Below are 113,823 nucleotides of genomic sequence, written 5' to 3'. Positions count from 1 at the left end.
CAGGGCTGGTCGCCGAAAATGCCGCCCTTGACGATGAAGCGCCAGACACGCGAATCCAATTCCCCCTCGTCTGGCCTCTCGCGCAGTTCCATCGACATCCACCGGTCCCAGCGGTCGATGAACGCTCGCGGCAAGTTCGCGGCGACAAAATCTCCGGTCGCCGGAATCTTGCCGAAGAAGCCGGTGCTCATATCTGCGGCGGACATGAGAATTTCTTGAACATTTGCAGGTTGTAAGGGTTTTCGACGCTGGCGGCCTTGAGCTCGAAATCGGCGTACATGCCTTTCGTGCCCAGCCGCAGGCTGTAGACATCGGACAGCGAGGTTCCAGTGAATCGGCCGCTGCGCAGCATCCTCAGCCACGCCCAGCTGCCGGTCTCGTTGAGCATGATTTCGGGCGAACCATCGATGGGCTGGAAGGCGAGCGAGATGACCCCGGTGCCGTCCTTGCCGGGCCAGGTCATCGGTTGCGGCCGCGTCGCGTTGTTGAAGTAGACGAGGGTCTGGCCATCGAGATTGAGCGTTACGCGCGTGACGTTCGGAGACAGGTCCTTGGGTTCCAGCGTGAAGCTCATCACCGGTCCTGTACCGCCGGGAAAGAGATCGTCGCGTATCCGCCTGGCCTGCTCGAAAGCCGCCAGCGCCGAAGGGTCGAGGCCGAAATCGGCACGCCATTTCCACGGCTGGCTGGCGGTGTCGACATAGCTGATCAAATGGTCGTTGGTGAACGCGTCGATCAGGCCCGCCGGTCCGAACAGGCGGGCGAAGTCGCGGACATTGACGTCCACCGCGCTTTCGGGACTGAACGGATAGCGGTCGTTGAGCGCCGCCTGGCAGAAGGGCAGGATGTCGGCGCGCCAGATGGCGTTGAGCTCCGAGGTGACCGCCTTTTGCGTCAACCCGCTGGTGTCGCCGGCGACACCGCCGAGCCAGTCGTCGACCGGGTCGGGCAGGATTTGCGCTTGCCTTGCGACCGCCCCCGTCAGTTCGGCGAGGCCGCCTTGCTTCTTGATGGCATCCTGGGGATCGGGATTGGCCGTGACCGTCTGCAAAACGTTGGACAGCGCCGTCAAAGCCACCACCGCGGCGTCGAGTGCTGGCGGCTGGCCGTCGACCTCGGCAATAGCACCTTTGAGCGGCTTGAAGTGTTCGGCCACCAGGTTGCCGGTAAGATCCACCTCGTCAGCTGAGCCCGCGCGTGGAAGCAGCTTTGCCCCCGTTTTGACGATCTTGCCGAGCTTGCCGAGTTTGCCGAGCAGTTTCGAGCCGCCCTTGGCCGCCGCCTTGTCGTCGGCCGGCGCTTCATCGGACCGGGTAAGCTCGGTCTCCTGAACGACCGCCGTGAGCAGGCGTTTCAGCGCTGAATCGGCGCTGGAAAGATCCTTCAGATTCTCACTGGCGACATTGAGGTCGCTCAACGGCGCCAGCCTCATATCGCGCAGGAAGCTGTCCCACTGTGCGATATAGTCGTCGTAGTAGAGCTTCAGGATGTCCTCGGACAGCGCCGACACGGACGTTTCGGAGTTCTCGGAGCAGCCCCCGGCGAAGACCGCCCGATCCAGCGCCGCTTGTGCTGCCACATCCTCGATCCGGTCGAGAACGGCGTCATGGAAGCCTGCATAGGTGAATGCTCCCGAAATGCCGACGCGAAGCGTCTTGCCGGAGCGACGCGCAAAAACCTTGGCGCCGTTGGGACCGGCGAAATTCGCCGGAATCCATTCTTTGAGCCCGGCCACTACCGGATCGGCCAGCAATTGCTTGTAGGCACGCGCCGGCAATGAAATCGTGCATACCGTTTTCAGCGCTTCGGCAACCAGCGCCTGGTCGGGCTCGATATAGCTTTCGTCGACCGTCATCCGGCGGATGGCCGCAAGCTGATGCTCTTCGGCATCGGCGGTTGGAAATGGTGCTGCGGCCGCGAATTCGGGAAGGCTGTTGACCCACCAGTTCTGGGTGTAGTCGGGATCCATCTGCGACAGACCCGTCATCATACGATAGGTCTTGAGAGCGCCGAGCATGAAATCCGGATCGCGGATCTGCCGCCACATGGTGGCCTCGAGAAGGGCCACCATGTGCGGCTCAAGCACGTTGCGCAAGGCGTGATCGTAGGTGTCGGTCTGAGCCCGCACCAGTTCCGCCGAGGCCGATGGCCCTAGCAGATCCTGGACAGCGGCCGGCGGTGCTGTCCGGGCATTTGAGACCGCGTCCATTGCCTCGAGCGCGCCGTCGATGGCAGGCTGCTGCACCGATGCCGGGTTTGCGGCAGCCGAGGTCAACGGCGTCTGCAGCGCTTCGAACTGGCTTGCCTGGGCCGAGATCGCATTGCGGTTGTCGTAGTAGGACCAGGCAAACACCGCACTGGCCAGCAAGCCCGCTGTGGCACAGGCAGCCGCCGCGCCCCGCCAGATCCAGGCGCGGCGGCGTTGCGCCAGCGGGTCGAACGTACCCAGGCCTGCTTCCTTGAAGATGACTTCGGTGAGCAGGTTCTTCAGGAAGAAGCTGCGTTTCTCGACCCTTGGTGCGGGCAGGACCCGCCGTGGCGGAAGACCGAAAGACGACGACAGCGCCGCGGTCAGTCGGTCGATAGGCGCCCCTTCCTGAGTCGCCGACGTCAGGTAGAGGCCGCGCAGCCATGCAGCCTCTTCATACCGGCTTTCGCCGAACATCGCCTCGACCAGCACCTGGATCGGTTCGGACAGGCTTGCGAGTTGGGCAGGAAACCGGAAGATCTCTGCACGGGCGGCGAGTTTTTCCTCATCCTCCAGGCGCGGCACCAGCCGCCGCTCCAGCTCCGTCGCCAGCGTCGAAATTTCGCGTTCGATGGTCTTGGCATCCACGCGCGCATCCAGCGCGAAGGTCGTTCCCCACACCTGCTCGCGCGAGGCGGTGGACAGACCGCCGAAGAAGGCTTCGAAACCCTTGATCAGATCGGCCTTGGTCAGCATCAGATAGACCGGAAGGCGGATTTCGAGCCGGTCGTTGAGCTCGGCCAACCGGCGGCGGATCTTGCGGCCGTGCGCCTTGATGGCTTCGTCGCCCTCCGAAAGCACGTCGATCGAAAGCGCCACGATGACGCCGTTGAGCGCGCGGCGGCCGCGATGCTTCTTCAAAAGGTCGAGGAAGCCCAGCCATTCCGCCGCGTCCACATCGGGCTGGCTCTCCTGCTGCACATAGCGGCCGGCGGTATCGATCAGAACCGCGTTTTCGGAAAAGAACCAGTCGCAGTTGCGGGTGCCGCCGACCCCTTGCAGGTCGTCGGTGAGGTCGATCGGAAAATTCAGTCCGGACTGCCGCAGAGCCGTGGTCTTGCCGGTGGCCGGCGGCCCGACGATCACATACCACGGCATGTCGCGCAGAAACTTGCGGCCGCCCAGCTTGCGGCGCTTCAGTTCGGCCATCACCTCGGCGAACTTGGCACCCACGGCAGCGACGTTCTCTTCGCCGGGGCTCAGCGGCTTTTCCACCGCGGGCGCGGCAATGTCGGCGACGAACAGGCGGTTGGCGCGGATCGCCCGGCGCTGGGCGACGATCAGCCAGATCAGCCAGAAGATGACCAGCAGCGCGATGATGACGATGCGCACATTTTCAGAGGCGAACGGTTCGTAGGCACCGACCCTGACGATCGGACCGAACACCCAGATGACCAGGGAAAGCAGCGTGATGCCGATCAGCGTCCACAGCCAGCGCGATGTCAGAACCGCCCAGAGGAAGCGCAGGATGAACATCTCACAGCCTCTTTTCGACAAGCACCTCGGCGCGGCGGTTCAAGGCTCGCCCCTGGCGCGTGCTGTCGCTGGCCACTGGATCGGTGGCCGCGCGGCCCTCGGAATGGACGCGGTCCCGTGGCACTCCGTTCTGGACCAGCATGTCGGCAATCGTCTGGGCGCGAGCCTCGGACAGCCGCTGGTTGGTCGACAGCGGATTGGTCTTTTGCAGAGGAACGCCGTCCGTATGACCGATCACCGTGATGTTTCCGATCAGCTCCTGATTGGCGAGGATCACCTTGGCGATCGAACCGATCAGAGGCTCGAAGCCTTCGGTCAGTTGTGGCCGCGACGACTGGAACAGTTCGGGGTTGGAGGCCTGGATGATCAGCTTGGCCAGCGAGACGCTCTCGGTGCCGCTGAGGGCGGATCTGAGGTCGGCCGGTGCACCGGCCTGAAATTCCGGCAACAGCGCAAAATCCACTTTCTCCGGCGGCGGGGCCTCGACCTTGGGCGACGTACGGCTGATGTCGCCGCGTGCAGGCGGCGGCAAGGTGCGCACAAGTGCGGAAAGCTCGACCGCCTGGCTGCTCAGTCCCATCGAGAGCCCGATATGGATCGCTGTGGAAACAACCGCCGCACCGAGCGCCATGACCCAGATCGGAACGATGAAGCGCTGCGGCTCGTCGGATGCGATCACGCCCTTCCAGTTTGGCGACAGTGGCGCGCCTTCAGCGTCGGCATCGCGCAGGAAGCGTGCCGCCGCCACGCGAACGGCATTGAGCGAACGGTCGCCTGATCGCCCAGGCACGCGATATTTGCCGCGGAAACCGAGCGCCATGCAATCATACTGCAGTTCCAGCAATTCGCGATCGCGGTTGGGATGGCGTTCCAGTTCGTCGAGACGCGTGAAGAACTGCGTGCCGGCATCGACATCGCCACGCAGCATGACCACAAGCGGCTGCCGAGGCCAGGCGCTGGCCCCACCCCAGGGCGTGTTCAGAGCCAGATCATCGAGCAACGCCGCCACGATCCAGGCTGCCTGGTCGGCCCTCTCCATCGAGGATCCCGTCGACATTGCCATGTCGCGTGCCCGAACCAGTTCTTCGAGCAATCGGGTGCGCAACGTTTCCGGATTCTCCGGCGGCAGCGCACTCTCGAGCTCGGGAGCGAACTCGAGCAAGGGTGCGAATGCGTTGACAAGCGCGTTCGGGTGGGTCCGAGACCGCTTTACCACCGCCCCCGGCAACAGCGGCGCCATCGGTCGCGGCATCGGCGCGCCGGTCAGTCGTATGCGGGTGCGTTCGCGATCATCCGACAGTCCGAACGGATCATCGCGGCTCATGATCTCACCTGTTCACCGAATAGCAGTCCACCTGCGGCTCGCTTGGCAACACGCCCGAAACGCCGATGACAAAGCCGGGAGCATCGAGCAGCGAGGCCCAATGCTCGCTTTTCTGGTCCAGCTCGAGGCACAGCCGATCGCCATCGTAGGGGATCTCGCGCGGCTGGGAATGAAGCGGTTTCAGCGGAATGCCGGGCAATCGCGATTTCCACAGGCCCTCGAACTGGTCGGCCGAGCCGACAGTCGCCTGATTGACGAATATCTTGCGCAGCGCGTCCTCCGACAGCTCCGAACCGACCCGGATGACGATCCGGCTGGCCACCAGCAGCTTCGGGTTGTCGATGCGGATTTTCCAGACATTGGTCGAATGCCGCATGACAGGCAGCGCACGCGATTTAGGCTCGATGTAACGCAGGCTGAGGATGAGCGAGCGCAGCGCATCCGCCAGCGCCGAATAGGCGGGGCCTGGCGCCATGTGATCGTAAGCGGGTAATTCGCCCAGGCGCCGCGCGCTCGATCCGTAGGTCGCCATCGAACCAGCGAGCCCGGCAAGTTCCAGGTAAAGCTCGGCCGGATGGAAGACATCCTGCGCCAGCATGTGGGCGAGCCGCGGACGCGCCGCATTGGCGAGATTGAGCATCAGCAGATCTTCGACGCTGCGCCCAGGCCCGCCCATGACCATCTTGCCATGCGCCTCGGCGATCTGCTCGAGGCCTGTGACAACTTCCAGAAGCAATTGCCGATACCAGGCCACCGCGCCGGTAATCAGTGTCGGCGGCAGGAAGGTCTCGTCCAGAGAGACGCCACCATCGGCTCGAACCCCCTTGAGGTCGGCTATCGGCAAGGCTGTGTAGCCACCGACCGACTTGCCGGGTGCAAGCAGCAGCGCCTGCGGACGGGCGATCTCGATTTCTTCAGGATCTGAACCGCCCTGGACGGCGTCACGCACCGAAACGACCCGCCCGTGATAGCGTGCTCCCGAGGCGGCTGCGTGTGCCGGATCGAAGCCGACACCTCCCGGAGGCTCCAGAGGCAAGGCCACCAGCACCGGCCCGGCGCTCGTGTCCGGGGTGACCGGCAATGGTCGCGGCGCGTCCATCATGTCTGGAATGGAGAAAGGTGTTCCGTCCGGAAAGATGCCCCGTGCGGACAGGATCGAGATCTGGCCGGCCTCCAGCAATGCCTGATCCAGCGTCAGCTGCTGGAAGCCGAACGTATGCAACTGCCCGGCCTGCAACGCGCCGCGCACCGTCGCCTCGAAAAAGCGATCCTGCTGCTGGAAATGCTGGGTCCGGAGAAACAGACCTTCGGACCACAGCACCCTGTTTGCATCGCTCATGCCGCTACTCTCTGCATCGAGCTCCCCTTGCCCTGGGCGTTAGGCGGAAATGCCGCCGCTGCCAAGCGAGACGTTGACCGTAAATTGTGATCCCGCCGACACTGACTTGGTCGTCCGCCAGTTCCGGCCGCCGGGCTCGCGGATCAGTGCAACGAAGCCCAGCGCCGTCGCGTCCGGCTCGACCGTGATGGTCTTGGACGCGGTCTTTCCCGGCCCGACGGCTATCTGGTCGGATCCGATGAGGTCGCCTGCGAGTGCCGAACCGGCATCCCCCTGCAAGGCAAAGTAGTCGGCGGAATTGAATTTGCCGGTGCTGCGCAGCCGCATGACGAGGACCGTCACCGGCCGGTCGCCGCCGCCCGGTCCCGGGTTCATACCGGCCCCGCCGGTCAGTTTGACGGTGATCACCGATGGTTTCGGCGGCCCGCTCTGGCAAGCCGTAAGCAGCCCGGTTGCGCCCAAGGCGACAATGAATTCGCGTCGATCGATCATGTCTCACTCCTCCTCATATGCATCCCGAAAATCAGCGCCGATTTCGCCCAGAAAGCTTTTTTCCGCGCTCTCGGCGATTTCACGGTGGCGTTTCTGGTAAAGCTCCCACAGCTTGGCGCTGCGTCCGCCCGAAAGCAGCGTGCCGATCGCGGAATTCGATTTCAGCTCTTCCTCGATCGCTGTCGGGTCAAAACGGTCAATCATCCGCCGCAAGGCGCCCTGTACGCCGCGCCAGGCGCGCACGTGATGTTGGGCGAGGTCGCGAACCGCGTCGGCGATTGCCGCTTCGCCGGCGAGAAATCCAGGGCTGCGCTCGGCGAGAAGCGTGACGATGGCGTCGTCGACCGTCGGCAGAAACTTGAGCGGATTGACTTCGGAAGCCCCAACCATGGTCTGGGCGACGCGAGCGTTTCCCTTTTCCTCGGCCCGTTTGCGCAGAAGCTGCATCAGGCCTTCCATCATCAACCGATATTCGCGGCCAAACTTCTCCATTTCCGCAATGCTGTCGCGCTCGGGGAAATCGGCTTCCTCGACACCCATGCCATGCAGGAATGCGGAGCGGAGCGCCATGTCCCCCAGTTGCGGCGCTGCCGGCAGGCGGGCGGGTTTGGCAGCAGCACCTGCCCGCGCCGGAGGCGGGACGTCAGCCGCTTGCGCGGGCAAATCCCAGGGATTGGCGGATTGTGGTCGTTGGGCGATGCGCTCGCGCTGCCCGGCCGAGCCGGTGCCGTTTGCCGAACCGGGCGCCGCGGCCGATCCGAAACCAAAATCATCCTTGAAATCGGACGGCTTTCCATGAGCGGGCTCGGCTCCCCGGCTGGGAGACGGCACGGGGTCGAGGCCGAAGGGGTCCGCCTGGTTCGCCGCGCCGCCCGGTTCGCGGTAAGAGGCGGCATTTTTCGACACAGGCGTTGAAACCGGATCGAGGCTGAACGGGTCATCGAAACCAGGCGAACTGCGCTGGCCGGAGGTGGCACGCTCGAACGCGCCTGGAACCGGCCGTTCGAACGGGTCCGGCAAATCCGCCGGACGTGGCCGTCGCGGCTCTTCTTCGACCGTGGCGGAAAAGAAGTCGTCGTGGCCGATGCTCACCGGCGCCCGGGATGCCGGCGGCAGGCGTTCCGGAGCCGGCTGGCCGGCTGTGGGTGCTTGGGCGGTTGGCGTCTGCAGATCGACATAGACGACGTAGTCGCCCAGTCTTAGCCGCATACCGCTTTGAAGACGCGTCGACTTGCCGGCGCCGAGCGGGCTGTCAGAATCGTTTATGAACAATCCGCTGCTTGACGTATCGGTGACGAAATATCCATCTCGCCCGCCCGAGATCCTGCAATGAGCTCGCGAAACGAACATGTCGGGATCGTCGATCTGCCAGCCTGCGTCCGCGCTGCGGCCGATCACCAGGTCGCCTTCGTCCAGCCGGGTGTGCCGTACGGCCTGGGTGCGTGGCCCTTGCTCCAGCGTCAGCAGCAGGCTCATGTCGCGACCCCCGCCATTTCCGGCTGCCATCCGACGATTGTGCGCAGCCGCAGATCGTCAGCATCGCCCCTTTCAACAGGCCGCGCAAGCCAGGCAGTTCGGCCGAGCTGTACCGCTCCGAGACGGGGCGGCGGCACGGCTTCCCGCGCAAGCACGATGCGCAGATCGACGTCGAGCGATTCCCCGACCATGTCGCGAACGGCTTGCTTGAACAGTTTGAACCGCTGGCCACCGGGCAGGAACGCCTTGAAGTCCTCGTACCCCAGCGGGCCGACACGGAGCTCGATTCGGCTTTGGCGGTTGAAAACGCGCGGGCCGATTGTCGCTCCTCGGCCAAGCCCTGCATAGGCTTTTGCAAGACGGGTCTGGAGCCCGGTTGGGATGATTATCCAGGCGGCGATGAACTCCTTAATCTGAACCGGCACCTTGAACGCTTCCGCCAGGAACAGCGTCAGCCGTTCCGGGCCGTCGACCTGGCTGGCGAGCGAAGCCGCCTGGCGAAGCTTCACCGTATCGAGATCGGTGTTCTGGGTGCCCGGAAGTCCTATTCCCGCCATGGCTTCGAGCATGGCGCGAACGCGCCCGCCGACCGCGCGTTCGACCTGTACGGCCGGATGCGCATCCGCCCATGCCCGATAATACAGGGCGATCATGCGGTGCTGAAGAATGTTGACGAAGTCCACGAATGTCGTGTCGCTGGTTTGCTGGGCATCGGCGCCGGTGAACCAGCGCTGCGACAGACGATCGAGCACCCAGCGTGTCAGATGCAGCGGCAGCGGACCTTCGGGTCCCATCAGGCCGAGATTTGCGACGGTGACCCTGGCCGGAGCCTTGTCCTTCGCGTCGTGGAATTCAACCACGTCCCTGGCCGAAAAGCTAAGACGCACATGCTGTCCGAGCCTTGCAGGCTCGCGCTCTGGCGAGCCGGAATAGCCGAACAGCCCGCCCCTCCGTTCGAGTCGGCGCAACAGTTCGAAGAAGTCGAACGTCCCGGACAGCGCCTCGGCATGGTTCGGGTCGACTGTGTCTAGATCAGGTAGCGATTGCCGGGCGTCATCGGCCATGGCACATCCTCCTGCTTCTGCAGCAGCCGCGTACGGGTTCGCACGAAGCCGTTTATCCCGGCATGCCGGGCAAACAGCCGTGCCAGCAGGGCCGAAAGCAGCAATGTGCTTTGCCCTGCCAGGACCAACTGGTCGACATGCAATGTTACTTCCGTGCCACGTCCAAAGCACATCGGGCCGTCGATCTGCAGCCGTTCGATGACCGACCGCGAGTCGATGCGAACGATCGAATGCACGTTGCGGGCAAGGCTCGGATCTCCCCGGTCGGCGTAAAGATCAAGCAGCGCATGCAGCGGATCGACGCCGCGGCCTTCCTTGGCAAGGCTGAGAAAATTGAGCGCCAGTTGCGCCACCAGCCGCCAGGCGAGATTGTCGGCGCGCGATTCGCCCGCCGCGCCCGAAGGCAGCGCCGCGGGGATGGCCGGGCGAGGCGGACGCAACGCGCCGAGAAGCCGCACCGTTTCGACCGGGTCGCCGGCCTCCAGCGTCAAAGTGGGATTGTCATCGAGGATCGGCAGATCGCGGTTGGTGCAAAGCGCCACGATGTCGACACGCTTCAGCGACCGGTTCGCCTGGCTTTCCACCGGGCGTGAAATTGCCAGGAAAACATCGTCCCCTGCGTAGGAGGTGCGGGTCAGCCCGTCGCGCCGCTCGTCTTCCGTCGCGCGACGAGGACGCCGCTCGGTCGAGTAGACCCAGCCACTGCCACGATTCTGACCCAGGCTGAAGAGCTCCGGAATTTCGGCATCGCTGGCCCCGGTGTCGGCGTCCTCCACGCGGATGACCCGATAGATTTCGAAGTCACGCGCCCGCGTTCGGTCGGCATGCAGCACCTGGCGCGTCCTGCGCGGATCAAGCTCGATGACGTTGCACTCACGCTCGAAGAGATTGATGATCGGCGTTGCGAAAAGTTCGAAATCGGCCGGGGTCAAGTCGGCAAGCTCGGGCACTGGACGCCTGAACATGAAGATGATCTCGAGCCCGGCGGCGCATCGGCGCACGACGGGCTGCAGTCCGGAAACCCGCGCATAGTGAAAGCGCTCGGGCATCATGAAATATTCGCGCAGCAGACGGTACCCCTCGAATGTCGGACGGGTCCGAGGCATCAGGGCTTCGTCGTCGCTGATGCCGATCATTTCGGGTTCCGGCAAGGGCGATACGGGGTTGGTCTTGCCTTCCGCGCGTGCGCCAACGGCCGAACAAGCGCCAAAAATCGCGTCGAGAATCAAGGGTGCCTTGGTGCGCCCGGAAAAATAGAGATCAAGCTTGTCGAGCGACAATTCGTCGAGCCTGCCTTTTCCGGTTCGGGCCAGCACGATGCGGAGCGCCGCCTCGCCGGCCACACCGCCGATCGGCCCTATGCCGGCCGCCGCCAGCGCGCTGCGATCTTGAAAATAGCTTACCGAAGTCACCGCTATCGGCCACAGCGTGACGTCCTGGGCGGTGGTGAAGGTGCAGCGCGTCGAAAGGCCGGGCTGCAGGCCGGAAACCAGCCGGGTGTTGCGCTTGACGACATGGCCGGCAACCATCGTCTGGACCTGCTGGCCGGGTTTCAGCACCACCATAGCCGTTGCCGGCGCCGGCGTGACCAGATCGGGATAGAGGACATCCAGCACGCTGCGTGAAAACCGCGAGCGCTCGGCATCGACTTTCAGCCGGGTGCGCGCCGCGAGAAAAGCGACGCCGTCAAGCAACCGCTCGACATACGGATCCGGACACGGCACCGTGTCGAGGGAGAGATTGCGCGCCACCGCCGGATGCAGGTCGGCAAATTCCGCCGCCAGCGCACGGATATGGGTCAGTTCCTCCTCGTAATATTCCACGAAGACCCGATCCATCTCAGGCCTCCCTAAATTCGGTCCGCGCCAAGCCGTTGTCGAGATTGATCGTGGTGCGCAGACGCATGCGTTCCGGCGTCGGCGTCATGATCAGCACCGCGTCAATCTCGATCTTCAAACCCACGCTCTTGTCGCCAAGCGTCACCGTGACCTTCGTCGTACTTTCCTTGAGGCGTGGCTCGAAGGTAGCAAGCACCGAGCGGATCTCGCGGGCGAGCGCCTCGCGATCAAAATCGCGGGAGGAACGGCCCGAAAAGGAGGGCACGCCGTAGTTGATCACGCTTCGGCGCACCTCCGGGAAATCGGCGAGCGACGGCGGGTTGTCCGCTGCCTGCTCGCTTTCGAGATCGGAAAGAAGCGGAACAGCCTCGAAACGCTCGGTGTTGAACAGGGCCTCGATATCGCGCCGCACGGCCTCCCGGAGCACGCGGGCCGACACGACCACGCCGCGGCTTTCCATCTCCACGCGATGCTGGATCTGAAAGGCCAGGCGGTGCAGGCGCCGCTTCTGATCGGCCGTCAGCTCCGCATCGGCATCGATGAGCCGCGCGCTGCCCGCAACCAGACCCTCCAGCCGGTCGGCGCCGAGTTCGTCCTGCAAGGCCTGGCGCAGCCCGTCTATCTCGGAGGTCATGCCCGGCAGGTCGTTTACGAGGCGGTCCCAGAGAGAGGGCTGGACCGCTTCGCGTTTTGCTCGCGAACCAGCGGTGACCTGCAGCTTGTCCGCGTCGGGCCGCCGGCCCTCACTTGCCGACATAGACATCCATTTCGATTTCGTCATTGCCGTCATAGACGAACTTGATCTTCTTGTAGGCGAAGCTGACCTCTTCCTCGATCAGGTCTTCCTCATCCTCCGCCTGCGACAGGTCGTATTCCATGATCGAGGCGTCGGTGAGGGTGACGACCAGGTAATCATTCGTCTCGCCATCGATGGTCCGGCGAGCCGAGAACACCACTTCGTCCAGCGCCTTGTTCTCGAACAGTGCTTTCTTCAGATAGGGCGAGGACTTGTCGTAGTGCTTGGTGAACTTGATCATTCCCAAGGAGACACGGCCGCGGCGCGAGAGCGAATTCGGATCGTATGGCGCGACTATCTTGTAATCGACCCCATGGATTTCGATTTCGTCCTCGTGGCCGTCACGAACGCTTGGGCCTTTGATATCCGGAACTTTTAGAAAGCCATCAATCTTCGTACCTGTGGGCATTGTCTTTCTCCACCGCTTTCAAAAAACCAAGATGGTGTTGCTGCAATTCAAGTCTTCACGGACGGTAGTTCCGAGACCAGTCGGAGCGAGGCATTGATGCCCTCGAGCTGGTAATGCGGACGCAAATAGAAGCGGGCGTTGTAATAGCCCGGCCGCCCCTCAACGCTGTCCACCTGAACCTCGGCCGCGGCAAGCGGGCGCTTGGCGCGCGCCTTGTCGTCGGCGAAGGCCGGGTTGGCCAGCACATATCGGTTGATCCATTCGGTCAGCCAGATCTGCATGTCGGAGCGCTCTTTGAACGAGCCGACCTTGTCGCGCGCAATGGCCTTGAGGTAATGCGCAAAGCGCGAGACCGGGAAGAGATAGGGCAGGTTGGCACTCAGCCGCTCATTGGACTGCGCGTCGGGGTCGACCAGCCGCCCCGCCCGCGTCTCGTCGTCCTGCAGTGAGTGTGCGCCGATGAAGGCCGCGAGATCGGTGTTCTTTCGATGCAGGATCGGCATCAGGCCTAGCTTGGCCAGTTCCGCTTCGCGCCGGTCGTCGATGGCGACTTCGGTCGGACATTTCATCGCGATCGATCCGTCATCGGTCGGGAAGCTGTGCACCGGCAGGTTAAGCACCGTGCCGCCATTCTCGACGCCGCGGATCTGCGTGCCCCAGCCATAGAGCTTGTGGCTGCGGTTTATGTTCACGCCCATAGGGAAGGCGGCGTTCATCCAGACATATTTGTTGTGATCGCCCTGCACCTCTTCCTCGAAGGTGAAGCCCTTCACCGGAACGGTATCCGTGCCGTATGGCAGCCGCGCCAGAACACGCGGCATGGTCAGGCCGATATAGCGAGCGTCCTCGCTCTCGCGCAACGACTGCCACGAGGCATAGGCCGGGTTGGAGACGATCTGCTGGAGATCTTGCGGGTTCGGCAATTCCTGCCAGCTGTCCATGCGGAACAGGCGCGGCGAGGCGGCTGCGATAAACGGCGTGTGTGCTGAAGCACAGATGCCGGAGATGTTACGCAACAAACCGACGTCGCGCGGGTGGTTCGAGAATTCGTAGGCGCCAATCACACAGCCGATCGGCTCGCCGCCAAGCATCGAATACTCGTCCGTATAGACTTTCTTGAAGATCGGGCTCTGATCCCACATCTGGCCTTCATAGTCTTCGAGCGTGTCGGCCAGTTGCTCCTTGGAGATGTTCATCACCCGGATCTTCAGCTTCTGATCCGTCTCGGTGTTGTTGATGAGATACCAGAGGCCGCGCCATGTGCCTTCCATCTCACGCACTTCGGGCGCGTGCAGGATCTCGTTGACCTGTGTCGTCAGCATCTTGTCGATGCCCGCGATCAGCGACTTGATCGACTTGATCGCATTGGAGGAGATGGTGGTGGTCTCGGAACGGGACTGCGCCGCGAGTGCGAGATTGCGCACGAGTTGCTGCAGTTTCTCGCTGTCGTCCTTCTTGACCTTGAAATCCTTCTCGAGAAGCCCGCTGAATTCTCCAAGATCTATGGCTTCCGCCTCGGCGGCGACGGCGGCGGTCTTTTGCTGTTCGGCCATGATTTACTCCCCAACCTTGTCGTCGTCGGCCAGCGCCTGGCTGGCGATCTTGCCAAGAAGTGGTTCGTTGTTCAGAAGTTGCGCGATGCGTTTTTCGGCGTCGACGCGGCCATCCATGAAGCCAAGCAGCTCCTCGAGCTGGCGCCGCATCTTGAGGATCTCGGCCAGTTGCGGAACTTGCTCGGCAATCTTGTCCGGGGCGAAATCGCCCATTCTGGAAAATGTAAGGTCGAGCGCCAGTTCCTCGTCCCGCTCGGCGCCCTCAACCTGAGGCAGCGTATTCTTCACGCGGGCTTTCACTCGTGGTCCGAGCGCCTCCATGAATTTGGGGAAGCGGTTTGCGTCGGTCTCGACAAAGGAACGGTCCAGCACCGACTTTGACGCTTCCTTGGTCTGCGAAGCACCGGAAAGGTCGGCCATCACGCCCATGACAAACGGCAATTCGATCGTCGTCGGGCTACCGTAGGTTTCCACGTCGTAGGCGATCTGCACCCGCGGTGCGCGATTTCGTTCGATAACCTTCGCTTTGCTTTCGGCTGGCATGTGCTGTTACCTTTCATCCTTCTGAGCCGTCTTCTTGACATCGGGAACGCCGGCAAGGAGCCGGAATTCCTTCAGCCCCGACGGCGCGAGATCTTCCATCAGTTCAACGAAATCCATATGCACCATCCGGCGCACGCGCCGCGCTAGGTGCGGAATCGGGCTCGACGGTTCAGTGTGGTCATAAAAGGCGACGACGAGGTCGAGGCATTTCACCACGTCGTCGCGCGAGGAAATCCGGTTGGGAAGCCCCGTGCTCGAGTCCGCGTAGCTTGCCGCACTTGCCATAGTATCGGCTCCATGACCGTTTCGAGCAGGCGTTGCCGGTTCTGCCGGCGTGGGCGGCTTGGCCGCGCCATTCGCCAAGGCGCCGGCTGCCGAATTCCGTTCGAGGGTCGTCAGCAGACGCTGCAGAAACCGCTTCAATTCCGGAACAGGAGCGCCGCCGCCCTCGAGACGGGCGTTGAGAGCGGTCTCGACCGCATCAAGGGCTGCGATCGCTGCCCGGGCGTCGGCGACGAGCAAGACCATTTCTGCGTTGGCTTGATCCATCTGTGCCGCACATCCAGCACGCACCCGGTTCAACAATTGTCCGTGCGCACTGACCAGTGCGGCCTTTTCTGCCGCGTTCAATCCCGAGGCGGCTTCCTGGAGCATGACACGGTCGTCGAGCGCACACCTTTCCAGATCCTTGCCCTGGATCGGGCCGATCGCACGTGGCGCAAAGAACGTCATTTGCCGCAGGTTCGCCAACAACCCCTCCTGACCATTCTGGAGGTCGAGCAGCGCGTTGATACGGCGCAAGGCGGCATCGCGTGGCAAAGCGTTGGGCCGCAGTGCCGGATGCATTGTTTCCCAATGCTGATCGAAGGTCTGCGCAATAAGGGCCAGCCCCTGCGCGAGCCCGGCCAGTCCTTCTTCATTGGCCAGCGCGCGCGTGACGACGACGAGCAGGCGCAGGTCCCGGCCATGCGCACGCAATTCCTCCGCCTTGGCGAGCACCGCGGGCCAGTCGACCGGAATGGTGCTTTGCGAGGCGGGTTTGTTCTGGCCGTCGTGGACGACCTTGATCTCGGGTTCCGTCAGGCGCTCCAGCTCATGAAAAGCCGGGTCGTTGCGCAAATCCTCCCCTGACGGATTTTCACCGTCGAGCGGAGCAAGCCAGAGTGCGACATCAATCACACCAACCCCCAGCGATCGGCCCTCAAACCGTACGTGACCCTACGGTATCACACGGTTGCACTTTACCACAATTCAAGCACTGCTCAAAAAATTAACGAAAGCTGACCAAGCCGCGTCTTGGGTGCTGGAACCCTTGACCAGATTGCTGACCCTGTATGTGAAATGCATTACACCGAGGCGGACAATTGCGTGGGTGTTTGCATCTGATGGCGCGGCACTCTCCACAAGTGGAAGGGGCGCTGTTCATCACGCTTTGTCAAGTGACGGCTTATGTGGCAGGTTATCGACTGGCAGATTGCAGGAGCACGTTCGATGGAACAGCGCCGGTCATCGCAGACCTTCAAACGCAAGGAACTGGTCGGCAAGCTCAATCCTGTCGGTGTGCGCGCCTTCAAGGCTGCGGCCGACACCGCCAAACTGCGCGGCAATCCTTACGTCGAGCTCGTCCACTTCATCGAGCAACTGGTACTTTCCGACCGTTCGGATATGCAAATGATAATCGCCGATGCGGGCCTTGATGCGAGCCGGCTCACGGCCGATATGACCCGCGCCGTCGACAAGCTGCCTTACGGCGCAACGTCGATCGAGGAATTTTCCGACCATATCTTCCATGCCATCCAGGAAGCCTGGAACCTAGCCACGCTGGAGTTCAGCGTCGAGGAAGTCCGCAGCGCCCACATTCTCCTTGCCTGCCTGAAGACGCCGGTCCTGGAAGGCCTGCTGTCGAAGATCAGCGGCGAGTTTGACAAGATCGACGCCGCCGCGGTCATCGCACGGTTCGCCGTTGTCATGGAGGGCTCGCTCGAAGCCGGCGCCTCGACCACGGTCTCCACCGCAGAGGCGCCGCGGCGGCCTCCGGGTGGGGATTCGGCGCTGGCGAAATACGCCACCGACCTGACCCAGCGCGCCCGCGACGGTAAGATAGATCCGGTTGTCGGCCGCGATCCAGAGATCAGGCAGATCGTCGATATCCTGATGCGACGCCGGCAAAACAACCCGATCTTGACCGGTGAGGCCGGGGTCGGCAAGACCGCGGTCGTCGAGGGCTTTGCCTTGCGTATCGCTGCGGACGACGTGCCGCCGACACTGCAAGGGGTCAGTGTGCGCATGCTCGATGTCGGATTGATGCAGGCGGGTGCAAGCGTAAAGGGGGAGTTCGAAAAGCGGCTGAAGGCAGTCATCGATGAGGTGCAGTCTTCCGAAACGCCGGTCATCCTGTTCATCGATGAGGCTCACACCTTGATTGGCGCTGGCGGCGCGGCTGGAACAGGCGACGCGGCCAATCTGCTGAAGCCGGCGCTGGCGCGCGGCGAACTGCGCACGATCGCGGCAACGACCTGGGCCGAGTACAAGCAGCATATCGAGAAGGATCCGGCGCTGACCCGCCGTTTCCAGGTAGTCAAGATCGACGAGCCGTCCGAGGCGGTGGCCGTTCTCATGTTGCGCGGTATCGCCGGCGTTCTTGAACAGCACCACAAGGTGCAGATATTGGATGAGGCGATCGAGGCGGCGGTTGGTCTCTCGCATCGCTATATCCCGGCGCGGCAACTGCCTGACAAGGCGGTGAGCCTTCTCGACACCGCTTGCGCCCGTGTCGCCATATCGCAGCACGCCACGCCGGCGGAGGTCGAGGACATCATGCGCCGACGCCAGGCGCTGGAGGTCGAGCGCGGCATCATCGGTCGCGAGGCCGCGATCGGCATCGAGGTGAGCGACCGGCAGGCACGGGTCGACACCGGGTTAGCCGAAACCGAAGTCATGCTCGCCGCCGCACAGGAGCGTTGGGACGGGGAAAAGGCACTCGTTGCCGAAATACTCGAACTGCGCGCCAGGCTGCGTGGCGAAGGTGTGCCGCTCGATGCGGTGGAGACGCCGGAGACCAATAGGGAAACAGCAGGCACGGACTCGGTTGAGACTCCGCTGCCCAAGGTCGAAACGCCCAAGACCAAAACGGCCAAAATCAATGTGGAGGCACCGGCGGCTGCCAATGCCCCTCCACCCGATCCGGCCGCCGATCTCACCCGGTTGCGCGAACTGATGGTCGAACTGGCCGAGGCGCAAGGCGAGACGCCGCTGATCCTGCCGTCGGTCGACCGCAACGCCGTGGCGGCGGTCGTTCAGGACTGGACCGGCATCCCGACGGGGCGGATGCTGTCGAGCCAGACCGAAAAAGCGCTGCGGCTGGCCAGCACTCTGTCCGAACGCGTGGTCGGCCAGGATCACGCCATGGAGATGATTGCCAAGCGTGTGCAGACCAGCCGCGCCGGGCTCGGCGCGCCGGAGAAGCCGGTGGGCGTGTTCCTGCTCTGCGGCCCCTCGGGCGTTGGCAAGACCGAAACCGCATTGGCCTTGGCCGAGACGCTCTACGGCGGCGAGCAGAACCTGATCTCGATCAACATGTCCGAGTTCCAGGAGGCGCACACGGTCTCTACCTTGAAGGGGGCGCCGCCCGGATATGTCGGCTACGGCAAGGGCGGCATCCTGACCGAGGCGGTCCGCCGCAAACCCTATTCGGTGATCCTGCTCGACGAGGTCGAGAAGGCGCATCCTGACGTGCACGAAATCTTCTTCCAGGTCTTCGACAAGGGGATGATGGACGACAGCGAGGGCCGGCGCATCGATTTCAAGAACACGCTGATCCTGCTCACCTCGAATGTCGGCTCCGAAGTCATCATGGATCGGACCAGGAATGGCACGCTGCGGGCAGGGCTCGACGATCTGGACACCGCGCTGCGCAGCCCGTTGCTGAAGGTCTTCCCTGCGGCCTTTCTTGGCCGGGTGGTGACCATTCCTTACTATCCGCTTTCGGGTTCGATGATCGAAGCGATCACCCGTCACCAGTTTGCCAAGATCGCTCGCCGGCTGCGTGCGACCAACGACGCAGAATTGGTGATCGGCGATGGCGTCATGGACCTAGTCAAGGCCCGCTGCACCGAGATCGAATCCGGCGGGCGGATGATCGATGCCATCCTGACAAACACGCTGCTGCCGGAATTGAGCCGCGGCGTGCTGAACCGCTCGCTCGAGGGCGAAAGGATGACAAGGGTAACCGTCGGCGCCTCCAAGGAGGGCTTCACCTATTCCTTCGAGTAAGGAAAGTTGATGACGGTTTGCTTCGGCTTCTTCGTGCATAGGCAAGCTGAGCCGACTAGCCTGGGAGCGGCCGGTGGCGGTGAATTCGTATGACGCAATCGGTTAGAAGAATGACGGTATTCTTTTACCTGCCACGACACCGGATCTGCGAGTGGCTTTAGTCAAACACGCTGCGGCCGCTGTGGGCGAAGGCATCCAAGGGTCGCGGAGAAGGTGCTACAGATTGTGATACCTATTGTGATACAAATCGGACGTTGGAGCAGAAAAAACATAATAAAAACAATAGCTTGATCCGGGGATAGGTCCCAGCCAAGGGTACCATAAATAGTCAGGTCATTTCAAAGACTTAAAGATTTCTGGCTTAGCCAAGCTGGCTTGAGTGTCAGTGCATTCTGTGAACGTGTACCATAGGGAGCTCGTCGAGCTATGCCTATGACGGTCGAACCTGCGACGTCGGCCGTCGTTTCGCTTGAGATCTTTGCGCAGCCAAAAATGCCGGCGTCCACAGGAGGCTAACGCTTGCGGAAACCGCAGGCCTGAGGCCGAGCGGCTATGGCCGGCAGGCCAAGTACCTTCTCGCCGGGAGCGGAATTGCTGGCCCGGTGGTGAGCGGATCTGGTTCTGACGCAAAAGCTGCGTTGCCCGCGGCCGGTGCCCCAATCCCTTTCTTGGCCAAGACGGATACTCCAGCGTTCAGCGGGCGTTGCGGCTCCATGCATACCGCCTCGTTTTCAGCAGCCCTGCATGAGGCGATCTCGAATCATCTCTGCAATCGGGATCGCCGAGGAGGCGGCGGGTGAAGGGGCGTTACAGACGTGCAGCATGCGGTCCGTTTGTGCGAACAGGAAATCATGGATGAGGGCACTGTCTTTGCGCACGGCTTGCGCGCGGATGCCTGCTTCGTGCGGGAGCAGGTCGGCGAGGCCGAGGCTCGGACAGTATTTCCGGCCAACAGCATCAGGCTGCAGCCGGGATATGTCTCAACCAGCCGCATGGCCGTCGCCAGGCCGACGATGCCGCCGCCGATAACGCAATAGTGGGGCACGCTTGCACAGTCGCCAGCCTTTGGCCGGCAGTTTCAAAACTCATTGTCCAGAGGGGCTTCCAGACCCGCGATCTGTCGCCGTCCTTGTCGGCAAGCAGTAGCTGACGATCAATCTCCTCGCGTGGTATCGACATTTCACGGCGGCCAGATATCGCTGCCCAGATCTCGCTGCCAGCGTGGACCGGATGTCGCCGCAGCATACCAAGAAGGACGGTGCTCTTTGACAATCTTCCCCTTCACCGAAGCCACCCCGATCCAGTTCCAGCAGCCCCTGCCGAAGACTTCGGACGTCGTGATCATCGGCGGCGGGGTCATTGGCGTGAGCACGGCACTGTTCCTGGCGCGACGGAACGTCTCGGTGACGCTGCTGGAAAAGGGCCGCATCGCCGCCGAGCAATCCTCGCGCAATTGGGGCTGGATCCGGCAGCAGGGCCGCGATGCCGACGAACTGCCGATCGTCATCGAAGCGCAGCGCCTCTGGCGGCAACTGGCGCAGGAATGTGGCGAGGACATAGGACTGAAGCAGACGGGCGTTACCTATCTTGCGCGGACAGACAAGGAGATGGCCGGTTTCGCGAAGTTTCTCGAGATTGCCCAGGCTCATGGCGTCGACACGCGTCTCCTCGACCAAGGTGAGTTGGCAAGCCTGATCCCGGCCATGTCGCGACCGTTCAAAGGCGCAATGATCACCCCATCGGACATGCGGGCGGAACCTTGGGTCGCGGTGCCCGCGCTTGCTCGCCTGGCGGCCCGCGAAGGTGTGACGATCATCGAGAATTGCGCGGCACGTATGCTCGACATCTCCGCGGGACGCATCAGTGGCGTCTGGACCGAGAAAGGGCGCATCGCGACCTCGAGCGTCGTCGTCGCCAGCGGCGCGTGGACGTCGCTCTTTCTGCGCGCCCACGGCATCTCGATTCCGCAGCTCAGCGTCAGGGCGACCGTCGCCGCGACAGCACCGATGCCGGAGATCCACGCCGGTGCCGCCGCGGATGAACGCATCGCTTTCCGGCGCAGGCAGGATGGCGGGTATACGCTCGCATCGGGAGGCAGCAGCCAACTCTACATAGGGCCGGACGCATTTCGCCATGCGGGCAAATATTTCAGCGCCCTGATGGCCAATCCCTTCGGCACGCGCTACCTGCCGGCCGCGCCGCGAGGATACCCGGATGGCTGGTCGACGCCGCGCAGATGGAACGCGGATGAAGAAAGCCCTTTCGAACGGATGCGGGTCCTCAATCCCGCTCCCGAGACGTCGGCGCTCCGCGCCATCGACCGCGGGTTCAGGGAGCTTTTCCCTCAGTTCACGACTGTACCGCTCAAGGCGAGCTGGGCGGGCATGATCGATGCGATGCCTGATGTCGTGCCCATCGTCGATCGCGCCGCTGCGATCCCGGGTCTCGTTATAGCGACCGGGATGAGCGGCCACGGCTTCGGCATCGGACCCGGCATCGGCCGTGTGTTGTCCGACCTCGTCCAAGGCAACGAGACTGGGCACAACCTCTATAGGTTCCGTCAATCCCGTTTCAGCGACGGCAGTCCGATCCGATTGGGGCCATCGCTGTAAGCGTTCCTGCCGCCCGCCAGCCCATCCGCTCTGGCCTTGAAGGACCGGACGAGGATCTCAGGTGCCGCATGCCCGGGCGTAGGCCTCGATGCTCCGCCGGACGTGACCGATCGCGATCTCCTCGACGTCGCAGGCGCGGTCAGCCCATGTGACTGCAGAAGGCAGGTGCTGGAGAAACAGCATCACCGGCACCTTGCGGCCGTTCAACGTATCGAAGAGACGGTTGCAGGCGGCACGGGCTTGCGGGATCGCCCAATAATATCGGATGCGATCGGAATAGGAGTAGTGGCGCAGCGTCCGCTTGTCGGCATCGCTTCCATGATAGTGGCTTGCCCAATTCTTGGGGGTGCCTTGCATCAGCTCTTCCATTGCGTGGTAAAGCGGCCGCTCGCCATAGTCAGGCACCAGGTCGGAAGCGATCAGGTCGAGCGAGTACAGCGCCTCGCGCAGCTTGAAGGTCAGCTCGGGTCCGACCTTGAGGACGGCGAAGCCGTCCTCGACGAGTTCACGCAACGGCCTCTCACCCTGATAGTCCGTCGAATGGGCTTCGAAAATGAGCGACGGCAATCTGTCGAGGGTTGCCGCCAGGTCGCGGGCCTTTGCCCGATCGTAGAAAATCACATTCTGGTTGCCGAACTCCACGCCCGGCTGCACCACAAGCCCGATGACGCGGGAAAATGCGCTTTCAAGCCCGGCGGTTTGGAATGCCTGGGCGTGAATGGCATGTGTCTGGCTAGCCGCCTCCGGACTGGTCGGGGTGATCGCATCCAAAGCGTGATCGGCGCCACCGGGCGGCGGCACCTCCGTCCCGATGATGTAGACCGGGCTTGCCCCGCCGCTCTGCGCTGCCGCCTGCTCCGCGACGCCCGCCAGCCTGGCCGCGCGCCCGGCCACCGTGTGGTCGTCTAGCGTCGCCGGTTCACCCGCGCAGCCCATCGAAGCATCGAGGTGGATCTTGCGGAAGCCGGCGCGGACATAGGCATCGACCATCGTCCCGGCCTGCGCCATCGCCTCCTCGGCGGGCCGGTCTTTCCAGGGATTAGGACCGAGATGATCCCCGCCAAGCACGATCAGCTCTTCCGGGCACCGCTCGGCTGCCGCGAGCGCTTCCACCATCGCCGCGAAATCGGCCGGCGTCATGCCCGTATAACCGCCCAGATGATTGACCTGATTGCACGTCGCCTCGATCAGCACGGTGGTGCCGGTTTCCCGGCCGTGGCGCAGTGCGGCTTTAAGCACCAGCGGGTGCGCCGAGCACACCGAGGTTACCCCGATTTTCTTCCCGTCTCTGTGCAGGGCCGGCAAATCTTCGATCGCCACACGCATCAATTTCTTCTCGCCGTTCTTGCCATGAAATCTTCCAGCTCGGCCGGCGTGCCGGCTCCCTCCATGGGACCGTGGCGTGTGACGTTGCGCGCCCCTGCCGCGTTGGCGAATTCGAGCGCCGTCTGCAGCGCCATGCCCAGCCGCCGGCATGCGACATAGGCTCCCCCGAAACAGTCGCCGGCGCCGGTGGGGTCCGTTTCCTCGACGATGAGGCCGGGGCAATCGGCGCGGGCTCCGGTGCTTTGACGGGCTGACGCGCCATGTTCGCCGCGCTTCACAGCGATCTCCTTGACCCCTCGTCTGAACAGCGCCTCGATCGCGCGTTCCTCCCCGTCCGTGCCGGCGGCCAGGAACAATTCATTGCCCGACGGCAGCAGCAGGTCCGCTTCGTCCACCAGACCGGCGAATTTCTCCTCGGTCTGGCCGTGCGCCAGCAATTCCTTGCGCAGGTTCGGATCGAGCGACATCGTGCCGCCGCGTGCCTTGATCAGCGGGATCGCGCGTTCGGTGATCGCCCAGGCTGCGGGACTTGCGAACACCGTTCCCATGACATGGATATGCCCGCAACGCGCGATCAGCGCCTCGACCTGCGGGGTCCATTCCAATCGAGCGGCGGCGGATTTGGCGATGTTGTAGACGAAATCGCGGCTTCCGTCCGTGCGGTAGCGAACAAAGGCGCTGCCCGTCGGATAATCCGGGGAAACAGCGATGGCAGAAGTGTCTACGCCGTCCCGCTTCAGGCGCTCCACGTTGACGACGCCGAAATCGTCGTCGCCGACCACGCCCACCATTGCGGCCGCTCCGCCCATACGTGCGCATTGATCGATGAAGATGGCGGGCGCGCCGCTCGGAAAGGGGCCAATGAGGTCGATAGGTTCCCGGAAGCCGGTGCCTGTCTGCCTCGCGACGATCTCTACCAGGATTTCTCCAATCGTCACGGTTGGCCCGAGCGAGTCCGCTGCAAGTGTTTGGGGGAGGTCGTTCATCAAGCGTCCATCCTGGTGTGGTGTCGTTTGCGGTTTCACGACGCCGAGGCGCAAGGGGGATTCCTACCGGTCGATGTGAATCGATCAGTTGCCATCACGCTACGATCCTGATGCATGGTCAAGCGCACACCTGGAAGGTAACGACGCGCAAACCCTCAGCCTGGAAACAGATCCAGGATCGACGACAGACGGTTGGTGCTGAGATCGACGTCGCCGAGCAGGCCGCCACTGGGGAGATAGCCAACCACGAACAGACCGGCGGCTCGTGCTGCCTTAGTGCCGGTGCGGCTGTCTTCCACGGCCACCACCGACCCTGGAGCTACGGCGAGCTGCCGGCAGGCCTCGCAATAGGGCGTGGGGTCGGGCTTGCCGGCCGACACGTCGTCGAGGCTGATTGTGAGACTCATATGATCGAGCACGCCGAGCGCATCGAGATTGGCATTGACGACTTGCCGGCCGGAATTCGAGACGCAGACCTGCGGGACGCCGCGGTCAGCCAGGGTCCGAATCGTCTCGACCGCCTCGGGGATTGGGACGGCGTTCGCCCGGTTCGCGACGTAGTGGGCATTGATAGCGGCGAGCCACTCCGCCTGGTCGAGCCCGACTGGGAGACGCGGACGCAGCATTGTCCAGACGTCGCCCATATGGATGCCGCGAAAGGCTTGGTCGGGCAGGTCGTCAAGATCGACGTTCCAGTTGCGGCAGCCGGCGAGGAGGGATTGATGATGCAACGGCTCGCTGTCGATCAGCGTTCCGTCGATGTCCCAGGCGACGGCGCGATACATCACGATGACGATCCCGCTCTGGTCGCGCCAGGAGCCGACAGGCGCGCATAAAGATCGCGATAGCGGCGATAGCCGTCGCGGTAGATGTCAGCCTTGCGCGGGTCGGGATCGAGCCGGTCGGCGAAGCTGACGAAACCGGAAACGCCCGACCAGTCGTCGGTTAGGCCGACGCCGATCGCCGCCGTCCAGGCAGCGCCGATGCAAGAGCCGGGGTGCCCGGTCAGGCGTTGGACCGGCTTTTGCAGGACATCCGCGACAATCTGCATCCAGACCTTGCTGCTTGAGCCGCCGTCGGAGGCGAGATAGCGCTCGGTCCGGTGGCCCATGTCGTTGAGCACCTCGACATGATGCGCGATGGCAAAGGCATAGGCCTCGAGCAAAGCGCGCCAGACATGGCCGATATCGTGCGACAGCGTCAGCCCATCGATCACGCCACGGGCCGCTGGATCATGGATCGGCGTCTTCTCGCCGAGGAAATAGGGCAGGATGATGAGGCCATCGGCACCGGCGGGACGCTCTGCCGCCAGCGCATCGAGCCGCTGGTGTACCGAACTACCCTCGGCCTGTGCCGCGACCATCTCGCCGCCGGCGAAATTGCGTACGAACCAGTTGAGGCCCGAGCCGCCGGTCGACATGCAGCCATTGGGCATGAACAGGCCCGGCACCAGATGGTAATCGAGATACATGCGCGGATCTGGCTTGATCTGATCGGTGGCGATCAGGATATCAACCGAGCCGCCGAATTTCAGGAGGACATCGCCTGCTTTGGCAACTCCGGCGCCGAGCGCGGAAGCGATCATGTCGGCCGCACCACCGACGACAGGTGTTCCCGCCATCAGGCCGGTCTCATCCGCGGCCTTTGCCGAGACGGAACCGAGGATCTCATGCGAGGCGATCTTTCGTGGCACGGCCGAGCGCGGTATGTGAGCGAGCGCCACCAGATCGTCGTCGATCCGGTGCGTCGAAACATCGACGAAGCCTGCCTCCAGCGCCCAGTTCTGCTCGACCGCACGTTCGCCGGTGAGGCGCCAGTTGATATAGTCATAGGAGCCGAAAACGGTGGCGATGCGGCTGAACACCTCCGGCTCGTGACGCTCTATCCAGCGCAGCTTTGCGGTGACGAGCTGTTGGTTGATGCCGTTGCCGGCCTTGGCGATGAAAGCCGCCTCATCGCATTCGGTCCGCAGTTCGGCCACTTCGGCGCCACAGCGGCCGTCGCTCTGCTGAATGCTTGGCCGCAGCACTTCGCCCTGGTCGTCCAGGAGAACGACCGCCGGCAGCATGCCGGTGGTGCCGACCGCCACGATCTCCTCGGCCTTGATGCCGCTGGTCCTGAGCAACTCCTGCACGATGTCGCGGACATTGATCCACCATTGCGCGGGATCTTCCTCGGCCCAGCCCGCATGCTCGGAATGCAGCGTGACGGGGCGCGAGGCGAGGCCCAGCACCTGATCGGGAAGCCGGATCAGAATGCCGATCGTCGAGGTGGTGCCGATATCGAGACCGAGAACGAACGCCATGTCGAATCCATTGAAATGCCGGGAAGGGCAGGCGGGCGAACCTGTCTGCCTCGTTGTGTCCCACTGCTCGATACCAGTCGATCATTCCGGACGCCGGCCCGCAACGATCGATATGATCACCGCGAGCCGGCGGTGGCCGGCATCGCCGTGGAAGCCGTCCTCAGCGCAAGGTGGCGACAACGTCCATGAAGCGCTTGACCCGATCGCCGTCGACGGCGTTCCAGGTATTGCCATCGATCTTGAAATGGGTGCCGATCACGACGCCGCTCGCCAGCGAAAGGACATCGCGGACATTGTCGATGTTCACGCCGGTGTTGGCGAAGACCGGCACGTCCTTGATCGTCTCGCAGACGCTGCGCAGGTGGGACTGGTCGGCCGGCTGGCCAGTGATCGGACCGGAAACGAGGATGGCGTCGGCCATCGACGAGAACACCGCGCTCTTGGCGCGCAATTCAATAGGACGCTGGTCGAGCGAGTGTGCGAACTCTGCATTGATGTTGAAGAGAAGCTTCATGTCGTCGCGGCCAAGATTGTGCCGCAGGCGCGAGGCGGCGGCGCAATCGGGCTCCCACAAGCCCATGTCGGAAGCGAACAGGCCGGTGAAGATCTCGCGCACGAAACGGGCTCCGGTGGCAGCCCCGATCGCGACGCTGGCGGTCGGATCCCAGAGATAATTGACGCCAAACGGCACTTTCAGTTCGGGCTTCACCGCCTGGACGATCGCAGTCATGGCGGCAATGCCTTCCGGCGGCGCCTTGAAGACATAGGGGCGGTCGTTCTCGTTGCCGAACATGATGGCATCGACGCCGCCGCTCTGCAGCTTGCGGATGTCGGAGAGTACGCCATCGATCAGCTTGTCGAGGCCGCCATCGGCATCATAGAGGGGCGTTCCCGGCAGGGCACCGATGTGGGCCATCGAGATGACAGCCTTCTTCTTGTCGCCGAAAAATTCAAATACCATCGAGTCGTCTCCTTGGGGATAAAGTGAGAATGTTGCGCCTCAGTCGCGCGTCAGTGGCGGCGCGATGCGCAGGTCGACCTTGGCCGCGGCGAGCGCCGCGGCGATCTTGGCCGGCGGCTCGGCATCGGTGATGAGGATATCGATGTCCGATAGTGGCGCTATCCGCACCAGCGACATGCGCAGGAATTTGGCGGAATCGCAGAGCACGATCTTGGTGCCTGAGCGTCTCAGATAGGCGCGCTTCATATCGGTATCATCGAAGGAATAGTCGAAAAGGCCGTCCGCCGTGATGCCGGAGACGCCGATCACGGCGACGTCGAACCACAGCGCCTCGAACTGGGCGATAGCCGCGGGTCCGCCGGTCGACATCTCGTCGGCTCGTACGCGGCCGCCGGCAACATAGACTTCGGGCATACCGCCGTTCAGCGCCGCCGCGATCCTGAGGCTGTTGGTGAACACCTTGGCGTGCGGAAGGTCCTTGAGGTGCTCGGCCATCAGATAGGTGGTGGTGCCGACATCCAATGCGATCGTGCGGTATCCCGAAACCAAGGCGGCCGCGGCGGCGGCAATCGCGGCCTTCGGGTCACGGCGCTGGCGCAAGCGCGAATCGAAACTCGGCTCCTCACTGTCCATGGCGACCAGCGGCGGGTTATCGGCCTCGATCGCGCCGCCATGGATTCGCACCAGCCTGCCCTCGCGTTCCAGTTCGACGAGATCGCGGCGGATCGTCATGTCGGAAACGGCGAGTTCGGCCGCTGCCGCGGCGACGGTGAGCGACCCCGTCCGGCGCAGGAAAGCGAGGATGCGGGCTTGTCGATCGTGCGCGAGAAGGCGCTGACGATCGGCATCGCGCGGTGCGCCATGCGTGGATGTCTCAGGAGCGGCGGTGTCGTCTGCCATCGATGTATCCGGTGGGTAAGCCGCTGACGAAGCGGTCTGCAGTTTTGACTCTATCGCATGATCAAACATTTTCAAACAAAAATATGTTTGCAGTGTTCGAATTTATGGTATGCATCTCCATATCAACAGAACGCATTCCGTCACCAAGCAGAGAGAATACGACCATGCCGGCTGTCTCCGTCATTCCTCCAGTGCTTGCCGAACTCGCGGGCAAGCGTGCCTTCGTGACGGGCGGCGGCGCGGGGATCGGTCGCGCGATCGCGACCGCCCTGACGCGGCAGGGCGTCGCCGTGGCGATCGGTGATCTGGATCCCGACGCGGCACGCAAGGCGGCTGAGGAAATTGGCGGCGATGCCGCCGCCGTCACGGTCGATGTTCGCCGCCGCGATTCCGTCGAGACGGCCTTTGCCACTGTGCTGGAAGCGCTAGGCGGCTGCGACATCCTGATCGCCAATGCCGGCGTGTCCACCATGCAGCATGCGCTGGACCTGACCGACGAGGAGTGGGACTTCAACTTCTCCGTCAATGCACGTGGTGTATTCCTGGCAAATCAGATCGCTGGACGGCATTTTGTCAAGCAGGGCACGGGCTGTATCGTCAACACCGCCTCGCTTGCGGCGAAGGTCGGTGCGCCGCTCCTAGCGCATTATTCGGCGTCCAAGTTCGCCGTGCTCGGCTGGACGCAGGCCTTTGCCCGCGAGCTCGCGCCCAAAGGGATACGCGTCAATGCCGTCTGCCCGGGGTTCGTCAAGACCGGCATGCAATCGCGAGAAGTCGAGTGGGAGGCGCATCTGCGGCAAGTCACGCCCGAACGGGTGGTCGCCGACTATATCGCGCAGACGCCGCTCGGCCGGCTCGAGCTGCCGGAGGATGTCGCCGACGTCGTCGTCTTCCTCTGTTCGGATCAAGCCCGCTTCATGACTGGCCAGGGGGTCAACGTGACCGGCGGCGTCTACATGACCTGACGGCTTTTGGCGGCTGTAACCGGATCCTGATGCTGGCACGCGCCATCCAAAAAAAGTGAACACATATGATCAGAAGGCAGGCTTTCAATGTTATATTTTGTTCTCTAAGATGACCGTTCGCTCGACTCCGGCCTTCGGCGTTCAGCCGGGTCAGACGGGTTCATGAGGAAAGTCTATGGCGTCTATCGAGCTCGATCGCGTTTCCAAGCTCTACGGCAATGGCAATTACGGGGTGCATGAGGTCGATCTCACCATTCCTGACGGTGAATTCGTGATCTTTCTCGGCCCGTCGGGATGCGGCAAGTCGACGACGCTGCGGATGATTGCCGGCCTGGAGAGTATCTCCTCCGGCGATCTTCGCATCGGTGGCAAGAGCGTCGCCAATGTCGCGCCGCGCGACCGCAACGTCGCCGTGGTTTTCCAGAGCTACGCGCTCTATCCGCATATGTCGGTGCGGCAGAACATGGCCTTCGGGCTGAAGATGCGCGGCACCGACGCAGCGGTGATCGATGCCAAGATCGCGGACGCCGCCAATCTGCTCGGTCTGCAGAATCTTCTCGGCCGCAAGCCGGCAGCGCTTTCGGGCGGCCAGCGGCAGCGTGTCGCGCTCGGTCGGGCTATCGTTCGCGAACCGGCGGCCTTCCTGCTTGACGAACCGCTGTCCAATCTCGATGCGCAGCTGCGGGCAGAGATGCGGCTCGAACTCGTCAAGCTGCACCGGCGCCTTGGCCGCACCATCGTCCATGTCACGCACGACCAGGTCGAGGCCATGACCATGGGCGATCGCATATGCATCATGCGCGATGGTCGCCTGGTCCAGGCCGGCCGGCCGCTTGAAGTCTATGCCGACCCGGTCAACACCTTCGTCGCGCGCTTCCTGGCGACGCCGCCGATGAACCTCATTCCGGCCACGCTTCAGCCCGCACCTGGCGAAGGGCTCTCCGTCCTGACCGATAGTGGTGCCGTGCTTGCCGTCCCCGCCCGCCACCGCAACGCTTATGGCGAGCGTGTCGGGCGCCGCGTCATTCTGGGCGTGCGGGCTGAGGATTTCCACGAAAGCCCCGACAAGCCGGACTGGCAGAAGATTGCCGTACGGGTCGTGGCCGTCGAGGCTCTCGGCGCCGAGAACGTCCTGATCGGCCAGATTGCCGGTCAGGCCACCGGCACGGACGATGCCCACCCCGCCGGAGGCGGCAAGCCGTTGGAGATCGCCGCCCGCCTGAGCCGTTATTTCACGGCGCCCGTCGGCTCGATCGTCGAACTCTACATCGACCCGCTGCCGATGCACCTCTTTGATACCGAAACCGAACTGGTCATCGCGCGGCCGAGCCTCATGAGGGCCGCTCAATGACCAGCATGGACAGAAACGAACGGCCTGCCTTTCGCCGCCGCTTCGGCCTGCATTTCGGGCTGATTGTCGTTTGCGCCATCGTGCTGCTGCCGCCGCTCTGGGTGCTGCGGACGAGCTTCGTGCCCGAGCAGCTATCCTACAGCAACGAGCTGATGCCGGCCTTTACGACGGACAATTATTCGGCGCTCCTGTCGAGCCGCTTCGGTCAGTCCTACCTCAACAGCCTGATCGTCGCGCTCGGCTCGGTTCTGCTCGCATTGCCTTTTGCCGCCACCACCGGCTATGCCTTCGCCCGCTTCCGCACGGGCGGCCGTTGGGCGCGTTTTGCCGTTCTGGCGACGCAAATGCTGCCGCCCGTGGCGCTGGTGCTGCCGACCTTCACGCTGTTCCGAAGCCTGGAGCTCAGCAACTCGCTGACCGGGCTGATCATCGTCTATGCCGCGCTCAACCTGCCTTTCCTGACCTGGATCCTGATGGGCTTCTTCGAAGGCATTCCAGTCGATCTGGAGTGGGCGGCGATGACCGACGGCGCGACCGCCTGGGGCGCCTTCTGGCGCATTGTGCTGCCGGTGTCGATGCCCGGTATCGCGGCCGCCGGCGTGCTCGGTTTCATCCTGGCGTGGAATGAGTTTTTGTTTGCCCTGGTTTTGAGCGGGCCGAAGACGGCGACCATACCGGTTGCGCTCGCCGCGTTGCAGACCTCGAACGGCGTCCAGATCGCCAAGGTTTCTGCCGGCGTCGTGCTTGCCATCCTGCCGCTGGTCGTGGCTTCCCGCTTCATCCAGCGTTTCATCGTCCAGGGCTTGACGTTCGGCAGCGTGAAATAGGCCGGTCGCTCCGAGAGCCGACATGGCTCGCTAGCCGGTTATGAAATCGTGACGGGATCACCGCCGCGTCCAGAGGGAAAGAGGAGTAGAGAGTTATGACTTGGAACAAGCAGACCTTGATCAAAATGCTGATGACGGCCGTGAGCGGGGCAGCGGTTGTCAGCGCATCGCTTCCGGCCAGGGCGGCTGAGCCCATCACCTTGCACGCCTTGATGGAAGACGTGCCGGAAACCAAGATCATCGAAGCGCTGTTGCCCGAATTCGAGAAGCAGACCGGCATCAAGGTCGAGTTCGAGAAGATCGGCTATCCCGACATGCACGACAAGCTGGTGTCCCAGCTGACCGCGTCGCAGAGCTACTACAATGTGCTCGAGGTCGACTTCCTGTGGGCCGGCGAATTTCCGGCCGCCGGCTGGCTCGCCGACCTGAAACCCTTCGTCGAGAAATCCAAATACGACCTGAGCCCCTTCATTCCCTCGACGCTTGACCTGCTCGGCCGGACCAAGGACCAGCTGTTCCTGGTGCCCATGTACAACTACTCAATGGGCCTCCTCTACCGGACGGACCTGATCGGCGACGAGAAGCTCAAGGCCGCCTACAAGACGGCAACCGGCAAGGAACTCGCTTTGCCGACGACCCTCGAAGATTATGTGGCGATTTCCAAATTCATGAAGGCCAATGCAGGCGTCGCCGGAGCCGCGATGCAGGGCCAGCGCGGCGATCCCAACAGCATGGAATTCTCCAACTACCTGTTCTCCGCCGGCGGCAGCTATCTCAATGCCGACGGCAAGGCGAGCCTCGACACGGCAGAGGCCAAGAAGGCGCTCGATCTCTATGTCGACAACATCCAGCACGGCGCCCAGCAGGGTGCCGTGTCGGCGACGCTCGACGACACCATGCGCCTGATGTGCAGCGGTTCGGCCTTCAGCATGGTCACCTATTGGTGGATGCTGCCGCAGATGGACGATGCCGTGAAGTGTCCGACGGTCGCCGGCAAGGTCGCCCTGTCGGTGATGCCGGGTGGCCATGGCGAAAGCGGCGGTTGGGGTTGGGGCATTCCCAAGAACACGACGCCGGAAGAGCAGGAAGCCGCTTGGACCTTCATACAGTGGGTGCAGAGCAAGGATGTTTCGGTGAAGCGCGCGCTCGAGGGCCACGCGCCCGTGCGCAGCGATGTCTATACCGATGCGGCGGTGCTGGCGAAATATCCCTTCTACAAGACCGCCGAGGATGTGGTGGCGACCGGCAAGTCGTTCCCGATCTTCACCTATTCGGCGCAATACGAGGATCTGCTCGGTACCCAGCTCTCGCTGGCGGCTGGCGGCCAGGCGACATCGGACGCGGCGCTGAAGGCGGCTTCCGACGGCCTGCAGGGGCTCCTCGACAAATAGCGGTCCGGCTCGGCAAGGAGATCCGGCGCGGCGGTGTCAGCCGCGCCGGATCCTGCCCAGACCCCGGATCTTGACGAGATCAGCAATGCCACCCCGACCAAGGCTCGGCTACGATGCACAATGCGATCAAAAAAGGATGGGCTGCCCGTGGCCGCGAGTGGCGGACCGGCTGGGCCTTTGCCTTGCCCGGCCTGCTGCTGCTGGCGATCGTGATGGGCTTTCCGCTGGCCTATGCCTGCATCCTCTCGATCTCCTCGATGACCTTGATCAAGCCGCAGCTTCTGCCGCTTGTCGGGTTCAAGAATTTCGCCTCGATGATCGGCGATGAGCTGTTCTGGAACGCGCTCTGGCTCACCGTGCGCTATTCGGCGGTGACGGTTGTCGGCGAATTCGTGATCGGGCTTGGCATCGCCCTGATGCTCAACCGGACGGTCCGGATGAAGCCGGTCTATTTCGCGATTCTGACCATTCCCATGGCGATGTCGCCGATCAGCGTCGCCTTGATCTGGCGCATGCTGCTCCAGCCCAATCTCGGCATCGCCAATCATCTGATGGAAACGTTCGGCCTGCCGCGCCTCGACTGGCTCGGCACGCCAGGCATGGCGCTCTGGACGATGGCGGCGATCGACATCTGGCAGCAAATGTCCTTCGTCGTGCTGATCCTCGCCGCGGGGCTCGCCGCTTTGCCGCGAGATCCCTATGAGGCAGCTGAAGTGGATGGCGCACGCGGCTGGCAGCAATTCTTCTACATCACGCTGCCGATGCTTCGGCCGGTCGCGGCGATCACCATCATCATCCAGCTGATCAACGAGTTCCGGACCTACGATCTGCCCTATGTCCTGACCAAGGGCGGGCCAGGCAATGCGACCGAAGTGCTGAGCTTCTTTGCCTATCGCCGTGCCTTTCTCGGCCTTTCGCTCAACGAAGGCGCGGCGGCCGCGTTCGTGCTGCTGCTGATCGTCCTTCTGCTCACCGTGATCTTCTTCGCCGTCCTCGAACGCTCGCAATCGGGAGAGGGCCGGAAGTAGGCTGTTAAGCCTTGAGCAATCTATACGGCCTATCCTGGCTTGCAGATTGTCGAGGGAACATGAAACGCAAGCCGCTTCTGCTTTTCGCCTTTCCGTTTCTCATTCTGGCGGTCCTGGCAGGGGAGCGCGTGGCGACCTTGTTGCTGGGCACCTATCCAGCCAGCCCCACCGCATGGTGGCTATGGCTTGAACTGCGCCCTCTGTCGACGGTGCTTTGGCAGCAGGTCGATGTCTGGCTGGGTGGTTCCATGGCTGTCGACGCCGTCATTCTTGCCGCGGCAGCGATCGTCTGCTGGGTGGCGTGCCACACCAAAAAGTCGGCATTCTCGTTCCTCGCCAACCACGTCGCCTTGATTTTCGCTGGCCTGATGATCGCCGTCGGCAGCCATTCGGAAACGGCGAGCACGATTGCCGAATTCACGTCGCCCAAGGGTCTTCCGTATTCGCTGGCCGTCGATTTCACCTTGAAAAACAGCCTGGTTCTGCTTTTGGGCATCGTGGCCTGTGCCTACTGCCACATCGCCTTCCTCACTGAGGCGCGGGAGCGGTCCGTCCGGGCCATCCGTATCCTGGCGCTGCAGCGCGATCTCTAGACCGATCGCCACCTGCAACCCGCCCGCTCCGGGCTCTGCCGGGTCTAGTTGATCCGGCGGTAATAGACCTTGCCGTCGGGCTGCTGGATGCGCTGGTAGTTGGAGCTTGGAGCAGGGGGCGAGGCCGATGCGATTCTCTTCCTGGGTGCGGGCGCTTCGATGACGCCGGGTTCGCTCGCGCTCTCGCCGTCGAGGGCTTCGGGCGCTTGCGCCAGCGTGCTGGTGGCGAATTCGGACGGTTCTTCCGCACCCGGCATGGCCTCGCCGCCGGCGACCGGCGCATTCTGCCCCAACCGGGCAATGCTGGCATCGATCTCGTTGAAGCTGCCTTGCAGCTGGCTGTCCAGTTTCTCGAAACGGCTCTGGAAGCCGTTGTTGACCGTGTCGAGCCGTGCCGCGATCCGCTGCTCGAACGCGCCGAGCTGCTCCAGCCGCGCTTCGACGAAACGCAGGTCGCTCATGCCCCGATAGAGATAGACCGCGGCCGCCATGTTGATCGCGGTGATCAGAAGCGCGCCACCGGCGACGATGACGCCGATCGTCTTTGCCTTGCTGGGTTTCTCGGCGGCAGCCGATTTGCGCTGTTCCTGGTTTCCGATATCGATCGCCGGCATGTCCGGTTCGCTGATCATCGTCATTGGACCACCACCTTTGCGCCGACCGCGACGCGTTTGAAAAGATCGATCACATCCGTGTTGGTGAGACGAAAACAACCCGATGTCCCGTCGAAGCCGACACCCGACGGGTCGTTGGTGCCGTGTATGCGGTAGAGCGTGTCGCGCCCGTCCCGCGACAGGTAGAGCGCCCTTGCGCCGAGCGGATTGTAGGGGCCGGCGGGCACCATTTTCGGCAGCTCCGGCTGGCGGGCGCGCATTTCCTGCGGCGGGCGCCACTCCGGCCATTCGGTCTTCGCCCCGACCTTGACGATTCCGGTCCAGCCGAACCCGTCGCGCCCGACGCTGATCTGGTAGCGCAGCGCCTGGCCCTGGCGGGTCACCAGGTAGAGCGCCTTCTCGTCCTTGCGGATGACGATCGTGCCCGGCTGCTCGGCGGTCGCGAAGGCAACCGCCTTGCGCAGGCTGGGTCCCATCGCCGGCAGCGGCGGCCGCTCCGAAAGTGCTGATCGCGCCTCGGCGAAGTCGTGGACGGACAGCGCCAGCGCCACGCCGAGCACGCAGGCGCCGGCGAGCTTCGGGGCGATCCGAGATCTATCGGGCAGCGTCATCGAGCCGCTCTTTGAACATCCGCTTCAGATCCTTGTTGAAGCGCGCGCGCCCATCCACTTCGGAAGGCGGGATGGCCCTGTTCAGCGCGTCGGTCAGGAGCGCGTTGTCGAGCGCGACCGACTTGATGTGCGGCGCCTTGAAGATCTTTTCGAGCTCGCTGCGCGAAAAATGGTTCCCGAACCATTTGCGCTTGTGCTTGTTGGCGACCAGCGTGATCGAGACCGCATTGCCGCGCAGCTCGCGGATCTTCTTGTAGAGCCGCTTGCCTTGCCGCAGCGAAGCGACGTTGAGTTCGAAGACGATGAAGATCTCGTCGCTCGTCGACAGCACGGAATTGTGCCAGGGCGTTTCCAGATTGGGCAGGTCGATGACGATGTCGTCGAAGCGGTAGGCGACGAGGTCCAGAAGCCGGAAGACGAAATCGCTGCCATGCGGCTCGAAGGGCAGTTCCGGCCGCTCGAACGCATAGAGCGTGAGCCCGGACGGGCGCGACAGCTTGATGACGTCCATCAGCTCGACATCGAGCCGCTCCGGCTGGCCGATGATGCCGGCAAGGTCGAACTGGTTGAACAGATTGAGATAGGCGCCGCAATTGGCGCTCTGGAAATCCAGGTCGACGAGACAGGTGGACGCCGCGCGCTCGGCCGATTTCGAAGCCAGGAATTCGGCCGCCGACAGCGCCAGCGTCGTGGCGCCCGCGCCGCCGCTGGCGCCGATGAAGGTGATGATCCGGCTCTTCGTTCCCTGGTTGCCGGTGTCGTGGAAGGTCACCGCATTGAGCAGCTCCTTGCCGTCGAGAGGCTTGTGCAGCCAGTCCGAAGCGTTCATGCGCACCAAAACGCGCGTCTGCTCCGAACTCAGCTCGTCGGAAACCGCGATCAGCGGCACGCTGGCCCACAGCGCGCGCGCCTCGACGATGCCGGGCCTGCCGAGCAGCTCGCCATTGCCGAGATCGAGGATGACGATGCCCGGGCGCGTCTCGGCCGGCGGACCTTTCAGAAAGTCGCTCGTCTCGGAAACCCTGACATCATAGATCGCCAGCGCATCGAGCCGCGTCGCCACATCGCGCTTGAAATTCGGATCCGACGAAAACAGCGCCACCTGCTTGCGCTTGGTCGGCGTAACCTTGGTGTTGATGGCATTCATGGCCAGGTACTCTTTAGGTCTTCGCCCGTAACCGTGCTCAGCATGGAGGGCATGGTGATGTTCCCGAATCCGAGCAGTCCGCCTAGGAAGAAGAACTGGAAGGGATGATTGGTGATGCTGACAGTGATGGTCGGCACCGGCCCGCTGGGACGCGTCCAATAGCCGAGACCGGACGCCTGATATTGTATCCGCACTTCGGACTTAGCCAGCATTGGCAGGAATGTCTTCATTCCGGCCCGGCTGCTGTTGCCGCTGAAAATGAAATCAAAGGCGGCCTGGCTCACATTGAGGTTCTGACACGTAGCGCCTGTGCCGCAAATGCAAGAGACGCTTCCGGCGGTATTGGCCGTGCAGATATAGTTATAGGTGTTTGCGGCCACCGCAGTGCCGACTTTGGTTACATCGCTCTGCGTTATCGTCTCGGCCAGGAGCCCGCTGGCGACGGGTGTAGAAATCTGCGCCAGCCTTGCGCCGGCTTGCACCGCTTTATTCCCTGCATTCCATTGGTAAAACGCATAGCCGAAATCGACGAAGCCAAGCAGAAGCGTCAACAGCAGCGGCATTGCAATGGCCATTTCGACCATTGCCGCTCCAGACTGGTTAGCCCAAAACTTGGTGCGTCCCGTCACCATCCAATGACTCGTTCCTGATGGGATACGCTAAGGGTCAGGGCCCCAAAGCCAAGATACGACCAGAATCCAACGCCCGGATAAGAATAGGACGTGCTGACGTCCACGACGTCGACATTGGCCGTGCTGCTAAGATAAAGCTGCGTGCCCGTGGCCACATCGACCGCCGGCGTGGACAAAGCTTTGGTGATCAAAACTGTGGCTGGAAGCCATCCGGTCACCCTAGCGCTACCGCCAGCGACCGCCCCATTGGCGGCAAGGTTTTGAGCCCGCGCCTTGCAGGTATCCCAATCGCTGCTGCATCGTGCCATGTAGCGACCCGCATCCTCGACGCCGGCTTCGAGAAGCAGGCGCGTGTTCAGGATGTTGGAGAACTCAAACACACCAGCCGATAACAGCAGCACGAGTGGTGCGGTAATCGCGACTTCCACCAAAGCAGCGCCACTTTCGTCGCCTCGGAACCGCCCAATGATTTTGCCGAACCTGGTCATGTCGACTTTACCGATACAGCTGGGCTTCGTTGCGGAATGCTTTGTCTAGAAGGGTGTTGTTGGCAAACCCTCCATCGACGTCGACGATCTCCAGACTGATGGGCTTCTCGCCGGCCGTGGAGTCCTCATCGTCCTTGCTGTTGTCCTGCTTCTGGATCGGGCTGTTCAAAAAGACGCTGGCATAGCCGTCCGGCTTGAGCTGGATATGGCCATTGATCTTGGCTCGGTTGGCAATGCAGTCGACGATCGCCATGTTGAGCAGCCGGCGATCGGGATCCAAGTTCGGCGTCGCGCCTTTGAAGCAGGCTGGAACGCCGGTTTCCTTTGTCGGCGCGAGGGACTTGTCCCCGACGAGCCCGTTCGCGATCTCGTATTTATAGACGTCATATCTGGAAGCCGGCACAGCGGCGCCGGTCGGGTTGGTGGTGCTAGGGACGTTGGGATATGACGCACCATGATTGATCTGCCAATAATTGCTGCGGTCCCATGTCGAATTCGTCATGCCCGTGGCGGAATCGAAGCTATCGCCCGGCGGCAGCGCCATGGCCGTTCCGTCTGTGTTGGGTGTGTATTTGTTGCAGTTAGCGGTCTTGTCCACGCCCTTGCGCACATTGGTTGCCGGCCGATATGCCCAGTCCTTGTCATGTGACTTAAGCGAGGAACTGTAGATGTCGAAGCGGACGTTGAGCCCAGCATTGACCTGACCCAAGGTGACGCCGGTTTTCGTGATGAGCTTGTCGCGTTGATAGCAAGTGCCTGCGGTACCGGTAGCCAGGGCGTCGCGCAGTGAGGCCAGGCTGTTGTCGATCAGCCCGAAATTGCCAGGGCCAGGATTCGAGTCAACCTTGAGAATACGGTACTCGCGGCTATAGGTGAGGCCGGCGGCAAAAGCCTGCTGGATGGTCTTGCTGGTTAACGGGTCGGTCGTCTCGAACGGATTGCACATGAAGATTGGCACCGTTTCGCAGATCGACTGGACAAATCCGGCCACAGCCTGGGGCCGGATGTCGAACGTATTGTTGCTGCCGACAAAGCTGGCCGGAAAAATTGTCGCGAAAGCACCGGGGCCATCCGCCAGGCCGGAAGCGTTCACCGTCACCAGAGAGAATGTCACGGCTTTGGGGTCGGTGCTTGCCCAGTTCACGCCATTGGTGTCGACACCGGCGGCATTCAACCCGATGCTGTCGTCGGCAGGTATTCCGGTCAGATATGTGACGGTCACATCAGCCACGCCAAGCGTGTGATCGTGAGAAGTGGGATCGTCGGAGGTAGAGAATTTGGTTTTGTTGGTAAGTAGGGTGGTCTTCGCCAAGTTGGCCCGAGTGATTGAATCGGCTCTGCCGTCCAGTTCCGCCGCTACAGCAAGCGCGAGCGCATCGACACCTTTCTGCAGATCGTTATGCAGTCCGTTGGCCCGGCTCATATCGATTGCCAGCAGAGCGAAGCCGATGATCACCGGCAGCATGATAGCCACGAGGATCATCGCAACGCCGCGTTGATCGTTCCAGAAGGCCCGAATGGTCCCCAACATGACCTTGCTTTCTCTATTGCGCCAGGGCCCCTCGCATGCCCGGCGCCCTCCGCATCCTTCCGTTCAGTTCACTGCGTCACGCCCGACCCGCCGACATTGACCGTGATCGCCGGCGGCGGCGGCGGTGGCGGTGGAAATTTGTAGTTACGTGCGACAAGTGCGGCGCGCGTGCCGTCGCCTTCGATATGTGTGTTCCTGGACGCCGGGTTGAGCGGGTCGACCGTCTGCAGCATCGAATTGAATTTCTGCGTGTCGCCGGCGGCCAGGGTCACCGTGTCATAGTGGTTCAGATAGTCCGCGGCGCAACCCGACAGCGCACCGGCACAGAGAATGAGGATCAAGGCGCTATTTCTTGACATAGAGCATCTTGTCCTTCGATTTGAAGTCGAGCATGTGGCCATAGGGGCCGGTGACGCCTTCGCCCAGTTCATATTTGCGGACCATGTCCTTGGTCACTTCAAGCTGGCCCAGCACGAAGAATTCCGGATCGTTGGCGGGCCGTGTCTTGTCGAACGGCGTTGCCAGCTGCTCGCCGGGCTTCACCGGCCGCACGATGTGCGGCGTGACGATGACAACCAGCTCGGTCTCTTCCTTCTGGTTGCTCGAATTGCGGAACAGCGTTCCGATCACAGGCACCTGGCCGAGCCATGGCACCTGCTCCTGAAGCTTGGTGGTCTTGCTGGACAGCAGCCCGCCGACGGCGAAGCTCTGCCCGTCGCGCAATTCGACGACGGTGGCCAGCTTGCGGTTGGTGAAGATCGGGTCGCCGGCGGTGGTGAAGCCAGTCAGGTCGCTGACTTCCGGTGCCAGCCTCATGTGGATCTTGCCGTCGTCGAGTACCACCGGTGTGAACATCAGATTGACGCCGAATTGCTTGTACTCGATGCTTATCTGGCCATCCTTGTCGAGAGTACGGATAGGCACTTCGCCGCCGGCATTGAAGCTGGCTTCCTCGCCGGAAAGCGTAGTGAGGTTGGGGTTGGCGAGCGTGCGCACCACGCCCTTGGCTTCGAGCGCCTCAATGTACAAATCGACTTTGATGTTGCTATCAATGACGCGTGTCAGCAGTGCGCCAAACGGAGAGGATACAGACAGCAGGTTGCTGAGCAATCCTCCAGTGCCTAAAATCACGTTGTCTTTATCGGCAGCGGCGATGCCTGTTCCGACCTGAGTGGAGCCGTCGCGGTTCGTGGTTTTGATCGACACGCCGAGATCGCGGCCGGCGTTGCGCTTGGCTTCCAGCACGCGCACTTCCAGATTGACCTGCTGGCTGTCGTCTACGATGACCGAGTTGATGATGGCATCGGGTCCATATTGCTGCGCCACCTCCAGGATCGCCGCCAGCGTGGGGCCGTCCTTGACATGGCCCCCAAGCCTGACCCTGCCGTTGACCGAGCCGATTTCGATGCGCGACTTTGGCGCCACCTGGCGGATCGCCTGCGCCATGTCGCTGACATCGACGCCGACCTCGATCTGCAGGGCGCCGAGCGAACGCTTGTCCGTCGAGAACAGGTTGACCGTGGTGGTACCGGCCCCCTTGCCGATGACATAGAGCGTGCGGTCGGTCATCGGCTGGGCATCGGCGATCTTCTCGTCGCCGACGACGATGTCGCCCAGATTGGCGCTCACCTGGATCGTCACCGATTGCGACATCGGCAGGAAAACCCGGTGGACGCTGGGGGTCGACACGTCGATGAAGCGGTCTGCAGCCTGAACGGCGAAGCTAAACGACAGCAACACACAGAAAAAGGCCAGAACGGTGGTCAGTGATCCCCGAAATACGCGCATTAACACTACCCCCTCGCCGGCTGATTCGCTCTCCACGTATCTGATATGCCGGTGTTATTTTTGTCGCGGCACATCATATGTTTCAAGCTTTATACCCCGAAAGACACCGACTGTCGCCCGCGCCGGTGGTTCCGGCTGCACATATTTGACCACTTCCTTGACAACTTCTTTCACCTGCGGCTCAGCTGCCACAGCCGGCGCCGGTTTTACCTTGCCCAACTCATCGAGGCGGCTTCCCACTTTCTCCACAGCCTGGGTCAACCCGGCGATCTTGTCTTCGGCGCGCTTGCGCTCGGCTGCAGCCGCGGCTTCCGCCGCTGCCTTCCTGTCGAGCTCCGCCTGCCTGGCGACGACATCGGCCGGCGTCTCGCCGGTCAGGTCGGAAAGCGTCACGCGTTCCGTCGTCTCGCCCTTGCTGGCCGCGGCCTGGCGAAGCGCCAGCGACAACTGGCCGGCCCCTGCCGCCAGTGTCAGCTTCTGCGCGTCCCTGGTGCTGGCCTCCAGCGTCACGGACTTAACTACCGTCGGGCTGTCCTTGCTTTCGTCGGCCACCTGGTCGATGGCCAGCACCTTCATGCTCTGCAGCAGCACGTCGACGAAACTCTTGTCCGTGCCATCATCGCCGCGCGCCGTGCGGGTGAGTAGAATATCGACTCGATCGCCCGGGAAAACGAAGCCGGCAACGCCGAGCACGTCATTGACGCGGATGGAAACGGCCTTCATGCCTTCGCCAAGCACTGCCGAAAGTGTGGCGCGTTGGCCGGGGCCAGTAATCTTGGTAGCAAGAATCGGCTCATTGACGCCGATCGCTTGCAGTGCCTGCTTGGCACCGTCACCTGCTAACAGGTCTTTCGTTGTCTTGAACGCCCCGGCCGGAACCGCACCAGCAGGCCATGCGACTTCGCGCAATTTGTCTGCGCTAAGCGCATCGCCGAACTTCAGCGGCATCGCCGCAACGACAACCGTGCTGCCTTGGACGATGCCCGTTTGCGCAATGGCGCTTCGCTGACCAGCGAGCCATATGTTGACAAGTACGACCGCGAGAACGCCGAACACGCCGGCGAGCACGATCATGATCAGTGTGTTGGCACGCATGAACCCCAAGCCCCAGCAGACGCGGGAATTCGCCCGCAGCGATTTGAATCCAGGCCCGGAAGGTCAATTCCGGGCCTGGGGATTATCGATCAGCTGCCGGCACCAGTAGCGCAGGCGCCGACGCCGCTGGCTTGCATCGCTGCGCAAAGACCGGTGAAGCGGCCCGTTACCCACCCGCCAATGCCGATGATGAAACCAATCGCGGCGACCGCGATGATTCCGATCAGGATGGAATATTCGACCATGGCAGCGCCGTTTTCATCGTCGCGGAACTGCCGGGTCATCGTCATGAGCTTGTTCATGTCAATTTCTCCCTTGGAGTTTGAACCCGACGAGACAGAGCAAGAGATGAAATCCATACCCAAGCATCCCCCGTCATCTCGATCCTAGGTCCCGAGAAAACGCAGAGTCAAACGACATTAAGGGTTCCTTAACTTTCATGTACCTGATTCGGCAAGAAGATTGCAAAGCAGAATCTCGGCAAGGGATTGATTCGTTTGAATTTTCAATCTCCCTTAACCATTCGTTCACAATTTGGCCGCGGATGTGGCGGAATTAGGGAAGTATTAGTCATAACGCATATTCCTTTATATCTAAGGGGTTAGGGGGCAGTTCTTGCCGGGCTTTCCCGACAAGGACCGGGTGAACCGAAACTCGTGGCAAATGGGGAAGCCCCCAGCGCCGACCCGCATCAAATAAACAAGGGATTGCCAGCTCTTGCTCTTAACTATGTCTGAAGTAATGACCGTACGGAGGGCATCCAGGCGCTTGTGTCGTCGTTGGTTAACGTTTAGTTTCCGCTAATACGCAGCCGAGGGGAGTATAAGCGACTATGCTGGGGCGGTTCATCAAGGGACCAGGCGATCCGAAGGTCGAGGCAAGAGCCGAGCCGACAGCAGCGCTGACTGTTGTTCCAGCACTATCTCCGGCCCCCGAAATCGAATCGTATGGTGACGATTTCCTGACGCTCAAAGTCGAGCTTCATCGCCATTTGATTGATCGCTTCAATCTGACCGCTCTTGAAAATGCCTCCAAGGATGAGATCCTGAACGAGATCCGCCCCATCGTGCGCGAGTTCGTTCGTGCTCGTGCGGTGCCGCTCAATGCCCGCGAACTCGATCTGCTGACCAGCGACACTGCCGACGAGATGCTGGGACTTGGGCCGATCGAGCCCCTGCTCAAGGACGATTCGATTACCGACATCCTGATCAACACCCACAAGCGCGTTTTCATAGAGCGGCGTGGTATTGTCGAAGAAACGCCGATCCGGTTTCGCGACGAGGCGCATCTGTTGCGCGTCATCAACAAGATCGTTTCGGCCATCGGCAGGCGTGTCGATGAATCGTCGCCTATGGTCGATGCCCGCCTGGAAGATGGATCGCGCGTCAACATCGCGGTGCGGCCGGTCTCGGTCGACGGTCCCCTGGTGTCGATCCGCAAATTCTCGAAAAATCCATATTCACTCGAGCGTTTGATGGCGTTCAATTCGATCCGCCCGCCGATGATCGAATTGTTGCGGATCGCCGTGCAGGCGCGCAAATCGATCCTGGTTTCAGGCGGCACCGGCAGCGGCAAGACCACCTTGCTCAATGCATTGTCGAGTTACATCCCCTCGAAGGAGCGCCTGATCACCATCGAGGATGCGGCCGAACTGCAATTGCAGCAGCCGCATGTCGGGCGCCTGGAGACGCGTCCGCCCAATGTCGAGGGTCGGGGTGAGGTGCGCCAGCGCGAGTTGCTCAAGAACGCGCTGCGCATGCGGCCGGACCGCATCATCGTCGGCGAGGTGCGCGGCGAGGAAGCCTTCGACATGCTGCAGGCGATGAACACCGGCCATGAAGGCTCGATGACCACCATCCATGCCAACACGCCGCGCGATGCGATCTCGCGGCTGGAGCAGATGGTGGGCATGGCCGGCATGCCGATGACGCATGATTCAATCCGCGCGCAGATCGCGTCGGCCATCGACATCATCGTGCAGACACAGCGTCTTTCGGACGGCGGCCGGCGTGTCACCTCCATATCGGAACTGACCGGCATGGAGGGCAATGTCGTGCAGCTCCAGGAAATCTATCATTTCGTCCGCCGTGAGGTTACAGCCGAGGGCAAGGTCATCGGAGATTTTCGCGCAACCGGTGTCCGTCCGCGCTTCGCTCCGGAGGCCGCGACGCTTGGTCATCATTTCGCCAAGGACGCCTTCAACCCGCAGGTTGCCCTCTGATGCCGACCGGTCAAGCTCTGCTCTACTTCATCTATATGCTTGCGGCGGCTTCACTCATTCTCGCCGGCGAAGCCCTTTATCTTTCCTTTGCCGGCCGCCGCTCCCGGTCCATGGCAGTCAATCGCCGCCTGAGGCGGCTCGCCGGCGAGGTTCCGGCCGAACAAACGTTACAGGGATTGCTGCGGGAGCGTGGCCTCACGGACTCCGGCGATTTTCTTTTCGGCATGGTCTGGCTGAACAGGCTCTATACCCAATCCGGCATTACCGGAAATCCCCTGACCTTCGCCGCAACGTTCCTGTTTGCGGGGCTGGCGATGGCGTTGCTGCTGGCGTTCCTTTTCAATGTCTCCACCTTGGCATCGCTCATTGTCTTTCTGGTCGTCGGGCTCGTCTTGCCGCTTCTCGTCCTCCGGCGTGCCCGCAACAAACGAATTCAGAAGTTTGCCAAACAACTGCCGGATGCGCTCGACATGATCGTTCGTTCGCTGCGCGCCGGACACCCCGCTTCGGTCGCCATCGGTCTGGTCGCGCGCGAAATGCCGGATCCGCTCGGCACCGAGTTCGGCATCGTCTCCGATGAGATCACCTTCGGTCTCAGCATCGAGCAGGCCGTGCGAAAGCTTTCGCAGCGTGTCGGCTTCGAGGGCCTTCAACTGCTATCGGTGTCGCTGTCGATCCAGGCCAAGACCGGCGGTAATTTGACCGAAATTTTGTCCAACCTGTCTTCTGTACTCCGCGAAAGGCAGAAGCTTCGAATGAAAATCCGGGCGCTTTCCGCCGAGGGGCGCGTGTCGGCCTGGGTCATATCACTGTTCCCCCTCGTTATGTTCGCGGTCCTCCAAATAATTTCCCCATCTTATTATGGGGGCGTGTGGCACGACGAACTAATATTCCCAATCTTCACATTATTCGGGATGTTGGCTCTGCTAGGAGATTTTATCATGTATCGGATGGTGAATTTCGATTTCTGACAGGAGCGAAGAATAACTTGTCTCCATATATTCAGGATATTGGTTTCTTGGTGTCTATCGTCGTATTTGCGGCGGCGGCGTCCTTTTTCCTGTTCGGTGCGCTTGTCTTCTTGCCGGCTCTGCAAACACGAAAGCTTGTCGCGCAGAGCTTGATAGGGGAGGGAATTACAGACCGCCGGTCCATGCTTGGACAAGACGTGCTTGCCAAGGTTGCGGCGCAGCGGCCGGTCGACGCATATTTCAAGTCGATCGAGAAGGAACGCGATGAGCCAAATGCTTTGGAAGCGAAGCTCTTTCGCGCCGGCTTTTATAAATCAAGCGCGCCACTGCTTTATACTCTGTCCCGTCTGGTCGCGGTCTGCCTGGGGTTTTTGGCCATCTATGCGCTTTTGTCTCGGATACTTCCGCCACAACTGCCAGGTTTCATAACCTTTGCTGGATCTGCTCTGTTTGGCCTGGCCTGCATGGTGATTCCGAGCATCATGCTCGATCGCTTCGAGAACGGTCAGAAACGAATCTATCGCCGTGCCTTTCCCGACTTCATGGACATGATGATCACTTGCGCCGATGCCGGTATGAGCCTGGAGGCGGCGGTCGAACGTGTCAGTCATGAAATGGCTGCCACCCACAAATGGCTGGGAATACAGCTGTCGATCATGAATTTGCAACTGCGTGCCGGCAAGCCGTTGCGGGAGGCACTACGGGAACTCGCCGATCGCATCGGTCTTGAGGAGGCGAGGGCACTGGCGGTGCTGTTCCGGCAATCGGAAGAACTCGGCACCAGCCTTACCGATGCCCTGCGTGTTTATAGCGCCGAAATGCGCAGTCAGAGAATTCTGAGTGCCGAGGAGCGCGCCAATGCACTCCCGGTGAAGATGATGATTCCGTTGGGCCTCTGCATCTTCCCAGTCGTTATGATGGTGATAATGTTGCCGGTCATCATCCGGATGAAAGGCATTTTCTTCTAGTTTGCTATATGATTTTATCCTAATGTGAGTCGGGGGGCCAGGGGACACAATTTATGAAGAGGGTTATCGCGGCCGCGGCCTGTCTGCTCATGGCGGTGCTTGCCGGCTGCCAGACGGCGGACGTAACCGACGGTGTCGTTCGCACCAACGAACCGTCGAAAGGCGACCTGACGTCTTTTGGCGATGCTTTCGACGGGCTGAAGACGGTCAGCGATGTCGAATACTATGCCTCGGACCAGGCTGTCGCCGAAGCCAAGAACCAGTTCCGTGCCGAGAATTACGGCAATGCCGGCGCGCTGTTCTTCAAGGCGACGCAACTGGCGCCCAATGATGGTAACGCCTGGATGGGGCTGGCCGCCTGCACCGACCGGATCCACCGCTTCGACCTGTCCGACAAGGCCTATGCCAGGGCGTTCAAGCTGGTCGGCGCGACGCCCGAATATTACAACAATGTCGGCTATTCCTACCTGCTGCGCGGCAAGCTGCAGGATGCGCGCTCGAACTTCCTCAAGGCTTACGAACTGGCGCCCAACGACCCGACCGTCGCCAACAATCTGAAGCTTTTGTCGTCAAGCGTGCAGAACGTCGAGCGCTAGCATGCTGCTGGTCGAGGCGCTGCTGCTGAAGGTGCTCGCCATCCCTCTGCTGGCAAGGATTGGCTGGCTCGATTTCACCACCCAGAAGATTTCCAATCGCGACGTGCTGCTGCTGCTCTGCCTGGGCGCCGGGGGCCTGCTGTTGCTGTCGCTCCAGTCCGGCTCGTGGTGGGACATGGGGCTGAGCGCTCTCGCCGGACTTCTGCTGTTCGTCGCGCTCTTCCCCTTCTGGGCCTTGCGCAAGATCGGCGCCGGCGATGTCAAGCTGCTGGCAGTCGTGCCATTCCTGATCGGCGGCAGCGATCTCGCGGTGTTTTCAGTGCTGCTTCTGGTTTTCGCTTTGGCAACCGCGGTGATCGTGAAAAACCCGTTCATGCTGCCCGCGGGCGCTTTTCGGCTTGTCGTGCAGCATCTGGATCGCAAGGGAGTGGTGCCATTCGGCGTGCCGATCGCGCTGGCCGCGATCTGTACGCTGGCGTTCCTGATCTACAGGAGTTTGGTACTGGCGAGCAGTTCTGGAATTCTCAACCAGCTCAACTGACCCTGACATCTCACGCGGCTGAATTTGTCAGGGAGATTTGACGGAGCATCAAACGAAAAACCCGCCTGTGCGGCGGGTCATTGGCGCAAATCTGCACCATAGACAAAAATGTACCATAGCTGAGGGCAGGAAGTCAAGAAAAGATTCCTATCGTGAAACGCTGCCGGCGCTGCGGCGCTCCGTTCAGTCCCGCAGCAAATCGAACATCAGCTTGAAGAAGCGGTCCGCGTCGACCCCATGGGCGATGCGGGCATTGTCCTTCTCGCCGCGCTCGCCCCAGTAATCGGCGATGGTCGCGCCGAAGGCGTAGGTGCCGGACAGATCGACGCCGATATGGGCAGGGCGCGTGCGCACCAATGTCGGGTCGATGGCCAGCGCCAGCGCAAGCGGATCGTGCATGGCGCCGCCGACGCCCATCGAGTTGCGGTGCAGCTTCTCGTAGAACAGCAGCCAGTCGTTGACGAGCCGGCCGAGCGGCGTGTCGATGGTGGCGAGTTCGGCATATTGCGGCGCCTCGATCAGCACCTGCATGGTGACGTCGAGGCCGACCATCAGGATCGGCACGCCGCTGTCCAGAACGATCTTCAGCGCTTCGGGGTCGCAGAACGCATTGAACTCGGTCGGCGTGATGATCTCGCTCTTGCGGTAGAACACGCCGCCCATCCAGATCAGCTCCTTGATCTTGGGCAGCACGTCTCGATGCTTGAGGATCATCAGGCCGATGTTGCTGAGCGGGCCGGTCGCAACGACCAGGATCGGTACGGGCGCGGCGCGCAGTCTGTCGGCCAGGAAATCGACGGCGTGCTGGTCAACCGGCTTGATCGTCGCCTGCGGCAGGTAGGGCGAGCCCTCGAGCCCGCTTGGGCCATCGGCGGTGCCGAGCACCAGCGGGCGCGCCAGCGGACGGTGACAGCCCTGCGCGACAGGCACGTCGCCGGCGCCGATATACTCCAGGATGCGCAAGGCATTGGCGGTCGTCTTCTCGACTTCCGCATTGCCGCAGGTCGTGGTGACGCCGAGTAGCTCGATGGCCGGCGAGCGATGCGCCATGACCAGCGCGATGGCGTCGTCGTGGCCGGGATCGCAGTCGAACAGGATAGGGGTTGGCTTGGTCATCATGTCGTCTTTCACGCCGCCCGCTCGTAGCGCGCTATGGTTTTCTTGAAGCCGTCGAGGAAACGCCGACCGTCGAGGCCGGTGCAGATGCGGGTGGTTTTGGGCCCGCCGCCGGGCAGCAATTGCCGGCCGCGATAGGCGACGGTCTGGCCGCGCGCCAGCCTGCCGTCGAGCACGACATCGGCGAACAGCGGCTCGGTCATCGTCGCCAGGCCGGGATCGAAAGCCAGCGCCACGGTGATCACGTCGTCCATCGGGAAGCCGACGAGGTCGAAGAATTCGCGCCAGATGTCGATGTAGATCGGAAAGCTGTCGGCGATCATCTCCAGGACGGGATTGTCCCTCGCGACGGCCTGCATGTCGGCGATGTCGTCGCGTGTCAGCATCGAATCGGCGACGCGGTTGTCCTCGCAAATGTCGAGCGGCACGAGGATCTTCTCGACATCGGCGTTGAGCACGATGCGCGAAGCCTCCGGATCGGCCCAGATGTTGTACTCCGACAGGGGCGTGATGTTGCCCGGCGTCTGGAAATTGCCGCCGAGCACGATCAGCCGCTTCAGTGCAGCGGTCAATCCCGGCTCCTGCAACAGCGCCATCGCCGCGTTGGTCAACGGGCCGGTCGTCACCAGCGTGATCTCGCCCGGATTGGCCATGACGGTGCCGATGATGAAATCGACTGCGTGTCCTGATGTGGCCTGCCGCACCGGCGTCGATGCCGGCGGGTTGAACTTCTTCAGGCGATCGCCGAAACGGGCGACAAGCCGCTTTTCGAAATGCACCGGCGCCTCCATGTCGGCCTTGGCGTTGCCGACGATCGGCCGCCACGCGCCGGCGTGAACCGGGATATCGTCACGCCCGGCGAGCGTCAGCGTGTTGAGGACGACGTTGGTGACCTGTTCGATCGGGCCGGCCGCACCGGTCACGGTGGTCACCCCCTCGAGCCGGAGCCTCGGATTGACCGCTGCAAACAGCACGGCGAGAATATCGTCGCCGGCCGAATCCACGTCGAGGATTATGCGTTCCATAAAGGCTTCCTTCACTGGGGATTTTTGCGGCCGGGTTCAGTGTTCTTGTCTACCGACAGCAGCTTCCGCATCGATTCCAGCGTCTCCGCGATAACCCTCGGGCGCGCCCGGTAAGACAGCGCGAACAATGCGATCAGCGCAACGACATAGGGGACGGTGAGAACCAGGTAGGAGGGATAGCCGAACGTCTGCAGGCGCAGCGAAAAAGCATCCGCGAAGCCGAACAGCAGGCAGCCGGCCAGCACCTTCAGCGGATCGCCGTTGGAAAAGATCAGGATCGCCACCGCCATGAAACCACGGCCCGACGACATGTTTTCGGTGAACATGGTGATGTAGCCGAGTGACAGATGCGCGCCGGCGAGGCCCGCCAGCAATCCGCACAGCAGGGACGCGATGTAGCGGACGCGGGTGATCGAGATGCCGAGCGCCTCGGCGGCTTCCGGCTTTTCGCCGACGACACGGATATAGAGGCCGAGCCGCGTCCGGTTGTAGCAGACGACCAGCAGCGGCACGGCGATGAAGGCGACATAGACGAGCGGCGTGAAGCCGGAGATCAGCGGCGCCCATGAGCCGAGAAGGTCGCGGGCACCGGGCAGCTGGACTTTCGGCAGGCCGACGATGCCGTGTCCGACGATCGAGCCGCGCGTGCCGAAGATCGCTTTCATCAGCGAGATCGTCATGCCGCCGGCCAGGATGTTGAGCGCCAGCCCGACGACCACTTCATTGGCCTTGAAGCTCACCACCAGGACAGCAAAAACCAGGGCGAAGACGAGCGCCGCCGCAACGCCGCAGGCGACCCCCGCCAGCGCGGAACCGGTCCAGATCGAACCAAGGACGGCGAAGAAGGCGCCGACCAGCATCTGCCCCTCGAGGCCGATGTTGAAGATGCCGGCCTTGGTGGTGAAAGAGCCGCCAAGCGCGACCAGAAGGATGGGCGCGGTGGTGCGAAGCGTCGCCGCGATCAGCGCGACGTTGATGAGCTTGTCTAGAATTTCCATCGCCGCTCCCCTGCCTGGCTGTCGCCGCGCTTTCTCACCAGCACCTGGGCCGACACGCTGAGGATGATCAGCGCCTGGATCACGGTGATGATCTCGCGCGACGCGCTGGTATCGACCTCGAGCAGCAGCGATCCGTTGCGCAGGGCGCCGAAGAACAGTGCGGTGAAGATGGTGGCGACAGGCGAGCCATTGGCAAGCAGGGCGGCGATCAGCCCATCGAAGCCGAAACCGGGGGCAAATCCTTCCATGAAGCGGTGATGGACGCCGAGCGTCTCGACGCCGCCGGCCAGCCCGCCGACGGCCCCCGAAAGCAGCAGGACCAGGAAACCCTGCCGTTTCACGTTGACGCCGCCATATTCGGCGAATTTCGGCGCCGAACCGACCATCGTGACGCCGTAACCCCATTTGGTGTAGCGGAAGACAAGGGCTGCGCCGACCGCCAGCACCAGGCCAATGACCAGGCCCCAGTTCAACCGCGAAAAGGTGAAGATCTCCGGCAGATAGGAAGTCGCCAGGATCGGCGGCGTCTCCGACCAGCCGCCCGGCCGTTTGAAAAGGAAGATGGTGAAATAGGAGGTAAGCAGCACCGCCACGTAGTTCGACAGGATCGTCGAGACGACCTCGTTGGTGTTGTAGCGGGCGCGGAAGTAGGCGGGGATGGCGACCCAGGCCGCGCCTGCCACGACCGCGAGCGCCAGCGCGGCCAGCGTGTGAATGCCCGCGGGCAGGGGCATGGCAAAGCCGACCCAGGCGGCGGCGAAACCGCCGAGGAACAGCTGGCCCTCGATGCCGACGTTGAACATGCCGCCGCGCAGGCCGATGCAGGCGGCGACACCGCAGATCAGGATCGGCGTCGTCTGCAGCAAGGTCCCGGCGATCTTCTCCTGATCGCCGAAGGCGCCGCGCAACAGCGTCATGAACACACGCAACGGGCTTTCGCCGACCATGAGGATGATGATCGCGCCCATCAGCAGCGCCACGCCGATGGCGATGACCTGGCCGGAAACGGCACGCAAATGGTCTGTCATGATGCGGTCTCCGCGGCGAATTCCGGCGCGGCCACGCCTGCCATCATCATGCCAATGCGCTCCTCGTCGGCATCGTCGCCAGCGACCTCGCCCATGATCCGCCCGTTGAACATCACCAGGATGCGGTCGGCAAGGGCGGCCAGTTCGTCGAGCTGCACGGAAATCAGCAGGATTGCGCGGCCGGCGGCGCGCTGGCGCATGATCTCGTCATGAATGGCCTCCTGGGCGCCGATGTCGACGCCGCGCGTCGGCTGGTCGATCAGCAGGAAATCGGCGCCATTGGTGAATTCGCGTGCCAGAACGACCTTCTGGATATTTCCACCCGAAAGCCGCTTGACGGCATCGCCCGGTCCCCGCGCGCGAATATCAAAGTCCTTGATCAGCGTTTCGGCGTTTTGATTTATGGCATTCCAGTTGAGCATGCCGCCGCGGCTCCATGGCGCGCGATGCTGGCGGCCCATCAGGGTGTTGGCCGCTATCGAAGCGTTGCGATCGACCCCGCGCACCATGCGGTCGCCTGGAACATGGGCGAGGCCTGCCTGGCGGATCGCGGCGGGGGAGAGAGCGGTGAGATTCCGGCCCTTCAGCCACGCCCCGCCATGGCTTGCCGGTCGCAGGCCCGAAAGCACTTCCGCCAGCTCTGTCTGCCCATTGCCGGCCACACCCGCGATCCCCACCACCTCGCCGGAGCGGACCGTGAAACTGGCATCGCGAAGGGCCGGCAGCAGGCGATCGTCGCGCGCCCACAGGTCCTTGACTTCGAGCACCACGTCGCCGTGCAGCGACGCACGCGCCCGGCGGTCGAAGCTGACCTCGCGGCCGACCATCATGTGCACCAACTCGTCCTTGCTGAGCTCGGCCGTCGGCCGGGTCGCCACCTTCCTGCCATTGCGCAGCACCGTCACCGTGTCGGACACTTCCATCACTTCTTCCAGGTGGTGCGAAATGAAGATCACCGTCATGCCCTCGGCCACGAAGCTGCGCAGCGTCTGGAACAGCTCACGGCTCTCCTGCGGCGTCAGCACGGCGGTCGGTTCGTCGAGGATGATGGTGCGCGCGCCGCGCACCAGGACCTTCAGGATTTCGATGCGTTGCTCTATGCCGACCGAGAGCAGCCCGACGCGCTCGGTCGGATCGACCTGCAAGCCGAAGCGCTTCGACAGGTCGCGCGTGCGCGCAATTTGTGCGGCGTGGTCGATCAGCCCATGGCGACGGATTTCCATACCGAGAAAGACGTTGTCGGCAACCGAGAGCGAGGGAACCAGCTTGAAATGCTGGTGAACCATGCCGAGGCCGGCCTTTATCGCCACGGACGGGTCGGCGATCACGATCTCTTCACCGTTCAGCCGGATCGAGCCTTCGTCCGGCTGCAAGAGGCCGAACAGGATGTTCATCAGCGTCGTCTTGCCGGCACCATTCTCGCCGATGATGGCGTGGATCTCGCCGCAGCGGACCGCAAGGTCGATGCCGTCATTGGCGACGAATGCGCCAAAACGCTTGGTGATGCCAGTCAACTCGACGGCCATCGCGGCATTGCTGTGGAGGGTCGGCGACCCCGGCGTGTTCGACAACGTGGCTCTCGCAGATTGGACACTGATCCGCCGCGGCAAGCCGCGGCGGATCAGTGTAGCGCTTTCTTGGGAGGGAGGCGCTGTTGTTGGCTTATTTTGCCTTGGCGATCACGATCTTGCCGTCAACGATGCCCTTTTTGATCTCATCGAGCTTGGCGGTCATCTCTGCCGGGATCTTGGCGGCGATGTCATCGCAGACCTTGACCTCGACACCGCCCGAGGCGAGGTCGAAAGTGCGGGTGCCGGCGGTGATCTTGCGGCCCTCGACCTCGTCCTTGATCAGCGTGTAGACGGCGATGTCGCCGCGCTTCAGCATGCTGGCGAGCACATTTCCGGGAGCCGAGCCACACATGTCGATGTCGACGCCGATCGAATATTTGTCGACCGCGGCACTTGCCTGCATCACGCCTTCACCCGTCGGGCCGGCGACGTTGTAGACAATGTCGGAGCCTTGGCCGTAAAGCGCCTGGGCAAGTTCGCTTCCCTTGGCCGGGTCGTCGAAGGTTCCGGCGAAGACGGAGTTTACCTTGACGTCGGGCGCGGCATATTTGGCGCCTTGCTCGTAGCCGCCCAGGAAGTTGCGGATCACCGGGATATCTCGGCCGCCGACAAAGCCGATCGCCTTGCCGTCGCCGATCTTGTCGAAGGCGGTGCCCTTGGCTTCGATCATGCCGGCAAGCGCGCCGGCGACGAAGGATCCCTGCTCCTCGGCGAAATTGGCGTAGATCATCTTGGGGTTGTCGAGGACGCCATCGATGAACACGAAGCGCTGGTCAGGATATTCGGCGCTGACCTTTTGCAGCGAGTCCACCAGCTCCCAGCCCATCACGAAGATGAGGTCGTACTGTTTGCCCTTGGCAAGATTCTCGAACTGCTGCTGGTAGTCGAGCGCGCGATTGCCGGTGTCGACCAGCTTGAGGTCGATGCCGAAATCGGTCTTGGCCTTGTTGAGGCCGTTGACGATCGAAACGCCGAAGCCCTGGGCAAAATATCCCGAGATGGCGGCCACGGAAACCTTGGCCTGTGCCGCGGCCGGTCCGAACGAAATGGCAAGCATCGTGCCGGCCAGAAATAAACTCTTGAGCGCCCTTTTCATGTCATTCCCCTTCAGCTTTTTTCAGCTTTTGAAGCCACGCTTTGACCATCCCCACGTGTCCGCCGGGACAACGGCGAGTTCGTTGATGGTCATATGAGTTTAGGAGCGGCTTAACAGGCTGTCAATCGTCATCCGATGCAGTTTTCTTGGCCCTTCGCCCACTTGCTCGACGTCTGCGCTTGACAAATGTCCATGGGCATAATTGTTGATACTCTAATGAGTTTTTATGAACGACGGGATGAAGGAAGCGAACGATGCCGGCTGTGGTGGTCAGGAAATTTCTGGTTCAGGTCGAAGAGATATTCCATGAGGGCGGACCCCACGCGGCACGCCCGCTCAAGCGGGGCGCGGTCGTCGCGGTCATCGCCAACCCTTTTGCCGGACGTTATGTCGAAGAGATCACTGGCTTCATGGAAGACCTGAAGCCGCTCGGTCTCGATATGGCTCGGCGCCTGATCGACGCCATTGGTGAAGGCGGCCAGGCCATCGAAGGCTATGGCAAGGGTGCCATAGTCGGCGCCGCCGGCGAGCTTGAACACGGCGCGCTCTGGCATAATCCGGGCGGCTATGCGATGCGTGAACTGCTCGGCAATGCCAAGGCGATCGTGCCTTCGACCAAGAAGGTCGGCGGCCCCGGAACGCGCATCGATATCCCGATCACGCACATAAACGCCTCCTATGTGCGCAGCCATTTCGATGCGATCGAGATCGGCATTGCCGATGCGCCGCGCGGCGACGAAATGGCCGTCATCCTGGCGATGACCACCGGCGCACGCGTTCATGCACGGGTCGGCGGCCTTGCCGCCGCCGACATCAAGGGCGAGGACGGATTGCGATGAACCCGGAAATCCGCCGTATCATCACCATCGTCGAGGAAACCCGGATCGAAGGCGGGCGGCCCGTCGATCCGCCGACGCGGCGTGCCGCAGCCATCGCGGTGATCCGCAACCCCTATGCGGGTACCTACGTCGAGGACCTGTCGGCACTGAGCGCCATAGGCGAAGCATTGGGAGATATCTTGCCCAAGCGCGCCGTCGCTGCTCTGGGCATTGTCGGCGACCGGGTCGAGAGCTTCGGCAAGGCCGCCGCCGTCGGCGCCGACGGTGAGCTCGAACATGCCGCCGCCATCCTTCATCCAAAGCTCGGTGCCCCGTTCCGCGATGTGCTCGGCAAGGGGGCCGCGCTCATTCCTTCATCGAAGAAGCGCGGCGGCCTCGGCGTGCCGCTCGATATTCCGCTCGGTCACAAGGATGCGGCGCGGGTGCGCAGCCATTTCGACGGCATGGAGGTTCGTGTTCCCGACGCACCGCGGGCCGACGAGATCGTCGTCGCTATCGCCGTCACCGATTCCGGCAGGCCGCACCCGCGCGTCGGCGGGCTGACCAAGGACAAGATTGTCGGGATTGACGGCGTCGGCTGACCGTCAGGCCGCCAGGACTTCCGGCACCCGCATCGCCGGAGGCGTATTTCTGCTCCGGCCGGTCCGCACCACGCCGTCGATGACGACCATTCCAATGCCTGGAAGATTGCCCAGCGCCACGCTGTCGAGCAGCCCGTCGCCGGCACCGCCGATCGCTTGATCCATGAAGATCAGGTCGGCGGCGCGACCGGCCTCGATGATGCCGCGATCATCCAGTCCGCGCACACGCGCCGTGTTGCCGCTGGCAAGACAGAACGCCACTTCCGGCGCGATACCACCCAGCGAAGCCAGCATGGTCAGGGTTCGCAGGATGCCAAGCGGCTGCACGCCGGATCCGGCCGGGCTGTCGGTGCCGAGGATGACGCGCGAAAGTTCGCCGCGCTGCCTTGCCAGGTCGAGCACGAACAGTCCGGTGCGCAAATTGCCGTTATGGACGATTTCGAGCGCCCTCGAGCCCTTCTCGCAGATCTGCCGTATTTCCGCGTCGGGCAGGGCGGTTGGCCCGCCATTGACGTGCGCGACGATGTCGGCGTCGACCTCCAGCACGACATCCGCGCCGATGCGGCCGGAGCCGGGCAGGGATGGACCGCCCGTGTGGGTCATCGAGGTCATGCCGTATTTGCGCGCCCAGGCGATCATCTGCCGGCCGGTCGGCCCGTCCTTGACGCCGCCAAGTCCGACCTCGCCGACAAGCGTCACGCCGGCCTCGGCGAGACTGCGGAAGTCTTCCTCGGTAAGGCCGGGTTCCAGGATCGGTGCCCCGGCCAGGATCTTCATGCCGTTCGGACGGAAGTTGGAGAAGGTGCGTTGGGCAGCGATCGCCAGCGCCTTCAGCCCGACAAGGTCGCGCGGTCGGCCCGGCGTGTGGACTTCACCCGCCGAGATCATGGTGGTGACGCCGCCATGCACAGTCGAATCCATCCAGCCGATCTGGTTCTGCCGAGGCGTCCAGTCGCCGGCCACCGGATGGGCGTGGTTATCGATAAGACCCGGCGAGACCGCACAGCCCATCGCATCGATGATCGTCGCCGCGCTGCCGCCATCAATGTCGCCTGCCTTGCCAATGCTGGTGATGCGTCCATCGCTCACGACGATGGTGTCGGCGTCGATGATCGGTTGTGCGAGATCGCCACTCAGCATGAGACCGATATTGCGGACGACGAGCGTGTTGGCAGACGACTGGGAGTCGGACGACATCGGTTCTCACTTTTGCTGTTATGGAAAAAAGGACTGGACGCGGCTTATTTGCCGCCGTCGCCATTCGATGGGTCGTCGTCGTTGATGCGCTGGAGCAGGCGAAGCAGCGTCGCCTGCTCAGCCGGTGAGAGCGGCGACAGGAACCGCCGCCCGACCTCGACGCTGCGTTCGAGCCGCTCCAGCGTATAGTCGGTCCCTTTGCCGGTCAGCGCGATCATCGTCAGGCGTTGGTCGGTTTCGGAGGCGCTGCGCGTGATCAGCCCGTGTTTGAGCAGTTTGCGCATGACGATGCTGATGGTCGACGGGTCCATCGCCGTCAGCCGGCCGAGATGGTTCTGCGAGACTTCGCCATGCTTGAGGATCGTGGCGAGCGCCGCGAATTGCGTTGGCGAAAGGTCTTCGCCGGCCATCACCTGCTGGAAGCGCAACGTCGCGCGCTGATGCGCCCGGCGGATGACGTGCGCCGGGTGGCGGTCCAATTCATAGCCGGTCTCGGCGTATTGTTGCAGCACTTGCTCGCGGCTCGGGGGTGCATCGCCGCTCGGCGTTTTCGGCGTCGCGCCTTTTTCGGATTGCGGTTTCTTTTCAGTCGTCACACCGGACTCCTATCGCCGCTGTCTTGGATGTCGCCGGTTTGAAAAAAGCTCAAGCCGCGACCTCCGCTGGTTGAAGCGACCTCCCGTCGCGGAGGGCTGCGACGACATCAGCCGAATCGCTGACCACGCCGAAATGGGTCGCTATGTCATAGAGCGAGCTTTCCTGCTCGCGTGGTCCCGTCGCCGCGCAGCAATCGCTTGGCACCACCACCTCATAGCCCTCGAAAAAGGCATCATGGACGGTCGAGCGCACACAGATGTTGGTGACCACGCCGAAGATGATCAACTGATCGGTCTGCATGTCTTTCAGCGTCAGGTCGAGGTCGGTTTGAAAGAAGGCCGAGTAGCGCCGCTTGATCACATGGATCTCGTCATCGCGGGCGCCGAGATCCTCGATGATCTCCGGCCCCCAGCTTCCATCCAGGCAATGCGGTGTGCGCTTCAGCCATTCGCGCTCGCGTCGCATGCCCGGCCGGTGGCTGTCATGGACCCAGATCACCGGCACGCCGGCGGCGCGCGCGGCCTCGATCACGGCCAGTTGCGGCGCGACCAGCGTCTCGTACCCAGGCAGGACCATGGCCCCGCCGGGCTTGCAGAACTCATTGACCATATCGATGACGACAACGGCCGCACGGCGTGGATCGAGGCGCACCGCGTCATCGTGCCGATGTGAGGAAAAACTGTCCACGGACATGGCGAGCTCCTTTGACCGATCGTTGATGCTCATACAAAAAACCCTAGCGGATGCCAAGTCAATCCCGTTCGACGCAAAGCGTGCTGGTCGGCCTTGCGCACCGCGCTCCGACAAGCGTATGCGCTATTTGTCCATCGCGAAATGGCCTTGACAACGCTTGTCAGGCATGTGCTCGATTTGTATGACCATCAACAATATTCAAGCCGCTTAATTGCGGAGCCGAGGCCGAGATATGAAAACCATCGTCACCGGAGCCAGCGGCCTGCTTGGCCGCCATGTGGCCGAGGCTCTGGTTGCGGCCGGCCACGATGTGCTTGGTGTCGATGCCGTGGTGCCGGGTGAGGTCGCATGGCGCCACGCAACCGCCGATTTGACCGATCTGGGATCGACGCTGCAGCTGGTGCGCGATTGCGATGCCGTTGTGCATGTCGCGGCCATTCCGCGGCCGACCGGCCGGGCCGGCGGCGAGGTGTTCAAGACCAACATCACGACCGCCTACAATGTGGTCGAGGCAGCTGCCATGGCCGGCGCCAGGCGCTTCGTCTATGCCTCGTCCTTCAGCGTTTTCGGCTATCCCTTTTTCGAGAAACCTGTGCGGCCGCCCTATCTGCCGGTCGACTTGAACCATCCGGTCGGCGCGCAGGACCCGTACGGCCTGTCGAAATGGCTGGGCGAGGAAATCGTCGACGCGGCGGTGCGCCGGGGGGCCTTCTCGGCGGTCAGTATCCGCATGCCGTGGATCCAGACGCCGGGTTCTTTTTTCGAGGGCGTCGGGCCGCGCCGCGCCACCGCCGACAGTGCCCGCGACCTGTGGGCCTATCTCGATGCGCGCGACGCCGGGCAGGGCTTCCTGCGGGCGCTTGAATGGCAAGGCGATGGCCATCTGCGCGTCCTCCTGAGCGCCGCCGACACATTCATGGAAGAGGAGACCGAAGCGCTCGTGCGCCGGGTCTATCCTGATGTCGCTCTGTCGCGGCCGATCGCCGGCTTCGGCGCCGTGCTCGACACGGTCCATGCGCGCGAAACGATCGGTTTCGAACCAAAGTATTCATGGCGTTCCTATCCAAAGCCGGAGACCGAAGGATGAAACGGTTCGACCAGAAAAAGGTCCTCGTCACCGGCGGCGCCGGCGCGATCGGCAGCGCAGCGGTGCGGCGTTTCCTTGACGAAGGCGCGCGGGTCGCCATTGTCGACCGCAATGGCGCGGCGGCGCGGCAATTGGCCAGCTCCCTCGGCGACGACGCCCTGGCGATCGAGGCTGACGTCACCGATGAAGCGGATGTGCGGCGCGCCGTCGCAACGATCGTCGAGGCGTTCGGCGGCCTCGACGTGGTGTTCAACAATGCCGGAATTTCCGGCGTCGTCGCTCCCGTTCACGACCTGCCGGTCGAAGACTGGGATACGACCATCCGCATCAATCTGCGCGGCATCTTCCTCGTGCTGCAGGCGTCGCTTCGGGCGATGATCGAGGCCGGGACCGGTGGCTCGATCGTCAACATGGGCTCGTCCATGGCCGGTTGGGACGTCCTTTTGGGTGGTGCCGGCTATGTCGCTTCCAAACACGGGGTGGTCGGCCTGACGCGGGTCGCAGCGCTCGATGCCGCGCCTTACGGCATACGCGTCAACGCCATCTGCCCCGGCGTGATCGAGACGACGCTTGGCGTACCGGTTTCCGGCGACGGCGAATTCAAGAGCAGCGTCCAGCATTTCGCCGACCGCATTCCGTTGCGCCGCATCGGCCAGCCGGACGATGTCGCGGCCGCCGTGGCTTTCCTGGCCTCCGACGAGGCGAGGCACGTCACAGGCGTGGATTGGCTGATCGACGGCGGCCAGACCTTGCAGAGCTGGGCCAACGCGCCGGCTGGCGGCGCGTTTCCGAAATTTCGCTAAAGTCTTTTCGGCGGCATTGCCTGGATGATCCGAACGGCAAGATCGAGATCGGCGAGCCCGCCCGAAAGCGGCGTGCGCGGCTTCGCGCCGCCATGGACGCAATCGGCGAAATGCAGCCATTCGCGGCGGAACGACGTATCCGGAACGCCAGGCAGAGCGCGTTCGGATGCAGCTTCGCCTGTGGTTTCGCGCAGCCGGACGGTCGCCGAGGCATTGCGGAAATAGGGGTTCTGGAATTCGATCCGCACCTCGTCGCGCTCACCATGCACGTGGATCCACTCGTCCCACCATTCATACTGGGCAAGTGCCATGTCGAAGAGGCAAGGGACGCCGCCATAATCGAGCACGGCCAGCAGCTGGTTGGGACCGGTCTGCTGTGCATGCACGACGCGGTCCGGCGTGCCGAAAGCGCCGCGCATGACGGCAAGGTCGTGGCTGGCGAGGCTGAGCAGTACAAGATAGAGATCGCGATAGCCGGCATGGTCCACACCGAGCGCCGCCTCGATGCGCCGAGCGACCGTTTCGCGTCCCGCCGCTAACACATCGGCCGGCACGTCGGTGACCCTGGTCTGCGTGTAGAGTTGGCCATAACGGTCGAAGCGGCCCGCGAAATCGTGGACATGGATCGACTTCGGCCGGCCGATGGCGGCGATGCGCTCCAGCCCGATCTCATAGCCGGGATCATAGAATTTCATGTAGCCGACAAGGGCGACGAGGCCGCTCCGCTCGGCCTGCTCGACCAGCGGGCGCGCCTCCTGCGGCGTGAAGGCAAGCGGCTTCTCGACGATCAGGTGCTTGCCGGCTCGGATTGCATCGGCGACCATCTCGCCATGATCGTAGGTGCAGATCACGACCGCATCGACATTCGGGTCGGCAAGCAGCGCGCGATGGTCGGTATATCTGGCAGTGACGCCATAATGTTCCGCCACCTTGTCGACCGTGCCGGAAGAGATGTCGCACAAGGCGGCGATGCGAAACGCCGGCAATTCCATGAGATAAGGCAAGTGCATCAACTGGGCGATCTCGCCGCAGCCGATGACGCCAACGCCAATGACGCGATCCTGCATGTCAACCCTTCACGGCGCCGGCTGTCAGGCCGGCGATGAACTGCCGTTGCATGGCGACAAAGACGACGATCACCGGCAGTGTCGTGATCGTCAACGCGGCGAAATAGAGCGTCCAGAGCGAGTCGTATTGCTGGAAGAAGCTGACCAGTCCAAGCGGAATGGTCTGCACTAAAGGGTCGCGCAACAGCAGGAAGGCCAGGAAGAAATCGTTCCAGATCTCGATGAAGCCGAAGATGAGGATCAGCGCCACGCCCGGCCGCACCAGGGGCAGCATGATGTGGATCAGGATCTCGAGCCGGCTGGCGCCATCGATGCGAGCGGCATCTTCGAGGTCGGCCGGCAATGTGATGAAGAAGCTGCGCAGGATGAAGACCGAAAGCGGCAGCGACGTCGCGGCATAGATGAAGGCAATGCCGAGCCGGCTGTTTATCAGGCCGAGATCGCGCGCCACCAGGAACAGCGGAATGGCCATCACCTGCGGCGGCACCAGCATGGCCGCAACTGCGACTGCGACCACAAGACCGCGTCCGGGGAAACGAAGACGCGCCACCGCATAGGCGCACGGCGTCGCGACGGCCACCAGGATGATCAATGCCGAGCCGGTGACGAAGATGCTGTTGACGATGCGCGATCCCATGCCGGCGATCCGCCAGGCATCGGCATAGTTCTGCAGCACCAGGCTCGATGGCGGACCCCAGACATTGCTGAGCATTTCCTGTTTGGTCTTGAGCGAACCGAACAGCACCCAAAGCAGCGGATAAAGGGTCTCGAAGAGCACGAGAATGAGCGCGGCATAGATGCCGCCAAGTTCGAGGATGCCGCGCATGCCGAGGCGCTGCATGAGCCCGCGACGGCGAGAGCCGGCGGCGCCATCATCCAGGGGAAGCGGAGGGTTGGCGGCTGCTCTCATCAGACGTCGAGCCTTTGCCGCCGCATCAGGGCCAGCAGGCCGACGCTGGCCAGCCCGACGATCATGAACAGCACATAGCCGATCGCCGCGGCGTAGCTCATGGCGCCGTCCTGGAAGGCCTTGCTCATCATGTAGGTGAGCACCACTTCGGTGGCGTGGTTCGGACCACCCTTGGTCAGGACATAGACGATGTCGAAGTTGCGCACGAAGGCGCCGGAAAGGCCGAGGATGGTGTTGATGAAGATGATCGGCATCATCATCGGAACGGTGACGTGCCGGAAGCGCTGCAAGGGGCCGGCGCCGTCCATCTTCGCCGATTCATAAAGCTCCGAGGGGATCGTCTGCAGCCCGGCCAGATAGATGACGGCATGGAAGCCGAGCCATTTCCAGACATCGACGACGATGATCGAGTAGAGCGCGATGTCGGCGTCGCCGAGCCATGATCGTTTCAGCCCGGCGAGGCCAATGAGATCGAGCCCGCTGTTGAGCAGGCCGAAGACGGGATTGTAGATCCAGGACCAGAGCAGGCCGACGGCGACGAAGGACATCGTCACCGGGATGAAGGCGGCGGCGCGAAAGAAGGCGCGGCCGAGCAGCGCCCGGTTCAGAAGCAGCGCCAGCCCGAGGCCGAGCACGTTCTTCAGGACGACGACGGCAACGACGAAAATCAGATTATTGCGCAGCGCACCGAGGAAGATGCGATCATGCGCCAGGCGCATGTAGTTGGAAAAGCCTGCCCAGGTCGGGTCGGAAAACCCGTCCCAATTGTGCAGGCTGAGCCAGAAGCCGTTGACGAACGGCCAGAGGTAGAAAAGACCGAAGAGGATCGCGGCGGGCAGGATCATGACGAAGGCCGTAGCCCCGTCCCCGGCATCGAAACGCCAGGTGCCGGATCGGCTCGAAACAGGAGCCGCCTTTTGCGGTCGCGTGCTCACGCGGCCTTCGCGCCTTGCGGGGTCAGCACCAGCCCGAGCGTGTCCCTGACATAGGCGATGCTCTCGAGCGTGCTTTGCTCTGCCGTTTTCCTGGACGCATCCAGCTCGATGATGGCGAGCCCATCGTAGTTTGCATCCAGCAGGACGTCGACGATGCCGGCGAGATCGACGACCCCGGCGCCGAGCTCGCAAAAGGCGCCATAGCGGTCATAGCCCTTCAGCGCCGGATCGACCCTGGTGTCCTTGAAATGCATGTAGCGCACGGCCGAAATGTAGGTCTTTACCGCGTCGACCGGATCGGAATTGGTATGCGCAAGATGCGCCGGATCGATGCACAGGCCGGCCAGATCGGTATCCAGTTCATCCATCATGCGATCGAGCTGGTCGCGGCGCTCGATGAAGGTGTCGAGGTGCGGGTGATAGACTGTCTCGATGCCAAGGTCCTTTGTCCGCCTGCCGATATCCTCGAGCGCCCGGCAAAAGGCGCGGTAGTCGTCGGCCGTGTGCGCCCCGGCAGCGGCTTCCGATGGACCGCCGCCGAGAACCAGCACCGGTGAGCCGAACCCCTTCAACATCCTGGTCAGCGCGACGAGCACATCCCGTTCAAAGGGCCAGGCGACGGGGTTGGTGAAGATCGCATTGACGTAGAAGGAGGAGAGCTTGATGCCATACTCGCTCTGGCCTTCCGACAGCAGCGCATAGCGCCGCAAGATGTCGGTGTCGGTGGTCACCCCCATCGGCGCCTGGTTGCCGAGCTGCATGTATTTGCGGGCGTATTGGTCCGACAGGCTGGTGAAGGCGAGGATCTCGAACCAGCCGAAGCCCTGGTCTGCCAGGAACTTGATGGCTGGCCGTAGCGGAAGGCCGGTCAGGTCCCAGCTGTTCAGATGATAACCGATCGAGAAGCGCTGCCGTTCGGCGCGATGTGTCGTCATGTGTTCTCTCCGATGGGCGAGGCTGCCCGAAGCAGGCAGCCTCTGTTTTTCTTGCCTGGCGCATCAGCCCGACCGGATGTGCGCTCGCTTGCAGGCGCTACTTCAGGGCCTCATTTGGGCGGCCAACTGCCCTGGGCCTTGAGGCCGTCGAAAATGGCCTGGATCGATGCGGCGGCATCTTCGGGCGTGGTCGTGCCACCGACGATGCCGGCGATTGCCGAAGACGTGGCGCTCGCGACCTCCGAGGGCCAGATCCAGTCGAGGAACTTGATCGTGTTCGGGAAGGCTTGCTTGCGCAGTTCGACGGCATAGGCATCGTCGACCTGCGGCACGCCCTTGATCGAGGCCGCGATCGGCTGTTCCGGCGCGAGGTAGAGCGTCGCGACCTCGGGCCTTGTCAAATATTCGATGAACTTGACCGCGGCATCGAGCTTCTCGGGCGGGATCGAGGAGGCGACGCACATGCCGTTGTCGGCACCGCCGCCATGGCCAGGCGCGCCCGGCGTTCCGTCCATTTTCGGAAAGGCGAAGACGCCCCATTTGAAGTCCTTGACGCTCGACTGCAGCGACGGGATTTCCCAGGTGCCGCCATAATACATGGCGCTCTTGCCGGCGGCGAAGGCCGCACGCATGCCGTCCTGGTCGACGGAAAGCGAATCCTTGGAAAGGATGCCATCATCGACCCATTGCTTGATCAGCTTGAACCCCTCGACATCGGGCGCGTCGGTGAATTTCGCCGTGCCCTCGAGGTTCTTCTGCGTCTTGCCGACCGGGTCGCCCGAGGCCTGCGAAAAGGTCTCGAAGTACCACATCGGCCACATCACGGTGTTAGAGCCCTGATGCAGCAGAGGGATCACGCCCGCGGTCTTGAACTTCGGCACGGCTGCCTTCAGGTCGTCATAGGTTGGCGGGACAGGAATGGCGAGCTTCTGAAAGAGATCGACATTGTAGAAGATCGTCGATGTCGACAGCGTCGAGATCGGCACGCCGTAGACTTGGCCGTTGACCGTGAAGGCGCCAAGTGCGGCGGCGTCGATCCTGTCCTGGAACGGCTTGATCTTGTCGGTAATCGGCATCACCAGTTTTCGCCTGACATAGGCGCCATTGGTGTAGAAGGCCGGGCAGGCGATCAGATCCATTTCCTGGTTTGCAAGTTTTGCGGTCATCACGCGCTGGATGGAATCGGTTTGCGGCCCCTGGGCATCCCACTCGACCGCGGCGACGTCGGGGTTGGCCTTGAGGAAGCCGTCGATAACCTGCTGCTGGATTTTCTTCTGCTCGTCCGGCGGTTGGCGCGGCGCGAGTTCGTCGAGCGCCGAGCCGCCGAAGATCTTGAGCGTGATCCCTTCGGCGTGGCCGATGCCGGGCACTGTGATCAGGCCGAGGCCTAGCAGTGCGGTGGCAAGGATGGGAGCGGCGGAACGTTGTTTCGGACGATGGGTCACTCTCTGCTGAAGGGGCATCTGGCTCTCCTTTACGCCAATGCCGAGGGGCAACCTCGGGACCAATATCGTTGATGGTCATATGATCTTGGTCGCCTGTTGATGTTTTTGTCAATCGGCAAGAATGCCTATTATTTCATCGATCGCACCGCCCCCCTTTCGTGTTCGGCGTGGCCCGTGCGGTGTTCGATTTGCCTGGGCAGTGATCTGCAAGAAGATCGGCAAACCAATTGTCGGATGCCGGCTGGTCCCGGTAACGGACAAGCCCCAATCTTCGCGATCTACTTCACGCCGATGCCGGCGGTCAGGCCGCCATCGATCTTGTAGTCCGCGCCAGTGCAGAAGCCGGCCTTCGACGAACACAGGAAAGCGATGAGTTCAGCCACTTCCTCCGGCTCGCCGATGCGCCCGATGGGGTGCGCTTCGCCGAAGCGCTTGTAGGCGGCCTCGACATCGGCATCCGTGCCGTTCTCGCCGCGGGCGGCCTTCTCCAGGATCGGGGTGCGGATCGAGCCCGGGCTGACGGAATTGACGCGGATGCCGGAGCGCGCATGGTCGAGGGCCAGGGCACGCGTCAGCGTGTGGATGGCGCCCTTGGTGGTGGCATAGGCGGCGACGTTTTGCTGGCAGGCAAAGCCCTGCACCGAAGCGACGTTGATGATGGCGCCGCCGCCCCTGCGGACCATTTCCGGGATGCCGAAATGCGCTGTCAGATAGATCGACCCGACATTGACCGACATCGCCCTGTTCCAGGTCTCGAAATCGGTGCTGGTCGCGGTTCCGTACGGATGCACCGCCGCCGAATTGACGATGATATCGAGGCCGCCGAACCGCTCGACGCCAGTCGCGACCGCGTCGCGAACCTGATCGGGCACGGAGACGTCGGCGCCTATGACCAGCGCCCCGGCTGCGGAGCTTTCCAGTTCCCATTTCAGCGCAGCGTTGGCCGCGCGGTCGATGCCGCAGGCGACGATCGCAGCACCCCCTGCAGCGAGGCGTCTGGCGGTTGCGAGGCCAATCCCGGTCGTGCCCGTCACCAAAGCCACCTTGCCGTCGAAATCCTTCATTGGGAAAACTCCTTCATTCGCTGTCCGAAACCGTTCCTAGTTTGACACCCATTGTGGTCCAACAATAGGTTGCCGTTCTCTCGCGGAAGGAAGCGGCAATGGAACAGTGCTGGCGCTGGTATGGACCGAACGATCCGGTAACGCTCGATCATGTCAGGCAGGCCGGTGCGACCGGCGTGGTGAGCGCCTTGCACGATATCTATGACGGGCGCGCCTGGCCCCTCGAGAGCATTCTGGAGCGCAAGCGTGTCATCGAGGCCGCCGGCCTGACATGGTCGGTGGTCGAGAGCATTCCGGTCCACAATTCCTTCAAGATCGGCACGCCGGAACGCGAGCGCTACGCCGGCTACTATCGCGACTCGATCCGCGCGCTCGCCAAGGCCGGCATTGCGACGGTCTGCTATAATTTCATGCCGGTGGTCGACTGGACGCGCACGGATCTCGCCTATCGGCTTCCCACGACCGGTTATGCACTGCGTTTCGATGCCATCGATTTCGCGGCCTACGATTTGTTCGTGCTGAAGCGCGTCAATGCCGAGGCCGGCTATACCCCCGCCCGCATCGCCGAGGCGGAAGCGCGGCTGAAGGAATTGAGCAGCGAAGCTATCGACAGGATCGAGCGCAACCTGATCGCCGGCCTGCCGGCAACCGAGCGCAGTTATAACAGGGACAGTTTTCGCGAGGCCCTGGCGGAATACGACGCGATCGGACCAAAGGAGCTGCGCGACAACCTTGCCTGGTTCCTGCGCGAGATCATTCCGGTGGCCGAAGAGGAGGGGGTGCGCATGTGCATCCATCCCGACGACCCGCCCTTCTCGCTCTACGGCCTGCCCCGCATCGTTTCGACCGCCGAGGATGCGCGTTTCATCCTCAACGCCGTCGACAGCCCCGCCAACGGCCTGACGTTCTGCACTGGCTCCTATGGGACACGCGCCGACAACGACATCGTCGCCATGGTCAAGGAGTTCGCGGACCGCATCCATTTCGTCCATCTGCGCAACATCACCATCGAGGATGACGGCTCGTTCCACGAGGCCGAGCATCTCGAGGGCGGCACCGACATGGCGCATGTGATTCTCGCTCTGATGCAGGAAGAGGCGCGCCGCCGCCGGGAGGGCCGTGCCGACTGGCGTATTCCGATGCGGCCCGACCATGGCCATCTGCTCGCCGACGATATCGGCAAGACCAGGATCAATCCCGGCTATTCGCTGATCGGCCGGCTGAAAGGCCTCGCCGAGCTGCGTGGCATCATGCGCGCCATCGAGCGGTTCGAGCTGGCTTGAGCGGCCCCCTCAGTTCGGCTGGCAGGATCTGAAACTATCGCGCCGGTTTTGCACTTCCGCGGTGTTTATATGCCACATTGCTGAGAAACGCCCTGGGTCGCATCGCGCCAGGGCAGCCATGCGCTGCCGCAGTTCGGCGAAGCTGGGCATGGATTGTCCGCATGGCTTGACGACAACCTTGGTGATGCGGCTCGACACTGGCCGCTTCGACACCATCCAGTAATGGATTGTCACAAACACCGCGATCTTTAGGAAAAATCTCCACGCGCGATGCTTTGAATTACACTAAATCCATAGACAAAGATCGATCCCGTGCTGAGCGCGTTTGTCTGGGTTGTCATATGGCAAAATCTCCTATTATTCTCAATGGCTTCACCATGAATGCCGTCTCCCATGTCGCCTACGGCCTTTGGCGTCATCCGGCCGACCAGGCCTATCGACATGCCGAGCTCGACTACTGGATCGAGCTTGCCAAAGCACTGGAGGAGGGCGGCTTCGATTGCTTGTTCATCGCCGACGCGCTGGGCCTTCTCGACCTCTATGGCGGTGGATACGACGCCTCGCTGGCAAAGGGCGTGCAGTCCCCCGTCAACGATCCGCTGTTGCTGGTCTCAGCGCTTGCCGGCGCTACAAGCCGGCTGGGTTTCGGCGTCACCGTTTCGACGACCTACGAAAAGCCATATCTGCTGGCGCGCAAATTCACCACGCTCGATCATCTCACCAAGGGGCGGATCGCCTGGAACGTCGTCACCTCGCAGCTCGACAGCGCGGCGCGCAATCTCGGTCTCGACAGGCAGGTGGCGCATGACGAGCGCTACGAGATCGCCGACGAGTTCATGGATGTCGCCTACAAGCTCTGGCAGGGTTCCTGGGAAGACGGTGCCCTGGTGCGTGATCGCGGCAGCGCCGCCAACCCGGACGGTCTCTATACGGATCCGGAAAAGGTCCATCCGATCGGTCATTCCGGTCGCTACTTCAACGTTCCGGGTCCGCATCTCTCGGAGCCCAGTCCGCAGAGGGTGCCGGTGCTGTTCCAGGCGGGCGGTTCGCCGCGCGGCCAGCGCTTTGCCGCTCGTCACGCGGAGGTGGTCTTTGTCGCCGGTGCCGATGTCGATGGCATCCGCCGCAATGTCGCTGAGGTGAAGCGGCTTGCCCGCGATGAAGGCAGGGCTCCAGGCAGCATCAAGTTCATATCCGCGGTCTCGGTGATCACGGATGAAACCGACGCCGCCGCGGCCGCCAAGCTCGCTGACTACAGGTCGCACTACGATGTCGAAGGCGCGCTGGTGCATTATTCGGCAACGACCGGCATCGATTTTTCCAGGCACGATCTCGACCAGCCTATCCGCTACACCGAAACCGATTCCAACCGTTCCCTGCTGCGCATGTTCGATGACCCGTCGTCGGGCCGCCAGTGGACCTTGCGCCAGGCGTTCTCGCCGGAGGGCGGTTTCGGGCGCGGCAAGTCCTTTGTCGGCGGCCCCAAGACCGTTGCCGACGAGCTCGAGCAATGGCTGGAAGCCACCGACACCGACGGCATCAATTTGACGCATGTGGTCAGCCCCGGCAGCTTCATCGATTTCTCCGCCCACGTCGTTCCCGAGTTGCGGCGGCGCGGGCGCATTCGCGAGGATCTCGGTCCCTCGCTGCGGTCCAGGCTCTTCGGGCGTGACAACCGGGTGCCCGCCGATCATCCGGCGGCGCAACACGCTTTCTCGCAGGGCCGTCAGCCGGAGGCTTTGGCATCATGACCATCCACGCCACCGTTCAGCATGAACAGCGCAGCGATTTCCAAGGCTGGGCCGAGAAGGCCGAGGAGGTCGTGCGCGAACTCAAGCGAACAGCTGCAGCGCGCGATCTGGCCGGGGCCGCCCCGCATGCCGAGATAGACCTTTTGCGTCTGGCCGGCCTGCTGACGATCTATATTCCCAAGCGATTTGGCGGCGGTGGCGCGACGCCGGCCGAAGTGCTCAGGATCGTCCGCATCCTGGCCAGGGGCGATACATCGATAGCCCAGATCGTCATCTACCATCTCTTCGGCACGGCAATCGGATTGGACGGCGACAACAAGTCCCTGATCGAAAGACGGCTTCAAGGCTTTCTCTCCAAGGGCTGGTTTCATGCCGGCATCGCGCAGGCCGCCTATGAGCCGCTTGTCGAGGCGAGGCAGGTGGACGGCGGTTTCGTGCTCAACGGCGCCAAGCCTTTCACCAGTGGTGCGCAGGTGGCCGACACGCTGCAGGTCTGGGTGCGCTTTGCCGGGAGCACGCGGATCGCCGGCACCGATGCCAGCGGTCATATCGGCCAGTTCATCGTCGCCAACCCCACGTCAGGCCTCAGCTTCGGCAATGACTGGGACAATATCGGCCAGAGGCTGACGGTGAGCGGCAGTGCGGCGCTCGAAAATGTCGCCGCATCCGCCGACGATCTGGTCGGGCATTGGCCTGATGATACGGTTCATCCGCCGCATGCCACGCTGCATGTGCCGATCGTTCATGCAGCCTTCGGCGAACTTTATCTCGGCACCGCCCTTGCCGCCCTGGAAGACGCCAGGGATTACATCACCCAACGCGGCAGGCCATGGCTGTCCTCGCCGGCAAAGAAAGCCTCCGAGGACACGCTGGTTGTCGAGCGCTTCGGCCGGCTTTCGATCGCGCTGGCGTCCGCGCAGGCGCTCGCGGACGCCGCCGGCGAGGCCGTGCAGCGCGCCTTCGAGCGAGGCAGGGATCTCACCGCGGAAGAGCGTGGCCATGCCGCGGCAATCGCCTACCAGTCGAAGGTGCATTCGACCGAGGTCGCCCTAGAAGTGACGTCGCGGATATTCGAGCTCACCGGCGCCCGCTCGACGGCGCGCTCGTTCGGCTTCGACCGCTACTGGCGCAACGTCCGCACCCACAGCCTGCATGATCCCGTCCACTACAAGGTGCTGGAAGTCGGTGACTTCGCGCTTAACGGCCGTGTGCCGCCGCCAACCTACTATTCGTGAGCCGAAGCATGGCAAGTTCCACCCATAAGGCGGTCAAGCCTCTCATCCTCAACGGCTTCGGTATGACCGTGGTCGGTCACGTGTCGGCGGGCCTCTGGCGTCATCCGAGCGACCGCGCCAACACCTACACCAGCCTCGAATACTGGACCTCGCTGGCCAAGCTGCTCGACGACGGCGGCTTCGACGCGCTGTTCCTCGCTGACGCGCTTGGCCACCTCGATGTCTTCCGGGGGACACCGGATGCGTCGCTGCGCACCGCAGCCCAGTCGCCGGTCAACGACCCGCTGCTGCTGGTCTCGGCAATGGCCGCCGCCACCAGGCATCTCGGCTTCGGCATCACCGTGTCGACCACTTACGAGCAGCCCTATCTCCTGGCCCGCAAGTTCACCACGCTGGATCATCTGACCAAGGGCCGCATCGCCTGGAACGTCGTCACCTCGGTTCTGGAATCGGCGGCGAAGAATCTCGGCCTGGAGCGCCAGATCGACCATGACGAGCGTTACGATCTGGCGCAGGAATTCCTGGATGTCACCTACAAGCTCTGGGAGGGATCCTGGGAGGACGGGGCGGTCGTGCACGATCGCGAGAAGGGGCTCTACACCGACCCTTCCAAAGTCCATCCGATCGGCCATCACGGCAAATATTTCTCCGTGCCCGGCGCGCATCTCGCGCAGCCCAGTCCGCAGCGCACGCCGCTTCTGTTCCAGGCGGGAACCTCGCCGCGCGGGCGCGAATTCGCTGCTCGCAACGGCGAGGTGGTGTTCCTCGGCGGCACCAGCACGGCCTCCATCCGCCGCTCGGTCGAGGCGATCCGTGCCCGCGCCGTCGAACTCGGACGGGCGCCGGATGCGATAAAGTTTATCACCGCGGTCACCGTCATCACCGGAGCCACGGACGAAGAGGCCGAGGCCAAGCACAAGGACTATCTATCCTACACCAGCGTCGAAGCGGCCCTGGCGCTGTTTTCGGCATGGACCGGCGTCGACTGGTCGCAATACCCACTCGACCACCCGCTCGAATATATCGAGACAAATGCCGGCCGTTCAGCCCTTGCCAATCTGACGCGGATCGATGCCGACCGGCGCTGGACCGTGGCCGGGATCGCCGAGTATATCGGGCTCGGCGGCATCCATCCCAAGCTGGTCGGCTCACCGCAGAGGATCGCCGACGAGCTCGAACGCATCGCCGATGAATCCGGCGTCGACGGCTTCAACCTGGCCTATGTCGTCAGTCCGGGCACGTTCGAGGACTTCATCGAATTCGTCGTCCCGGAGCTGCGGCGGCGGGGTCGCATCCGGGAACGTGGCGCGCCCGGCACCACGATCCGCGAGCGCTTCCAGGGAGCGGGCCAGCGGCTGCTGCGCGACGACCATCCGGGAACAGCCGCACGCGACCGCTCGAACTGGGGTACCATCGTCGAGGCGGCCGAGTGAGCGGCATCCATCTCCACTGGTATCTGCCGACCAACGGCGACAGCAGGGAAATCGTCGGCTCTGGCGATGATTCCCATCTCGGCAACGGCCCGTCACGATCGCGGTTCCGGGAAGCGAGCCTCGATTACCTCTCACTGGTCGCCAGGACCGCGGAGACGTTGGGCTTCGAAGCCGTGCTGACGCCCACCGGAACCTGGTGCGAGGATGCGTGGATAGTGACGGCGGCGCTGGCGCAGGTCACCACGCGGTTGAAATTCCTCGTTGCCTTCCGCCCGGGCCTGATCTCGCCGACGCTGGTCGCCCATCAGGCGGCGACCTTCCAGCGCATATCGGGTGGGCGGCTGCTGCTCAACGTCGTCACCGGAGGCGATCCGCTGGAGCAGAAACGCTTCGGCGATCATCTCGGCCACGACCAGCGCTATGAACGCACGGGAGAGTTCCTCGAGATCCTGCGCGGCGTGGTCCTGCCCGCCGGTTCGGGCCGGCGCTTCGATTTCAAGGGCAGGCACTACGACATCGAAGGCGCCCAGATCGATTTCGGCAAATGGCCGCTTCCCGACATCTTCTTCGGTGGCGCAAGTGGTGCTGCGCAAGCGGCCGCCGCGCGCCATGTCGACACCTATCTGGTCTGGGGCGAGAGCCCGGCAACCGAGGCTGCCCGGGTGGCGCATATGCGCGAGCTCGCCGCCGCGCAGGGCCGCAAACTAAGCTTCGGCATCCGCCTGCATGTCATCAGCCGCGACACCGAGGCGCAGGCCTGGGAGGAGGCCGAGAGGCTGCTGGAGAGACTGACGCCGGAGCGGATCGCGCAGGCGCAGGCAATCCTGGCGCGCACGGAATCGGCCGGACAGCGCCGGATGAACGCGTTGCATAGCGACAGCGGCACCGCGGCGCTCACCGCGCGCAGCGTGCGCGATCTCGAAATATCGCCGCATCTGTGGGCCGGCTACGGTCTGGTTCGCGGCGGCGCCGGCACGGCGATCGTCGGCAGCCACGAGCAGGTCGCGTCGCTCATCGAGGAGTACCACGCCGTCGGCTTCGACCACTTCATCCTGTCGGGTCAGCCGCATGTCGAGGAAGCCTATCATTTCGCCGAAGGCGCGCTGGCGGTCTTGAAATCGAAGGGGCTGCTCGCAGCCTGAAACATGTGCGGCCTCAGGTGGACGCGACAATGGAGCATGACGAGAAGACAATGTCGGACATTCAGATCTATCCGGGCCTCAGCGACGCCGAATTCGAGACCTGGGCCGAGAAGGCCCGCGACGTGGCGCGGCAACTCGCGGCAACGGCGCTCGAACGCGACCGGGCAAACAAGGACCCGGTGGAAGAACTGGCGCTGCTGCGCGACAGCGGCCTGCTCGGCTTGGCTGCGCCACGCGAATTCGGCGGCGCCGGCGCAAACCTCGTCCAGGCACTCAAGATCAGCCGCATCATCGCGGCCGCCGACGGCTCGATCGGACAACTGATCGCGTATCATTATTCCAACGGTGTCTGGACTTACATTCTCGGCACGCGTCAGCAGTGGGAAAAGACGGCGCGTGGCGTCGGCGCACAAGGCTGGTTCCAGGGCGGCGTCAGCAACCCGCGCGACCAGTGGAACGAGATCGAGCATGTCGGCGACCGCCGATTCCTGAACGGCAGGCGCACCTTCGCAACCGGCGCCTCGGTGGCCCAGGTCATCACCGTCAGCCTCTGGGACAACGGCAAACGCGCTCACTATCAGATCCCGCCGACGCGCAAGGGCATCAGCTTCGGCGGCGACTGGGACAATCTCGGCCAGAGACTGACGGCGAGCGGCAGTGTCACTTTCGACCGTGTCGAAGTCTTCGAGGATGAGCTGCTCAGCGCCCTCGACGATTATGAGGGCGATGTCGAATTGCGCGACGGCCTGCGCGTCCTGTTCAGCCAGCTCATCTTCATCAATTTCTATCTCGGCATCGCCGAGGGCGCTCTTGCCGCCGCCGCCGATCATGTCCGCCGCTTCGGCCGGCCCTGGCCGGAGTCCGGGCTGGAACGGGCGATCGACGATCCCTACCATCTGGTGCTGTTCGGCCGGCTATCCGCCGGCATTGCGGCGGGCATAGCAATCGCCGACAAGGCCGCGGCGCTTTACGAGGCGGCACTGCATGCCGGAGCGTCGGTGACGGCGCAGCAATGGGGCGAACTCGCAACGATCATCGACCAGGGCAAGATCGTCGCCAACGACGTCGTGCTCGACGTGACGGCGCGCATCTTCGAAGCGACGGGCGCGCGCTCGACGGCCAACAAATATGGCCTCGACATCTATTGGCGCAACGCGCGCACCCATACCGTCCACGATCCGGTCTCCTACCGGGCGCGCGAGGTCGGCACATATCTGCTGGCCGAAACGCTGCCGAGACCGCGAACCTATGCGCAGCCGCCGCAGCCGGAAGCGCACAAGCCTGAAGCCGTGCCCACGCGGAAGGCATCATGATATCGGATGTGCGCCTGCTGACCGGGAAGGCCGAACTCGCGCAGGCCGCACGCACCTTCCGCACGGCCATGGTCGGCCTGCCGCCGCTCGGCCCGATCGACGACGCGCTGATCGACAGACTGTTCGAGCCGGATCGCACCTGGGGCGCCTTCGACGGCGAGACACTCGTTGGCACAACCGACTCCTATTCGGGACGGATCGCGGTTCCCGGCGGCGCCTGGTTGCCGCAGGCCGCGGTCACCCATGTCGGCGTGCTGCCCACCCATACGCGGCGTGGCGCCGCCACGGCGCTGTTCAAGGCGCAGCTGCGCGCCGCGCGCGAACAGGGCGAGGCGGCGGCCACCTTGCGGGCCTCCGACGCGCGCATCTACGGCAACTTTGGCTATGCGATCGCCAATACTTCTGTCAGCCTGGAAGTCGACACCCAGCGCGCGCGCCTGCGGGCAGGGCTGACGTACTCCGACAAGATTCGGCTGATCGACAGCGACGATGCCTGGGCGATACAGGCGCGCATCTACGCGGGTCAGCCTGTTTCGCGCGCGGGCGTCATCACACGCTCGGCCTATTGGTGGGATTTTCAGGCGTTGCGCCAGACGCACAGCGGCACGCCTAACTACGTCGCCGTTCACGGCGACAAGGGTTCGGAAACCGGGTTCGTGCGCTATCACCCTGTCGGCCTCGACAGCTGGTTCACCAGCTCGGAACGCACCATCGTGGTCGATGATATCGTGGCCTACAGTCCGGCCGCCTATGTCGCGCTGGTCGCACATCTGCTGGCGGTCGACCTGCCGCATCGCATCGTCTTCTGGAGCCGTCCCGCGGACGATCTGCTGCCGTGGCTGTTCGAGGATTTTCGAAGCGTTCGCGTTTCGGCGGCGCGCGACGAAACATGGCTGCGGCTCCTGGACGCTGAAAAGGCTCTAACAGCCCGGTCCTATGCCGGGCAGGGCAGCGTCGTGCTGGAAGTCTCCGATGCCATCCTGCCCGAGAACGCGACCAGGCTGCGCCTCTCGCCAGAAGGAGCCGAGCGCACCAATCTGTCCGCCGCCGTGGTGACGGACGTGGCCGCGGTTTCGGCGGCCTATCTCGGCGGCGTGAAGTGGTGGCAGCTCGCGCAGACGGGGCGCCTCGGCGACTTCGACCGGGCTGCGGTCGAAACGCTCGACACGCTGTTCACGGCGCCGGCCTTGCCTCATTCCGGAACAATGTTTTGACAGGCGGAGCTAATATAAAATGTATTTTAAAGTGTGTTTGAAAAATGGGTAATTTTATCTCAAAATTATTCTCGCTAAATGCAATGGTATTTTGAAGAATTATTTATAATCGGAGAGAAGTAATGACAACACATGTTGCGCGTAAGTTACTATTGGGAATTGCAGGTGGCATTCTGTCGATTTATGTTCTTGGTTCATCCGCGCAAGCGGAAGATCTGAAACATGGCGGGGTCCTGCGGATTGCTTCGATCCAGTCCGATCTCGATGCGTTCGATCCGCTCACCGGCTACAGCATCGATTCCTGGGAAATCCTGCGCGCAACAACGCGCCAGTTGGTGACCTATCCCGGCTCGCCAGCCGGCCTCAAGGAGGACACCACGCTCGTGCCGGATCTCGCCAAGTCCTGGGACATCAGCGACGACGGCAAGGTCTACACCTTCCATTTGAAGGACGACGTGTTCTTCTCCGGCAGCATCGAGCGCAAGATCGTCGCCAGTGATTTCGTCTATGGCGTCAAGCGCTTCTGCGATCCCAACAAGCAGGTCGCCGCCATCAACTATTTCAACCTCGTGATCTCCGGCTTCGTCGACTATTGCAAGGAATTCGCGAAAGTGCCGACAGGCGATCTCGCTGCGACCAAGGCTTTCACCGACACGCACGAGATTGCCGGCGTCTCGGCTCCCGACGAGCACACGCTGGTCATCAAGTCGGACACCAAGAACTACGACTTCCTCAACATCCTTTCGATGAATTTCGTGTCCCCGGTGGCGCCCGAGATCGCGTCCAAATATTTCCCGGACTCGCTGGAGTCGCGCAAGAACCTGCCGTCCAGCGGCCCTTACTATGTCGACACCTATGAGCAGGGTCAGAAGCTGGTTCTGAAGAAGGCAAAGAATTTCAAGGCGGAGTCCGACCAGGCGCGCAGGGCCTATGCCGATGAGATCGATATCGATTTCACCGCCAACAGCGAGGACAGCGTCGTCCAGAAGATCATCGCCGGTGAGGCTGATCTGTCGCTCTATCTCGACATCCCGCCCATTCCGACGATCCAGCGCTTCCTGTTGCAGAAGAGCCCCGACATCCATGTGACGAACAGTGGATCGGCGAACTTCATCACCTTCAACCAGCGGCCGGAGGTCAAGAGCGACGGGGCCGAGGTGTTGCGCAAGCTGAAGGTCCGGCAGGCGCTGACCTATGCGGTGAACCGCGAACATCTGGCGCAGACGCAGGCCGGTTCGATCGGCGCGGTGCCGCTCACCCAGATCATCACCTCGACCATTCTCGGCTACGAGAAGTTCGACCCGTATCCGACCGAAAGCTACAGGGGTGATCCGGCCAAGGCAAAGGAACTGCTCGCCGAAGCGGGATATCCGAATGGCATTGCGTTCGACGCGATCTACAGGGGCAACGCGCAGTTCGAAGCGATTGCCGTGACGCTGAAGGAGGATCTGGAAGCAGCGGGTATCACGCTCAACCTGATCCCGATCCCGCCGACGCAGTGGTACGCCTTCATCCAGGATCCGAAGAGCCGCTGGGACGTGTCCCTCGGCGGCACATTCTCCCCGGACTGGCAGGGACCGAGCACGCGCATGCTGCTTGGCGGCTGGCTGAATTCGGACGCGGCACCTTGCGGCATCGGCAACGTCCACGCCATCTGCTACAGCAATCCGGAACTCAACAAGCTCGCGGCGCAGGCCTATCCGTCCGACGATCCGGGACCGATCTGGACCAAGGCCGACAAGCTCGTCTCCGCCGACCTGCCATGGATTCCGTTGTTCGAGAAGCGCAAGGTCGTGGTCACTTCCGATCGCCTCGCCAACTGGGTGTGGTCGTCGCTGGCGGTCAATGCCGACATCACCAACATCGCTCTCAAGCAGTAGCAAGGCCGGACCGGCAAAAGGAGGCGCGCGTGCCCATCTTCTCTGTCGCCGATCTGCGCGTCGCGTTCGGCGGCGTGGACGTGGTGCATGGCGTCTCGTTTTCCGTCGAGCCGGGCAGGACGCTTGCCATCGTCGGTGAATCGGGCTCGGGCAAGAGCGTGTCGCTGCTCGGCGCCACCGGCCTTCTGCCACCGGCGGCGAGTGTTCGCGGCAGCGTGCTGCACAAGGGCGATGAGATACTGGGCCTCTCCGCCGGCGACCTGCGCCGGCGGAGAGGCGCCGATATCGGCTTCATCTTCCAGGACCCGCTCAGCAACCTTCATCCGCTAAAGACCATCGGCCAGCAGATCGCCGAAGCGATCACCGCCCACCGCAAGGTGGGACGCGGGGAGCTGCGTCAGCGCGTTCTCGATCTTCTGGCCGATGTCGGCATCCCCGATCCTGCGGCCCGCGTGAACGACTATCCCAGGCAGTTCTCCGGCGGCATGCGCCAGCGCGTGATGATCGCAGCGGCGATCGCGCTCAATCCCGGTCTGATCATCGCCGACGAACCGACGACCGCGCTCGACGTGACCGTGCAGGCGTCGATCCTCGATCTGCTGAAACGAATCCAGCAGGACCACGGCACGGCAATGATCTTCGTCAGCCACGATCTGGCCGTCGTTTCGGACATTGCCGACGATGTCCTGGTGATGCGCGCGGGGCACGTCGTGGAGCAGGCGCCGGCCGAGCTGATCTACAGGGCACCGCGCCAAGCCTACACCAGGGAGCTGCTCGGTGCGGCGCGGCTTGGCGGCCTGGTGGCCCGCGCGGCGCGATCATCGCTACTCCCGGCGCTGCCGTCGATGCCCGATTTGCTCTCCGTCTCGGCAATCGCGCGTTCGTTCGCAGGCCGCTCCGCCGCAGGCGGTCTGATCAGGCCGGTGCTCACGGATATCTCGTTCACCGTCCGCGAAAACGAGATCATCGGCCTCGTCGGCGAATCCGGTTCCGGCAAGTCGACAATCGGCCGGCTGATCGCCGGGCTCGACCGGCCGGACGAGGGCAGCATCTCCCTGCGGGAGCGTATCTATTCGCGTCCGGGTGTCGGCGGCATCGCCATCGACCGGCAATTGCGGTCGGACATACAGGTTATCTTTCAAGACCCCTATGCAAGCCTCAACCCGCGGCGGCGCATCCGGTCCATTCTGGCGGAACCCTTCATCATCGGCACCAGACTGGACGCCGCGGCGATACGCCGGCGCGTGCAGGATCTGGTGCGCGACGTGGAACTTCCCGACGACGTGCTGGATCGTTTCCCGGCCCAGCTTTCAGGTGGCCAGCGGCAGCGTGTCGCCATTGCGCGCGCCATCGCGCTTGAACCCTCGCTGATCGTCGCCGACGAGCCGGTATCGGCACTCGACATCACGACGCAGGCGAAGATCATCAGGCTGCTGCAGACCATTCGCCGGCAGCGAGGCCTGTCGCTGCTCTTCATCTCGCATGATCTCGGCGTCGTGTCGGAACTGTGCGACCGCGTTATCGTGCTGGAGAAGGGCGTCATCGTGGAAGCCGGCGAGACAGGCCGTGTCTTCGGCGCTCCCCGGCATCCCTACACGGTCAGGCTGATAGACGCGCTCCCCGGCAAGGTCCTGCGGCGCAACCCGGTTCCCGAGCGGATCGCCGCGCATGCCTGAGATCCGTGCCCTGGCGTCCGTCCAGGACCACGTCCTGCTGGGGCATGGCGAGGTGGTGAATTCCTACAGGTCGCTGCTTCTGCGAGCGCTGCTGCGCGAACGGTCCTTTCGCATCGGCGCGCTGATCATAGGCTTCGTCACCGCCGGTGCGCTGCTGGCGCCAGTGGTCGCATGGCTGCTGGGGCACGGGGTGACGGAGCAGTTCCGCGATACGGCGTTGACCGAGATGGGACTGCCGAGTGGCCCCACGTTCGAATTTCCACTTGGCGCCGACGGCAACGGCCGCGACGTGCTGGTCAGAACGCTCTACGGCGCGCGCGTATCGCTGGCCATCGCCATCCCGGCGACCACGCTTGCCATGATCATCGGCACCGCCATTGGCCTCGTCAGCGGATTTCTTGCCGGTCGCGTCGACCGCGTCATTTCGCAGGCGGTGGACGTCGCTTTGTCGTTTCCGTTCATCGTCACCGCGCTCAGCCTCCTGTCGCTGAACCGGGGCGTCGATGGCAAACCGTTTGTTGCGCCCTCCCTGGTGGTGGTGCTGATCATAACCCTGTTTTCCTGGACCTACTTTGCCCGGCTGACGCGTGGCCTGGTGTTTGTCCTGCGCCGCAGTCCGCTGGTGGAAGCCGCGCAGACGATCGGCGCCTCGAAGGCCAGGATCATCATGCGCGAGATCCTGCCCAACATCGCGCCGGTCATCCTGGTCTACTGGGCGGTACAACTGCCGACCAACATCATCGCCGAAGCGACGCTCTCCTTCCTCGGCGTCGGCGTGCAGGCGCCGCAGCCGAGCTGGGGCAATATGATCGCCGAGGCGCAGCGCTCATCCCTCTACCAGTTGCAGCCATGGTTCCTGCTCGGACCCGGCATCGCGCTGTTTCTGACCGTGGCCGGCTTCAACACGCTGAGCGCTGGCCTGCGCAACGTCCTCGACCCCCATCGCCGCAGCGGGTGACGCCATGATCCGGCACACAGGCGGGCTGATCTTCCGGGCGCTCTCGACGCTGCTGATCGTGCTGGTGATCGCGTTCTTCATCACCCGCATAGCCTATCGCAATCCGGCCGCCATGCTGGCGCCGCGCAACGCTAGCCAGCAGGCGATCGATGCCATAGCGCACGCGCTGCGGCTCAACGAGCCATGGTATCTGCAGTTGTGGTACTATCTCTACCGCGGCCCCGACATCCAGGGCGCGCCGATGGGGATCGCTCACTGGCCGCCGGCGCTGGGCTACTCCTTCCGCAAGCAGACACCGGTGACAGACCTCATCCTGTCCAAGGTGCCGGTGACGCTTTCGCTCGCCCTTGGCGCCGTCGTCATTTGGATGACGCTGTCGATCCTGCTTGGCGTGATTGCCGCGCGCCGGCAGGGCTCCTGGCTGGACAGGCTGATATCGGGCTTCGCCTATGCGAGCCTGTCGGTGCCGACGTTCCTCTCCGGCATCCTGATCTCCTATTTCCTGTTCTTCCAGCTCTCCAACCATGGGGTCTTCTGGTTTCCAAGCAGCGGTTATGTGCCGCTGACGAAAGATCCGTTCGAATGGGCCCGGCATCTGGCCCTGCCGTGGCTGACGCTGGCACTTGCCGAGATCGGCATTTTCCAGCAGCTGATCCGCGCAAGCATGCTTGAGGTTCTGGGCGAGGACTACATAAGGACGGCGCGCGCCAAGGGTGTTCCGGAATGGCGGGTCTATTACGATCATGCGTTGAAGGCCGCGCTCAATCCGGTGATCACGCTGGGTGGCCTGGAGCTTGCCGTCATCATGGGTGGGGCGATCGTCACGGAGACGATCTTCGGATTGGACGGCGTCGGCCGGCTGGCGATCAACTCGGCGCTTGAAGGCGATTTTCCGGTCGTCATCGGGACGACGATCTTCGCCGCGGCATCGTTCGTGTTCTGCACCTTCGCCGTCGACATCACAACCAAATGGCGCGACCCGGCGAGCCTGTCGTGACCGCCCGCCATCAGGCAATTCGCTCTCATTTCAGCACGGATATTGGGAAAAATATTCGCTCTGGCTGACATCGATGAAGCATGTTCCCTTATCATAATCCCCTTTGTCTATAATCTTAGTGCACAAAGTACGCCGCAACTCGCAAGAGGCAGGTCAGCTGCGCCATCCGGCGGAGCCACACTCCCGCGGAGCGACATCTCAGGCTCCGCGATAAATCATTCGACAAGGTGAATTCACGATGATCTCCCGCCTGTTGCGAACCATCATGCTGTCTCTGGCAGCCACGCTTCTGACGCTGACCGGACTTGCGGCAGAGGAGGCGGGCGGGACGCTCAACCTGATCGTCCAGCCCGAGCCGCCGACGGTCAATATCGGCGTCAACCGTCTCGGGCCGACGACCTATGTCGGCAACAAGATCTACGAGAGCCTGTTGACCTATTCGGCCGATCTGAAGCCGCTGCCGCGCCTGGCGCAAAGCTGGTCGATTTCGGATGATGGCCTCGTCTACACCTTCAACCTGCGCCGCGATGTAAAATGGCATGACGGCCAGCCGTTCACGGCCAAGGACGTGGTGTTCAGCTTCCAGAAGTTTCTGCCGGCACTTCAGGCCCGCTCGCGACTCAACCTGGCGGAGGTGAAGGACATCGCCACGCCGGACGACCACACTGTGGTGTTCACGCTCAAGGCACCGTACCCGGCCTTCATCTACGTCCACAACACCGCCGTGCTGCCGGCCCATCTCTATGAAGGGGTGAGCGACTTTCGCACCGCCGAGGCAAACAGCAAGTTCATCGGCACCGGGCCGTTCAAATTCGCCGAGTGGAAGAAGGGGTCCTTCATCCACCTTGTCCGCAACCCTGACTATTGGGATGCCGGCAAGCCCCATCTGAACGACATCTTCTTCCACGTCATCCCTGACGCCAACAGCCGCGCCATCGCTTTCGAAACCGGTCAGGTGGATGTGCTGCGCGCAGGCGACGTCGAGAACTTCGACATTACGCGGTTGGCCGGGCTCGATGGCGTGCAACTGACCGAGGCAGGCTGGGAATTTCTTCAACCGGTCGGCTACATCCACCTCAACAACCGCCACAAGCCGCTCGACGATGCGCGGGTGCGCCGGGCGATCGCGCATGCGATCGACCGCCAGTTCATCATCGACACGATCTTTGGTGGATTCGGCCACGAGACCAACGGCCCGCTGTCGCGCCTGTCGCGGTTCAAGGACACATCGGTCGAAACGAAATATGAATTCGACCTGGCCAAGGCGAACGCCATCCTCGACGAGGCCGGCCTGAAGCCCGACGCCAACGGCGTGCGCTTCGAACTGCAGTTCGTTCCGCTGCCCTATGGCGAGCTGTGGCAGCGCGAGGCGGAATATGTCCGGGAGGCGCTGGCGTCTGTCGGCATCAAGGTCAACATCGTGGCGACCGACGTGCCGGGCTGGTTCAAGCGGCTGACCACCTTCGACTATGATCTTGCCGAAAACTTTGTCTACACCACCCCTGACCCGGCAATCGGCATCAGCTATGCCTACACCACGCTCGAAGGCGACAATGCGGGCACGACCGGCGGCAATGTGCATGGCTATTCCAACCCCGAGGTCGACAGACTGCTGGCCGACGCCGCCCATGAGAACGACTTCGACAAGCGCAAGGCGCTCTATTCGCAAGCCCAGAAGATCATCTCCGCCGACGTGCCGCTCATCTGGACGCACGACATCGTCTTTCCGACGCTCTACCGAACCAAGGTTCACAATCTGATCGCGACCGGTCTCGGCACAGATGAAAACTTCGCCGATGTCTGGCTGGCGAAATAGCTGGCGGGGCTGGGTAGGATGGATCGTCTTGGCTTCCTGACGGGACGGGCCGCCCGCGCGGTTCTCATCCTGTTTGGGGTTATCGTGCTCAACTTCGTGCTGCTGCGCCTCGCACCGGGAGATGCGGCATCCGTCCTGGCCGGAGACCAGGGTGCGGCCGACCCGGCCTTTGTCGCGGAACTGCGCCACGATCTCGGGCTTGATCGCTCCGTGCCCGAGCAATTGTGGATCTACACCAAGTCGCTGGCGCGTCTCGACTTCGGCCAATCCTACCGCGACCAGCGTCCTGTTGTCGATATCATCGCGGAAAGGCTGCCGGCCACACTGCTTCTGACATTGACCGCCTTTTGCTTTGCGTTGGGGACCGGCATTGCGCTCGGGTCTATCGCCGCTCGGCACGCCGGCAGTCTGCTCGACACCGTGCTGACCGGCATTTCGGTGATGTTCTTTGCCATGCCGCTGTTCTGGACCGGCCTGATGGCGATCCTGCTGTTTTCGGTCTGGCTGAACTGGCTGCCGTCCTACGGCATGCAGACGGTGGGCGAGGGCGGGTCGGATCTCTCGCTTGTCGGGGATGTCGCCGTTCATCTCATTCTTCCGGCTCTGACGCTCGGCCTGTTCTACATGGCCATCTACATGCGCGTGACGCGCGCCTCGGTGCTCGACGTGCTCGATCGCGATTTTGTCCGTACCGCCAGGGCCAAGGGCCTGAAACCGGGATTGATCTGGCGCCAGCATGTGCTGAGGAACGCGCTGCTGCCGATCATCACCTTCGCCTCCTTGCAGGCCGGACAACTGATTGGCGGGTCGATCCTGATCGAGACGGTGTTCGCCTGGCCGGGCGTCGGGCGTCTCGCCTTCGATGCCCTCATGCAGCGGGACTACAACCTCTTGCTGGCGATCTTCTTCATCACCTCGACAATCGTCGTCGTCATCAACCTGGCCGCGGATTTTCTCTACGTTGCCGCCGATCCGCGCATCGAAATGGGAGCTTGAGGCGATGGCCTTGCCGCGAACCCCGTTCCTCAGGCATCCGGGCGCCGTCGCCGGCGCGCTGATCCTGATCGCGATCCTCCTGATGGCGATCTTCGCCGGTATCCTCTTTCCGGGCGATCCCTGGCGCATGGTTGCGCGCCCGAACCTGCCGCCCTTCAGCCCGGGTCATCTGTTCGGCACCGACATGCTCGGCCGTGATCTTGCGGCCGGCATCGCCCACGGGGCGCAGGTCACGCTGCTGATCGCTCTGGCGGTGACGCTGCTCGCCATCGCCTTCGGCACGGCGATAGGTGCTGTCGCCGGCTATTTCGGCGGCTGGGTCGACGACGTCGCCATGCGGTTCACCGAGTTCTTCCAGACCATCCCGAGCTTCCTGCTGACGGTCGTCATCGTTGCGATCGTCGCGCCTTCGCTGGCTTCGATCATCCTGGCCATCGCAATCGTCAGCTGGCCGCAGATCGCCCGGCTGGTCCGGGCCGAGGTGCTGAGCCTCGTCAACCAGGACTTCGTGCGGGCGGCACGGGTTGGCGGGCTGTCGACTGCCCGGATCATCTGGGGGCACATCCTTCCCAACGTGCTGTCGCCGGTGATCGTTGCCGCTTCGTTGATGACGGCGACCGTCATCCTGATCGAATCGGGCATCAGCTTCCTTGGTCTGGGCAATCGCGAGTTCGTCTCCTGGGGCTATCTGCTCGGCACCGGCAGGACCGCCTTTCGCGTCAACTGGTGGCTGTCGACCATTCCGGGCCTGGCGATCTTCCTCACCGTCCTTTCCCTGAACCTCGTCGGCGACGGCCTGAACCATTGGCTCAACCCTCGCAACAGCAATCGCGGTGGGCGCGCATGACGGCTCTGGTCGAGATCGCGGGTCTCTCCATCGCCTTGCCGGAGCACGCCGATCGAGCATTGGCCGTCGAAGACGTGTCGTTGCGTATCGATCGTGGCGAAGTGCTCTGCCTGGTCGGCGAATCCGGATCTGGCAAATCGGTATTGGCCGCGGCCATTGCCGGCCTGTTGCCTGCCAAGCAGCTCCGGATCGCCGCCGGTACGATCCGTTTCGATGGCCGCGACATTGCCGGGATCAGCGAGGCTTCGTTCCGCCTGCTGCGCGGCAAGCGCATTGGCTTCATCTTCCAGGAACCGATGAGCGCGCTCAATCCGGTGCTGACCATCGGCCGCCAGATCGAGGAAGCGCTCGCCGCGCATGATGGCGGCGACCGCAAGGCGCGCACCGCTCGCGTGCTGGAACTGGCGCGGGCAACCAGGCTTCCGGATCCCGAGACGATCATTCACCGCTACCCGCACCAGCTCTCGGGCGGACAGCGGCAACGGGTGATGATCGCCATGGCGATCGCCAACGATCCGGACCTGCTGATCGCCGATGAACCCACCACCGCGCTCGACGTCACGACGCAAGCGGAAATCCTGCGGCTGATCCTTGAAATCCGCGAAAGGCTCGGCCTCGCCGTTCTGTTCATCACCCATGATATCGGCGTGGTCGCCGATATCGCTGATCGCGTCATGGTGATGAAGGAGGGCCGGGTGATTGAGAGCGGCAGAGCAGACGACGTCCTCGAAGCGCCATCGCAGCCCTACACACGCCGCCTGATCGAAGCCGTTCCGGTTCTTCATACCAGTGCAATTCAAAGACGGGACGCAGGGGATCCGTTTCTCGTTGTCCGCGGGCTGACCAAGACCTATCGTGATCGCCGCGCGCCTTGGCGGCGGCAGGCTTCCGCCACCAGGGCGCTGGACGGTGTCAATTTGACGATTGGGCGCGGCGAGACGGTCGCCCTCGTCGGTGAATCCGGTTCGGGCAAGACGACGCTCGGCCAATGCGTCGTCGGACTGGCCGACTGGGATGAAGGCAGCCTGAGCTTCGACGGTGGCGATCTCGCCGGCACGACACGGGAGCGCACTTTACGTCCGCGTATCCAGATGGTGTTTCAGGATCCGTTCGCCTCCCTCAATCCGCGCCATCGCGTCCGCCGCATCCTTACCGAAGCCGCCATAGTCAACGGCCTTTCACGCGAGAGGGCGGAGGAGAGCATGTCCCGCCTCCTTGTCCGCGTCGGACTTGACCCCGGTGCGGCCGATCGTTTCCCGCATGCCTTTTCAGGCGGCCAAAGGCAGCGTATTGGCTTGGCGCGAGCACTCATGCTTGAGCCCGACCTGCTCGTCGCCGACGAACCGGTCTCGGCCCTGGATGTCTCGATACAGGCGCAGATTCTCGACCTTCTGGCGGAAATCAAACGCGATCTTGGCCTGTCGATGCTGTTCATCACGCACGATCTTCGTGTCGCCTCGGCGATCGCCGACCGCATCGTCGTCATGCAGAGCGGCAAGATCGTCGAGGACGGTCCCGCCGAACAGGTTTTGACACGTCCCGGATCCGACTATGCGCGTGCGCTGCTGGCGGCGGTCCCAGGCCTGTCCTGGGAGCGGAGCCGCAGCCAGATCGACCGGGCCGCCGCGGAATAGAGGCGTGATACCGGTCGCAGGGTAAAATCTACCAATCTTGTAGAATTAACAAAAACGCGCTGTCCGTCTTGCCCGAGCGATACTGGAATTTCCCCACCTGCCACCGAAAGGGATGGCGTTTTCTTTGTTTCCATCGCCTGCGGTGCGACGCTTCGATCACCAAACAAGAGGTCGAAATGAGCAGTTCTGCTGGTAAACAAACGATTCCGGTGCTGGATTTTTCCCGCTATGAAGCCGATCCGGCATCTCGCAAAGAATTCATCGAGGGACTGCGGCGCGCTGCACGCGATGTTGGCTTTTTTTACCTGACCGGACATGGCATCGCACAATCGCTGATTGACGATGTGCTTGGCGCGTCACGACGTTTCTTTGCCTTGCCGGACAAGGACAAGCTCCAGATAGAGATGGTCAACTCGCCGCATTTCCGCGGCTACAACCGGATTGGACAGGAACTGACGAAAGGCCAGAGGGACTGGCGCGAGCAGGTCGACATCGGCTCGGAGGCACCGGCGCTGCCGCGCAATGCCTCGTTGCCGGCCTGGACGCGCCTGCAGGGACCAAACCAATGGCCGACCGCCTTGCCCGAGCTGAAGCCGCTTCTGCTCGAGTGGCAGGATCGCCTCACCGATCTTTCGACGCGCCTGCTGAAAGCCTTTGCCATTGTCCTGGAGCAGGATGAGGGTGCTTTCGAAGCCATCTATGCCGGCACGCCGAACCACCTCATCAAGATCATCCGCTATCCCGGCCGTGACGCGACCGAAAGCGAGCAAGGCGTCGGTGCGCACAAGGACAGCGGCTTCCTGACGCTCCTGCTGCAGGAAAGGCAGAAGGGGCTGCAGGTCGAAAGCGCCGATGGCGATTGGATCGACGCCGAGCCGCGCGCCGGCACCTTTGTCGTCAACATCGGCGAACTGCTGGAAATGGCGACCGATGGCTACCTGAAGGCCACCGTGCACCGGGTCGTAACGCCGCCAGCCGGCACCGACCGGCTGTCGGTCGCCTTCTTCCTCGGCGCTCCGTTCGATGCCGAGATTCCGCTCCTGGATCTGGCGCCGCACCTGAAGGCGCAGGCGAACGGGGTCACCCGCGATCCGCAGAATCCGCTCTACCGCAATTCCGGGCAAAACGCGCTGAAGAGCCGGTTGCGCTCGCATCCCGACGTCGCGCGGCGCCATCACGCCGATCTGCTGGCCGTCCAGGCACGCGCCGAAGCTGTCCCGGTCGCTTGACCGCCACAACCATCAGGAAGGAACGATAAATGACCCTGGAAAATCTTTCTCCCGAGACCCTTGCCCTTCACGGCGGCTCCTGGCGCGCCGATCCCGCCACCGGCGCCGTTGCCGTACCTATTTACCAGACCACGTCTTACCAGTTCCAGGACACCGGCCATGCCGACCGGCTGTTCGCCCTCGATGAGATCGGCCATATCTACACCCGCGTCTCGAACCCGACGCAGGATGCGCTGGAGACCCGCATCGCGGCGCTGGAAGGGGGTGCTGCTGCCCTTCTTGTGTCCTCCGGCCAGGCGGCCTCAGCCTATTCGGTGCTGAACCTTGCCGGCGCCGGCGACAACATCGTCTCCGCCACCGATCTCTATGGCGGCACCTGGGCCCTTTTTGCCGCGACCCTGAAGCACCTGGGCGTGGAAGTACGGTTCGTCGATCCGTCCGACCCTGAGAATTTCCGCCGTGCCACCGATGCGCGGACACGCGCCTACTATGCGGAATCGCTGCCCAATCCGAAGCTGCAAGTCTTCCCGATCAAAGAGGTCGCCGACATCGGTCGGTCGCTCGGCGTGCCGTTGATTATCGACAACACAGCCGCACCACTGATCATCAGGCCGTTCGACCATGGCGCGGCTGTCGTGGTCTATTCGGCGACGAAATACATTGGCGGCCACGGAACCTCGATTGGCGGCATCGTCATCGATGGCGGCAACTTCCCATGGGAAGACCATGCCGAACGCTTCCCGACGCTGAACCAGCCCGATCCAAGCTATCACGGCAAGGTTTGGGTCGAGGCGGCCAAAGCGCTTGGACCGGTGGCGTATGTACTGCGCATCCGCACCGTGCTTCTGCGCGACGTCGGTGCCGCGATCAGCCCGTTCAATGCCTTCCAGCTGCTGCAGGGCCTGGAGACGCTGCCCTTGCGCCTCCGTCAACACAATGAGAACGCCATCAAGGTGGCGGAGTTTCTGCGCGGTCATCCAAAGGTAAGCAACGTCATCTTCCCACGCTACCAAAGCGGCGAGAGCAAGCGCCGGGCCGACGCCTATTTCCGTCAGGGCAGCTACGGCGCGCTGGTCGGGTTCGAACTCAAGGATGGCCGCGAGGCTGGACGTTCCTTCATCAACGGGTTGAAGCTGCTCTATCACGTCGCCAACATCGGCGATGCGCGCTCGCTGGCTATCCATCCATCGACCACGACCCACTCGCAGCTTTCGCCGGAAGAGCAGCTCGCGACCGGCGTGACGCCCGGTTATGTCAGGCTTTCCGTCGGCATCGAGCATCCCGACGACATCATTCGCGATCTTGAACAGGCGCTCGATCAGGCCGTCGGCGATCGCGAATTGAAGGCCGCCTGAGGCATTTCTGCTGGCGAACAAATCGTCGGCTCCACATCGATCCGATCACAGGAGGGTACAATGACTTCCAGCAGGAAAATCGGGGCAACATCGAAGATCTCGCGGCGCGGCGTGTTGCGCGCCGCCGGCACACTCGGTGTTGGCGCCGCGGCTGTGGCCCTGCTCGCCAGGCCGACCAGCTACGCCATAGCCGGCAATGCGACCAAGGTGCGATTATCATGGACCGAGTTCGCGGCCTGCCATTCGCCGATCGCCTTCGCCCTTTCGAAGGGCATCTATGCCAGGCATGATCTCGACATCGAACTCTACTATCAAGGTGCCAGCGGCCAGACGCTGATCCAGTCGATCGCCACCAACAAGACGGATGCCGGCGCCGGCTTGCTCTATGACTGGATCAAGCCGCTGGAGCAGGGGCTGGACGTCAAGCTGTTCGTCGGCTCACATGGCGGCTGTACAAGGCTGCTGGCGTCCGAGACCTCCGGCGTCACCACGCTCGAAGGTCTGAAGGGCAAGACCATCGTCTCCTATGACGTCGCCAGCCCGCCAAAGCACTCCTTCCAGGTTGCGCTGGCCAAGGCAGGCCTCGATCCCGAAAATGATGTGAACTGGCTCAACGTGCCGTTCGATCTGGTCGGCGAAACGGTTGGCAAGGGTCAGGCCGATGCGCTGGCGCATCTCGATCCGTGGGCCTATTCCCACAAGAAGAAGTTCGACCTTGTGGAAGTCGCCAACACGCAAACCGGCTCGTTCGAAGGTGCAGTCTGCTGTGTGCTTGGCGTCAATTCGGCTTTCCTGGATGCCAACAAGGATGCCATCCGGCGGTTGGCCGAGGCCGACATCGAGATCCACGAATATGCCGCGGCGCATCCAGATGAGGTGGCAAAGTGGTTCGTCGACAATCTCAACCCGGGTTTCCCCTTTGAAGATATCCGCGACGAGATTGCGTCATGGGTGTTGCACAACCATCCGGTCGGCAAGGATCTGCAGGATCAGGTGAAGCATGCGGCCGCTGATCTGTCGCTGATCAAGGTGCTCGATCCCACCACCGACCCGGCGGAACTCGCGCAGCGGGTGACGGTCGACATTCTGGCCTGACGGTTGCGGTGATGAGCGCAGCGATCGACGAGGACGCAGGCGAAAAGAGTGTTTCTTCCGCTTCTGCCGGGCCGGTGTGGAAGCACGGGCTCTATGCCGCCTCGGCTTGGCTGCTCGCTGCCATTGTCACGATTGCCTTCCCCGATGTCGTTCCGTGGGGTAGCCGCGATGTCTTCGTCGCCCTGCTGGTCGCCGGAGCGATGATCCTGGCCGGTCTTGCATTCAGCGTCGAAAAGCTTGGCGGATTTGGCCGCGGGCTGATGCACTACGGTCCATGGCTGATTGTGCTGGGCCTTTGGTTCGCGGTCTGGGAGTTGATCACCGCCAAGCTCGGCTGGATGCCGAAACCATTCTTCACGCCGCCGCACGGCCTCCTGCATGTCTATATCGTCGACTGGCAACGCATCCTCATCTGCATCGCTTACACCGCGCGGCTGTGGACCATCGGCTTCTTCAGCGGCATCATTGTCGGCTTCATCGGCGGCGTGGCGCTAGGCTGGTCCAAAAACTTCGCCTATTGGGGCATGCCGGTGCTGAAGCTGATCGGCCCCGTGCCGGCGAGCGCCTGGATCCCGGCAACCTTCTTCCTGTTCCCGACGACGTTCCAGGCGAGCCTGTTCCTGGTCGCGCTTGCATCCGGCATACCGGTCGCGATCCTGACCGCGTCGGGCGTCAACTCGGTCAACCGCTCCTTCTACGACGTGGCGCGTACGCTTGGCGCCAGCAGCCGCTATCTGGTTCTTCGCGTGGCGATACCGGCCGCTCTGCCGCATGTCTTCGTCGGCCTGTTCATGGGGCTGTATTATTCCTTTGCCGTGCTGGTGGTCGCCGAAATGCTCGGCGCGAAATACGGTCTGGGCTGGTATCTGCAGTTCCAGACGGCCTATTCGGCCTACGCCAACGTCTACGCGATGCTGATCGTCATGGCATTGCTCTGCTCGGGTCTGGTCAAGCTGCTGTTCGTCGCGCGCGACCGGCTGCTCGTTTGGCAGAAGGGTGTCGTACAATGGTAGCCTTCGGCACCACTCGCGTCGCGGTCGATAACTCTGCCGGTCTTTCCGTCGACTTTCACGGCGTCTCGCATCAGTACGATCTGGATGGGCAACCCTTGCCGGTGCTGCGCCAGATCGACCTGGCCGTGGCGCCAGGCGAGTTCGTGGCGCTGCTCGGTCCGTCCGGCTGCGGCAAGTCGACCCTGCTGCGGCTGGCGGCAGGGCTGGAACGGCCAAGCAGCGGTGAGGTGCTGGCAAACGGGACAATCGTCGCCAAACCGGATCCGTCGCGCGTCCTGGTGTTTCAGGACCCGACGCTGTTTCCGTGGCGGACCGTTCGCGACAATGTCGCCATCGGGCCGGAAGCGCGCGGCGTCCTGCCTGGCAGTCAGAAGCGGATCGATGGTGCGCTTCGCCTGGTCAAGCTCGAGGCTTTCGCCTCCGCCTTTCCGCACCAGCTGTCCGGCGGCATGGCGCAACGCGCCGCGCTGGCGCGTGCCCTGATCAATGACCCGCGCCTGCTGTTGCTCGATGAGCCGCTGGGCCGGCTGGACTCACTCACCCGGCTGACCATGCAGGAGGAGCTTTTGGCGCTCTGGCGGCAGGCCGAATACACGGTCATTCTGGTCACCCACGATGTCGAAGAGGCGCTGCTGTTGTCCGGGCGCGTCATCGTGCTGACCGAGCGCCCGGCACGCATCAAGGCCGAGGTCGCGGTCGATCTGCCCTACCCCCGGCGGCGTGACGATCCGCGCATCGTAGCCCAACGCCAGCACATCCTCGAGATTCTCGGGTTCTCGGCATGACCGAAAATACGTCGGCATCGGTCAGAAAACTGTTTTCGCCGCGCTGGCTGGAAGCGGCGGGAATTGTCCTGACGCTCATTGCTCTCGTCTGGTGGGCGATCGTCTACGCACAGGTCATGTCGAACACCGGATTTCCAATCGAGCGCACCCTGCCATGTCTGCTGCAGACGTCTGACCGCTGCTCGCTTGCCATGTCGTTGTGCAAGACTTGGCATTTCCTCGGCATCCGGCGCTATTCGCCCGAACTGTTGTGGGCCGGAGCGATCATTTCCAGCTTCGCGCTTCTGTGGGGGAGCTCCATGCAAAATCCAAAGCAGAAAAAAGAAGGAACCTGACCATGCCCAGAATTGTGCCGGTGCTCGATCTGAGCCGTCTCGAACAAGGTGCCTCCGAATATCGTACCTTTCTCCTGGACCTGCGCACGGCGGCGCGAGACGTTGGCTTCTTCTACCTCAGCGGCCACGGAATTTCCGCCTCGGAGATCGACGACGTGCTCGATGCCTCGCGCCGGTTCTTCGCGCTGCCGGAGGCCGACAAGCTGGCGATCGAAATGGTCAAATCCCAGCAGTTCCGGGGCTACACCCGCGCCGGTGGCGAACTGACCAGGGGCGCGGCCGATTGGCGTGAGCAACTCGATTTAGGCGTCGAGCGCCAGCCCATAGCGCAGGGACCTGGAATTGCACCATGGACAAGGTTGCAGGGACCGAACCAGTGGCCGTCTGCATTGCCGGAGCTCAAGCCGGCACTGCTTGCATGGCAGGCCAAGGCGACCGCGGTGGCGATTCGGCTGTTGAAAGCTTTCGCACTATCGCTCGATCAGCCCGAGGACGCCTTCGACGCGATCTACCGGGACTCGCCCAACCATCGCATGAAGATCGTCCGTTATCCCGGCCGTGACGCGACCGAAGGCGACCAGGGCGTTGGCGCGCACAAGGATGGCGGCTTCCTGACCCTGCTGCTGCAGGACGACAACAAGGGGCTGCAGGTCGAATATGACGGAAGCTGGGTGAATGTGGATCCGCTGGCGGGAACGCTGGTCGTCAACATCGGCGAACTGCTCGAACTGGCATCGAATGGCTATCTGCGGGCCACCGTGCACCGCGTCGTGACGCCGCCTGCCGGCGTCGAGCGGATTTCCGTCCCGTTCTTCTTCAGCGCGCGGCTCGATGCGACCATCCCGCTTCTCGGCCTTTCCGAGGAACTGGCGGCGCAGGCGCGCGGACCGGCAAGCGATCCCGACAACCCGTTGTTCCGCGATGTCGGCACCAATGTGCTCAAAAGCCGGCTGCGTTCCCATCCGGACGTGGCACGCCGCCACTATGCCGATATTCTCGAGACCGGAATGGCGGGTTCGTGAGCTCAGCGGCGCACGAATTTTTGCCGTTTCACTTGTTTTTTGGAATGCCATTCGTCGCCAAGGCTTCGAAATAAGCCCAAAAAGGTAAAATCGTTCGGCGGTTTCCTCCCATTCCGCTGGACGGTGTTCCCCTCTGAAGGTTTTGACCTTCTATTGGCCGGGCCGTATTCGAGCCCGGCCATTTTTTGCCGCGCGATCTCCATCTTCAGCGGCGCGAACATATCCTTCGCATAAGCAATCCATTCGGGAACGGCGCGGTTCGCATTCGCCGCCAATGTGCATTTTCGAAGCAATCTGCTTTCCGGACAGGCAAAAAAATGGATTGCCGTTCCTTAGTATACAAAAATTATAGAGTTAACTTCGGGGCAGTCGAACAGAGCGGGGGACGTTCCGCGATCGGCTGACAACAATGAACCTCAGGAGTTGACTGACATGACGATTGCAACGCGGCTTGGCGCCGGTTGGAGGACGGCACTGGCGACGACGCTGGTGGTGGCGGCGGGATTGTTTTCGACCGCGACCTATGCGGGCCCGACGCTCGACAAGATCAAGGAGCGTGGCTCCATCAAGGTCGGTGTCGGCACGACACCCGGTTTCTTCTCGCCGGACAGCAACGGTCGCTGGCAAGGCTTCTTCGCCGACTATGGACGCGCCCTGGCGATCACTGTCTTTGGCGACCCGGACAACGTAGAGTTCACCAACTCTTCGCCGCAGCAGCGCCTGCCGGCGCTCCAGGCCGGTGAGTTCGACATTCTGCTGTCGGGCGTGACGGTAACGATCACGCGTGCCTTCCAGCTCGGCTTCCATTTCGGTCCGACGGTTTTCTACGACGGCCAGGGCATCCTTGTGCGCAAGGACCTCGGCGTCACCAAGGCTGCCGACCTGGACGGTGCCACGATCGGCGTTCAGAGCGGTACGACCGGCGAGTTGAACATCGCCGATTTCTTCCGCAAGACCGGCAAGAAGTTCACACCGGTGACGATCGAGGACACCGGCGAATTCATCAACGCGCTGGAGACAGGGCGCGTCGACGCCATCACGCAGGACTCGTCCGATCTCGTTGGCAAGCGGACCCAGCTGAAGAAGCCCGATGACTACATTATCCTGCCCGAGCGGCTGTCGAAGGAGCCGCTCGCACCGGCAATCGCCGGTGGCGACGACCGCTGGCTCGAAATCGTCAACTGGACGGTCAACGCAACCATCCAGGCCGAGGAATGGGGCATCACCAGCAAGAATGTCGACGAGTTCCTGAAATCGCCGGATCCGGCCATCCAGCGCTTTCTCGGCGTAGACCCGTCGCTCGCCCAGGCGATCGGCCTCGATCCGAAATGGGCCTATAATATCGTCAAGACCGTCGGCAATTACGGCGAAATCTATGACCGGAACCTGAAACCGCTCGGTTGGGAGCGCGGCTACAACAGCCTGTGGACCAACGGTGGTCTGCTGTACTCACCGCCGTTCCGCTGAGACCCTTCAGCCAATGTCATTGACGGACGAAACCGTGCCGGGTCCAGACGGACCCGGCATGTTACGCAAGTTGTCCAGGTGGTGGGGCGACTGGCCGCTGACCCAGATCGCGGTGATCGCGGCTGTCATCGCCCTGTTCTGGCTGCTCGGCCACAACACCGCCGCGACCATGGCGCGCATCGGCATCACGCCGGGGTTCGACTTCCTCGGCAGGCCGGCGAATTTCGAGATCGGCGAGGCGCCGATCGCCTTCAGGGCGGGCGACCCCTATGCGCGCGCGATCCTGGCCGGTCTTCTGAACACGCTGACGGTGGCAGCGCTTGGATGTCTGCTCGCCACGATCCTCGGCGTTGCTCTCGGTGTTGCCGGCCTCTCAGGCAATCTGTTGCTGGCCGCGCTCGTGCGCTGGTATGTCGAGATCGTCCGCAACACGCCGCTTCTGCTTCAGCTGTTCTTCTGGATTTCGCTGGCAAAATCGTTTCCCTCGCCACGCCAGGCGCTCTCGGTCTTCGGCAGTTTCTTCCTCACCAACCGGGGCGTGTTCGTTCCCGGGCTCGCCTTTCATGGTGTGTCGGCGCCGACGCTCTGGCTGCTTGTCGGCCTCGCCTTGGCCTATATGGCTTTCCTTTGGAGGGCGCGGCGCGAGGGCAGCTTGCCTGCCAGGCGGCTGGGCATCGCAACCGCGGGGCTGCTGGCTGGCGTTGTGCTGACCTTTCCTCTAACCGGAGCCGGTGCGAGCTGGGAGATACCGGCGCTGGCTGGCTTCAACATTCGCGGCGGCTACAATCTGACGCCGGAATTCACGGCACTGTTGACGGGCCTGGTGGTCAAGTTTTCGGCGGCAATCGCCGAGATCGTGCGAGCCGGCATCCAGTCGGTCGACCGTGGCCAATGGGAAGCGTCCCGGGCGCTTGGCCTGCACAGCGGCCAGATCATGCGGCTCGTCGTGCTGCCGCAGGCCTTGCGCGTCATCACGCCGCTGACAACTTCCAGCTACCTGGACCTGACCAAGGATTCCAGCCTTGCGGTTGCCATCGGCTACCCTGATCTCGTCAGCATCATCAACACCACCGCCAACACGACCGGGCAGTCGCTGGAAGCGCTGACACTGCTGATAGGCATCTATCTGGCGATCAACCTGTCCGTATCGGCCGCCATGAACCACTACAACCGGCGTGTCGCTCTCAGAGGAATTGCGAGGACATGAGCATCTCCGACGCTGTTTACCTACGACCGTGGCGATCGTCGGCAACGCTGCGGACGTTGAAGATCGGGCTTTTCGGCACCCCGCTCAATTCAGTCATCACCCTGGTTACGGTGGCGTTGCTGGGCTGGATCGTACCGCCACTGCTGCGCTGGGGCGTATTCGACGCGACATGGACCGGAACCTCAGCCGACTGTGCACTCGCCAACGGCGCATGCTGGGCGTTCGTGGGGGCGAAATTCCGCTTCATCCTGTTCGCCTTCTATCCGCCGGCGCTGCAATGGCGCCCGCTCGTCGTCATGGTGCTGCTGCTGGGGCTCCTCGTCATCACCGCTCAGCCGCGATTTTGGCGCAAGGGATTGCTCGTCGCCTGGCCTGTCGTCGTCGTCGCCAGCTGGATCTTGATGTCCGGCACGCTGGTGCCTCCCGCCGTCCCATCGAACCAGTGGGGCGGGCTGGCCGTGACGCTGTTCGTATGGTCGGTCTGCTTCGGACTGGCGACGCCGCTGGCGATCCTGCTCGCCCTGGCGCGGCGTTCCGGCATGGGCGGCCTGCGCACGCTTGCGATCGCCTTTATCGAACTGATGCGTGGCACGCCGATGGTGGCCATCCTCTATGTGGCGATGCTCATCCTGCCAATGGCCATTCCGAATGGCCAGCTGATCGACAAGAATGTCCGGGCGATGATCATGATCACGCTGTTCTGGTCAGCCTATGTCGCCGAGGTCGTTCGTGCCGGCCTCCAGGCAATACCGGCGGGCCAGCACGAGGCCGCGACCGCGCTTGGCCTCGGCTATTGGCGCACGATGCAGCTCGTTGTCCTGCCGCAGGCGCTGCGTCTGGTCATTCCCGGCATGGTCAATCTGGCGATCGGCTTCCTGCTGGCGACATCGCTGCTTGCCGTCATCGGCATTTTCGACCTGCTCAATGCGGCCCGATCCTCGGCGGCCGATCCGCAGTGGCTCGGCTACTACGACGAGGCTTATCTGTTCGCTGCGCTGATCTATTTCGTGCTGTGCTTCGGCGGCTCACGCTACAGCCTCTGGCTGGAGACATATCTGCGCCGGTCGCAGCGACACTGAGCCCATAAAGCTCGCCGGCGGAGCGCTGTGCCATTTTGCGCTGGCGGCGGGGAAGCGAATGCTGCGGAAGCGCGTGGCGGGGGAACGCAATACCTTCCCCGTGCCTTGATGGAGGTCGATCCTCGTCGAGATTTGTTCAATCTCCAACGTCCGAGATATCCGCCACATGACACGAAAACAATTGCGCCTCGGCGCCTTCATGCGCCCCGTCAGTCTGCACACCGGCGCCTGGCGTTACCCGGGCGCCTATCCCGATGCCAATTTCAATTTCGCGCATCTGAAACGCTTCGCCCAGACGCTGGAGGCGGCGAAGTTCGACGCGTTCTTCATGGCCGACCATCTGGCCGTTCTCAACATGCCGATCGAGGCGCTGCGGCGCAGCCACACTGTCACGTCGTTCGAGCCATTCACGCTGCTGTCGGCGCTCGCCGCCGTCACCGACCATATCGGGCTGGTCGCTACCGCATCGACGACGTTCGACGCGCCCTATCATGTTGCCCGCCGCTTCGCCTCGCTGGACCATATCAGCGGCGGACGCGCCGGCTGGAACATCGTCACCACGTCCAACCCTGACGCGGCGCTGAACTTCGGCCTCGACGAGCATGTCGAGCATGATGAGCGTTATCGGCGGGCACGGGAATTCTACGATGTCGTCACCGGCCTGTGGGACAGCTTCGCCGACGATGCATTCATCCGCGACGCCGAAAGCGGGCTCTATTTCGACCCCGCAAAGCTGCATGTGCTTGACCATAAGGGCGAGCATCTTTCGGTGCGCGGTCCGCTCAACATTGCGCGGCCTATCCAAGGCTGGCCGGTCATCGTCCAGGCCGGCGCCTCGGAGGCGGGGCGACAGCTGGCTGCCAAAACGGCGGAAGTCATTTTCGCCGCCCATGCCGATCTCGCCTCGGGGCAGCGTTTCTTCGCCGACGTCAAAGGCCGTGCGGAGAAACTTGGCCGCTCGCGCGACGACATCAAAATCCTGCCCGGTGCCTTTGTCGTGGTCGGCGACAGCGTCGAGGACGCGCAGGCCAAACGGGCCAAGCTCGACAGCCTCGTCTATTACGAGAGCGGCATCGCCTCGCTGTCGATCGCGATCGGACATGATGCGTCCGGTTTTGATCCCGACGCGCCCTTGCCCGAAATCCCCGAGACCAATGCCTCGAAGAGTGGCCGCGAGCGCGTCATCGAACTGGCGCGCGAGGAGAACCTGACCGTTAGGCAGCTTGCGCAAAGGCTGGGCGGCTATTCCGGGCTTGCTTTTGTCGGCACGCCTGAAACAATCGCCGACGAGATGGAGGAATGGCTGGTTGCCGAGGGCTCCGACGGGTTCAACATCATGTTTCCCTACCTGCCGGCAGGGCTCGATGATTTTGCCGAGAAAGTGGTGCCGGAATTGCAACGGCGAGGCATCTTCAGGCGGCAATATGAGGGGTCGACACTGCGCGAGAATCTCGGCCTGAAGCGGCCGCCCAACCGGTTTTTCGAGTAGAACATCCTTCGCGGAGAGGTCTCCATGTCAATCCAGTCCAACACCCGCATCGTGCTCGCGGCGCGACCGCAAGGCCGGCCGAAGCCGGATCATTTCCGCATCGAGACGGTCGGCCTTGACCAGCCGGGAGAGCGCGAACTGCTGTTGCAGATTCTTTATCTGTCGCTCGATCCCTATATGCGCGGTCGTATGAACGCCACCAGATCCTATGCCAGGCCGGTCGATGTCGACGGTGTGATGGAGGGCGGCACCGTCGCGCGTGTGATGATCTCTCGCCATCCGGAGTTTGCTGAAGGCGACATCGTCCTGTCCCACTCCGGATGGCAGAGTTTCGCCCTGTCCGACGGTGTCGGGCTGCGCAAGCTCGATCCCGCGGCGGCGCCCATCACGACCGCACTGGGTGTGCTCGGAATGCCGGGCTTCACGGCCTATGCCGGTCTGCTCACCATCGGACAGCCGAAGCCTGGCGAAACGGTCGTCGTGGCGGCCGCCAGCGGTGCGGTCGGGTCGGCCGTCGGCCAGATCGCGCGCATCAAGGGAGCGCGTGCCGTCGGCATTGCCGGCGGTGCCGAAAAGTGCGCCTTCGTGCGAGACGAGCTGGGCTTTGACGCGGTCGTCGATCACCGGGCCGACGATTTTGCCGAGCAATTGAAGGCAGCTTGCCCCGGCGGCATCAACATCTATTTCGAGAATGTCGGCGGTCCTGTCTGGGACGCGGTGTTTCCGCTGCTGAACGAGTTTGCGCGTGTGCCGGTCTGCGGGCTGATCGCGCAGTACAACGTCATCGCGGATGCCGGCACCGACCGGTTGCCGACATTGATGCAGCAAGTGCTGCACCGCAGCCTGACGATCAGGGGTTTCATCCAGCGCGAATTTGTCGACCAGCGCCCGGCCTTCTACCGCGAGATGGCCGACTGGATAGCATCCGGCCGGGTTCGATACAGGGAAGATATCGTGGATGGCATCGAAAATGCGCCACAGGCCTTTCTTGGCCTTCTCGAAGGCAGGAATTTCGGCAAGCTGATCGTGCGTATCGCGGAATAGTTGCTGCGCAACAATCAGTCGGGGCTGCCTCGAGCAATTTCAGGAAAAGTGTGAAACGCTTTTCCGTCCGGATTGCGTAAAAACAAGGAGTTAGAGCGGGTCGCCGTTTCCGTGAAACGGTGAACTGCTCTAGGCAATTTCTGCCGCAGCCGTGGCCGCGCCTTTCTGTTCACCACATCATGAAGGAGGCGACGTCCGCGTCCGAGACCTCGCCGGCGTTGACGTCGGCGATCGCCTGGTCGACGATCGCCACGCCCTCCGCCACTTCGTCTTCCGTCAGCGTCAGCGGTGGCATGAACTCCAGCACATTGGCCTTCAACCCGACATAGGTGAAGGCTGCACCCAGCTCATAGCCGCGATAGATGATCTTGGCCGTGGTCGCCGCCGCAACCGGCTCACGTGTCGTGCGGCCCTTGACCAGTTCGACGCCGATGGCAAGGCCGCGCCCGCGCACATCACCGATGATCTCATGCCTGGCGGCAAGGGCTCGCAGCGCGTCGGAAAACAGCATGCCGATCCGCGCCGAGCGCTCGACCAGGCCGTCCGTCTCGATCGTCTTCAGCACCGCGTTGCCGGCCGATGTCGCCACCGGATTGCCGGCGGTTGTCTGCAGCGCGAAGGCCGGCGCATGGTCCATGATCTCCTTAGGGCCGATCACGGCCGACAACGGCAAGCCACCGCCGATGCCTTTGCCGAAGACGACGAGGTCCGGCGTCAGTCCTTCATGCTGGAAGCAGTGCATCATGCCGCTGCGAGCGAGCCCGACCTTGACCTCGTCGACGACAATCTTGATGCCGTGCCTGCGGCAACGCTCCTGCAATGCCTTGAGAAAGCCAGGCGGCGGCACGATCAGCCCGCCATCCGACATCAACGGCTCGATGAACACCGCCGCGACCTGATGCGGCGGGCAGGTGGTCTCGAACTGGTAGTCGAGCAGCGCAAGCACGTCGTCGCTGCTGAAATTCGGTCGGAACGGATCGGGATAAGGCAGCAGAAGCACGCCCGGCCGGGGTAGCGTGTGGGTCATGGCGGTATGGCCGCTGATGCCCATCGAGCCGGAGAGATTTCCGTGATAGGAGCCGATGAACGAGATGAAGCGCGAACGGCCGGTGGCCGCCTGCAGCACGCGCACCGCGCAGTCGTTGGCATCCGACCCGGAATGGCCGAACCAGACGCGCCGTTCGCCTTCTCCGGGCGTAATCGCCAGCAGCCGCTCCGCCAGCGATACGGCGGGCTCGTTCGGGTAGAGCAGCAGGCTGGCGCCGGCCATGTCGCGGATCGACGTCTCGACCGCTTCGACGATGGCCGGATGGCCGTAGCCGAGCACCGCCGGACCGGCCGATCCCGACAGGTCGAGCAAGGAGCGGCCGTCTTCCTCGATCAGCCGGTTGCCCCGGCCGCCGATGACGCTGAGCGGCGAGAAACGCAGCTTGCCGATCTGGGCGATGGTCGCGGCGTCACGTTCGCGCAAGCTGAGATTGCTCACGACACTTTCTCCGCCTTCTGTGCCGGCAGTGCCGCCGCCAGCCGGTCCGCCCATTCCTCGATGCCGCGCCGTGTCGACAAAAGGTCCTGCCGGATCTCGATGAGGACGGCGGCGATGCCGCGATCATCGCCATGGATGGGCACGGCGTAGTCGGCGTCACGGCTGATCACATAGGGCACGTTGGCCGCGACATTGAGCCCGGCGTCGGTGCGCAGGCCCGAAAGGATCGCTTCGGCGAGATCTCTTGCTTGGTCGTGCAGCACGCCGGCATGCCAGGGTCTGCTGACACCGAGGAAGACCGGCGTGAAGGAATGGATCGTCACGATCCGCGTCCGCCGGCCTGCCTGTGCCCGGCAGTCGAGATGCGCGGTCACCCGGTCATGAAACGGCGAAAAGATGATCTCGGCACGCCGGGTCCGCTCCGTCGCGTCGATGCCGACATTGCCGGGAATGCCGGTATCTTCCGACAGCACCGGAATGCTGCCCTGGGTATTGAGCGGCCGGTTGAGGTCGATCAGCAGCCGGGAGTAGCCGCTGAGGAAAGCTGGTGAATCGAGCTTCGCGGACAGCAGGCGGGTCACCTCGGCGGCGCCGATATCCCAGGCGATGTGGCGCTGCAGATGATTGGCATCGAGGCCGAGCTGTCGATACTCGGCCGGCATGTGGTTGGAGGCATGCTCGCACAACAGCACGATATCGGAACGGCCGTGCTCGTTGAGGACCTCGACGGCCTCCGGCCAATCTTTTTCGGTCCGTGCGGTCATCAATAGAGCGTCCGGTAGAGATCGCAGATGGAGGCCGGATCGAGACCGGCAAGACGCTCGGCTTCATGTCGTTTGAGGCCGACGAAAGTGTCGATGAAGACAGGCGCGAACCATCCCGTCACGGTGCCGTCGGCCAGCAACGCGTCCAGTGCCGCGGGCAGGGTTTCGGGCAGGCGCACTAGACCGAGACTTGCGCGCTCCGCCTCGCTCATCAGCGTCGGGTCGCCGGTGACCAAAGGTGGCGACGGCAGGCCCGCCTTCAGCCCTTCCAGCCCGGCGCGGATAATCGCCGCCAGCGACAGATAGGGATTGCCGGTGGCGTCCGCCGCCCGGTACTCGATATTGTACTGCCGCGCCGGATCGCGCCCCCCCATCGTCACTGTCGGGCAGATGCGCAGCGACGCCTCGCGGTCGCGGTCGGCGAGCCAGGTATAGGACGAACTCCAGCTGTGCGGCTTCAGCCGGTAGAAGGACGACACGCTCGACGCCGTCATCGCGGTCATTCCAGGCAGATGGCGCAGCACGCCGGCACAGAAGGCGCCGGCTTTGGCGGAAAGGCCGCCCGCCAGTGCCGGATCGTATGTCACCGGCTTGCCGGCCTCGTCGACGAAGCTGAAATGGATGTGGACGCCGTTGCCGACGGCAGTTGGCGCGGTTTTGGGCGCGAAGCTCGCACGCCAGCCGGCATTGCGCGCCAGTTCGCGCGTGATTTCGCGGATGGCGACGGCGCGGTCGGCTGCCGTCAGCGCGTCCGCCGGCTCGTGCGTCACCTCGAACTGCTCGTCGCCGAATTCGGCGATGACCACTTCGGGTGCGACGCCGGCCTCCTCCAGCGCCGCCATCAGGTTGGGCGCGAAGGGGTCGGTTCGCCTGAGCGCGGCGAAAGACATCGAATGCGCCGGCGCGAAGCCGCCGTCGGCGACGTTGAATTCATGCTCGAAGGCGGCGATGACCGACAGGCCGGTCGCGGCTTTCAAATCGGCCGACGCCTCTTTGAGCATCGTGCGGGTGCAGCCGAGCCATGGGCTGCCGTCGAGCTCGACGATGTCGCCGGCGACCATGTCGAACGGCGTCGCCGATCCGGTGCGTGTCGTGCGAAAGCGCGCCTTGAGATCGGGGATCAGCCGCAGGTCGCCCGACGAGCCCCAGGGGTTGGGATCGACGATCGAGTTGAACGGCGTCAGCGACAGATTGGCCTGCAGCCAGCCGACCCCGGTCGTGGCGGTCTTCTGCAACTTGCTTTCGGCAACGAAACGGCCCCGCGTGACGGCGGAGAGATCCGTGGTGACGACGGCAACCAGAGGCTCGACGGTCGATGTCATGCCGGTTTTCCCAAAGCGTTGAAGCGGTCGACGACCGTGTCGGTGTCGGCCACCCAGCAGTAGCCGCCGAAGGCCTTGAGCGCGATGTCGTGGCGTTCCTGGGTGATGGTGGCGCAAGCATCCGATACGCAGGTGACGAGATAGCCGCGGTCGGCGCCGTCGCGCACCGCCATGTCGACGCATTGATCGGTCAGCACGCCGACCACGACGAGATAGCGGATGCCGAGGTTCTTGAGGAGATAGTCGACATTGGTCGAATTGAAGATGCCCGACGACGTCTTCGGCAGCATGATCTCGTCGCCAACCGGCGCCAGCGATGCCACCGGCAGTCCCTCGGGGAGGCTGGGTGCAATATGGATCGGCGTCAGCTTGTGGTCGAGCGAGCGGTCGCGGCCGTCTTCGGTCAGGCTCTGGATGATGGTGTGCAGCACCTCGACGCCATTGGCCCGCGCCGCGGCCAGCAGGCGCTCCTGGTTGGGGATCGTCCGCGAGGATGTCTGCCGGTAGAAATAGTGATCGGGGCCACGCTCCGGATGCGACGGATCGGCGCCCGGCTCCAGCCAGATGCGCTGCATGTCGACGAGCAGCAGTGCCGTTTCGCCGGCACGGAAGGCTTCGTCTCGTTTGGGTAGGGCCTGGGTCATGCTTTGTCGTCCTGCTTTGCTGATTTGGGTCCCGGCGTCTTGCGGGGTCCGGGTATCTTGCGCGCGCCGTTCTCTTGCGGGTCGCTGTCGAGCGTCACGGCATTGGCATGTCGCACCCTTTCGAGCCGCTCGATGCGGGCGCGGGCCTCGTCGCCCAGCGTCGAAACGATATGGGCGACCAGCGCCTCCATCTGGGCGATCGCCGGCGCCAGCGTGTCGTAGGGCGAGGCGACTTCGAGCGGGCTGACGATGGTGACTTCGGCGAGATCTGATATCGGCGACAGCCATTGGTCGGTGAACAGGACGATGCGCACATTGAGCGCCGCCGCTTGGCTCGCATAGGCCATCACATCAAGCTGATAGCGGCGATAGTCGAACACGACGAGCACGTCGCGGCGGTCGAGGTCGGCGAGCGTGTCGAAGGTCTGCGGGGAGAGCACACCAAGATCGCGAACCCCGGAGCGAAACTGCACGAGATAGCCGGCCAGCATGCCGGCGATGTGGCGGCTGAACCGGCCGCCAACCAGCACGACCTCGCCCTTGACCTCCATCAGCAGGCGGGCCGCCCGTTCGTATGTCTGGATGGGTGTCGCGGCGGTGGCTTTCTGCAAGGCCGTGGTGACGCTATCGAGATAGGCCAGCACGGCGCTGTCGTTGGAACCGCTCTGCCGCTTGGCCTCCATCATCAGCAGCGGCGAGTGCAGTCTTGCCTCGACTTCGGCCAGAAGCTTCGCCTGGAAATCCGGAAACCCTTCATAGCCGAGTTTTACGACCAGCCTCACCACGGTCGGATCGCTGACGCCAGCGCGCCGCGCAAGCGACGAAGCGGTGCCGAGGCCGGAGGTCGGATAGTCCGTCAACAGCAGCCGGACGATCTTCTCTTCCGACGGCGTCAGCGCAAGATCCCCGCGCATCAGAACATCGCGTATCGCCATGGGCCTCCCCGAAATCCATGTTCTCTTGTTTTGTCGAGTTTATTACAGAGATTTAAATCTTGGTCAACAATGAAGAGATGTTGACATTGTGTGATCGCTGGCCCTACCTTGTCGGAAAGCAGCCAAGAGACTGTGGGGAACAGCCATGCGAAACGGAAGCGACGTCATCGTCGTCGGTGCCGGTATTGTCGGATCGAGCGCCGCCTATCATCTGGCCAAGGCCGGTGTGAAGGTCACGTTGGTCGAGCAGACCCACCCCGCCGGCGGCCCGTCGGGCAAATCGTCGGCGCTGCTGCACGCCTTCTACCTGATGCCGGAACTGTCGCAGCTGTCCATCCGTGGCCGAGAGATCCTGGTGTCGCTGCCGGAAATCGCGGGCGAAGGATCCTTTGTCACCGAAATCGGCATGATGTGGGTCTGCGGCAACGACAACAAGGTGAGTTGGACGGCGGCAGCCGAACGCATCCGCGGCGAGGGCGCGCGCATCGAGACATTGTCGCCGCAGGCCTTTGCCGACGCGGCACCCGGCTTTGTCCTGGACAATGTCGCAATGGCGCTGTGGGAGCCGGAATATGGCTACGCCGATGCCTTCGGCGCCACCAACGCCATCGCCCGTGCCGCCCGCGCCAACGGTGCTGGGATCATGCAGAACACGTTGGTCGAGAGCCTCCAGCGGCAGGGCGACCGCATCACCGGCGTCACCTTGACCGATGGAACGGTGCTGGAAGCCGGTACCGTCGTCCTGGCCGCCGGGCCATGGACGCGCCGGCTGCTGGCGACAGTGGGCCTCGATCTGCCGCTGCATGTCGAGCGCCATCCGATGGCCGTGCTGGACGCTGCCGGCAAGGCAAGGCAGGTCATGCCGTTCGCCTGGTGCGACGACATTTCCTGCAACTATGCACGGCCCGACAATGACGGCGTCATCCTGGCCGGCACCTGGGCCGGCGGCGGCACCGGCCTGCGCCATGAGCATGCAGGCCGTCCGCGCCTTGTCGAAAATCCCGACAACTACATGGAAGGTGTCGAGGAAGCTGAATCGGTCGAGATCCTGGAGACCTTCGCCACCCGCTTGCCGGCCATGGCCGAACTTGGCATCCGCCCCGGCTATGCCGGGCTCTACGACATGAGCCCCGACGATCTGCCTGTCATCGGCGCCATGCCTGGGGTCGAAGGGCTGGTCGTTTCTGCCGGATCCTCCGGCCACGGCTTTAAGACCGGTCCAGCCGTCGGCGAGGCCGTGGCCAGGCTGGTCACCGAGGGAGCACAGCCGATCCTGGCGCCGTTTTCGCCCGATCGCTTCAGGGCCGCGTGATGGCGTCGCCGACGATGAGCGAGAGCAACTCACGCGGCCTCATGCCGGCCGCGTTTCGCAACGCCACCGCCGATGCCCTGTGCATGGTCGCGGTGCTGCTGCTGGTGGCGCTTGCCGCCTTTGTCTTCGGCAGCGCCGCCATGCAACGTGTGGTCACCTATGCAGCGATCATGCTGACGGCGGTGCTTGGCCTGCAGATATTCTCCGGCAACAGCGGCATCGTCTCGTTCGGCCAGGCCGCCTTTGTCGGCCTCGGCGCCTACGCTACGGGCATCCTCACCATGCCGACCGCATTGCAGCGAACGGCGCTGCGCGACCTGCCGCAATTCCTCGCAGGCCATCAACTCTCCTTTGTCGCGGCGCTGGCCGTCGTCCTTGCTCTCGCGGTCATCGTCGGCCTGTTGACCGGCACGCCGCTGCTCAGGCTTTCCGGATCGAGCGCTTCGATCGCAACGCTTGCCATGCTGATCATCGTCTACACGCTGCTGGTCGCCGGACGCGAAATCACCCGCGGCAGCCAGCCATTTTACGGCGTGCCGCGCGAGGTCGGGCTGTGGACGGCTGCCGCTGTCGCTTCGGTGGCGCTGGTGGCGGCGAGGTTGTTTCGCGAAACCTCCTTCGGCCTTGCCACCCGCGCCGCCGCCAATGACGAGCGTGGTGCGGCCGCCGTCGGCGTCGACCAGCGCACGGCGCGTCTGGCCGCCTGGGTGGCGGGCGTCGTCGCCGCCATGGCCGCCGGCGCCATGATGGCGCAATTCCTTGGCGCGTTTTCGCCGCGCGATTTCTATTTCGACCTCGGCTTCACCATGCTCGCCATGCTGATCGTCGGCGGCATGACCTCGTCGCTCGGCGCTTTCGCCGGCGTCATCGTCACCATCGTTTTGGTCGAAGTGGTGCGCCGCTTCGAGGGCGGCGGCGAGGTGCTCGGCCTGCATCTGCCTGTCCTGTTCGGCTTGACCCAGGGCGTGCTGGCCATCGCCATGATCCTGGTCATCTGGCGACGCCCGACCGGTCTGTTCGGCGAGCGTGAGCTCAACCTTTTGCGCCGGCCGGGACGCCAGGCCGTGACGGCTTCGGCGGCACCTCCGCAGCATGTCGAGAGTGACCGGCTCACCGCCGACCATCTGTCGCGCCGCTATGCCGGCGTCGTTGCCGTCGATGACGTCAGTTTGAGCTTCGGGACAGACAGCATCACCGGCATTATCGGTCCCAATGGCGCCGGCAAGACCACGCTGCTCAACATGCTGGCCGGTGATGTCCAGCCAAGCACCGGCACGGTGTCTGTCGGCGGCGCGGTGCGGCAGGCTTCGGCCTTTCGCTTCGCCCGCTCCGGCGTTGCCCGCACCTTCCAGAACATCCGCGTTTTTCCGCACATGACGGTGCTCGAAAATGTCGTTGTCGCAGCACGCCAGGTGGAACCTGATCTCGGCCATGCCGAGGCGGCGGCGATGAGCGAGCTTGCGCGCATGGGGCTGGAGAGATTTGCCGATCAGCCGGCCGCCAGGCTTGCCTATGGCCAGCGCCGCCGGCTCGAAGTGGCACGCGCCCTGGTGTTGAGGCCACGCTTCCTGCTGCTCGACGAGCCGGCCGCCGGCATGAACGCCGTCGAGACCGCCGAACTGGTCTCGATTCTATCGACGGTTCGCGCGGAGCGCCGCATCGGCGTCGTGCTGATCGAACACGACATGCGGCTGGTGATGAATTTGTGCGAGCGCATCGTCGTCATCGATCATGGCCGCGTCATCGCTGACGGCACGCCCGGCGACGTCCAGAAGAACCCCGCCGTGATCGCCGCCTATCTCGGCAGCCGCACGGCGCGTGCCAAGACCGCAACAGCTGAAAACCAGACCGCATGACCTGCAACGACAACCAATCATAAAAATCCAGAAGGAGAACCGACATGCCAAGCCTCTATCGCCTCCATCGCGCCGCCCTGTGCGCTGCCGTGTTCGGCATCGCCGCCATTTCGACGGCCAGCGCCGAGGAGATCATCATCGGTGCCGCGACCGCGCAGACCGGCGGCCTTGCCCCTTACGACCAGCCGGCACTTGCCGGCCTGCGCATGTCGCTCGACGAACTCAACGCCAAGGGCGGGCTCGGCGGCAAATACACCGTCAAGCTTTTGATCAAGGACACGCGCTCCGATACCGCGCAGACCGCCACCGTCGCCCAGGAGCTGATCGACGCCGGCGCCAAGATCATGATCACGCCGTGCGATGCCGATCCCTCGATTTCCGCCGGCCAGCTCACCCAGCCGCTCGGCATTCCGACCCTGACGCTGTGCGGCTCCGCCCCGGTGCTGACCGGCGCGGTCGGCGACGTCATGTTCGGCACCTATCCGGCCGACAATGTGCAGGCGACGGCGGTCGCCGACTTTGCCGTCTCCGAAGGCAAGAAGAAGGTGTTCCTGCTGACCTCGCCGGACTCCACCTACACCGCCAATCTGCCGGAATATTTCGGCAAAGTGTTCGAGAAGAAGGGCGGCGCCATTGTCGGCCGCGGCACCTTCAGCATGGGCCAGCCCGACTTTTCCGCCGAGATCACCAACATCAAGGGCCTGGCCGACAAGCCCGACCTGATCATGACGGCGGCCTACGAGCCGGATTTCCCGGCCTTCATCCAGCAATTGCGCGGCGCCGGCGTCACCATCCCGGTCTATGGCGCCGATGCCATCGGCACCCCGACCATCAAGGCGCTCGGCAAGCTGGTCGACGGCGTCGTCTACACCGCGGCCGGCTATGCCGAGCCGGGCAGCAAGCTAGAGGCCTTCAACGCCGCCTTCACCAAATATGCCGGCCACGCACCGGAATCGACCTATGAGGTCAATGGCTACGAGATCGGCCTGATCCTCGACCAGGCGGTCAAGACGGCCGGCTCCGACGACCCGAAGGCGATCCGCGACGCCATCGCCGGCCTCAAGGATTTCGAAGGCATCACCGGCAAGATCACCTATGCCGGCACCGATCGCATGCCGTTGCGGCCAGTGGCGCTGATGCGCTACGAGGGCGGCGAGGGCAAGCATGTCCAGACACTGATCCCCGACGCTGCCGACGTTCCCGCGCCGTGATGTCATGCTGAGCGTCGAAGCCCTGAAAATCCGGTACGGCGAGGTCGAGGCGGTACGCCGCGTCGACCTCACCGTCGGCAGCGGCGAGATCATCGCGCTGGTCGGCGCCAACGGCGCCGGCAAGAGCTCGACGCTCGGCGCCGTCGCCGGGCTGGTGCCGGCGGCATCCGGCAAGGTGGTCTTCGACGGTGTCGACATCACCGGCCTGGCGCCGGAGGCGATAGCCCGCAAGGGCGTCGCGCTGGTTCCCGAAGGCCGCCGTATCTTCGCCAGCCTGACGGTGGCCGACAATCTGCGTCTCGGCGGCGCGGTGCATCAGCCGGCGGCCGAGGCAAGGCTGCGCGAGGAGGAGATGCTGGAGTTGTTCCCGATCCTGCGCCGCTACCATCGCGTCAAGGGCGGCAATCTGTCGGGCGGCGAACAGCAGATGCTGGCCATCGCCCGCGCGCTGATGGGCAAGCCGCGCATGATCCTGCTCGACGAGCCCTCGCTCGGCCTTGCCCCGCAACTGATCGACACCGTCTTCGACCTGATCGCCGAACTGCGCCGCAAGGGCCTGACCATCCTTCTGGTCGAACAGAATGTGGCGCTGGCGCTCGAAATCGCCGACCGCGCCGTCGTGCTCGCCAATGGCGAAGTGGTGCTGGCCGGCACGGCAAAAGAACTCGCCTCCTCGGACCTCGTCCGCCAGGCCTATTTGGGAGCTTGAGAAGCATGATCGCGCAGCAGATCATCAATGCGGTGAGCCTCGGCGGCGTCTATGCGCTGCTGGCGCTCGGGCTGGCGATCGTCTTTTCCATCGTCGGCCTCATCAACTTCGCCCATGGCGAGCTGATGACGCTGTCGGGCTACGCGCTTCTGGCCTCGCTGGTGCTCGGCTTTCCCTTCCCGGTAGCCGTGCTTGTCGCCGTCTCCTGCGGCGCGCTCGCCGCTGTCGCCATGGAGCGTATCGCCTTCAGGCCGATGCGCGGCGCCAGCGTCACCAGCCTGCTGTTGACCAGCTTTGCCGTCTCCAGCCTGTTGAAGGTCGTATTCCAGAACGGCATTTCGGCGCGGCCGCAAGCTGTCGCCATGCCCGGTTGGATGACCGGCGCCTTCTCCTTCGGCGATTTCACCATCGGCGTCGGTCCCAGCATCTCCATCGTCGTCTCCGCACTGGCGCTGATTGCGCTGGAAGTCTTCCTTCGCCGCTCGGTGACCGGCACGGCGATGCGCGCCGCGGCGGAAGATTTCGACGTCGTGCGCCTGATGGGCATTCCGGCCAGCCGCATCATCGCCACCGCCTTCCTGCTCTCCGGCCTGCTTGCCGGGCTGGCGGCCATGCTGTGGGTGGCGCAGCGTGCCTCAGTCGATCCGCTGATGGGCTTTACGCCGGTGCTGAAGGCCTTCATCGCCGCCGTCGTCGGCGGGCTCGGCAGCTTGCCCGGTGCTGTCGCCGGCGGTTTTCTGCTCGGCATCATCGAGGTTTTGTTGCAGGCGACGCTTCCGGGAGCGATCGCGCCCTACCGCGATGCCATCGTGCTGTCGGGGGTCATCGCGGTACTGCTGGTTCGCCCGCAAGGCCTGATCCCGGCGGTTCGCGCTCAGCGAAGCTGACCTGATGTATACCAAGCCTGAATTTGCGCCGCTGTCGTCGGACGAGGTGTTCGGCCTGATCGAGGCTGCGGCCTTCGCGACGGTGGTGACAGCGGGACCGCAGGGCCTTGTCGTCTCGCATCTTCCCTTCGTGCTCGATCGCGCGCGTGGTGAAAACGGAACGCTGGTCTCGCATCTCGCCAGGGCCAATCCGCACAGCACCTTGATCAGCGAAGGCAGGGAGACGGTCGCTATCTTCCACGGCCCACATGGCTACATCTCGCCGTCCTGGTATCCGCGCAACCCGGTGCGCGACAGCGCGCCGACCTGGAATTTTGCCGTCGTGCATTGCCATGGGCATCCGGTTCCGCTCGACGATCATGCCACCGCCCGGCATCTCTTGCAGCTTGTCGACGTGCTGGAGAAAGATCGCGAGGATCGCTGGCGCATGCGCGAGCTCGGCCCTGGCGGCATGGAGCGGCGCATACCTGGTATCATAGGGTTTGACCTGCCGATCGATCGGCTCGAGGCCAAGTTCAAGATGGGTCAGGATGAGCGCCTCTACGACACAGGCGGAGCCATCAGGGCGCTGGAGCAAAATGACCCTGCGCTGGCAACGATGATGAAGACGCACAACGCGCATCGCCAGGACTGACCGGCTGCATGCGGCAAGGACAAGAAAAAATGATTCCCAATCTCAACATCGTCCCCTTCGTCAGCGTCGACCACATGATGAAGCTGGTGCTGAAGATCGGCGTCGAGCGCTTCCTCGTCGAACTCTCAGGCTACATCGAGGACGATTTCCGCCGCTGGGAACTGTTCGACAAGACGCCGCGCGTCGCCTCGCACAGCGCCGAAGGCGTCATAGAATTGATGCCGACCAGCGACGGCGAGGTCTACGGCTTCAAATATGTCAACGGCCATCCCAAGAACATGCGCGAGGGTCGCCAGACGGTGACGGCTTTCGGCATGCTCGCCGATGTCCACAATGGCTACCCTGTCCTGCTATCCGAAATGACCATCCTGACCGCGCTGCGCACGGCGGCGATGTCGGCTCTGGCCGCCAAATACCTGGCGCCGACCGGCTCCAGCTGCATGGCGCTGATCGGCAACGGCGCCCAGGCCGAATTCCAGGCGGTGGCCTTCAAGGCGCTGCTCGGCGTCGACAGGCTGAGGCTTTACGACATCGATCGCAAGGCCACCGAAAAATGCATCCGCAATCTGGCCGGCCTCGGCTTCGACATGGTCGCCTGCGGCACCGCGCAAGAGGCGGTAGAAGGGGCCGACATCATCACCACCGTCACCGCCGACAAGCAGTACGCCACCATCCTCACCGACAACATGGTCGGCTCCGGCGTGCACATCAACGCCGTCGGTGGCGACTGTCCCGGCAAGACCGAACTGCACCGCGATATCCTGCTGCGCTCCGACATCTTCGTCGAATATCCGCCGCAGACCCGCATCGAGGGCGAGATCCAGCAGCTTGCACCAGATCACAAGGTGACCGAGCTGTGGCAGGTGATGTCAGGCGCCGTGCAAGGCCGGCGCGATCCCGGGCAGATCACGCTGTTTGATTCGGTCGGTTTCGCCATCGAGGATTTTTCGGCACTGCGTTACGTCAGGGATCAACTGCGCTCGACCGGCCTCTATCAGGAACTCGACATGCTGGCCGACCCCGACGAGCCGCGCGACCTGTTCGGCATGCTGCTGCGGGCGGCCCAGCAGGGTTGAGACATCGGTCGTTCAGATAGCCGAACCCCACATGGCATCCGGCACCACCACCAGCTTGCCGACGAAATCCTTGGCGATGAAATCCGCTTGCGCATGGTGGAAATCGGAGAGCTTGTAGACGCCGCCGACCAGCGGCCGGATCTTTTTCGCCTCGATGTGCCCGACGATGCGGCGGAAATCCGCGCGCGTGCCTTGGCTCGAGCCATGCAACTGCAATTGCTTCAGGTACATGGTCCTGAGATCGAGCTGCACGACCGGGCCGGCGATTGCGCCAGCCGTGGTGTAGCGGCCCTCGGGCCTGAGAATACGCAGGAGGTCATTGAAGATGGCACCGCCAACGAGGTCGGCGACAACGTCGATCGGCTGGCCTCCGGTCGCCTCGTTCACGGCATGCGGCAGGTCGGCAACGCCACGGGTGATGACAGCCTCTGCGCCGATGTCGCGCACCGCCTGCTCCTTGCCCTTGCCGACGACGGCATAGGGGATGGCGCCGCGCGCCCGTGCCAATTGCACGATGCCGGAGCCGACGCCGCCCGAGGCGCCGGTGACCAGCACGCGCTCGCCGGCCTTGAGCGCGGCGCGCTCCAGCATCTGTTCACCGGTCAGGTAGGCGCAGCAGAAGGTGGCGAGTTCGATATCGCTCATGTCGGTGTCGATGACATGAGCGTTCTCGGCCGGCACGGCCTGATATTCGGCGTAACCACCGTCGCGGCCGTGGCCCATATAGTCGATGTCGGCGAGCGAATCGTCGTCGCGATTGTAGATCGAGAAATCGACCATCACCCGTTCGCCGATACGGTCCGGCGACACGCCTTCGCCGACAGCGGCGACGATACCGACGGTGTCCGTGCCCTGGATGCGCGGGAAAACAAGCGTGTTGCCCTGGCGGCGCCATGTCGACACGGCGGCAGCGTCCTCCTCCGTGCCATAGGCGCCCTGGCGCACCCAGACATCGGTGTTGTTCATCCCGCAAGCGCTGACCTTGACCAGCACTTCACCGGGAGCGGGCGAGGGCACTTTCACGTCGCTGCGGTAGACGAGTTTTTCCGGTCCGCCGTGCCCGGTAAGCAGCACGGCGGCCATGGTGGCGGGGAGGGTCCTGGTCATGGCATTCATAGTCACTCTCAGAGATCGGCAAACACGTTTTTCACCGCATCGGCTGTCTTCGACACGACGATGTCGGCTTCCTCGCGGGTCAGGCAGAGCGGCGGCGCAAAGCCCAGAATGTCGCCCTGCGGCATGGCGCGGCCGATGACGCCGCTTGCGGCAAGCGCCGTCGCCACCTGCGGCCCGATCTTGAGCGAAGCGTCGAAGAACACCCGGTCGTCCTTGTCGGAGACGAACTCCACCGCCGCCAGCATGCCGTCGCCGCGGACGTCGCCGACATTCCTGTGGCCGCCGACCGCCTTGGCCAGTTCGGCGCGGAA

Annotated in this window: 102 protein-coding genes and 2 pseudogenes (1 of these 104 only partly in view); 51 read left to right on the top strand and 53 right to left on the bottom strand. The window is 63.1% G+C overall.

The genetic code is table 11. The annotated features are described in order from the left end of the window. The 13 genes in view from tagF to tssA are tightly spaced (at most 47 nt apart) and all read right to left on the bottom strand, a layout consistent with a single transcriptional unit that may run on beyond the window. Positions 1-206: the beginning of a type VI secretion system-associated protein TagF gene (tagF, locus tag NKJ37_RS14805; protein WP_023809151.1), read on the bottom strand. It extends 343 nt beyond the left edge of the window; the window shows 206 of its 549 coding nt (coding positions 1-206); it begins with the start codon at positions 204-206; the stop codon falls past the left edge of the window. Then, positions 188-3,724 (bottom strand): type VI secretion system membrane subunit TssM, encoded by a 3,537-nt coding sequence (gene tssM, locus NKJ37_RS14800; protein ID WP_352440780.1) that lies wholly within the window; start codon positions 3,722-3,724, stop codon positions 188-190. The genes tagF and tssM overlap by 19 nt, the downstream gene beginning before the upstream one ends. A 1-nt stretch (position 3,725) precedes the next feature. After that, entirely contained in the window at positions 3,726-5,048 is a 1,323-nt protein-coding gene (gene icmH, locus NKJ37_RS14795; RefSeq protein WP_023809149.1) for a type IVB secretion system protein IcmH/DotU, read from the bottom strand. Positions 5,049-5,052: 4 nt separating this feature from the next. Further along, positions 5,053-6,387, bottom strand: coding sequence for a type VI secretion system baseplate subunit TssK (gene tssK / locus NKJ37_RS14790; RefSeq protein WP_023809148.1), 1,335 nt, complete (start codon positions 6,385-6,387; stop codon positions 5,053-5,055). A gap of 39 nt (positions 6,388-6,426) precedes the next feature. After that, complete coding sequence (gene tssJ, locus NKJ37_RS14785; protein ID WP_023809147.1) at positions 6,427-6,879, bottom strand: type VI secretion system lipoprotein TssJ; 453 nt, start codon at positions 6,877-6,879, stop codon at positions 6,427-6,429. Positions 6,880-6,882: 3 nt separating this feature from the next. After that, a complete protein-coding gene (gene tagH / locus NKJ37_RS14780) occupies positions 6,883-8,355 on the bottom strand; it encodes a type VI secretion system-associated FHA domain protein TagH (RefSeq protein WP_023809146.1) in 1,473 nt (490 codons plus the stop codon). Beyond that, positions 8,352-9,419, bottom strand: coding sequence for a type VI secretion system baseplate subunit TssG (tssG, locus tag NKJ37_RS14775; RefSeq protein WP_023809145.1), 1,068 nt, complete (start codon positions 9,417-9,419; stop codon positions 8,352-8,354). The genes tagH and tssG overlap by 4 nt, the downstream gene beginning before the upstream one ends. Next, on the bottom strand, positions 9,383-11,257 hold the full coding sequence (gene tssF, locus NKJ37_RS14770) for a type VI secretion system baseplate subunit TssF (RefSeq protein WP_352774196.1): 1,875 nt from the start codon (positions 11,255-11,257) through the stop codon (positions 9,383-9,385). The genes tssG and tssF overlap by 37 nt, the downstream gene beginning before the upstream one ends. A 1-nt stretch (position 11,258) precedes the next feature. After that, a complete protein-coding gene (tssE, locus tag NKJ37_RS14765) occupies positions 11,259-12,014 on the bottom strand; it encodes a type VI secretion system baseplate subunit TssE (protein WP_023809143.1) in 756 nt (251 codons plus the stop codon). Beyond that, a complete protein-coding gene (locus NKJ37_RS14760; RefSeq protein ID WP_027035516.1) occupies positions 12,001-12,462 on the bottom strand; it encodes an Hcp family type VI secretion system effector in 462 nt (153 codons plus the stop codon). The genes tssE and NKJ37_RS14760 overlap by 14 nt, the downstream gene beginning before the upstream one ends. Before the next feature lie 47 nt (positions 12,463-12,509). Then, positions 12,510-14,015, bottom strand: coding sequence for a type VI secretion system contractile sheath large subunit (gene tssC / locus NKJ37_RS14755; RefSeq protein ID WP_023809141.1), 1,506 nt, complete (start codon positions 14,013-14,015; stop codon positions 12,510-12,512). A 3-nt stretch (positions 14,016-14,018) separates the two neighbouring features. Continuing rightward, positions 14,019-14,558, bottom strand: coding sequence for a type VI secretion system contractile sheath small subunit (gene tssB / locus NKJ37_RS14750; RefSeq protein WP_352440778.1), 540 nt, complete (start codon positions 14,556-14,558; stop codon positions 14,019-14,021). 6 nt (positions 14,559-14,564) lie between these two features. After that, complete coding sequence (gene tssA, locus NKJ37_RS14745) at positions 14,565-15,737, bottom strand: type VI secretion system protein TssA (RefSeq protein ID WP_352774195.1); 1,173 nt, start codon at positions 15,735-15,737, stop codon at positions 14,565-14,567. A gap of 312 nt (positions 15,738-16,049) precedes the next feature. On the opposite strand from tssA, the gene tssH reads away from it, so the two are divergent. Then, positions 16,050-18,830 (top strand): type VI secretion system ATPase TssH, encoded by a 2,781-nt coding sequence (gene tssH / locus NKJ37_RS14740; RefSeq protein ID WP_352440776.1) that lies wholly within the window; start codon positions 16,050-16,052, stop codon positions 18,828-18,830. 731 nt (positions 18,831-19,561) lie between these two features. On the opposite strand, the pseudogene NKJ37_RS14735 reads toward tssH, so the two are convergent. Then, positions 19,562-19,777 (bottom strand): annotated as a pseudogene (locus NKJ37_RS14735) (L-2-hydroxyglutarate oxidase); the annotation flags it as partial. Positions 19,778-20,095: 318 nt separating this feature from the next. Between NKJ37_RS14735 and NKJ37_RS14730 the strand changes: the two are divergent. After that, positions 20,096-21,442: an NAD(P)/FAD-dependent oxidoreductase gene (locus tag NKJ37_RS14730; protein ID WP_352752469.1), complete on the top strand. Its 1,347-nt coding sequence runs from the start codon at positions 20,096-20,098 to the stop codon at positions 21,440-21,442. Positions 21,443-21,499: 57 nt separating this feature from the next. On the opposite strand, the gene NKJ37_RS14725 is transcribed toward NKJ37_RS14730, so the two are convergent. From NKJ37_RS14725 to NKJ37_RS14700, 6 genes are all read right to left on the bottom strand, one after another. Next, complete coding sequence (locus tag NKJ37_RS14725; RefSeq protein WP_023809135.1) at positions 21,500-22,768, bottom strand: D-tagatose-bisphosphate aldolase, class II, non-catalytic subunit; 1,269 nt, start codon at positions 22,766-22,768, stop codon at positions 21,500-21,502. Beyond that, positions 22,768-23,754, bottom strand: a complete 987-nt coding sequence (locus tag NKJ37_RS14720) for a tagatose kinase (RefSeq protein ID WP_128302642.1) — start codon at positions 23,752-23,754, stop codon at positions 22,768-22,770. Before NKJ37_RS14720 ends, NKJ37_RS14725 begins: the two co-directional genes overlap by 1 nt. A 155-nt stretch (positions 23,755-23,909) precedes the next feature. Then, positions 23,910-24,539, bottom strand: coding sequence for an HAD family hydrolase (locus NKJ37_RS14715; protein ID WP_128302641.1), 630 nt, complete (start codon positions 24,537-24,539; stop codon positions 23,910-23,912). Further along, positions 24,539-26,059 carry an FGGY-family carbohydrate kinase gene (locus NKJ37_RS14710; RefSeq protein ID WP_352774192.1) on the bottom strand — a complete coding sequence of 507 codons (1,521 nt, stop codon included), beginning with the start codon at positions 26,057-26,059 and terminating at the stop codon, positions 24,539-24,541. The genes NKJ37_RS14715 and NKJ37_RS14710 overlap by 1 nt, the downstream gene beginning before the upstream one ends. Before the next feature lie 160 nt (positions 26,060-26,219). Further along, positions 26,220-27,020 (bottom strand): BtpA/SgcQ family protein, encoded by an 801-nt coding sequence (locus NKJ37_RS14705; RefSeq protein WP_023809131.1) that lies wholly within the window; start codon positions 27,018-27,020, stop codon positions 26,220-26,222. A gap of 39 nt (positions 27,021-27,059) precedes the next feature. Next, on the bottom strand, positions 27,060-27,920 hold the full coding sequence (locus NKJ37_RS14700) for a DeoR/GlpR family DNA-binding transcription regulator (RefSeq protein ID WP_352609946.1): 861 nt from the start codon (positions 27,918-27,920) through the stop codon (positions 27,060-27,062). A 164-nt stretch (positions 27,921-28,084) separates the two neighbouring features. On the opposite strand from NKJ37_RS14700, the gene NKJ37_RS14695 reads away from it, so the two are divergent. The 6 genes from NKJ37_RS14695 to NKJ37_RS14670 all read left to right on the top strand — a co-directional run bounded on the left by NKJ37_RS14695 (position 28,085) and on the right by NKJ37_RS14670 (position 34,075). Then, positions 28,085-28,885: an SDR family NAD(P)-dependent oxidoreductase gene (locus NKJ37_RS14695; protein WP_352610107.1), complete on the top strand. Its 801-nt coding sequence runs from the start codon at positions 28,085-28,087 to the stop codon at positions 28,883-28,885. Positions 28,886-29,060: 175 nt separating this feature from the next. Beyond that, positions 29,061-30,236: an ABC transporter ATP-binding protein gene (locus tag NKJ37_RS14690; RefSeq protein ID WP_352774190.1), complete on the top strand. Its 1,176-nt coding sequence runs from the start codon at positions 29,061-29,063 to the stop codon at positions 30,234-30,236. After that, positions 30,233-31,063: a carbohydrate ABC transporter permease gene (locus NKJ37_RS14685; RefSeq protein ID WP_013530271.1), complete on the top strand. Its 831-nt coding sequence runs from the start codon at positions 30,233-30,235 to the stop codon at positions 31,061-31,063. The genes NKJ37_RS14690 and NKJ37_RS14685 overlap by 4 nt, the downstream gene beginning before the upstream one ends. A 95-nt stretch (positions 31,064-31,158) precedes the next feature. Beyond that, entirely contained in the window at positions 31,159-32,454 is a 1,296-nt protein-coding gene (locus NKJ37_RS14680; RefSeq protein WP_352760879.1) for an extracellular solute-binding protein, read from the top strand. A 113-nt stretch (positions 32,455-32,567) separates the two neighbouring features. Then, positions 32,568-33,482 carry a carbohydrate ABC transporter permease gene (locus NKJ37_RS14675; protein ID WP_128302633.1) on the top strand — a complete coding sequence of 305 codons (915 nt, stop codon included), beginning with the start codon at positions 32,568-32,570 and terminating at the stop codon, positions 33,480-33,482. Between the two features lie 59 nt (positions 33,483-33,541). Beyond that, positions 33,542-34,075: a hypothetical protein gene (locus tag NKJ37_RS14670; protein WP_352555009.1), complete on the top strand. Its 534-nt coding sequence runs from the start codon at positions 33,542-33,544 to the stop codon at positions 34,073-34,075. 44 nt (positions 34,076-34,119) lie between these two features. Here NKJ37_RS14670 and NKJ37_RS14665 read toward each other — a convergent pair whose 3' ends face one another. The 10 genes from NKJ37_RS14665 to NKJ37_RS14620 all read right to left on the bottom strand — a co-directional run bounded on the left by NKJ37_RS14665 (position 34,120) and on the right by NKJ37_RS14620 (position 42,283). Further along, complete coding sequence (locus tag NKJ37_RS14665; RefSeq protein WP_352609950.1) at positions 34,120-34,713, bottom strand: hypothetical protein; 594 nt, start codon at positions 34,711-34,713, stop codon at positions 34,120-34,122. Then, positions 34,710-35,300 carry a L,D-transpeptidase gene (locus tag NKJ37_RS14660; RefSeq protein WP_352774188.1) on the bottom strand — a complete coding sequence of 197 codons (591 nt, stop codon included), beginning with the start codon at positions 35,298-35,300 and terminating at the stop codon, positions 34,710-34,712. The genes NKJ37_RS14665 and NKJ37_RS14660 overlap by 4 nt, the downstream gene beginning before the upstream one ends. After that, the gene (locus tag NKJ37_RS14655) at positions 35,284-36,447 is read right to left on the bottom strand and encodes a CpaE/TadZ family protein (RefSeq protein ID WP_352774186.1); all 1,164 of its coding nucleotides are present in this window, start codon (positions 36,445-36,447) and stop codon (positions 35,284-35,286) included. The genes NKJ37_RS14660 and NKJ37_RS14655 overlap by 17 nt, the downstream gene beginning before the upstream one ends. Beyond that, the gene (locus NKJ37_RS14650; protein ID WP_352584239.1) at positions 36,444-37,031 is read right to left on the bottom strand and encodes a TadE family protein; all 588 of its coding nucleotides are present in this window, start codon (positions 37,029-37,031) and stop codon (positions 36,444-36,446) included. Before NKJ37_RS14650 ends, NKJ37_RS14655 begins: the two co-directional genes overlap by 4 nt. A 41-nt stretch (positions 37,032-37,072) precedes the next feature. After that, positions 37,073-37,567: a TadE/TadG family type IV pilus assembly protein gene (locus tag NKJ37_RS14645; protein ID WP_128302627.1), complete on the bottom strand. Its 495-nt coding sequence runs from the start codon at positions 37,565-37,567 to the stop codon at positions 37,073-37,075. A gap of 7 nt (positions 37,568-37,574) precedes the next feature. Then, entirely contained in the window at positions 37,575-39,098 is a 1,524-nt protein-coding gene (locus NKJ37_RS14640; protein ID WP_352774183.1) for a TadE/TadG family type IV pilus assembly protein, read from the bottom strand. Positions 39,099-39,166: 68 nt separating this feature from the next. Beyond that, positions 39,167-39,457 (bottom strand): hypothetical protein, encoded by a 291-nt coding sequence (locus NKJ37_RS14635; RefSeq protein ID WP_128302625.1) that lies wholly within the window; start codon positions 39,455-39,457, stop codon positions 39,167-39,169. Then, positions 39,444-40,886 (bottom strand): type II and III secretion system protein family protein, encoded by a 1,443-nt coding sequence (locus NKJ37_RS14630; RefSeq protein ID WP_352774181.1) that lies wholly within the window; start codon positions 40,884-40,886, stop codon positions 39,444-39,446. The genes NKJ37_RS14635 and NKJ37_RS14630 overlap by 14 nt, the downstream gene beginning before the upstream one ends. Before the next feature lie 54 nt (positions 40,887-40,940). Next, entirely contained in the window at positions 40,941-41,981 is a 1,041-nt protein-coding gene (gene cpaB / locus NKJ37_RS14625; protein WP_352584244.1) for a Flp pilus assembly protein CpaB, read from the bottom strand. Between the two features lie 89 nt (positions 41,982-42,070). Next, positions 42,071-42,283 carry a Flp family type IVb pilin gene (locus NKJ37_RS14620; RefSeq protein WP_352584246.1) on the bottom strand — a complete coding sequence of 71 codons (213 nt, stop codon included), beginning with the start codon at positions 42,281-42,283 and terminating at the stop codon, positions 42,071-42,073. 530 nt (positions 42,284-42,813) lie between these two features. On the opposite strand from NKJ37_RS14620, the gene NKJ37_RS14615 reads away from it, so the two are divergent. Genes NKJ37_RS14615 through NKJ37_RS14595 form a run of 5 tightly spaced genes read left to right on the top strand, consistent with a single transcriptional unit; the run spans position 42,814 to position 47,278 of the window. Further along, positions 42,814-44,202 (top strand): TadA family conjugal transfer-associated ATPase, encoded by a 1,389-nt coding sequence (locus NKJ37_RS14615; protein ID WP_352584248.1) that lies wholly within the window; start codon positions 42,814-42,816, stop codon positions 44,200-44,202. After that, positions 44,202-45,173 carry a type II secretion system F family protein gene (locus NKJ37_RS14610; RefSeq protein ID WP_352584250.1) on the top strand — a complete coding sequence of 324 codons (972 nt, stop codon included), beginning with the start codon at positions 44,202-44,204 and terminating at the stop codon, positions 45,171-45,173. Before NKJ37_RS14615 ends, NKJ37_RS14610 begins: the two co-directional genes overlap by 1 nt. A 47-nt stretch (positions 45,174-45,220) precedes the next feature. Beyond that, positions 45,221-46,141 carry a type II secretion system F family protein gene (locus NKJ37_RS14605; RefSeq protein WP_502895170.1) on the top strand — a complete coding sequence of 307 codons (921 nt, stop codon included), beginning with the start codon at positions 45,221-45,223 and terminating at the stop codon, positions 46,139-46,141. A gap of 53 nt (positions 46,142-46,194) precedes the next feature. Then, positions 46,195-46,737 (top strand): tetratricopeptide repeat protein, encoded by a 543-nt coding sequence (locus NKJ37_RS14600; protein WP_352584254.1) that lies wholly within the window; start codon positions 46,195-46,197, stop codon positions 46,735-46,737. A 1-nt stretch (position 46,738) separates the two neighbouring features. Beyond that, complete coding sequence (locus tag NKJ37_RS14595; protein ID WP_352584256.1) at positions 46,739-47,278, top strand: prepilin peptidase; 540 nt, start codon at positions 46,739-46,741, stop codon at positions 47,276-47,278. Between the two features lie 183 nt (positions 47,279-47,461). Here the strand turns inward: NKJ37_RS14595 and NKJ37_RS14590 are convergent, their stop codons facing one another. The 6 genes from NKJ37_RS14590 to NKJ37_RS14565 form a co-directional block, all read right to left on the bottom strand. After that, on the bottom strand, positions 47,462-48,397 hold the full coding sequence (locus NKJ37_RS14590; RefSeq protein WP_352774178.1) for a nucleoside hydrolase: 936 nt from the start codon (positions 48,395-48,397) through the stop codon (positions 47,462-47,464). 8 nt (positions 48,398-48,405) lie between these two features. After that, positions 48,406-49,419: a nucleoside hydrolase gene (locus NKJ37_RS14585; protein WP_352609974.1), complete on the bottom strand. Its 1,014-nt coding sequence runs from the start codon at positions 49,417-49,419 to the stop codon at positions 48,406-48,408. An 11-nt stretch (positions 49,420-49,430) separates the two neighbouring features. Next, complete coding sequence (locus NKJ37_RS14580) at positions 49,431-50,417, bottom strand: ABC transporter permease (RefSeq protein ID WP_352774176.1); 987 nt, start codon at positions 50,415-50,417, stop codon at positions 49,431-49,433. Next, the gene (locus NKJ37_RS14575; protein ID WP_352440749.1) at positions 50,405-51,445 is read right to left on the bottom strand and encodes an ABC transporter permease; all 1,041 of its coding nucleotides are present in this window, start codon (positions 51,443-51,445) and stop codon (positions 50,405-50,407) included. Before NKJ37_RS14575 ends, NKJ37_RS14580 begins: the two co-directional genes overlap by 13 nt. Next, positions 51,442-52,971, bottom strand: a complete 1,530-nt coding sequence (locus NKJ37_RS14570; protein WP_502901997.1) for an ABC transporter ATP-binding protein — start codon at positions 52,969-52,971, stop codon at positions 51,442-51,444. The genes NKJ37_RS14575 and NKJ37_RS14570 overlap by 4 nt, the downstream gene beginning before the upstream one ends. Before the next feature lie 136 nt (positions 52,972-53,107). Then, a complete protein-coding gene (locus tag NKJ37_RS14565) occupies positions 53,108-54,112 on the bottom strand; it encodes a BMP family lipoprotein (RefSeq protein WP_013530296.1) in 1,005 nt (334 codons plus the stop codon). Positions 54,113-54,366: 254 nt separating this feature from the next. Between NKJ37_RS14565 and NKJ37_RS14560 the strand changes: the two genes are divergently transcribed. Both NKJ37_RS14560 and NKJ37_RS14555 read left to right on the top strand, forming a co-directional pair. After that, positions 54,367-54,951, top strand: coding sequence for an amino acid synthesis family protein (locus NKJ37_RS14560; RefSeq protein ID WP_023809103.1), 585 nt, complete (start codon positions 54,367-54,369; stop codon positions 54,949-54,951). Continuing rightward, positions 54,948-55,532, top strand: coding sequence for an amino acid synthesis family protein (locus tag NKJ37_RS14555; protein WP_352774173.1), 585 nt, complete (start codon positions 54,948-54,950; stop codon positions 55,530-55,532). The genes NKJ37_RS14560 and NKJ37_RS14555 overlap by 4 nt, the downstream gene beginning before the upstream one ends. Before the next feature lie 3 nt (positions 55,533-55,535). On the opposite strand, the gene NKJ37_RS14550 is transcribed toward NKJ37_RS14555, so the two are convergent. The 3 genes from NKJ37_RS14550 to NKJ37_RS14540 are packed head-to-tail and all read right to left on the bottom strand — an operon-like array spanning position 55,536 to position 58,019. Continuing rightward, positions 55,536-56,729: an amidohydrolase family protein gene (locus tag NKJ37_RS14550; protein ID WP_023809101.1), complete on the bottom strand. Its 1,194-nt coding sequence runs from the start codon at positions 56,727-56,729 to the stop codon at positions 55,536-55,538. Positions 56,730-56,773: 44 nt separating this feature from the next. Beyond that, positions 56,774-57,325, bottom strand: a complete 552-nt coding sequence (locus NKJ37_RS14545) for a MarR family winged helix-turn-helix transcriptional regulator (RefSeq protein ID WP_023809100.1) — start codon at positions 57,323-57,325, stop codon at positions 56,774-56,776. A gap of 49 nt (positions 57,326-57,374) precedes the next feature. Then, positions 57,375-58,019 carry a cysteine hydrolase family protein gene (locus NKJ37_RS14540; RefSeq protein WP_352675901.1) on the bottom strand — a complete coding sequence of 215 codons (645 nt, stop codon included), beginning with the start codon at positions 58,017-58,019 and terminating at the stop codon, positions 57,375-57,377. A 232-nt stretch (positions 58,020-58,251) separates the two neighbouring features. Between NKJ37_RS14540 and NKJ37_RS14535 the strand changes: the two genes are divergently transcribed. Next, positions 58,252-59,106: an NAD-dependent epimerase/dehydratase family protein gene (locus NKJ37_RS14535; RefSeq protein WP_023809098.1), complete on the top strand. Its 855-nt coding sequence runs from the start codon at positions 58,252-58,254 to the stop codon at positions 59,104-59,106. Next, positions 59,103-59,909, top strand: coding sequence for an SDR family NAD(P)-dependent oxidoreductase (locus tag NKJ37_RS14530; RefSeq protein ID WP_352752414.1), 807 nt, complete (start codon positions 59,103-59,105; stop codon positions 59,907-59,909). The genes NKJ37_RS14535 and NKJ37_RS14530 overlap by 4 nt, the downstream gene beginning before the upstream one ends. Here the strand turns inward: NKJ37_RS14530 and NKJ37_RS14525 are convergent. From NKJ37_RS14525 to NKJ37_RS14500, 6 genes are all read right to left on the bottom strand, one after another. Continuing rightward, complete coding sequence (locus NKJ37_RS14525; RefSeq protein ID WP_352722383.1) at positions 59,906-60,976, bottom strand: Gfo/Idh/MocA family oxidoreductase; 1,071 nt, start codon at positions 60,974-60,976, stop codon at positions 59,906-59,908. The genes NKJ37_RS14530 and NKJ37_RS14525 overlap by 4 nt on opposite strands. Before the next feature lies 1 nt (position 60,977). Next, the gene (locus NKJ37_RS14520; RefSeq protein WP_352440741.1) at positions 60,978-61,886 is read right to left on the bottom strand and encodes a carbohydrate ABC transporter permease; all 909 of its coding nucleotides are present in this window, start codon (positions 61,884-61,886) and stop codon (positions 60,978-60,980) included. Then, the gene (locus tag NKJ37_RS14515; RefSeq protein ID WP_352440740.1) at positions 61,886-62,821 is read right to left on the bottom strand and encodes a carbohydrate ABC transporter permease; all 936 of its coding nucleotides are present in this window, start codon (positions 62,819-62,821) and stop codon (positions 61,886-61,888) included. The genes NKJ37_RS14520 and NKJ37_RS14515 overlap by 1 nt, the downstream gene beginning before the upstream one ends. Continuing rightward, positions 62,818-63,756 carry a sugar phosphate isomerase/epimerase family protein gene (locus NKJ37_RS14510; RefSeq protein WP_352774170.1) on the bottom strand — a complete coding sequence of 313 codons (939 nt, stop codon included), beginning with the start codon at positions 63,754-63,756 and terminating at the stop codon, positions 62,818-62,820. Before NKJ37_RS14510 ends, NKJ37_RS14515 begins: the two co-directional genes overlap by 4 nt. A gap of 110 nt (positions 63,757-63,866) precedes the next feature. Continuing rightward, a complete protein-coding gene (locus NKJ37_RS14505) occupies positions 63,867-65,219 on the bottom strand; it encodes an extracellular solute-binding protein (protein WP_352774168.1) in 1,353 nt (450 codons plus the stop codon). A 260-nt stretch (positions 65,220-65,479) separates the two neighbouring features. Next, complete coding sequence (locus tag NKJ37_RS14500) at positions 65,480-66,265, bottom strand: SDR family NAD(P)-dependent oxidoreductase (RefSeq protein ID WP_128302613.1); 786 nt, start codon at positions 66,263-66,265, stop codon at positions 65,480-65,482. Positions 66,266-66,363: 98 nt separating this feature from the next. Here NKJ37_RS14500 and uxuA point away from each other — a divergent pair, with 98 nt between their 5' ends. The 22 genes from uxuA to NKJ37_RS14390 all read left to right on the top strand — a co-directional run bounded on the left by uxuA (position 66,364) and on the right by NKJ37_RS14390 (position 93,274). Then, positions 66,364-67,548 carry a mannonate dehydratase gene (uxuA, locus tag NKJ37_RS14495; protein WP_352609984.1) on the top strand — a complete coding sequence of 395 codons (1,185 nt, stop codon included), beginning with the start codon at positions 66,364-66,366 and terminating at the stop codon, positions 67,546-67,548. A 341-nt stretch (positions 67,549-67,889) separates the two neighbouring features. Continuing rightward, positions 67,890-69,299: an LLM class flavin-dependent oxidoreductase gene (locus tag NKJ37_RS14490; protein WP_352774166.1), complete on the top strand. Its 1,410-nt coding sequence runs from the start codon at positions 67,890-67,892 to the stop codon at positions 69,297-69,299. Beyond that, positions 69,296-70,534 (top strand): acyl-CoA dehydrogenase family protein, encoded by a 1,239-nt coding sequence (locus NKJ37_RS14485; RefSeq protein ID WP_352554984.1) that lies wholly within the window; start codon positions 69,296-69,298, stop codon positions 70,532-70,534. The genes NKJ37_RS14490 and NKJ37_RS14485 overlap by 4 nt, the downstream gene beginning before the upstream one ends. Positions 70,535-70,542: 8 nt before the next feature. Continuing rightward, positions 70,543-71,967: an LLM class flavin-dependent oxidoreductase gene (locus NKJ37_RS14480; protein ID WP_023809091.1), complete on the top strand. Its 1,425-nt coding sequence runs from the start codon at positions 70,543-70,545 to the stop codon at positions 71,965-71,967. Continuing rightward, positions 71,964-73,109 carry an LLM class flavin-dependent oxidoreductase gene (locus tag NKJ37_RS14475; protein ID WP_352760825.1) on the top strand — a complete coding sequence of 382 codons (1,146 nt, stop codon included), beginning with the start codon at positions 71,964-71,966 and terminating at the stop codon, positions 73,107-73,109. Before NKJ37_RS14480 ends, NKJ37_RS14475 begins: the two co-directional genes overlap by 4 nt. 50 nt (positions 73,110-73,159) lie before the next feature. Then, positions 73,160-74,422 (top strand): acyl-CoA dehydrogenase family protein, encoded by a 1,263-nt coding sequence (locus tag NKJ37_RS14470; RefSeq protein WP_352774163.1) that lies wholly within the window; start codon positions 73,160-73,162, stop codon positions 74,420-74,422. Then, positions 74,419-75,636, top strand: coding sequence for a GNAT family N-acetyltransferase (locus NKJ37_RS14465; RefSeq protein WP_128302608.1), 1,218 nt, complete (start codon positions 74,419-74,421; stop codon positions 75,634-75,636). Before NKJ37_RS14470 ends, NKJ37_RS14465 begins: the two co-directional genes overlap by 4 nt. Positions 75,637-75,758: 122 nt before the next feature. Next, positions 75,759-77,516 (top strand): ABC transporter substrate-binding protein, encoded by a 1,758-nt coding sequence (locus tag NKJ37_RS14460; RefSeq protein WP_352774161.1) that lies wholly within the window; start codon positions 75,759-75,761, stop codon positions 77,514-77,516. Between the two features lie 29 nt (positions 77,517-77,545). After that, positions 77,546-79,192 carry a dipeptide ABC transporter ATP-binding protein gene (locus NKJ37_RS14455; RefSeq protein ID WP_352774159.1) on the top strand — a complete coding sequence of 549 codons (1,647 nt, stop codon included), beginning with the start codon at positions 77,546-77,548 and terminating at the stop codon, positions 79,190-79,192. Further along, positions 79,185-80,150, top strand: coding sequence for an ABC transporter permease (locus NKJ37_RS14450; RefSeq protein ID WP_352628343.1), 966 nt, complete (start codon positions 79,185-79,187; stop codon positions 80,148-80,150). Before NKJ37_RS14455 ends, NKJ37_RS14450 begins: the two co-directional genes overlap by 8 nt. Before the next feature lie 4 nt (positions 80,151-80,154). Beyond that, positions 80,155-81,147, top strand: a complete 993-nt coding sequence (locus tag NKJ37_RS14445) for an ABC transporter permease (RefSeq protein WP_352774157.1) — start codon at positions 80,155-80,157, stop codon at positions 81,145-81,147. A gap of 238 nt (positions 81,148-81,385) precedes the next feature. After that, positions 81,386-82,963: an ABC transporter substrate-binding protein gene (locus NKJ37_RS14440; RefSeq protein ID WP_352440729.1), complete on the top strand. Its 1,578-nt coding sequence runs from the start codon at positions 81,386-81,388 to the stop codon at positions 82,961-82,963. A gap of 18 nt (positions 82,964-82,981) precedes the next feature. Further along, positions 82,982-83,959, top strand: coding sequence for an ABC transporter permease (locus NKJ37_RS14435; RefSeq protein WP_023809082.1), 978 nt, complete (start codon positions 82,982-82,984; stop codon positions 83,957-83,959). 4 nt (positions 83,960-83,963) lie between these two features. Next, a complete protein-coding gene (locus NKJ37_RS14430; RefSeq protein ID WP_352675924.1) occupies positions 83,964-84,806 on the top strand; it encodes an ABC transporter permease in 843 nt (280 codons plus the stop codon). Then, positions 84,803-86,440 carry a dipeptide ABC transporter ATP-binding protein gene (locus tag NKJ37_RS14425; protein ID WP_352675927.1) on the top strand — a complete coding sequence of 546 codons (1,638 nt, stop codon included), beginning with the start codon at positions 84,803-84,805 and terminating at the stop codon, positions 86,438-86,440. Before NKJ37_RS14430 ends, NKJ37_RS14425 begins: the two co-directional genes overlap by 4 nt. Positions 86,441-86,616: 176 nt before the next feature. Next, positions 86,617-87,669 carry an isopenicillin N synthase family dioxygenase gene (locus NKJ37_RS14420; RefSeq protein ID WP_127292874.1) on the top strand — a complete coding sequence of 351 codons (1,053 nt, stop codon included), beginning with the start codon at positions 86,617-86,619 and terminating at the stop codon, positions 87,667-87,669. Positions 87,670-87,698: 29 nt separating this feature from the next. Beyond that, positions 87,699-89,024: an O-acetylhomoserine aminocarboxypropyltransferase/cysteine synthase family protein gene (locus tag NKJ37_RS14415; protein WP_352774155.1), complete on the top strand. Its 1,326-nt coding sequence runs from the start codon at positions 87,699-87,701 to the stop codon at positions 89,022-89,024. Between the two features lie 60 nt (positions 89,025-89,084). Further along, on the top strand, positions 89,085-90,119 hold the full coding sequence (locus NKJ37_RS14410) for an ABC transporter substrate-binding protein (protein WP_352774153.1): 1,035 nt from the start codon (positions 89,085-89,087) through the stop codon (positions 90,117-90,119). 11 nt (positions 90,120-90,130) lie between these two features. After that, positions 90,131-91,132, top strand: coding sequence for an ABC transporter permease (locus NKJ37_RS14405; protein ID WP_352610009.1), 1,002 nt, complete (start codon positions 90,131-90,133; stop codon positions 91,130-91,132). After that, complete coding sequence (locus NKJ37_RS14400; protein WP_352774151.1) at positions 91,126-91,917, top strand: ABC transporter ATP-binding protein; 792 nt, start codon at positions 91,126-91,128, stop codon at positions 91,915-91,917. Before NKJ37_RS14405 ends, NKJ37_RS14400 begins: the two co-directional genes overlap by 7 nt. After that, positions 91,914-92,252 carry a hypothetical protein gene (locus tag NKJ37_RS14395; RefSeq protein WP_352610013.1) on the top strand — a complete coding sequence of 113 codons (339 nt, stop codon included), beginning with the start codon at positions 91,914-91,916 and terminating at the stop codon, positions 92,250-92,252. Before NKJ37_RS14400 ends, NKJ37_RS14395 begins: the two co-directional genes overlap by 4 nt. 2 nt (positions 92,253-92,254) lie before the next feature. Further along, entirely contained in the window at positions 92,255-93,274 is a 1,020-nt protein-coding gene (locus NKJ37_RS14390) for an isopenicillin N synthase family dioxygenase (RefSeq protein ID WP_352722376.1), read from the top strand. 2 nt (positions 93,275-93,276) lie between these two features. Here NKJ37_RS14390 and NKJ37_RS14385 read toward each other — a convergent pair whose 3' ends face one another. Then, positions 93,277-93,549 carry a hypothetical protein gene (locus NKJ37_RS14385; RefSeq protein WP_352722375.1) on the bottom strand — a complete coding sequence of 91 codons (273 nt, stop codon included), beginning with the start codon at positions 93,547-93,549 and terminating at the stop codon, positions 93,277-93,279. Positions 93,550-93,706: 157 nt separating this feature from the next. Here NKJ37_RS14385 and NKJ37_RS14380 point away from each other — a divergent pair, with 157 nt between their 5' ends. The 5 genes from NKJ37_RS14380 to curA all read left to right on the top strand — a co-directional run bounded on the left by NKJ37_RS14380 (position 93,707) and on the right by curA (position 99,560). Continuing rightward, positions 93,707-94,741, top strand: a complete 1,035-nt coding sequence (locus tag NKJ37_RS14380) for an amino acid ABC transporter substrate-binding protein (protein ID WP_352722374.1) — start codon at positions 93,707-93,709, stop codon at positions 94,739-94,741. A gap of 58 nt (positions 94,742-94,799) precedes the next feature. Continuing rightward, positions 94,800-95,948, top strand: coding sequence for an amino acid ABC transporter permease (locus NKJ37_RS14375; RefSeq protein ID WP_352553657.1), 1,149 nt, complete (start codon positions 94,800-94,802; stop codon positions 95,946-95,948). Further along, entirely contained in the window at positions 95,945-97,027 is a 1,083-nt protein-coding gene (locus NKJ37_RS14370; protein WP_032908639.1) for an amino acid ABC transporter permease, read from the top strand. Before NKJ37_RS14375 ends, NKJ37_RS14370 begins: the two co-directional genes overlap by 4 nt. Before the next feature lie 166 nt (positions 97,028-97,193). Next, on the top strand, positions 97,194-98,516 hold the full coding sequence (locus NKJ37_RS14365; protein ID WP_352774149.1) for an LLM class flavin-dependent oxidoreductase: 1,323 nt from the start codon (positions 97,194-97,196) through the stop codon (positions 98,514-98,516). Positions 98,517-98,540: 24 nt separating this feature from the next. Continuing rightward, entirely contained in the window at positions 98,541-99,560 is a 1,020-nt protein-coding gene (gene curA / locus NKJ37_RS14360; protein WP_352774148.1) for an NADPH-dependent curcumin/dihydrocurcumin reductase, read from the top strand. Positions 99,561-99,729: 169 nt separating this feature from the next. On the opposite strand, the gene NKJ37_RS14355 is transcribed toward curA, so the two are convergent. Genes NKJ37_RS14355 through NKJ37_RS14335 form a run of 5 tightly spaced genes read right to left on the bottom strand, consistent with a single transcriptional unit; the run spans position 99,730 to position 104,711 of the window. Next, a complete protein-coding gene (locus NKJ37_RS14355) occupies positions 99,730-101,046 on the bottom strand; it encodes an aspartate aminotransferase family protein (protein ID WP_352440723.1) in 1,317 nt (438 codons plus the stop codon). Beyond that, positions 101,043-101,810: an N-formylglutamate amidohydrolase gene (locus NKJ37_RS14350; protein WP_352440722.1), complete on the bottom strand. Its 768-nt coding sequence runs from the start codon at positions 101,808-101,810 to the stop codon at positions 101,043-101,045. The genes NKJ37_RS14355 and NKJ37_RS14350 overlap by 4 nt, the downstream gene beginning before the upstream one ends. Continuing rightward, complete coding sequence (locus NKJ37_RS14345; protein WP_352440721.1) at positions 101,810-103,132, bottom strand: type I glutamate--ammonia ligase; 1,323 nt, start codon at positions 103,130-103,132, stop codon at positions 101,810-101,812. Before NKJ37_RS14345 ends, NKJ37_RS14350 begins: the two co-directional genes overlap by 1 nt. After that, positions 103,129-103,776 carry a cysteine hydrolase family protein gene (locus NKJ37_RS14340; protein WP_023809063.1) on the bottom strand — a complete coding sequence of 216 codons (648 nt, stop codon included), beginning with the start codon at positions 103,774-103,776 and terminating at the stop codon, positions 103,129-103,131. Before NKJ37_RS14340 ends, NKJ37_RS14345 begins: the two co-directional genes overlap by 4 nt. Beyond that, positions 103,773-104,711, bottom strand: a complete 939-nt coding sequence (locus NKJ37_RS14335; RefSeq protein WP_023809062.1) for a MurR/RpiR family transcriptional regulator — start codon at positions 104,709-104,711, stop codon at positions 103,773-103,775. Before NKJ37_RS14335 ends, NKJ37_RS14340 begins: the two co-directional genes overlap by 4 nt. 145 nt (positions 104,712-104,856) lie before the next feature. Between NKJ37_RS14335 and NKJ37_RS14330 the strand changes: the two genes are divergently transcribed. Genes NKJ37_RS14330 through ocd form a run of 7 tightly spaced genes read left to right on the top strand, consistent with a single transcriptional unit; the run spans position 104,857 to position 112,396 of the window. Further along, positions 104,857-106,023, top strand: coding sequence for an NAD(P)/FAD-dependent oxidoreductase (locus tag NKJ37_RS14330; RefSeq protein WP_023809061.1), 1,167 nt, complete (start codon positions 104,857-104,859; stop codon positions 106,021-106,023). A 14-nt stretch (positions 106,024-106,037) separates the two neighbouring features. Then, a complete protein-coding gene (locus NKJ37_RS14325) occupies positions 106,038-107,879 on the top strand; it encodes a branched-chain amino acid ABC transporter ATP-binding protein/permease (RefSeq protein WP_245486042.1) in 1,842 nt (613 codons plus the stop codon). A gap of 44 nt (positions 107,880-107,923) precedes the next feature. Further along, positions 107,924-109,090, top strand: a complete 1,167-nt coding sequence (locus NKJ37_RS14320; protein WP_023809059.1) for an ABC transporter substrate-binding protein — start codon at positions 107,924-107,926, stop codon at positions 109,088-109,090. A 4-nt stretch (positions 109,091-109,094) separates the two neighbouring features. Beyond that, positions 109,095-109,799 carry an ABC transporter ATP-binding protein gene (locus NKJ37_RS14315; RefSeq protein ID WP_023809058.1) on the top strand — a complete coding sequence of 235 codons (705 nt, stop codon included), beginning with the start codon at positions 109,095-109,097 and terminating at the stop codon, positions 109,797-109,799. A gap of 5 nt (positions 109,800-109,804) precedes the next feature. Then, on the top strand, positions 109,805-110,686 hold the full coding sequence (locus NKJ37_RS14310; RefSeq protein ID WP_027035600.1) for a branched-chain amino acid ABC transporter permease: 882 nt from the start codon (positions 109,805-109,807) through the stop codon (positions 110,684-110,686). Positions 110,687-110,690: 4 nt separating this feature from the next. Continuing rightward, positions 110,691-111,320, top strand: coding sequence for an FMN-binding negative transcriptional regulator (locus NKJ37_RS14305; protein ID WP_352774146.1), 630 nt, complete (start codon positions 110,691-110,693; stop codon positions 111,318-111,320). Between the two features lie 29 nt (positions 111,321-111,349). Beyond that, positions 111,350-112,396: an ornithine cyclodeaminase gene (gene ocd / locus NKJ37_RS14300; RefSeq protein ID WP_352774144.1), complete on the top strand. Its 1,047-nt coding sequence runs from the start codon at positions 111,350-111,352 to the stop codon at positions 112,394-112,396. Between the two features lie 12 nt (positions 112,397-112,408). On the opposite strand, the gene NKJ37_RS14295 is transcribed toward ocd, so the two are convergent. Together NKJ37_RS14295 and NKJ37_RS14290 are read right to left on the bottom strand one after the other, a co-directional pair. Beyond that, complete coding sequence (locus NKJ37_RS14295; protein WP_023809054.1) at positions 112,409-113,512, bottom strand: alcohol dehydrogenase family protein; 1,104 nt, start codon at positions 113,510-113,512, stop codon at positions 112,409-112,411. An 8-nt stretch (positions 113,513-113,520) separates the two neighbouring features. Next, positions 113,521-113,823 (bottom strand): annotated as a pseudogene (locus NKJ37_RS14290) (aspartate aminotransferase family protein); the annotation flags it as partial.

The sequence above is a fragment of the Mesorhizobium sp. M0140 genome, assembly GCF_040322475.1.
GTDB lineage: Bacteria > Pseudomonadota > Alphaproteobacteria > Rhizobiales > Rhizobiaceae > Mesorhizobium.
The sequence above is the reverse complement of the archived record's forward strand: the minus strand, read 5'-3'. Positions and strand labels throughout refer to the sequence as shown.

What these genes read in the sequence shown, in the direction of transcription:
- NKJ37_RS14570 (WP_502901997.1), bottom strand. Translation starts at nt 52,971, where the DNA reads ATGGCCGTCGAGTTGACTGGCATCACCAAGCGTTTTGGCGCATTCGTC.
- NKJ37_RS14540 (WP_352675901.1), bottom strand. Translation starts at nt 58,019, where the DNA reads ATGTCCGTGGACAGTTTTTCCTCACATCGGCACGATGACGCGGTGCGC.
- NKJ37_RS14560 (WP_023809103.1), top strand. Translation starts at nt 54,367, where the DNA reads ATGCCGGCTGTGGTGGTCAGGAAATTTCTGGTTCAGGTCGAAGAGATA.
- NKJ37_RS14710 (WP_352774192.1), bottom strand. Translation starts at nt 26,059, where the DNA reads ATGGCGTTCGTTCTCGGTCTCGATATCGGCACCACCTCGACGATCGGC.
- tssF (WP_352774196.1), bottom strand. Translation starts at nt 11,257, where the DNA reads ATGGATCGGGTCTTCGTGGAATATTACGAGGAGGAACTGACCCATATC.
- NKJ37_RS14395 (WP_352610013.1), top strand. Translation starts at nt 91,914, where the DNA reads ATGACCGAAAATACGTCGGCATCGGTCAGAAAACTGTTTTCGCCGCGC.
- NKJ37_RS14370 (WP_032908639.1), top strand. Translation starts at nt 95,945, where the DNA reads ATGAGCATCTCCGACGCTGTTTACCTACGACCGTGGCGATCGTCGGCA.
- NKJ37_RS14580 (WP_352774176.1), bottom strand. Translation starts at nt 50,417, where the DNA reads ATGGAAATTCTAGACAAGCTCATCAACGTCGCGCTGATCGCGGCGACG.
- NKJ37_RS14590 (WP_352774178.1), bottom strand. Translation starts at nt 48,397, where the DNA reads ATGATGACCAAGCCAACCCCTATCCTGTTCGACTGCGATCCCGGCCAC.
- NKJ37_RS14720 (WP_128302642.1), bottom strand. Translation starts at nt 23,754, where the DNA reads ATGAACGACCTCCCCCAAACACTTGCAGCGGACTCGCTCGGGCCAACC.
- NKJ37_RS14715 (WP_128302641.1), bottom strand. Translation starts at nt 24,539, where the DNA reads ATGTATCGCGCCGTCGCCTGGGACATCGACGGAACGCTGATCGACAGC.
- ocd (WP_352774144.1), top strand. Translation starts at nt 111,350, where the DNA reads ATGATTCCCAATCTCAACATCGTCCCCTTCGTCAGCGTCGACCACATG.
- tssB (WP_352440778.1), bottom strand. Translation starts at nt 14,558, where the DNA reads ATGCCAGCCGAAAGCAAAGCGAAGGTTATCGAACGAAATCGCGCACCG.
- NKJ37_RS14500 (WP_128302613.1), bottom strand. Translation starts at nt 66,265, where the DNA reads ATGAAGGATTTCGACGGCAAGGTGGCTTTGGTGACGGGCACGACCGGG.
- tagH (WP_023809146.1), bottom strand. Translation starts at nt 8,355, where the DNA reads ATGAGCCTGCTGCTGACGCTGGAGCAAGGGCCACGCACCCAGGCCGTA.
- NKJ37_RS14325 (WP_245486042.1), top strand. Translation starts at nt 106,038, where the DNA reads ATGAGCGAGAGCAACTCACGCGGCCTCATGCCGGCCGCGTTTCGCAAC.
- NKJ37_RS14425 (WP_352675927.1), top strand. Translation starts at nt 84,803, where the DNA reads ATGACGGCTCTGGTCGAGATCGCGGGTCTCTCCATCGCCTTGCCGGAG.
- NKJ37_RS14435 (WP_023809082.1), top strand. Translation starts at nt 82,982, where the DNA reads ATGGATCGTCTTGGCTTCCTGACGGGACGGGCCGCCCGCGCGGTTCTC.
- NKJ37_RS14445 (WP_352774157.1), top strand. Translation starts at nt 80,155, where the DNA reads ATGATCCGGCACACAGGCGGGCTGATCTTCCGGGCGCTCTCGACGCTG.
- uxuA (WP_352609984.1), top strand. Translation starts at nt 66,364, where the DNA reads ATGGAACAGTGCTGGCGCTGGTATGGACCGAACGATCCGGTAACGCTC.
- NKJ37_RS14600 (WP_352584254.1), top strand. Translation starts at nt 46,195, where the DNA reads ATGAAGAGGGTTATCGCGGCCGCGGCCTGTCTGCTCATGGCGGTGCTT.
- NKJ37_RS14330 (WP_023809061.1), top strand. Translation starts at nt 104,857, where the DNA reads ATGCGAAACGGAAGCGACGTCATCGTCGTCGGTGCCGGTATTGTCGGA.
- NKJ37_RS14565 (WP_013530296.1), bottom strand. Translation starts at nt 54,112, where the DNA reads ATGAAAAGGGCGCTCAAGAGTTTATTTCTGGCCGGCACGATGCTTGCC.
- NKJ37_RS14335 (WP_023809062.1), bottom strand. Translation starts at nt 104,711, where the DNA reads ATGGCGATACGCGATGTTCTGATGCGCGGGGATCTTGCGCTGACGCCG.
- tssH (WP_352440776.1), top strand. Translation starts at nt 16,050, where the DNA reads ATGGAACAGCGCCGGTCATCGCAGACCTTCAAACGCAAGGAACTGGTC.
- NKJ37_RS14705 (WP_023809131.1), bottom strand. Translation starts at nt 27,020, where the DNA reads ATGGTATTTGAATTTTTCGGCGACAAGAAGAAGGCTGTCATCTCGATG.
- NKJ37_RS14485 (WP_352554984.1), top strand. Translation starts at nt 69,296, where the DNA reads ATGACCATCCACGCCACCGTTCAGCATGAACAGCGCAGCGATTTCCAA.
- NKJ37_RS14430 (WP_352675924.1), top strand. Translation starts at nt 83,964, where the DNA reads ATGGCCTTGCCGCGAACCCCGTTCCTCAGGCATCCGGGCGCCGTCGCC.
- NKJ37_RS14470 (WP_352774163.1), top strand. Translation starts at nt 73,160, where the DNA reads ATGTCGGACATTCAGATCTATCCGGGCCTCAGCGACGCCGAATTCGAG.
- tssG (WP_023809145.1), bottom strand. Translation starts at nt 9,419, where the DNA reads ATGGCCGATGACGCCCGGCAATCGCTACCTGATCTAGACACAGTCGAC.
- tssE (WP_023809143.1), bottom strand. Translation starts at nt 12,014, where the DNA reads ATGTCGGCAAGTGAGGGCCGGCGGCCCGACGCGGACAAGCTGCAGGTC.
- NKJ37_RS14630 (WP_352774181.1), bottom strand. Translation starts at nt 40,886, where the DNA reads ATGCGCGTATTTCGGGGATCACTGACCACCGTTCTGGCCTTTTTCTGT.
- NKJ37_RS14505 (WP_352774168.1), bottom strand. Translation starts at nt 65,219, where the DNA reads ATGCCCCTTCAGCAGAGAGTGACCCATCGTCCGAAACAACGTTCCGCC.
- NKJ37_RS14665 (WP_352609950.1), bottom strand. Translation starts at nt 34,713, where the DNA reads ATGACGATGATCAGCGAACCGGACATGCCGGCGATCGATATCGGAAAC.
- NKJ37_RS14450 (WP_352628343.1), top strand. Translation starts at nt 79,185, where the DNA reads ATGCCTGAGATCCGTGCCCTGGCGTCCGTCCAGGACCACGTCCTGCTG.
- NKJ37_RS14310 (WP_027035600.1), top strand. Translation starts at nt 109,805, where the DNA reads ATGATCGCGCAGCAGATCATCAATGCGGTGAGCCTCGGCGGCGTCTAT.
- NKJ37_RS14680 (WP_352760879.1), top strand. Translation starts at nt 31,159, where the DNA reads ATGACTTGGAACAAGCAGACCTTGATCAAAATGCTGATGACGGCCGTG.
- NKJ37_RS14575 (WP_352440749.1), bottom strand. Translation starts at nt 51,445, where the DNA reads ATGACAGACCATTTGCGTGCCGTTTCCGGCCAGGTCATCGCCATCGGC.
- NKJ37_RS14610 (WP_352584250.1), top strand. Translation starts at nt 44,202, where the DNA reads ATGCCGACCGGTCAAGCTCTGCTCTACTTCATCTATATGCTTGCGGCG.
- NKJ37_RS14350 (WP_352440722.1), bottom strand. Translation starts at nt 101,810, where the DNA reads ATGACCGCACGGACCGAAAAAGATTGGCCGGAGGCCGTCGAGGTCCTC.
- NKJ37_RS14685 (WP_013530271.1), top strand. Translation starts at nt 30,233, where the DNA reads ATGACCAGCATGGACAGAAACGAACGGCCTGCCTTTCGCCGCCGCTTC.
- NKJ37_RS14670 (WP_352555009.1), top strand. Translation starts at nt 33,542, where the DNA reads ATGAAACGCAAGCCGCTTCTGCTTTTCGCCTTTCCGTTTCTCATTCTG.
- tssJ (WP_023809147.1), bottom strand. Translation starts at nt 6,879, where the DNA reads ATGATCGATCGACGCGAATTCATTGTCGCCTTGGGCGCAACCGGGCTG.
- NKJ37_RS14460 (WP_352774161.1), top strand. Translation starts at nt 75,759, where the DNA reads ATGACAACACATGTTGCGCGTAAGTTACTATTGGGAATTGCAGGTGGC.
- tssM (WP_352440780.1), bottom strand. Translation starts at nt 3,724, where the DNA reads ATGTTCATCCTGCGCTTCCTCTGGGCGGTTCTGACATCGCGCTGGCTG.
- NKJ37_RS14320 (WP_023809059.1), top strand. Translation starts at nt 107,924, where the DNA reads ATGCCAAGCCTCTATCGCCTCCATCGCGCCGCCCTGTGCGCTGCCGTG.
- NKJ37_RS14675 (WP_128302633.1), top strand. Translation starts at nt 32,568, where the DNA reads ATGCACAATGCGATCAAAAAAGGATGGGCTGCCCGTGGCCGCGAGTGG.
- NKJ37_RS14440 (WP_352440729.1), top strand. Translation starts at nt 81,386, where the DNA reads ATGATCTCCCGCCTGTTGCGAACCATCATGCTGTCTCTGGCAGCCACG.
- NKJ37_RS14295 (WP_023809054.1), bottom strand. Translation starts at nt 113,512, where the DNA reads ATGAATGCCATGACCAGGACCCTCCCCGCCACCATGGCCGCCGTGCTG.
- NKJ37_RS14690 (WP_352774190.1), top strand. Translation starts at nt 29,061, where the DNA reads ATGGCGTCTATCGAGCTCGATCGCGTTTCCAAGCTCTACGGCAATGGC.
- NKJ37_RS14525 (WP_352722383.1), bottom strand. Translation starts at nt 60,976, where the DNA reads ATGCAGGATCGCGTCATTGGCGTTGGCGTCATCGGCTGCGGCGAGATC.
- NKJ37_RS14595 (WP_352584256.1), top strand. Translation starts at nt 46,739, where the DNA reads ATGCTGCTGGTCGAGGCGCTGCTGCTGAAGGTGCTCGCCATCCCTCTG.
- NKJ37_RS14620 (WP_352584246.1), bottom strand. Translation starts at nt 42,283, where the DNA reads ATGAACAAGCTCATGACGATGACCCGGCAGTTCCGCGACGATGAAAAC.
- NKJ37_RS14640 (WP_352774183.1), bottom strand. Translation starts at nt 39,098, where the DNA reads ATGTTGGGGACCATTCGGGCCTTCTGGAACGATCAACGCGGCGTTGCG.
- NKJ37_RS14345 (WP_352440721.1), bottom strand. Translation starts at nt 103,132, where the DNA reads ATGACATCGACCGTCGAGCCTCTGGTTGCCGTCGTCACCACGGATCTC.
- NKJ37_RS14465 (WP_128302608.1), top strand. Translation starts at nt 74,419, where the DNA reads ATGATATCGGATGTGCGCCTGCTGACCGGGAAGGCCGAACTCGCGCAG.
- cpaB (WP_352584244.1), bottom strand. Translation starts at nt 41,981, where the DNA reads ATGCGTGCCAACACACTGATCATGATCGTGCTCGCCGGCGTGTTCGGC.
- NKJ37_RS14315 (WP_023809058.1), top strand. Translation starts at nt 109,095, where the DNA reads ATGCTGAGCGTCGAAGCCCTGAAAATCCGGTACGGCGAGGTCGAGGCG.
- NKJ37_RS14380 (WP_352722374.1), top strand. Translation starts at nt 93,707, where the DNA reads ATGACGATTGCAACGCGGCTTGGCGCCGGTTGGAGGACGGCACTGGCG.
- NKJ37_RS14520 (WP_352440741.1), bottom strand. Translation starts at nt 61,886, where the DNA reads ATGAGAGCAGCCGCCAACCCTCCGCTTCCCCTGGATGATGGCGCCGCC.
- NKJ37_RS14390 (WP_352722376.1), top strand. Translation starts at nt 92,255, where the DNA reads ATGCCCAGAATTGTGCCGGTGCTCGATCTGAGCCGTCTCGAACAAGGT.
- NKJ37_RS14645 (WP_128302627.1), bottom strand. Translation starts at nt 37,567, where the DNA reads ATGACCAGGTTCGGCAAAATCATTGGGCGGTTCCGAGGCGACGAAAGT.
- NKJ37_RS14510 (WP_352774170.1), bottom strand. Translation starts at nt 63,756, where the DNA reads ATGACGACACATCGCGCCGAACGGCAGCGCTTCTCGATCGGTTATCAT.
- NKJ37_RS14635 (WP_128302625.1), bottom strand. Translation starts at nt 39,457, where the DNA reads ATGTCAAGAAATAGCGCCTTGATCCTCATTCTCTGTGCCGGTGCGCTG.
- NKJ37_RS14555 (WP_352774173.1), top strand. Translation starts at nt 54,948, where the DNA reads ATGAACCCGGAAATCCGCCGTATCATCACCATCGTCGAGGAAACCCGG.
- NKJ37_RS14400 (WP_352774151.1), top strand. Translation starts at nt 91,126, where the DNA reads ATGGTAGCCTTCGGCACCACTCGCGTCGCGGTCGATAACTCTGCCGGT.
- icmH (WP_023809149.1), bottom strand. Translation starts at nt 5,048, where the DNA reads ATGAGCCGCGATGATCCGTTCGGACTGTCGGATGATCGCGAACGCACC.
- NKJ37_RS14480 (WP_023809091.1), top strand. Translation starts at nt 70,543, where the DNA reads ATGGCAAGTTCCACCCATAAGGCGGTCAAGCCTCTCATCCTCAACGGC.
- NKJ37_RS14365 (WP_352774149.1), top strand. Translation starts at nt 97,194, where the DNA reads ATGACACGAAAACAATTGCGCCTCGGCGCCTTCATGCGCCCCGTCAGT.
- tssC (WP_023809141.1), bottom strand. Translation starts at nt 14,015, where the DNA reads ATGGCCGAACAGCAAAAGACCGCCGCCGTCGCCGCCGAGGCGGAAGCC.
- NKJ37_RS14655 (WP_352774186.1), bottom strand. Translation starts at nt 36,447, where the DNA reads ATGAATGCCATCAACACCAAGGTTACGCCGACCAAGCGCAAGCAGGTG.
- NKJ37_RS14530 (WP_352752414.1), top strand. Translation starts at nt 59,103, where the DNA reads ATGAAACGGTTCGACCAGAAAAAGGTCCTCGTCACCGGCGGCGCCGGC.
- NKJ37_RS14615 (WP_352584248.1), top strand. Translation starts at nt 42,814, where the DNA reads ATGCTGGGGCGGTTCATCAAGGGACCAGGCGATCCGAAGGTCGAGGCA.
- NKJ37_RS14650 (WP_352584239.1), bottom strand. Translation starts at nt 37,031, where the DNA reads ATGGTCGAAATGGCCATTGCAATGCCGCTGCTGTTGACGCTTCTGCTT.
- NKJ37_RS14660 (WP_352774188.1), bottom strand. Translation starts at nt 35,300, where the DNA reads ATGACGCTGCCCGATAGATCTCGGATCGCCCCGAAGCTCGCCGGCGCC.
- NKJ37_RS14695 (WP_352610107.1), top strand. Translation starts at nt 28,085, where the DNA reads ATGCCGGCTGTCTCCGTCATTCCTCCAGTGCTTGCCGAACTCGCGGGC.
- NKJ37_RS14760 (WP_027035516.1), bottom strand. Translation starts at nt 12,462, where the DNA reads ATGCCCACAGGTACGAAGATTGATGGCTTTCTAAAAGTTCCGGATATC.
- NKJ37_RS14490 (WP_352774166.1), top strand. Translation starts at nt 67,890, where the DNA reads ATGGCAAAATCTCCTATTATTCTCAATGGCTTCACCATGAATGCCGTC.
- NKJ37_RS14550 (WP_023809101.1), bottom strand. Translation starts at nt 56,729, where the DNA reads ATGTCGTCCGACTCCCAGTCGTCTGCCAACACGCTCGTCGTCCGCAAT.
- NKJ37_RS14420 (WP_127292874.1), top strand. Translation starts at nt 86,617, where the DNA reads ATGAGCAGTTCTGCTGGTAAACAAACGATTCCGGTGCTGGATTTTTCC.
- NKJ37_RS14700 (WP_352609946.1), bottom strand. Translation starts at nt 27,920, where the DNA reads ATGGCAGACGACACCGCCGCTCCTGAGACATCCACGCATGGCGCACCG.
- NKJ37_RS14535 (WP_023809098.1), top strand. Translation starts at nt 58,252, where the DNA reads ATGAAAACCATCGTCACCGGAGCCAGCGGCCTGCTTGGCCGCCATGTG.
- curA (WP_352774148.1), top strand. Translation starts at nt 98,541, where the DNA reads ATGTCAATCCAGTCCAACACCCGCATCGTGCTCGCGGCGCGACCGCAA.
- NKJ37_RS14305 (WP_352774146.1), top strand. Translation starts at nt 110,691, where the DNA reads ATGTATACCAAGCCTGAATTTGCGCCGCTGTCGTCGGACGAGGTGTTC.
- NKJ37_RS14585 (WP_352609974.1), bottom strand. Translation starts at nt 49,419, where the DNA reads ATGGAACGCATAATCCTCGACGTGGATTCGGCCGGCGACGATATTCTC.
- NKJ37_RS14725 (WP_023809135.1), bottom strand. Translation starts at nt 22,768, where the DNA reads ATGCGTGTGGCGATCGAAGATTTGCCGGCCCTGCACAGAGACGGGAAG.
- tssK (WP_023809148.1), bottom strand. Translation starts at nt 6,387, where the DNA reads ATGAGCGATGCAAACAGGGTGCTGTGGTCCGAAGGTCTGTTTCTCCGG.
- NKJ37_RS14340 (WP_023809063.1), bottom strand. Translation starts at nt 103,776, where the DNA reads ATGACCCAGGCCCTACCCAAACGAGACGAAGCCTTCCGTGCCGGCGAA.
- NKJ37_RS14375 (WP_352553657.1), top strand. Translation starts at nt 94,800, where the DNA reads ATGTTACGCAAGTTGTCCAGGTGGTGGGGCGACTGGCCGCTGACCCAG.
- NKJ37_RS14410 (WP_352774153.1), top strand. Translation starts at nt 89,085, where the DNA reads ATGACTTCCAGCAGGAAAATCGGGGCAACATCGAAGATCTCGCGGCGC.
- NKJ37_RS14405 (WP_352610009.1), top strand. Translation starts at nt 90,131, where the DNA reads ATGAGCGCAGCGATCGACGAGGACGCAGGCGAAAAGAGTGTTTCTTCC.
- NKJ37_RS14415 (WP_352774155.1), top strand. Translation starts at nt 87,699, where the DNA reads ATGACCCTGGAAAATCTTTCTCCCGAGACCCTTGCCCTTCACGGCGGC.